This window comes from Paenibacillus sp. FSL H7-0690, assembly GCF_037980415.1.
Classification (GTDB): Bacteria; Bacillota; Bacilli; order Paenibacillales; family Paenibacillaceae; genus Paenibacillus_AQ; species Paenibacillus_AQ odorifer.
Map to the genome: position 1 here is coordinate 5248105 of NZ_CP150281.1, position 115343 is coordinate 5363447.

Below are 115343 nucleotides of genomic sequence, written 5' to 3' on the forward strand. Positions count from 1 at the left end.
TCATGGTCCGCCTCTTCTTAAAAGTATCGGCGTCCAGCTTAAAAAATGTTTGATTCCCTCGAAATAATCAATTTCGACAAGTAAGACCGTATTCCTGCAAGGGATTCACACAAATTTACCAATCTGAACACGGTATCGGCCCTTTTTCGTCAAACTGCCGACCTCTAGAACCTTGAAGCGACCAAAGCCTTGAATAGATACCATGTCACCATCCTTAAGACCGCAGGATGGGTCTTCCTCCACTTTCCAGTTTACCCGAACACGTCCAGCCTTGATGGGAGCAAGAATTTTGCTTCGGCTAAGCCGTGTTACATCTGCGGCAATGCCATCCAATCGCAGGGATGCTACAGTCAAATCCATCAATTCCAGCTTAACCTCACTATTACGCAAGGCGGAAAGGGGTAATACTTCCGTACTTACCTGTATCCGGTGCACTCCAGTTAAATTCATAGCTAAATAATCTGCAATATCAGCAGCGACTACAACATGACAACCATCGTCCAGAACATGAATATCACCGATTTTGCCTCGTTTAACGCCCAGCCCCAGAATAGAACCCATGTAGTCCCCATGCTCCAGAGCCAGAAACTTCTGCTCCCCTGAGGTTATTGCAAGCACCTTCAGCTCCATGTCTTCCTGATCCAGGTCACGATAATCAGGAGCGACAAGCGCTCGCTTCCGCTCTGCCTCAGCATGTCCACCTTCCCATTTAACAATCACATCAGGATGGCGGTTAACTAAAGTTTGCAGAATAAAACCTTGGCGGGGATCGAGAAATTCAGTTAATTTAGTCTCATGATATTCTCCAGCGTTGGTAACCCATTCGAAGGCCTTGTCCACAAATTGACGTTCATCGGGATGAAAATGCCCGTAAACTTCGTTCTTCATCACAATTGCCTAAAAAATCAAATGCAGGATAGATTTAAGTCCGCCTGCAGCGAATTCCAAGACAAGTAATGCAATAATTGGAGAGATATCAAGTGTACCGAAGAGCGGTGGAATAAACCGTCTGAAAGGTGTTAAATACGGCTCTACGAGTTTGCTTAGCAGTTCTCCAATGAAGTTATCACGAACGTTGGGTAACCAGGACATTAGCACATAGAAAATAATCATGTAAAAATAAATGTTAAACAAAATATCGATAATGTAATCAATTTGAAGCAAAGCCCATTCACCTCATTCTGTTATAGTCTTGATCGTCACCTAGGATTTCTGTAATGGAGCCTTGAATTTCAACAGTATCTGGAGTGCACATAAATATATTGCCCCCAATTTTAGAGATTCCTCCCCCAAGGGCATAAACAGTTCCGCTGAGAAAATCAATAATTCGCATTGCTTGATCATTGCGAACACGCTGCAGGTTAATTACTACCGTCCGATGCGAACGGAGATGATCAGCAATCTCCTGTGCCTCATCATATGAACGTGGTTCATATAATACAACCTTGACATTTTTTTGCGAATGGATACTGACAACGTTGCCCCTCTGATTTTTGCGGGTTTCTACAGGGGCCGGCTCATACTCATCCTCTTCGTGGATTTGCTCCCGCTCCACAACTTCCTCTTCCTCCTGCAAGCCCAAAAAACTCATAAATCGGTTCATAACGCTCATCACGATCCCTCCTAATGGCCTACTAACACCGTACCCAGGCGTACCCAGGTGGCTCCTTCCTGTATCGCCACTTCAAAATCATTCGACATTCCCATGGACAGCTCCGTAATCGGCTCAGGTGTCAAAGCAAGTTGATTAAGCTCATCGCGCAGCTCACGAAGTCCGCGAAATACAGGACGGGTAAGCTCCGGATCACCTTCTAAAGGTGCCATCGTCATAAGTCCAATTACCTTAACGCGGTCCAAACTAGCGATTTCACGTAAAAATCCAGGTACTGCCTCAGGTGACAGACCAAACTTCGTATCTTCGCCAGAGATATTCACTTGAAGAAACACATTCACTTCCTGATCAGCAGCAAGCGCCTTTTTGTGTAATTCTTGCGCCAGAGACATCCGGTCCAAAGAGTGTATATATTGAAATTTGCCAATAACGTCTTTAACCTTATTGGTTTGCAAATGCCCGATAAAATGCCATGTCCCTTTGTCCCCTAAAACCTTCCATTTGTGCTCAGCATCCTGCCAGCGACTCTCAGCAACATGCTCTAGGCCTGCCTCCAATACGGAGGATACCATTTCCAGAGAAACATATTTCGTCACTGCAATTACCTTGACGTCATTACGATCCCGGCCGCTTGCCGCGCAGGCACGTGCTACACGTTCCTCTACCTCAGCAATCCTCTCCTGCAGTGTTAAAGACAACTTTCAACTCTCCTTTATTCCGATCCAGCTCGTCATTCTGCCTGTAATACCGTTTTCTTTGCGATAAGAAAAAAACAAATCACGATTACAGCTTGTACACCATGTTGTACATTCGATATGAGTCGGCAATATTCCTGCTTTTATCATAATGCGTCGATTCATTTCTTTCAAGTTTAGCAAGTATTTACTCTGATCAGTCTCTGAGGCTCTGTAAAGCTCCACAGCATCGAAAGTTTCTATCCCCTCATTCAAGCTGCCCTCCAGCTGCCGAACATGCTCCATCACATAATCATCCACCTCATAACAGCAGTCGCCAATGGATGGACCGATCGCTGCCACAATATCATGTGGATGGCTGCCGTATACCGTTTGCAGCTTACTCACCATAGCTGCGGCAATCTGAGCCACCGTTCCTTTCCAGCCTGCATGCGCAAGACCGACGACTCTACGCACGGGATCATAAAAATAAAGGGGCACACAATCCGCATAAAAAGAAGTCAACAAAACCCCAGGCACATCCGTCAGCAGACCATCCGTAGCTTGAAATGCCGATGCTCTGTCCTGTTGTCCCCGCCCACGGTCTACTTCCCTTACTACAGCTATCTCTGCCCCATGAGTTTGTTCTCCACAGGTCCATGCTTCCGGCTTGAAATCAAGAGCTTCGGCAAGCGCTCTCCGATTGCTCAGGACATCTTCAGGAGCATCCCCAACGTGAAACGCACAATTCAGGCTGTCATAGGGCGCCTTGCTAGCCCCTCCCTGTCTACCAGTAAACCCCGCTGTAATTTCGTTATGCTCCACTCGCCAAGGCTCCAGATGGAGCAGCATAAGCATTTCTTTCCCCTGCACAAACGGTTCCATTTCCTCACCTCCGCCTTAGTGTACCACATGTAAATACCCGTACAAAGTGACGGTTAAGCCTGATCGCCTAAATTCTTAAATAAAAAAACAAAAAACGCACCTAATTAATAAGTGCGCCGTTCGCTGCGATCTCCCCGTTCCAGATACATCGTTTCACGCTCTTCCTGTCCCGGAGACATCCGCGACTCTTCAATCTTCACGAGTACTACATCGGACCCGATCTTAACTATATTCCGCCATGGAATAATCAGATCTGTCCCGCCTCCGAACAATCCCATAAACCGAGTGTATCCGGGTATAACGATGGCATCAATGACACCACGGCGCAAATCAAGCTCCAGATCACTAATCTGCCCCAGCCGCTTGCCATCTACAATGTTGATAACATCCTTCGTCTGAAAATCTGAGATTTTCATTTTTTTGGCAGACCCTTGATAATCCTCGTTCATCTCACCACCCCTGTACAATCCGACCTATAGTCCAATATATGATCCGGAAGCTTGTCAACATGCATTAAAAAGAGGAGACAACCCAAAATCCTTAACCCGGATTCTGGAATATCTCCTCATGGCTACTGCTCTAAGATTTCACGTGTTTTTGCATTTGCTGAATCGCAGATTTCTCCAGACGTGAGACCTGTGCCTGTGAAATGCCAATCTCATCTGCGACCTCCATCTGTGTTTTCCCTTCGAAAAACCGCATGGATAAAATTCGTTTCTCCCTTTGTCCTAACTTACGCATCGCTTCACGTAATGCAATTTCTTCGATCCACGACACATCCTTATTCTTATCGTCGCTAATCTGGTCCATTACATAAATAGGATCGCCGCCGTCATGATAGATCGGCTCGAATAAGGACACTGGATCCTGAATGGCATCAAGAGCAAAAACAACATCTTCCTTCGGCACACCCAGCGCTTCTGATATTTCGAATATCGTCGGTTCCCGTGAGTTCTGATTGGTCAGACTATCACGTACCTGGAGCGCCTTGTAGGCGATATCTCTGAGAGAACGTGATACCCGAATCGGGTTGTTATCACGCAGGTAACGCCGAATCTCACCGATAATCATCGGAACTGCATATGTGGAGAATTTAACGTTTTGTGATAAATCGAAATTATCGATGGCTTTCATCAGACCGATGCAACCCACCTGGAACAAATCGTCAACAAATTCTCCCCTATTATTGAACCTCTGGATAACGCTTAGAACAAGTCTAAGATTACCGTTTACCAATTTCTCTCTGGCGGATCGCTCGCCCTGCTGCTGCAGCGAAGTGAACAGTTGCCGCATTTCCACATTCGTTAGAACAGGCAGCTTAGCAGTATCCACACCGCAAATCTCGACTTTATTACGGGTCATGATGATTTACCTCCCAAGGAGAAACATTACTGTACATTATCTCCCGGGCTCGCCATTTTATTCCTTGCTAATTTCACCTTACACCATCTTGTTAAACTCCTTGCGCAGCCGCTTGATAATTCTTTTCTCCAGCCGCGAAATATAAGATTGGGAGATGCCAAGCAGATCAGCCACATCTTTTTGTGTCTTTTCTTCGCCTCCGCGCAGGCCAAATCTCAGCTCCATAATGAGTCTTTCTCGATCACTCAGCTTTTCCAGTGCCTTTTGCAGCAGCTTGCGATCAACCTGTTCTTCTATGTTCCGATAAATGGTATCATTTTCCGTTCCTAATACGTCAGAAAGCAATAATTCATTGCCATCCCAATCAATATTAAGCGGCTCATCAAAAGAAACCTCACTCCGTGTCTTGCTGTTCCGCCGCAGATACATCAAGATTTCATTCTCTATGCAGCGGGATGCATAAGTAGCCAGTTTTATTTTTTTCTCAGGATCAAAAGTGTTCACAGCCTTAATTAAGCCAATAGCGCCAATCGAAACCAGATCCTCGATATTGATGCCGGTATTCTCAAATTTACGAGCGATATATACTACCAAGCGAAGATTGCGCTCAATCAACATCGCACGAACAGCTGCATCGCCGCTAGACAGCCGCTGAAGCAGATATTCTTCTTCTTCCCGTGTCAGCGGTGGAGGAAGTGCCTCACTCCCGCCAATATAATAGATTTCCTGACTCTTCAGCCCTAGTAGAAACAGCATGCGGTAATATTGCAGCTGCAGAGCAATTTTCCATTTGACCATTATTTGTTCCTCCTCCAAGAAGTGCACGGTTCGCGTGTGAAGCTTTCAAATCCCGCTTTCAGCCATCAGAAGTTTGGTTCAGCTAGCTTTAAAGATTAGGAAGGCAGTGCTGCAACAGTAGCGCTCTCTTTTTGAGTCAAATCAGGATGTATTACAGCCCGATAGGCTCCATCCCCCGACAATGTCCCACCATCCAGCCCAATCAAGACTCTTTTACAATAAAAGATATCTTCACCAAGCTTTATCGTCACCTGATCAGGCTTCAGTGCGAGCATAAATGATGCCCCCCGGTTAACTCCCCTGTAAGGCACCAGTCGCATCCTGTCCTGCCAAGCAAACGACTGCCCGTCCGTTTCTAGTAAAAGTTTGTCCGCTCCGTCCTGAGTGAGTCTACCTTTCCATGTTTCAGGCAGATGTCCCTCCCAGAGCGAAGATTCCATAACCATCACCGGTATGCGGGTCAAAGGATCACAAAGCCGGTTACCTGTGTCTAGCAGGCCGGGACAGGAAACAGTCACTCCATCAATTTCTACTACCACCTCACCGATATAGGTTTCAAGCTGCTCCCTTCTGATTCGTGAGGAGTGCACTGCCTTGAAGCAGATTAACACCAGGGGAAATACTGCAATTACAAACCAAAAGCCAATCTTTAGGCGGTAAGCATGCCCTCCTGAAGCAGTGAACATAATACCATTCCAAATATCACCGGAGCTCTGCAGCAAATAGTGAATACCTACAATCCCACCAGCTGCTGCGAAATTGATAATATAAAAAGCTCCCATAGTGCGAAGGTAGCTTTGCAGACTCCCAAAACCAAAGGCAATCCATAGCATAACCACCGACAAGCCAAACTTAATGAGGAAGGTATACATGAAAGACAACTCCGGCACAAACATCATCACCACATACAGCGCACCAACCAGAGCTGAGAGGACTAAGCGCCACCATGATATCCTCAGCTTGACCATCCAGCCTGTCAGCCACAAAAGAATTCCGTCGATCACTAGATTGGCGGCGAATATCAAGTCAATATAAACAACCAGTGCATTCACCTGCTTACTATGGCGGAATCTATCCTGTAGCCAAAATGGATCAGGCTCTGTTTTTTTGGACGATATGATTAGTATAAAAAGTCTCGCATTCAAAGTCTGTCTAAACTTGGGGGGCATTCTTAAGGTTTTTTTGTCGAGTTATAGCGCGGGAGGGTTTTATTCCTACTGAACAGCATTTCACATAAAAAAAAGCACCGCATTGCCCTAGCTCTATTAGCTGGGGAATACGGTGCTTCATATCTCTTAATAAAAATATTTAATTAGTCATTGTTGCCACGATTACGGTTACGCAGGAACGTCGGAATATCTAACTGATCTGACGTGTTCTGATTCCCGAACGGACGCAGATTAGCAGCGTTCTTATCCGGTGCTGCCGCTGGCTCGTTATTCGTCGAGACCGGACGGCGTCCTGGAGCTTCAGGCGATGGTTTATGTTCAAAGCCAGTAGCAATTACTGTTACTTTGATATCATCCTTCAGGCCTTCATCAATTATCGCACCAAAGATCATATTCACTTCAGGATCAGAGGCGGATGTAACAATCTCAGCCGCTTCATTGACTTCGTATAGAGAGAGGTTAGATCCTCCCGTAATGTTCATGATTACGCCGCGGGCGCCTTCAATAGACGTTTCCAAGAGTGGGCTCATGATGGCTTTACGTGCTGCTTCAGACGCACGGTTCTCACCATTTGCAATACCAATACCCATAAGCGCTGAACCGCGCTCTGTCATGATCGTCTTTACATCCGCAAAGTCAAGGTTAATCAGACCAGGAACCTTAATTAGGTCAGAGATACCTTGAACAGCCTGCCGGAGAACATTATCTGCTTCACGGAAAGCTTCCAACATCGGTGTTTTCTTATCAACAATTTCAAGCAAACGGTCATTTGGAATGACGATTAGTGTGTCGACTTTTTCTTTCAAAGCTTCGATTCCAAGCATTGCCTGGTTATAACGTTTTCTTCCTTCAAATGTGAACGGGCGAGTCACTACACCCACAGTCAGGGCTCCACACTCTCTAGCAATTTCAGCTATAACTGGCGCCGCACCTGTACCTGTACCGCCACCCATTCCTGCAGTAACAAATACCATATCTGCACCTTTAAGGGTATTCGAAATCAGATCACGGGATTCCTCCGCTGCTTTCTTACCGACTTCAGGGTTGGCGCCTGCACCCAAACCGCGGGTCAGCTTGTCCCCAATCTGCAGCTTGTGCTCCGATTTGGCCATATGCAACGCTTGGGCGTCTGTATTAACCGTAATAAATTCTACACCCTGAACGCCGTTTTCAATCATCCGGTTGACAGCATTACTACCTCCGCCGCCCACGCCGATGACTTTTATTTGCGCCAAGCTCTCCATTTCAAAATCAAATTCTAACATATTGTTCCATCTCCCCCTCAATGTGCTTGGATGGCCGGTCCAAGTATATCTGGACTTACACTTATATAAACTCGCTAAACATATTTTTTAGACGCTCCACAAATCCGGGCTTCTGAACAGTTTCCTGACTCGGAGTGGCGTTCTGCTTGCTCCGGTTGACCGTCTTTTTGTTGCTGCTTCCACCACTGTTTCTTCCACGGAAACTACGGACAACATTATGCAGAATACCGACACCGCCGGTAAACCCAGGGTCCCGTACACCGATATAATCCGGCACGGCGATGCGTACAGATGCAGCCAGCTCAGTCTGAGCAGCCTTCAATACACCCGGCATCGAGACAGTCCCACCTGTTAGTATATAACCTCCAGGCAGTTCACTGTAACCAAGCCGTTTAACTTCTTGACGAATCAGGTGGAATATTTCTTGCACCCTTGGCTCGATAATGGCCGCCAGATCCTCTTGGTTAAATTCCTTCTCCACGTTACTGCCAATGCGCAATACCTTGAAGACAACGTCTGAGGCTGCATCGTCAATCCAAGCACAACCATATTTAAGTTTTACCTTCTCCGCTTGATCAGTAAGTGTCCGAAGTCCGTAGGCAATATCATTGGTTACGAATTCTCCTCCGATCGGAATCGTGGAGGTTGCACTAAGAGAACCCTCTTCGTATATGGCTATTGTTGTTGAGCCCGCACCGATATCAACCAGAACAGATCCCATCGATTTCTCGTCCTTGGACAGCGCCAATCCACCAGCTCCAAGAGACATCAGCACAAGATCCTTTACCTTCAGCCCTGATTTCTCAACACAGCGTAGTAGATTATGTATTGGCGTCTTAGCACCCGTAATGATTGTTGCCTCAACTTCCAGACGAACACCAATCATTCCGCGCGGGTCTTGAATTCCTTCAAGACCATCGACGATAAATTGTTTGGGAACAACATCAATCACTTCACGCTCCGGAGGCATAGCAATGACTTCCGCAGCTTTAATTACGCGATCGATATCATCATCGCCGATTTCACGATCCTCATTCTGAACGGCCACAACACCGTGGCTGGATTGCAGGCCAATATGATTACCGGAAATGCCTACATAAACCTCTGATATTTGAATACCCACCATCTGCTCTGCATGATCTATAGCACTTTTGATCGATTGCACAGTTTGGTCGATATCTACAATCGCGCCTTTACGTATTCCTTCCGAATCGGCAGATCCAACGCCAATAATATTAAAGGTTCCATTGGTAACTTCCCCAATTATTGCCCGAACTTTGGATGTACCGATGTCCAAACTAACAATGATGTCATTGTTGCTCAAGTCCTATGGCACCTCCTGTTATAATCATAATTAATTGCATTACCTTATCCCGGTCCCGGGAAACTTCTCTGTACATATTCAACATACCTAATCCTTTCCCTCTTTTTTCTACAAATTTTTTGAACGGAATAATATTCCAACATCCCCAAATGTGAATAGTTACTCATATGTTATTGTAAAAATAGCAATTATCACAAGAAATATCGGCCTAATTGGTCATTTCAACCAAATATAGTACTATATCTCAAAAAAATCGAAGAAAAAAGAGGGATATAGCTTATTGCCCGTAACTCCGATTGTAGCATTTTTTTAACTCTATTAGTAGGGACTATTTACCTCCACACTACTCTTGCGCAACATCTTCTTCATCGCTTACAACCTGAAAGGGAACATATGAATCGGCTTCTAGCATTTTAATCAGTCCAGGCTGTTCAGTCTCTATAATCTGATTCAAATAGGACACCTTGCTCTTTAGCAAAGAGATGGCTGTAATCACCTCAAAACGGGATCTAGTATAGAGCTTGATCCGGTCTGGAAAAGACAAGGTCGGTGAGGGAACAATCTCAGAGATATCACTTGTCAATTCATTAGGAATGCTTGCTAATGCTTGACAAAGCTTAGCCTTATTCGGATCTTCCGGGTCCCAGTTCGTTAATATAGGTTTCTCAACAGCAATTCCAGTCTCATTAACAGGCACTGCAGCTCCACTGGACAGAATCGCCTTTAAGAGGCCTCCCTGTTCCAGTTCATAGGCTACCGCTGGAAATTCCTCAATCTTCACTGTGATCACCCCGGGGAAATCCTTCTGCACGCTGACGTCTTTAATCGTCTTAAGCTTCAGCAGAGATTCTTCCACATCTTTCGTTGATACAGCAAAGAATTGCCCACCTATTTTAATTCCACTTTGTGAGAGTAGCTCTTCACTAGTAGAATACTTACTACCTTGAAAATCTATCACTGTAATATGGCTAATAGACGATCTAAAAAAAATCACAGCAAGAAGCGCAGTGAACAGCAGCAGCAGGATCGCCGTAATCTTACGGCTCATTTTTTTCTTAGGCTTGTCCTCTTTAAGAAGAGGTAATCGGGTTGTAGTCATTCTCATATTCTCCGTAATAAGGCCCTGTCTCCTTCTCTGGGAGATCTGGAAGGAGACAGGGAGCTTTAATTGGCCAAATCAAGTGGATCCGTTACAGGCACCTTACGGCTTATACGCGCGCCAAGCTTCTGAAACAGCTTCTCTATTCCATCATAACCACGGTCAATGTGATGCGCTTGCTCAACGACCGTAGTCCCTTGTGCAGCAAGCCCGGCAATGACCAGAGCTGCACCCGCCCGCAAATCAGTAGCTTCCACAGTAGCACCATACAATCTCTGAACGCCGCGAATAAACGCACGATTCAAATCGATAGAAATGTCAGCACCCATCCGGGCCATTTCTTCCACATGTTTGAACCGTCCCTCAAACACCGTCTCCTTGATCACACTAAAACCATCAGCGAGCGACAGCAGCACCATGACCTGAGATTGCAGATCCGTCGGGAAAGAAGGATAAGGAGAGGTTACAATTCTCTCAACCGCACGCGGACGCCCCATGCAGCTGACATTAATTATATCATTGCATACTGTGATTTGAACACCAGCCCGCTTAAGCACATGAATAAGCGAAGTCAGATGCCCGGCGTTCGTATGTGTCAAGGTCACATTCCCACGTGTAGCTGCCGCAGCAATCATTACAGTTCCAGCCACTATCCGGTCTGGGATTACCTCGTACGTACAGGGATATAAGTTTTTGACACCCTGGATCGTAATGGTATCCGTGCCTGCACCGATAATCTGAGCACCCATACTATTCAAAAATTGCTGTAGATCCTGTATTTCCGGCTCTCTTGCTGCTCCCGATATCGTCGTTGTCCCCTCTGCCTTGGCGGCAGCCATCATAATATTCTCCGTGGCTCCAACACTTGGATAGTCGAGATGAATATCACTCCCTACAAGCTTTGAGCCCCGACAGGATATTCGTCCGTTGCTTTCCTCGATCTCCGCCCCCAGTGCTTTAAGACCCTGCAAATGAAGATCGATTTTACGCTCCCCGATCGCACAGCCACCAGGCTGATAGATCGTTACCTCACCAAATCTGGATAACAGCGGTCCCATTAAAAAAATGGAAGATCTCATCTGCCGCATCAAATCCTCAGGTACATGAGATGTCCCCACGGCTGACGTATCTATCGTCACCGTATCCTCTTGATGCACGCACCTGCAGCCCAGCCGATCCAAGATGTCTAGCATAGTCTCGATGTCCAGCAGCTTCGGCACATTATGCAGTGAGTGAACTCCTTCGGCCAGCAGGCTTGCCGCTAGAATCGGCAGCGCCGCATTTTTTGCTCCATGGATACGAATGGTGCCTGACAGGGGACTTCCACCCTCAATCACCAATTTGTCCAATGTATCACCTCCGAGATTACCGCTCACCCACCACAAACACTTCCGATACAAGGTCATATGAAATGTACAAGATTATCCTGCACTACCTTTCAGGTTAGGAAGTGTCCTGGGTGATTGTCACGATTATAGGATTATCCTATGTTCGTTCCTCCAAGTGTGTGACAGAGAGCTGCCAATAAGGAAAAACCTCTCAAAGGTTAATGGCTTAAGACTGTTTACCGGCTAGTCTTCGGAGTTCGTTAGTGACAATGGCAGCAGAATCCCTTTTGCCCAGTCGTTTGGAAGCCTCGGACATTTTTTGGCGTACAGCTTCAGTTCCAATGATTGCTTGCACAGCTTCATAAAGCGCCTTACCATTCAAATCCTTCTCAAGCAGCACCACAGCGGCCCCTTCGCGTTCCAGCTGTCTTGCATTCGCCTCTTGGTGATTGTTCGTCACATTAGGAGAAGGGATAAGTACAGAAGGAATACCCAGCGCTGTAATCTCAGCGAGAAAGGATGCCCCCGCCCGATTTACGATTAAGGAGGTACAAGCCAAGACCTCCGGCATATTGTGAACATAAGGTAGGACATGCAGCCAGTTCGGTGTGCTACCCAGCTTCTGACGCAATTCAGCACGGGTATCCTCAAAATAAGGCTCACCTGTAACGTAAACATAATGAACACCATTACCCTTACCCACAAATGGGGCCATTTCAATCATGGCTTTATTAATTGCCTTAGCCCCTTGACTGCCGCCAACAACCAAAACAACCGTGCTGTTATCCGGAATGCCCAGCGAGGCAAACCCCCGTTGTGGACTAGCCGTAGTAACCGTCGTTGCCCGAGGATTACCTGTGTAGATTACGTGCTTGCTCCCCGGAAAAGCAGATTCTGTCCCTTCAAAGCTTACGGCCACTGTACTCGCGTAACGACTTAGAAAACGATTTGTTAAACCAGGGATAGCATTTTGCTCATGGATCAAGGTTGGGATGCCCAGCCGGGATGCAGCGTAAACGACTGGACCACATACATAACCGCCTGTACCAATTACAACATCAGGCTTAAACTCTCTTAACATTTCTTTGGAAGCCTTAACGCCCTTTAAAAAACGCATCACCGTCTTGACGTTGTCCATGGACAGCTTGCGCCGAAAGCCAGTGATGTCGATAGATTTGAAAGGGATATTCTCTTGGGGAACAAGCTTGCTCTCTAAGCCACGCGTTCCACCAATATACAGGAAGGTAGATTCACTATCTTCTGATTCCAGTTGTCTAGCAACAGCGACTGCGGGATAGATATGACCACCCGTGCCTCCGCCGCTTAATACGATACGCATGTCTTTCACCTCGCATAACGGGATAAGTTCAATAGAATGCCCAGGGAGGTTAACATCAGTGTAAGTGAAGAACCTCCATAGCTAATCAGAGGAAGTGTGATGCCTGTTACAGGCATTAGACCGATGACCACACCAATATTAATAATGACTTGCACAGCCACCATACAGACGATGCCAACGGCCAAATAGCTTCCAAAACGGTCAGGCAGACTCATCGCCACCTTCATTCCGCGCCAGATTAGAATAAGAAACAAGATCAACACAGCCAAACCACCGATAAACCCCAGTTCCTCGGCCAATATAGAAAAAATAAAATCGGTCTGCGGCTCAGGTACATAACTGTACTTCTGCCGGCTCATTCCAAGTCCGAGACCCCCGAGCCCTCCAGGCCCAATCGCGTATAGCGACTGAATAATCTGGTAGCCTGCACCGAGGGGATCGGACCAAGGATCAAGAAAAGCGGTGATCCGCTGCAACCGGTAAGGTGCTGCGGCAACCAAAGCAACAAACCCAGCCACCCCAGCTACTCCTAGTGAGAGTAGATGTTTCATTCTTGCCCCAGCTGTAAAGACCATCATTAAGGCTGCGCCAAACATAACGGTACCTGTGCCCAGATCCGGCTGGAGCATAATCAGTGCAAAAGCTGATCCGATAAGCGCTAACGGGGGAAGTAAGCCACGAGTGAAGGAGGTGATATCATACTCTTCTTTTCCCAGCCAATTCGCCAGAAATAGAATCATCCCCATCTTCATGAACTCGGAGGGCTGAATCCCGAAGGAGCTGATTCCGAGCCAGCTGCGCGCTCCCCCGCGAACTACACCAATGCCGGGAATAAGCACCATAACGAGCAGGATAAAGCAGACAATCAGTGCCGGCTTAGCCAGCTTTTTTAACACTTTGTAGTCTGTATTCGCTGTAACAAACATTGCAACAAGTCCCAGTCCTGCAAACAAAAGCTGCCTCTTTACAAAGTAAAACGAATCTCCATAATTGCGGAAGCCTAAAACAGATCCGGCGCTGTATACCATCACCATGCCGATCACCAGCAGAGAAAGAATGGGAATCAGCAACCAAATATCGGGAGCATGACGAGTTTTGTTCATCAGGAGCACACCTCTTGCATCCGTAGTAGGGGCTTATCCACCCCCCTACTTAAAGGTTATGCACCGCCTCTTTAAAAATACACCCGCGCTCTTCATAGGATGTAAACATATCCCAACTAGCACATGCAGGAGACAGGAGAACGATATCTCCTTCTTCCGCCAGAGCGGAAGCTTCCCGCACAGCTGCTTGCAGCACGGCGGCGGCGCTCTCCCCATTATCGACGGAGATAATCTGCTTTAATCCTGCCAGCTGTGCTACATTTATTAGCTTGACCTTGGTTTGTCCTAACGCCACCAAAGCTTTGACGCGTCCGCTCAGGACAGGCAGCAGCTCCATATAATCGGAGCCACGGTCTAATCCGCCAGCGATCAATACCACCGGCCGCTGAAACGATGTCAAAGCCGTAATTGTCGCTTTGGAGTTCGTTGCTTTGGAATTGTTATAATAAGCGGCTCCAGCCTTATCAGCTACATACTCCAGGCGGTGCTCCACACCGCGAAAAGAAGAAAGCACTTTGCTTAATAGAGAGGGGTCCGCTCCAGCGGCAATAGCAATTCCACAGGCAGCCAGCGCATTCCCCACATTAAAGCGACCCGGAAGGGCGATGGAATCCACATCCGCGATTATCGTTTCCTTGTCCGCAGATTCGCGATAGATAATGTGGCGCTTCAGCTCATCATCTTGCCCCGTAATGTAGGACGGGCTAACAAATACTCCATGAGGCAGCTCCTCAAACAAGGAGAATGGAAGAATCGAAGCCTTCATATAGGGTACAAGTTCCCGGCAGACAGGATCATCCCAGTTCAGCACTGCTGTATCCGTAGCTAATTGATTAGCGAACAGCTTGGTTTTGGAATCCACATAATCTTTCATGCTTCCATGATAATCCAGATGGGTCTCTGCAATATTCAGCAGACAGCCTATCTTAGGGCGGAAGGTCTCCGTACCTTTAAGTTGAAAGCTGCTAAGCTCAACTACCATCCAGTTATCCTCGGTAGCCTCTTGTGCAGCCTGACAGAGAGGCGTACCAATGTTGCCCGCAATTATAGGGTTCATTCCCGCAGCTTCCAGCATATGGCCTACCCAGGTCGTCGTTGTCGTCTTACCATTGGAACCCGTGATCCCGATCATCGGCGCTGCACAAAGTCGATATGCCACCTCTACCTCTGTGACCACTTCAATTCCAAGCTCAATTGCCTTTTGTACAGGGGGCGCAGAATAAGGAATGCCTGGATTCTTGATTACCAGACTTACACCTTCATGAATAAGACCTTCCGGATGCCCACCGCATATAACACAAATTCCCAAAGATTCCAATTCGGAAGCTTCGGGACTTTGATCTCTTTCCTTTTTATCATTCACCGTAACTACAGCGCCGCGTTCATGCAGCACTTTAGCCACCTGGACACCGCTTTTAGCAAGCCCAAGAACCACAACTTCTTCACCACGATACTTATCTGGATGTTTCATTCTCTACAACCCCTTGCTAATAAATAGTCCCACAGCAGCCAACACCAAGCTAACCGCCCAGAACGAAATTACCACACGCCACTCCGACCAGCCACCAAGCTCAAAATGATGGTGAATCGGGCTCATTCTGAATACACGTTTGCCACGGGTTTTAAATGAAACGACTTGAATCACAACGGACAACATTTCAATTACAAAAACACCGCCAATGATGAGAAACAGCAGCTCACTCTTCGTGACAATAGCAATAGCACCTATCGCGCCACCAATACCAAACGAACCCGTATCCCCCATAAATACTTTAGCAGGGTGGGCATTAAACACAAGAAAGCCAAGTACAGCACCAATCATGGCCGCAGCACATACACCTGCCGCAATAGACGTAGCCTGCATTGCCACCACCGCGTATGCGGCCAAAGCAATGGCACTAACCCCGGACAACAGTCCATCGACTCCATCTGTAAAGTTAACGGCATTCGTCACTGCCATCATCATAATAATGATGAATGGATAATAGAACCAGCCACCCCAATCAAAGCTGAAATCAGTACCTGGTACGCTGATACTTGTACTGTGTCCGGCATAAATCAGAAGACCGCACATCAGAGCACCAACCAGCAGCTGTCCAAATAACTTTTGACGTGCTGTGAGCCCTAAGGAACGCTTAAATACAATTTTGATATAGTCATCCAAAAACCCGATCAATCCAAAACCAAGCGTAGCTACGAGCAGTACGTAAAAATCTGTATTCACCACAGAAAATTTCAGATAAGACAAGGTAAAAGCTACGATAATCACGATACCGCCCATAGTCGGCGTTCCCGCCTTCTTCAAATGGGTTTGCGGTCCGTCATCTCGCACCTGCTGTCCGAATTTCATCCTGCGCAGAAGCGGAATGAAGAGCGGAGCGGCAATGACCGCAAGGATAAAGGAAACAGCAATAGTCAATAACAATAGTTGATAATCCATGGGTACACCCCCTCCAATGATTTAGGTCTGTTGAATATCTTTATTTAGGCTCTGAAGCACTTCCTCGAGCTTCATCCCTCTTGATCCTTTAAATAGAACAATATCCTTAGCACTGCATTTCTCTAGAAGGACAGCGGCTAGTTCCGCTTTATCTGTAAAAGCTTTTACGCGCTCTTTGCCGAATTTCTCTTCTGCTGCTTTGGCAATATGAACGGATAATGGTCCGTAAGTACATACAAAATCAGTTAATGAAGGGTCAAGGTAGTAGCCTATTTCTTGATGAAATTCTACTTCCTCCGGCCCAAGTTCCAGCATGTCCCCGAGCACAGCGATTTTATTGCCACTGCATTTCATAGATTGCAGGACATCTATAGCCGCCTTCATAGAAGTAGGGCTGGCATTATAAGCATCGTTTAAAAGCGTAAGTCCGGAGGAAGTCCGAATCACTTCAATCCGCATGCCCGTCAACTTGAGCCTGCTGAGACCCTCCTTCATATTCTGCTCCGTAACCCCAAAATGACGAGCAACCGCTAGTGCAGCCAGAGCGTTAACAACGTTATGCTGACCTGGCAGCGGTAATGTAAAAGCATGTTCCTTATGACGGCTTGACGTGAACGTCATGCCACCAGTATGGGACATCATCCCTGTTGGATAATCATCATTATCCTCATTTAGACCAAATCGGAAGGTTCTCATCCCTTCTGGAGCCTTAAAAGTGGACTCTTGCATTACCTCAGTCAGCAGCGGTTCGTCACCATTATAAATCAGTAATCCCCCCGGCTTCAGCCCTTCAGCAATCTCCAGCTTGGCGCGGGCTATTTCTTTACGTGACCCCAGCTGCAGTAAATGCGACTCGCCTACATTAGTAATTACCGCTACGTCTGGTTCAGCCAAAGAAGCCAGCAGAGCAATTTCTCCCCGCGAGCTCATCCCCATTTCAAGTACAGCGATCTCTGTATCCTCAGCCATGGATAAAATAGTAAGCGGAAGACCGATATGATTATTGAAATTCCCTGCTGTCTTATGCACTTTGAACTGCACTTCAAGCAGAGACATAATGATATCTTTTGTTGTTGTTTTCCCGTTGCTGCCCGTAACAGCGACAACCTGCGGAGCCACTTCCTTCAGATAAGCAGCGGACAACTTCTGAAGAGCCTCTAGTGTATCTTCAACAATAATAACTCCGCCACCTTCAGGTACCGGTCCTTTATCGCGTTGCCACAAGGTTGCACCCGCACCAGCAGCCAGTGCTGCGGCAGCATAGTGGTGACCATCGAATTTGTCTCCAGATAGAGGCACAAACAGGCAACCGGGTGTGATCTTACGGGAGTCGGTAACGACTCCCGTAAGGGTTGTATTCATAGCTTCGACAGCAGCAGGTTCCCCTGCGCACATGGCAGCAATATTTTCAAGCGTTCTTGTAATCAATAGTTTCGGCCCCTTATAACTTCTTTAGCGACGATGCGGTCATCGAAATCATGAACCACTCCGCCAATCAGTTGATAGGTCTCATGACCTTTCCCCGCAATCAATACTACATCGCCAGGGCTTGCCATTTCAATAGCCTTCCCGATAGCTTCTCGGCGATCAACAATCATATGATACCGGTCAGAGGTGACTCCATCCTCTACTAGTCCTGCTTCTATATCCTTCAAGATTAGTTGAGGGTCCTCCGTCCGAGGGTTGTCAGAAGTTACGAATACCATGTCGCTATATCGTGCAGCGATCTTCCCCATTAATGGACGTTTCGTCCGGTCTCTGTCACCGCCACAGCCAAACACTGTAAGCACTTTGCCGGTAGCAAATTCGCAGACCGTTTTTAATACATTCTCTAGCCCGTCTGGTGTATGTGCGTAGTCAACGATAACAGCAAATTCCTGACCTTCATCCACTGACTCCACCCGTCCAGCTACACCATCGATTGCCTCAAGACTAGTCTTGATATCAGCCAGAGAGACATCTTCCAATAAAGCAGCTGTAATCGCCGCGAGTGCATTGTAGACATTGAACTTACCAACCATACGGAGCGAAATGTCCGTCTTCCCCTTAAACGTATCTACATGGAAAAAAGTTCCTTTTGCGGTGATCGATATTTGCGAAGCTCGGACATTAGCGTTGTTATCAATGCCATATGTAATCACTTCCGCCGCAGTTTGGGCTGCAAAATATTGACTGGCTTCATCATCCGCGTTCAACACCGCATATTTGCGTTCTTCCTTCCACGGAGAGATCACATTTCCCAATCTGGAGAAAAAGAGCCCTTTAACCGCCCGATACTCCTCCATTGTATGATGATAATCCAGATGATCTTGGGTTAAGTTCGTAAAAATTGCCGTACGGAAGTCCGCACCCTTCACACGTCCTTGCTGAAGTGCGTGAGAGGATACTTCCATTACACAACATTCCACACCTTTGGAAGCCATATCATGAAGGGAACGCTGCAGATCTAGCGATTCTGGAGTTGTGCCTGACATAGGGTAGCTTTTGCCGTCATAGCGCATTTGAATTGTTCCAATCAGACCTGTCTTCATATTCTGATCCTGCATAATCCGCTCAATGAGATAAGTCGTTGTTGTTTTGCCGTTTGTGCCCGTCACCCCGATCATTCTCATCCGGCTGCTAGGTGAGCCAAAGAATGCATTCGACATGACAGACATCGCAAACCGGCAGTCATCTACAACAATCTGCGGGATATCAAGCTCCAGCTTGTGCTCACATACAATAGCCGCCGCTCCGGAGGCTACTGCTTGCGGCGCATATTTGTGCCCGTCCACGGTGTGGCCAGGCAAACAAATGAATAGATCTCCCGGGCCTACACGGCGGGAATCCGTCTGAAGATCAGTAATCTCCACATCTCCATCCCCGTATAGTTGCGAAGTAGCAAGACAAGCAGATAATTCGTTAACTTTCATAGTAATCCCTCACTCTACATTTTCGGATACGAGCTGAAACCTTATACCTTAATCATTATTCACTAGATGCTCCCATATAAATCCTGATGGTTGAGCCCTGTTCTACTCTGGCCCCAGCCTTAGGAGCTTGATTGATGACCGTATTTCCTGTGCCTGAACGTGCAAGATTAAAATTCATATTTAAATCCTCATAGATATCCTGCACCGTTGCTCCGGTAAGATCAGGTACGGTCACTATCGGAGTTTCGCCATACTTATAAGTTTTGGGAAGCTGATCACTGCGCTCCGGAATCTTCATATAGTGCAGCGAGTCTTCCAAAATATTTTGCACGATTGGAGCTGCAACCACACCCCCAAATTGAATCCCTTTCGGATTATCCACGGCAGTGTACACAACGATCTGAGGATCATCCGCTGGCGCAAAGCCAATAAAAGAAACAATGTGCTCTGTTGGAGAATAACGTCCATTTACAACCTTCTGTGCAGTACCCGTCTTGCCACCTACACGATAGCCGTCAATAAAAGCCGGCCGTCCTGTGCCTTTGGCAACCACGCTCTCAAGTGCTGCCCGCACCTTCTTGGATGTTTCCTCCGAAATGACCTGCCGCACAAGCTCTGGCTTCACCTCTGATACAGTCTCTCCAGTAACCGGGTTAACCCATGCTTTTGTTACATGAGGTTTATAGAGATTACCGCCGTTGATAGCCGCGGATACCGCAGCAATCTGCTGAATAGGCGTAACCGAAACCCCTTGACCAAAGGCTGTAGTCGAAAGCTCTACCGGACCTACTTGATTAAGCTTGAACAGAATACCATTAGCTTCCCCATTCAGATCAATTCCCGTTTTGCTCCCAAAACCAAAATCCCTAATATATTTGAAAAGTGATTCTTTTCCCAGCCGTTGCCCTAAGGCGACAAACCCAGGGTTACAAGAGTTCTCAACTACCTGTAGAAAGGTTTGACTACCATGACCGCCCTTTTTCCAGCAGCGCAGCTTTGCGCCCGCCACCTCGATAAAACCCGGATCATAGAAATGATCGTTCTGAAGATCTACTTTACCTTCCTGCAGCGCAGCAGCCAGAGTGATGATTTTGAACGTTGAACCAGGTTCATAGGTCATCCAGATAGGCAGATTCCGGTTGTAAATCTGCGCATCATATTCCTTGTATGATGCTGGTTCATACCCCGGTCTGCTAGCCATGGCTAGTATCTCACCATTCTTCGGATTCATAGCTATAGCCCAAGCACCCTGCGCCTGATATTTTACCATAGCCTGATCAAGCTCACGTTCCATAATAGACTGGATCTGTTTATCAATCGTCAGCTCCAGATTAAGTCCGTCTTGAGGGGCAGAATATTTCTCAGATGAGCCAGGCATAAGTCTTCCGCCCGCATCAGACAAATAAGAAATATTGCCGGCTATACCTTTGAGCAGATTGTCATATATACTCTCTACTCCTGTAATACCCTGGTTATCTATACCTGTGAAGCCTAGAATATGCGCGGCTAAATCGCCGTAAGGGTAATACCTTTTGCTATCCTCAGCGACAACGATGCCCGGCAGCTGCAAATCACGGATGCTCGCGGCAAGATCCATCGTAATTTTGCGGCCGCCGGGCTGAAGTTTCACCGACATTTCTTTTTTGGACAGCAATGTCATCAGCTTCTCCTCAGTCATCCCAAGCAGTGGAGCTAATTGCTGTGCTGTCTTTTGCTTCTCTTTTACCTGCACCGGTACTGCATACACTGTAGGTGTGGTGATATTAGAAACGAGCGGCACACCTTCACGATCCATAATTTCACCACGTTTAGCGGTAAAAGGAATATTGCGGCGCAAGGAATCTTCTACCTTCGCAGTCAATTCCTCTCCTTGAGATAATTGCACATACGCAAGACGCACGACCAGCGAACCGAATAACACTGCCAGTCCCAGCAATGTCCACAGCATTCTCCGCCGTGTTACGACTTTGGAAACCTTCATTCCGTTCTCCCCCACTTTCAACAATAGACATGAGCTCTTATCTTCATGACTATTCGGGACAAACAGGGGTTAGAACAAGCTATGTTCCGCTCTCGGAATCTGTCCCCTCATCAGCAGGCGGGGCCACGGGAATATCTTCGCCATAATCATTTAATGGCTTCATTTTCAAAGTGACCAAGGTCTTGCCATTTTGCGTTCCTACAATCTGTTCTGAGACGTAACCTTCACCGTCTACCGCAATCTCTACTTTTAGTAGAGTTAGAATTTCAAGTGCATCACGCAGGGATTCCCCTTTTAAATCTGGAATGGTAGGCTGAGCCCCCTGCGGACTTAATAAATAGATCCGTTGCCCTGTAGCAAGCTTAGTACCTGCCTCAGGATATTGACTCTCTACAGTAGATCCTTCACCGACCACTACATAATCGAAGCCTTGATCCAAAAGTGCTTCTCTTGCTTCCTTCATCGTCTTGTCTGTTAGATCTGGTGTAGTCCGAAGTGCGACTGTTTCAGTCTTAGCCGGCTTTTTACTGCTGCTATCACTAGCCTCAGACGCCAGCTTAGGTACTCCCATGTATTGCAGAGACTGGGATACAATCTCTTTAAATACTGGAGCAGCTGCCTTACCGCCGCCAACCTCAACGTTCGGTTCGTCAATAATGACAATAACAGCGATCTTTGGATCATCAACAGGAGCATAACCAATAAAGGAGACAAGTACTTTGGATTTCACATAATCCTTACCTTCAACCTTGATAGCCGTTCCTGTCTTACCTGCCACGCGATAGCCGTCAATATAAGCGTTGCGGCCTGTTCCTTTTACTTGGTCAGCAACAACCTGCTCCAAATATTCACCCGTTTTCTTGGCGCTTTCCTCATCAATCACCTGACGCACTACACTAGGCTGAGTAACCTTTGTCTCACCAGTGTTAGGGTTTGTGACCTCCTTAACTACATACGGAGTCATCAACTTCCCCCCATTAGCTATAGCAGATACGGCAACTAGCTGTTGAAGTGGGGTTACTAGCACTTTACCGTGTCCATATGCGAGTGTCGCAATTTCTATAGGACGTCCAAGGTTAGGGTTAACTACCCCGCTTACTTCTCCTGGCAGATCGATTCCCGTTTTCTCATTGAAGCCAAAATCATTGATATACTGTAATAGCTTGTCCTGTCCGAGCATTTCATATAGCTTAACGAATAGAACGTTACTAGAACGTTTCACACCTTCAAGAAAACTGATTTGCCCCCATCCAGCATGATTAATATCATGCAGTGCTTTACTATATCCCTTTATCCGGATGGACCCGGACAAAAATGTCGCAACAGGATCAAAAAGCTTCTCTTCTACTGCGGCGGCAAGCGTTACAATTTTGAAAGTGGAACCAGGCTCGTATTTAGATTTAATAGCATGATTATAGAATCCCGCCCCATCGGCCCCGGTCTTCCAAAATTCATTTGGATTATAGGTAGGCATATTGGCTAATCCCAAAATCTCCATCGTGTTCGGATCAGCAGCAATGACACTCATACTTTTTGGCTTATATTGCGCATACGCCTTTTGCATGGCCTCTTCTATATAATGCTGGATCGTACTATCGATTGTAAGCTTGAAATTACTTCCATTTACTACTGGCTTATAGGTATCTTGTGAATCCGGCAATTTTACCCCTTGACCGTCACTTTGATAAAGCAGCTTGCCATCGGCACCCTTAAGCTCCGTATCAAAGTATTTTTCCAGTCCCATGATAGCATTGCCGTCCCTATCTGTATAACCTAAGATATGTGCAGCTAATTCATCTTTTGGATAATATCGTTTCTGCTCTCTAACAAGCCCAATACCGGTCTCTTGAATTTTATGTTCTTTACCTAGGGCTACATAAAATTCTTTCACCTTATCGGCAAGCTCCTGATCAATCTTCCAGCCTTCATTACGAATCTCACGGTTCTTGAGGTAAGCACCCGTCTTTTCGTCCTTGGCTTCAACCAGCTTACGCAGCTCATCCTCTGGTTTGCCGAGCAATTCGTGTAATCCTGTGATGACCTCTTCCCCGATGCCTTGTTGTTGAATCACTTCAGGATTCACCACCACGGTATAAGCAGGGACATCGCTAGCGAGCACACTCCCGTTACGGTCAGAAATCGTACCTCGCTCCGCTTTGATAGTTGAGGAATGCGCCCAAAGTGTGGCGGCCTTTTCCTGCCATTCCTCACCTTGCATAACTTGAATCCAGAACACTCTAACGATCAAAACAAGAAAAAAGAGGGTAATACACCCTCCTATAAACAGCGTGCGAAGTTTTATTCTTTTCAGCATAAGCGAACCTCACAACTTTTTTTATTGCGATCTTGCCAATCGCTCACTAATTATCACCCGGAGTCGTTGCCGAGCTTGCCGGAATATAGATTGTTGCATTCTCATCCGGGGACACATAACCAAGATCCCGTGCTTTTTGGGCGACTTTCTGCTCTAGATTCTGCTTTTCCATCTGATACGTAGAAATCTGCTTCTTGGCTGTTGCAATATCCTGATCTAATTTCTGAGCCTGCAAGTTCAAATCATAAATTTGGACGTAACGTGAAATCAGGGTGATCGCCACCAGAACGCATACTCCTAGCGTCAGCATATACAAAAGTTTCTCTTGCAGCGGAAGTACTCTTCGTCTGGTAACTACTTTTGTCTTCTCGCGGTAAAGGGGGTTTACCTCTTCTTTTCTTTTGGGCTGAACTGCTAAATTGCCGCGGGTATAGGCCATCTCTGACTCTCCTTTATCGTCAATTACAATTTTTCTGCAATGCGCAGCTTAGCTGAGCGGGCTCGGGTATTAAGCTCAAGCTCTTCTTCAGAAGGCACAAGCGGTTTACGATTGATTAACTTAAGCGTGCCTTTCGCGCCGCATACGCAAAACGGAAAGTCAGGCGGGCATGTACATCTGCTTAAATAGCTGCTAAAAATTTGCTTGCAAATTCGGTCTTCGAGCGAATGAAAGGTGATGACGGATACTCTGCCTCCTGGTGCAAGGCAACGTACTGCACTATGTAGCCCTTCTTCAAAAGCACCCAATTCGTCATTCACAGCAATCCTTAATCCTTGAAAGCTACGTTTAGCGGGATGCCCTCCTGTTCTTCGAGCAGCTGCCGGGATACCTTCCTTGATCAGTTCTGCTAATTCTCCTGTTGTCTCAATAGGAGCTTCTTCTCTTCTGTCTACAATTTTTCTAGCGATTCTCCGCGAGAATTTCTCTTCTCCATATTGGAAAAGAACACGGGCAATCTCCTGCTCGGACCATGTATTCACAATTTCAGCAGCCGTCAAAAGTGCTGACTGATCCATGCGCATGTCCAGCGGAGCATCATGATTGTAACTAAAGCCTCGTTCCCCTTCGTCAAACTGGGGAGAGGATACGCCAAGATCAAAGAGCACTCCATCTACTTGGGGAATACCATCTGTTTGTGGCACAAAGGGCACATCCTTAAGTACACTCTCCAGATCACGGAAGTTAGTCTTAATAGTCACAACCTTGTCTCCGTATTCCGCTAATCTTTCTTTGGCGTTCTCCAAAGCCCAATCATCTTGATCCAAACAGATTAAACGGCCTTCGCCGCTAAGCTTGGAAGCGATAAGTGAGCTGTGACCCGCTCCACCGAGAGTGCAATCTACATAGATTCCGTCTTTTTTGATGTGCAGCCCTTCTGTCGCTTCTTCCTTAAGCACCGTGATGTGGTGAAACAAGCTGCATCCCTCCAGGACAGTATTCGTTATTGTGTTTTATAGATCAAAATTGAAATCCACCAATTTCTCAGCGATTTCGTTGAACGATTCCTCGGACTGTTCGAAGTACTGTTCCCAAAGCTCTTTGTTCCAGATTTCCACCCGGTTCGAAACGCCCAGAATGACACAGTCTTTGTCCAGTTTGGCATACTGCCGTAAATTGGCCGGCAGATTTACCCTTCCCTGCTTATCCCAAACACATTCAGTTGCACCTGAGAAAAAAAAGCGGCTAAATGCGCGGGCATCTGATTTCATCAGCGAAAGGCTTTTAAGCTTTTGTTCCATGATTGCCCATTCTTCCATGGGATAAACAAACAGGCAGGAGTCTAGGCCGCGGGTCGTCACGAAGGAGGTTCCGAGCAATTCACGGAGTTTAGCCGGAATAATGATTCGGCCTTTGTCGTCAATGCTGTGTTGATACTCTCCCATGAACATCCTTTTTCCCACCCCTAATCCCTGAATCCCCACTTTACCCCACTTTTCACCACTTAAGCATAATAGATTCGCCATTAAAAATCAAAAACCTTTTTCTGGCCAAGGAAATTTTTCCTAAATCAGATAGCTCGTTTCCCGAAAAACATTTCTCCACAGAAAAAAGCCATACAATCGGAATCTTGTCCGTTGCATGGCTTTGTTAAAAAAGTTGCTTCAGTTCAAGGTACACTGGTTAATACACTTTATTGTTATGCGTTCGGTTATTAATCGTTCAAATTCCAGCTGTCCAAATAATCCACTTGTGCCGGAGTGAGGCTATCGATGTTAATGCCCAGACTTTCCAGCTTATAACGTGCTACTTGCTCATCCAGCTCATAAGGAACATTTTCAACTTTTACGCCAATGCTCTTATAATTATCATTTACATATTTCAGCGACAGCGCCTGGAGTGCAAAGGTTGTATCCATAATTTCAGCAGGGTGACCATCAGCAGCACCCAGATTTACAAGTCTGCCTTCGGCAAGCAGATATAATTTACGTCCGTCACGAAGCTGGTACTCTTCGATATTTTTGCGAACGGTACGTTGGGATACGGATCTTTCCGACAGCTCAGGCTTATTCACTTCAACGTCGAAATGGCCCGCGTTGCACATGATTGCTCCATCCTTCATCACATCATAATGTTCACCGCGAATTACATAACGGTTACCAGTTACTGTAACGAAGAAATCACCAACCTTAGCTGCTTCCAGCATTGGCATTACTTCAAAACCGTCCATATGTGCTTCAACGGCTTTAATCGCATCAACTTCTGTGACAACCACTTTTGCTCCAAGTCCTTTGGCGCGCATGGCAACACCTTTACCACACCAGCCATAACCGACAACAACTACTGTTTTGCCCGCTACGATAAGGTTGGTTGTGCGAATAATTCCATCCCATGCCGATTGGCCAGTGCCATAACGGTTATCAAACAAATATTTGCAGTAGGCATCATTAACCGCGACCATTGGGAACTTCAATACGCCTTGCTTTTGCAGAGCTTTTAGACGAATAATCCCGGTAGTTGTTTCTTCAGCACCCCCGCGAATATTCTCCATCAGATCAGGACGCTCCGAATGCAGCAATGTAGCAAAATCCCCACCGTCATCAATAATCAAGTCCGGTTTGCTCTCCAGTGCTTTGATATTAAGGGCTTTAAATTCTTCAGGAGACGGATTGTATTTAGCAAATACTGTGATTCCATCCTCCACAAGCGCTGCACATACATCATCCTGTGTAGATAGTGGATTCGAACCTGTAATGGTTACATCTGCACCACCAGCTTTGACAACCTTCGCCAAATAAGCGGTTTTAGCTTCCAAATGCAATGTGATCGATACTTTCAGACCTTTAAATGGCTGTTCTGCTTCAAACTGCTCACGAATACGGTTCAGTACCGGCATATGCTGGCGAACCCAGTCGATTTTCAAATGCCCTTCCGGTGCGAGTGACATATCAGCCACGATACTATTTTGTTTAGATGAACTCATTATGAAACCTCCTAAAAGTTTTATGGAGCTATACTTCTATGATCCACTTCGCAATAAAACTTGCTCCGTAAGCATACGCTTTGTTTTGTGAGCGTTACTACATTGAATCTGCTTCGTACAAAACTCACTTCGTAAGCATAAGCTTAGTTTTATGAAGCGATACTTCCATTACATATAAATGATGCGATGTGTTCCACTGTAATCCGGTTCAACCGTCATTAACTCATCCAGCCAAGCAAGTCCGTACCGGTTCAAGTAATACATGATATTGTACACTCTTTCCTGCAGTTTACCCAGTGGCATTAACGACAGCTCGATTCGCTCCCATTGCCGGATTGCAGCTTCGTTCTGTTTTGCCATTGCATCTTGGGCTTTCGCCTGTAAAAAAGTAATTTGATCTAGAATCTTCTCTTTATTGTTATTCCCCAGCTTAAGCAGACCTGCCTGAACCGTTCCAAGCTGCTCAATAAGCGGTTCGTACATAGCGGCGAATGAGGTCTTGGTTTCTTCAAAACGACGTTCTATCCCCAGCTCATCCTGTGCGGCCAGCCATTCATGTCTTTTATGATCCAGTCCTTGTCTTACATCCTCAAAGCTAAGTTGATATTTATCCATATGCTTGTGCAGCGTACCTTCTACGACTGTAAAAGACATTCTAGGGATAATTAACGGCATTTCTCCCCCAATGGTCTCAAACGCACGACGCGGAATGGCCCAGTAAGCAATCTCACCTTGACCCAGCACCGTTGCCAGAACAGGCAACACATAATCCTGCATAAGTGGACGTGTCAGCACATTATTGCTAAAGCGTTCCGGATGTGCCTGCACCTCCTCAAGTAATTCATCACGGGAAAAGGATACCTGTCCCTTGCGATCCGTAAAGATTCCGTCCTTCTTGTGAAGCAGAAGCCGTGTACCTTCATGAATATAAAAGAGGTTGGCATTGCCAGCTGTAACATCAGCCTGAAGCTCATATCCGGCGCCCACAATATCAGAAGCAGAATTCATATACGCTGTTTCCAGTGCATCATTCTGCATAATTAGCGAAGTGAAAAATGGCTGTTCTAACTTACGTAAGTTGGGATCAGCAGAATCAAGCAGAATTAGACCAAATTTACCAAATAATGAACCCATCAGCTTGGCAAATGCATCCGTCATACTATCTGCTCTAAAAGAAGAAGTGCGAATGAATTCCATAATCTGCGGCTTAAAGTCGCTTTCCTGAAGCAGACCGTCTAACTGTTCCACTACCTGCTGCCAGCTTTCCTCTTCTACACGAATATCACTTACTGAGGAGCGTTTCTCTTCTGACTTTTCTATCTTAATCTTAGTAATCTCCTGCGTACGATTCAGTACATACGTATGATTCACTTCATCCCAGTCATGATCTTCACCTGCAATCCAGAATAAAGGAACTACTGGTCGGCCGAGTTGTTCAGCTGCTTCTTTTGCCGCCATAATGGTAGTTGCAGCTTTATATACCACTAACAGGGGTCCAGTAAATAGTCCGCTTTGCTGCCCACCTGTCACCACTAATGTCCCCGGCTGCTCTAAGAGCGCCAGCGAAGCCATCACCGCATCATGCGAGTTATGCTTTTCATTATATTGACGCAGACACTCAGCAATCTGAGTCCGGTCGGCACGAAGGCTTTCTCTGCCGTCTAGCCACTCTGCCCTTCTACTTCTACTTTCTTTATTGCGGAAATCCCCACCGTACAAATGACTAACCTTTTCAAAATGATCTATATAGTCGCGCGAGAGTGCAGATCCACCCTTGAGCGGTTCCGTTACAATATTCATTTGCTAGTGCCTCCAGTTCTACTAAGCAGTTATATGTAAATCCAAGTTCGTAAAAACTCTCTATGATTGTATCCAAAGTCAGGAGCCGCGTCAAAGTAAAACATGTCTTGATATCAGCAACACAGGTACAGCCAACTGTTCAATTATACTATAAATTCATTAAATAATATCCTAAATACATACAAGAGGCGAGAGCATAATGCTCCCGCCTTTGAAAACCTAAGTATAAATTATGCGAATTTTTTGCTGACAAAGTGGCCTTTAGATACTTCTACTAATTCAAAGTCACTGTCATTGGTCTTATCGTTAGCAGAATAAATAGGGCTGCCAAGCTCATCATGCAAGTGAATACGTTTTTTGTTGACTTCAATTTCCGGATCCGGAACTGGAATAGCCGACAATAGGGATTTAGTATAAGGGTGGATAGGATTTGCATAAAGCTCTTCACTTTCCGCCAACTCAACCATTTTACCCAAGTACATAACTGCTACGCGATCACTGATATGTTTAACCATGGACAGATCATGCGCGATGAAAAGATAAGTCAATCCAAGACGATCTTGCAATTCTTTAAGCAAGTTAACGACCTGAGCTTGAATGGATACGTCAAGTGCGGAAATCGGCTCATCACAAACGATGAACTTAGGATTAACCGCTAACGAACGGGCAATCCCGATACGTTGACGTTGTCCACCGGAGAATTCATGCGGATAACGGGTTGCATGGTCATGGTTAAGACCAACCATATCCAGCAGTTCTTCAATCCGTTTCTTACGTTCTGCACGGCTGCCAGCCATTCCGTGAATGTCCAGTGCCTCGCCGATGATATCAGAAACCGTAAACCGCGGGTTAAGCGATGCGTACGGATCTTGGAAAATCATTTGCATGTCACGGCGCATAGCCTTCATTTGATTTCCAGGCAATTTATAAATGTCTGTACCATTATATTTCACACTTCCAGCAGTTGGCTCATACAAGCGAAGAATCGTACGTCCAGCAGTAGTCTTACCACAACCGGACTCACCTACCATCCCAAGTGTCTCGCCCTCACGGATCGTGAAGTTAATATTATCTACAGCCTTAAGAACCTTACCTTTACCTACATTAAAATATTTCTTAAGACCTTCTACCTCTATTAGGTTCTTACTCAAGAGTACTGCACCTCCTTGGCCATCGAATGCAGATTCCAGCAACGCGCCATATGCGTTTCGCTGAATTCTGTGGCGCCGGGATCGATTTGTTCGCACACATGCATCGCTTCATTGCAACGAGCAGTGAACGGACAGCCGATCGGCGGCTTGATCAGATCTGGCGGTGTGCCGATGATCGGAATAAGCGGCTCGCCTTTCTTTTGGTCCAGACGCGGCATTGAGCGCAGCAGACCTTTGGTGTATGGATGTTGTGGATTTTTAAAGATTTCCCATCTTGTTCCGGTCTCCACAACCTCACCTGCATACATTACAATCACCCGATCACACATGCCAGCAACTACGCCCAGATCATGTGTAATCAGAATAATGGAGGTACCTAGTTTTTGCTGCATCTCTCTCATAACTTCCATGATCTGCGCCTGAATGGTTACATCTAGAGCTGTTGTAGGCTCATCTGCTATCAGCAAAGCCGGACGGCAAGCTAACGCGATTGCGATCATTACACGCTGGCGCATACCGCCTGAGAATTCGTGGGGATATTGGTTAAAGCGAGCCTCCGCATTTTTGATGCCTACTAATTTCAACATCTCCATACCTTGCTTTTTCGCTTCGGCCGCTGACATTTTCTGATGTTTAATCAAAACTTCAGTGATCTGTTTGCCCACTTTGATGGTTGGGTTCAGAGAAGTCATCGGGTCTTGAAAAATCATGCCAATATCTTTACCGCGAATAGATTCCATTTCTTTCATGCTTTTGTCTAGCAGATTCTGTCCTTGAAAAATAATCTCTCCCTTTTTCACTTTAGAAGGTGGGGAAGGGATCAAACGCATAATCGATTGAGCAGTTACACTCTTACCGCTGCCGGACTCGCCGACGATGGCAACCGTTTCGCCTTTGCCAACTTCAAAATTCATACCACGGACAGCTTGTACTTCTCCGCCCTTAACAAAAAAGGAAATATGCAAATCTTTGACTTGTAAAATAGGTTCCATCCATATTCCTCCTATTTCTTCAGCTTAGGATCAAGCGCGTCACGAAGACCATCACCGAAAATGTTGAAAGAAAGCATTGTTAAGCTGATTAGGATCGCAGGGAACAAGAAGCGCCATGGATAGTACAACCAGCCGGTGAGTGAGTCATTGATCATCGATCCAAGTGAAGCAACAGGAGCTTGTACACCAAGACCCAAGAAGCTTAGGAAGGCCTCAGCAAAGATAGCATTTGGTACAGACAGTGTAATGGTTACGATAATCGGACCAACCGCATTCGGCAGAAGGTGCTTGAACAACAGTCTCGCAGAACCAGCACCCATGGAACGGGACGCCAATACGAATTCACGATTCTTGAGCTGCATAATTTCTCCACGCACAATCCACGACATCGTAATCCAGCCTGTAATGGTTAGAGCTAGGATGATTGTTCCAAGACTTGGCTCAAGAACGACCAAGAGCAAGATTACAACCAGCAAATAAGGAATAGAATACAAAATTTCAGAGAATTTATTCATAATATTATCTACACGGCCGCCGAAGAAGCCCATAATGCCTCCGTAGATAACACCGATGAACAAGTCGATGGCTGCCGCAGCAAGACCAACGATCAAGGAAATCCGTGCACCGTACCAAGTACGAACAAAGATATCACGACCAAGATCATCCGTTCCAAACCAGTGATCGGAGGAAGGGGGCTTATTGGTGCTCATCAAATCATTAGAATAATAGTTATATTTCGAGATAAAAGGTGCAAAAATCGCTGCAAGTACAATCAAACCCAGGATACCGAGCGCAGTCATCGCCATTTTATTTTGACGCAACCGTTGCCAAGAGTCTTTCCAAGCAGAGAGACTCTCACGCTGGATAACTTCGGCTTCTTTTTCATCTACACCGACTTTTTGAAAATCTTCCGGTTTTAGATTTAGCAAGTTATTTTCAGTAGCCACTATTTAGCCCTCCTTTCCTCCACTTAATTTCATACGTGGGTCAATTAATACATAAGCAATATCCGTAATAAAGCGGGCAACCATGAGTAATACACCATAGAAAATGGTTATCCCCATAATAACGGTATAGTCACGGACACCAATCGCTTCCACGAACTGTTTACCAATACCCCCAACACCAAAGATCTGCTCGATAACAACCGAACCAGTTACGATGTTAGCTGTCATTGGACCCATATAAGTAACAACAGGTAGAATTCCGTTACGAAGTACATGGCGGCTCAGAATAGCCATCCAGCTCAATCCCTTTGCTTTAGCCGTTTTGATATAATCCGCATTCAAAACTTCAAGCATACTTGAACGGGTCAAGCGGGCGATAAAGGCGATCGGCTGTGCCGAGAGCGCGGCCACGGGTAAGAAATAATAGATTGGCCCTTTAAAACCTGAAACCGGTACCCAACCCAGTTTGAAAGCAAATACATACTGCAGTAATGACGCGACTACAAAGCTCGGAACCGCAATCCCCAGAACTGCCAGCACCATAGCTGCGCTGTCAATAAACTTTCTGTGATAGAGTGCCGCCAACATGCCGAGAAATACTCCGACAATAACCGCCACAACGATTGCGACGAGTCCCAGCTTCAGCGACGCTGAAAAGGTTTGACTGATCAAATGTGATACATCTTGATTTAGGCGTTTCATTGAGACACCTAGGTCACCTTGGATAATATCACCTAAATACTTAAAATACTGATGAGAGAGCGGCTTGTCCAGACCATATTGTTCCATCAGACGTGCTTTAATTTCTGGCGGTACCTTCTTTTCAGAAGTAAACGGATCCCCCGGAATAGCTTTCATCAAGAAAAAGGTAGCTGAAATCAATACAAATAGAGAAACCAACATATAGAAAAACTTATTTGCGACATAACGAACCATCCCCATCACACCTCCTCCGACAATTTTTGATACACATAATAATGATTTTATGAAAAAAACGGATTTTTGTCTATTTTCTATATATGTTATTAATAACATTAATTAACAAATAGACAGGAATACAAAAAAAAGGGATATATATGGAATTCCACATATATATCCCGAAGTATTCTGCAACTTCAGTCAACTAACTATTCTGTTGTAATTACTAAAGCAATATCTTAGTGCTCAAGCAAGTATCCGCGAGTCAAGTCAATTGCACCACTAAAGTCAAGAGTAACACCTTTAAGGTACTCTTTAGTCAGGGAGTTGTTAGTGTAGTAGTACAAAGGAATCAGAACCATATCTTGCTCAATGAGCAATTTCTCAGCTGCAGCAAACTTTTCTTGACGTACTGCCAAGTCAGTGCTTGTTTTAGCTTCGCTGATCAATTTGTCATACTCAGGGTTAGCGTAACCAGTATCATTGTTACCGCCACCTGTTACCCACATATCAAGGAAAGTCATTGGATCATTGTAATCCGCAGTCCAACCAGCACGAGCAACTTGGTAGTTCAGGTTTTGACGGTTTTCAATAAATACAGCCCACTCTTGGTTAACGGTTTGTACGTCGATACCAAGATTGTTTTTCCACATATCAGCAATCGCCAAAGCGATTTTCTTGTGACCTTCACTTGTGTTGTAAGTCAGGGAGAATGTAGGCAGTTTATCCATACCTTCTTCTTTCAGACCTTCAGCAAGCAATGTTTTAGCTTGTTCTAGATCTTCAGTGAAGTAGCTATCTTTAACTGCTGTACGGTATTCACCATCAGCACCAGCGATACCCGGAGGTACATAACCGTATGCTGGGAATTGTCCACCTTGTACTACATTGTCAATCAAAGCTTGACGGTTAATGGACATTGCAAGAGCCTTACGGATTTTAGCGTTTGTGAAAGGTTTTTCAGTGATATTGAATTCGTAGTAGTATACGGAAGCAATACCTTTACGGCTGAATTCGTTAGGAAGTTCTTTTTGCACGATTGGAATTTGTTCTGATGGAATTTCACCAGTTGGTCCACCGGCACGATCGTATTCACCGTTCTTGTAGCTGAGCAGCTCAGTTGCACCGCTGTTTACAAGGGAGAAGTCGATTTTGTTAAGTTTAATGGAATCTTTATCCCAATATTTATCGTTTTTAGTTACAACAAGTGTTTGACCTGTAGTCCACTCTGTAAGAGTGAAAGCACCGTTAACGATCATAGTATCTTTGCTTGTTGCCCATTTAGGATTACTATCAATGGATTTGTGTACAGGGTAATAAGTGTAGAAGGAAAGCAATCCAAGGAAGTAAGGAGTTGGGGCTTCAAGAGTAACTTCAAGAGTTTTCTCATCAACCGCTTTGACACCTACTTGACTGAAATCGGTAATTTCCTTGTTGTAGAACTTTTGAGCATTTTTGATGTAGTACAATTGATAAGCGTAAGGTGCAGCGGATGCAGCAGCAGGATCGAGCACGCGTTTCCAAGCGCGAACGAAGTCTTCTGTTGTTACAGGATCGCCATTACTCCATTGTGAATCACGGAGTTTGAAAGTATATACCAGACCGTCAGCGGAAACTTCCCAGCTTTCAGCAACACCTGGTTCAGCTTGACCAGATTCAGCATTCATGCGAGTCAGACCTTCGTACATTGTTGTCAGGACAGTGTGAGCTTGGCTATCTTGAGCCAATCCTGGGTCAAATGTTGGAGGCTCAGAACTAAGGTTAATTCTCAATGTTTGGTCAGCAGCCAATTTTTCTTCTGTAGCTGCATTACCAGTTGCCGTGTTACCAGTGTTAGCATTGTTACCTTTATTGCCGCTGTTTGCATTGTTTCCGCCGCAGCCAGCAAGCACTGTGCCGATAACAAGTACTAATGCAATCATTAGCAATAGACTTTTACTCTTCTTCATCTAGCAGTTCCCCCTAAATAGAATGTGGTATATGGTTTATGATTATACAACCAGTGGTCAAAAAAATCTAGTGCAATGTTTTCAGAAAATATTTTTTTTTTAAAACTTTAAACTTTTGTGACGTTGACGCTTCACCGAAGCAGTGGAACGTTACATCGCTTGTGATATGTAGGTAATTAGCCCAACAAACATAAATAATAAATATCCGAAGCTCATAAAAAAGAACGAAAGTCTCCAAACTGCCCGAAATAACCGCTTCCCATCTACCTTTCCTTTCATCCGATTTTGAGCTCCGCCAATCAGTCCAGCGGATATTAATACAATAATTAGTATAAGGTAAAACCCAAAACCGGAATTAAAGATGTTATTAAACAATGCGGAGACCGACAATAATAAAAAAAATGTGGTCACGTCCATAGCGAGCATAAAAGTTTTCTTTTTATCTTTTTTTAAGCCCTTTCCAATGAAAAAAACAATCAAAAACGGCACAATCGGAATAACGCTTAAAGTAATAACCGAATCCATCAGCAGTCCCATAGCTTCACCTCTCCCCAGAGATCATACCCCAATACCTTCTACTAATTGGCAGAGCCAGCGATTTAATGGTGCCGACACTCCAGATCGTTCTGCCATTTCTACAAGACTTCCATTGATCCAACGAATTTCTGTGGTTCTTGAAGCAAGTACATCTGCCAGCATAGATGAAATATTGCCAGACGTTAACCGGCACACCTGAAGGATGTTATCCCAAGCATCCTTATCATAAGTAATTTCACAGAAATCATACACCATTATTGCTTCTTCAAAAACTTCCTTCATTAATTGGAGGCGTTGCTCTGAAGACAACAGCTCCCCATTTGGAATACGCCAAATCGCCGTGAGTGGATTTATAACGGCATTGATCAAGAGCTTCCGGTAAATCATGGTATCCACTTCATTCGACAAAAAGGCTGCGAATCCTGCCATTATGAGAACTTCTATTAAATTATTCGCTTTTAAATCATTATGTATGCTATGAGCTTGTCCATCCCCTAAGCTCCATTTTCCTATCCACACCTCCCCTGCTCCTGCATGAATGACTTCAGTTAATGATTTGCGCTTCGCAGCCTCCGTAGTCACAGCTACATATAAATTGGCGTTTGGCAACATGCCTCCTAACATCTCCATATGTCCTGTACCATTCTGAAAACAAATCATATGTACTTGCTCTTCCTTAAGTAGGGATAGAAATTCAGGCAAATCATTATGTAGAGTATTCTGTTTAACCGTCACCACGATCCAATCACTCGGCTCTTCTAGATAAGCACCTGCGAACTCCCCTATTGGCGCGGATACAAACTGATCTTCCGAAATTGTTATCGGCTCGCGTTCATCCTCGTAGGTAACCGTTAAGCCATCACGCCCTAATCGTTGGCATTGTTCTATCCCTCGGCACCATAGCCTCACATCATTCCCGGCTTGGATCAGTCTCCCTGCCAGCAGCAGCCCGAGTGAACCTGCACCAATTATATCAATTTTCATATAACCCTCCTGCTGATCTTAAGCACAATTTTTCTAAGTATACCAAAAACCCCGCAAGTGGTGCTTAAAAAGCAGACCACTTGCGGGATTGTTAGTTAACCTATCGTTTATTCAATGCGTTCTAAATTTCCGTTACCATCCATTTTGAAACGAGTCTTCATTTCTTCTTCTTCTTCATTTAAGAAAGCAAGCCTGCGAGCACGATCCATAATCTGAATTAAAGCTTTGTAATCATCGTTGACTACCCGGTAGTCGCTTTGAGCAAGATTAACCTCTTTAGACAACCGTTCATTCTCAGATCGTAATTCTGTTAATTCATCTTCCTTCTCGCGCAGGTCTCTTTCCAGCATTTTCAGCTGACGTCCTGCTTCCTGGATCGTACCCTTCCATTGTCTTAAGAAACGAATGACCGCATCAATGGATAATGTGTTTTCACTTAATCCCTCACCGCGCCCAAATTCCTCATCGACATCACCCAGAATGAGACCAGCTACTTGCGCTCCTCTTACTGACGGCTGCTTTTTCAGGTAGCTACGCTTTTGACGTTGCCCTTTAGCAATACCGATTGCACCTTCATAACTTTTCCGAACACAACTGTTCCAGCGGAATCCGCAAGCGGCCGAAGTTCTGCCGATTTTTTCACCCACCTCTTCAAAAGCGGCAAGCTGTGTGCTGCCCTCCCGAATGTGTCGCAAAGTTACTTCTGCCAATATTAGATCATCTTCTGCACTCCAAGCGTCCTGTCTAACGGCTGTCATAAAGCCAAACCTCCTAACAACGTCATGAAATAACCATCTCCATAACCGGCAGTTCTGCCGGGTAGTGAATAGGGATAAAAGCTGCTTACTCCATTTCTATGCTTCTCATAGAGTTCATAGAATCTATTTGATACTAATTTGTATTTCCATTATCTGCGTACATCATACGCATAAAACTATAAATTCTCTTTTTTAAAGCACTAATCACTCAGGTCAATTATAAAAATCACATTTTTTGAAGATTAGTGCATTTTTTTCAATGAATTCGTTTACACATAATTATGTTGAGGGTATAATAAATCGAAGGAATATTCGTGAGATACATACTGGAAGGGGGACTCTCTCTTGGACCGCATGTTTCGGGTATTAGGTTTTTTCACATTAGCTATTGGATTGATGGCTTTCGCCGGAGGTCTAACAGAAATGGCCTTGCTTTTCTTTTTACAAACTGCATTTTTCGTAATACTTGGCTATATGAAATTTACTGAAAAAACTTATGTTCTTCTCTTCTGGGCATACATGATTCTGACTTTCACCGGATTTAGTTATTGGACGATCTTTCAAATGGGTCTTCCACTATAAATTGCAGTACTCTTTTGGAGCGGATGAGGTCCTTATCTTATAAGGATCACTTCCGTTTTTTTGTTTGTATGCTATTTTAGAAGGGTTAAACATATTATTAGTACATACATATATCATTTCAAAAAAAGGTGGTGGTGTGGTGCGCTCCCGCAATTTACAAAGCCGCATGATTGCAACCATACTAATTCTCTTCTGCTGTACTTTGTTTCCGTTACAACCTGTGAAGTACTTGTCTGCCGATCCTAGCGGTGATTTTTTCAATTCTGCTATACCAGATAATGAAGAAACCCGTAAACTACTTGAACAGACCTTGTCTTCTGCAGAAATTGAACGTGAAATCATCAAGATTACAGCCGAACAAAAAGCGCTTGAACAAAAGGTAGAAAGCCTGAACAGACAAGCTACCCAGAAAAAAACAGCCATTGCGGACCAACAGGAACGGGCAGGTGCAGTTGTGCGTTCTTATTATATGGGGGATAGAGATAATCTTCTGGCCGCGTTTTTTTCAGCAAAAAGTATCAGCAGATTCCTGGCTCTGTTCGATTATTATGAGATTATTATTGGAAATGACCGCGATATTCTCTCACAATATGAAGAACAATATAAGGATTTGAAGGATACCCTTCAGACTGCGAAGCGAAACTCGGAAGAGCTCGCCCGATTGCGTACGGCTCTGGAGGAACAGCAAGTTCGGGTAAACGCGCTCAACAAGGATATTGAGGGTGGGATTAAAAATAGCAGCGATCCTGAAAATATGAGTACTCTACTTAAAGAATTCACATTATATTGGGAGAATATCGGCCTGCACGAGGTAAAAACCTATTTCAAGGCGTTATCCTCCGCAATGAATAAACTACCACAGTTTGTTCAGAATCGAGAGGGTGTACTGACCCGTAAAGGAATGACTTATGAGCTAAACCTGAAGGAAGAGGATCTGAATGAATTTTTGCAATCGCAGAATTCGCTGTTTAAAGACTTCGCCTTTCATTTCAATGACGGATCGATTACTGCCACTGGAAAAAGCGGAGCGCTAGCCCTTTCACTGACCGGTCACTATACCATTCAGGAAGAACCGATCAACGGCCTTATATTCCAAGTCGATCATATTGTATTTAACGGTCTTGAATTGCCTGACACAACAAGAAAAACGTTGGAAGAAGAATTTGACTTAGGCTTTTATCCAGGCAAAATAGTATCTTTCCTTCGTGCCACGGCAGTAGATAGCCAAGAGGGCGTCTTGCATGTTAAGCTTTCCATTTCATTTTAGGCCTTCTTTTAGAAATTCTTTGTAGCCTTCCGCATCTATCTGCCCTGTTAATAGTAACGATACAGCTTCAACAACCTTACTCCAGCCGCCCTGTGACTCATCCTCCGGGGCGGTTTCTTCTGTCAGCAATAGCTCAACATCGAAGGGAAGCTTGTATTTAAAAGCATGCTCCGAACGATAAAGAACATCAAGCGCCGGCAAGCTCCCCGTATTCTCCAACCAATCCAGCTGAGCATCCTCTGAGGTGATAAAGGTCAGCCAATTCACAGCTTCCTTTGGACTTTGAGATTGAGCTGGAAGGGCAAAAGATCGACTGTAACAGGATTCAAACCCACCCCCATTATTAGCAGTCAGGGCCGGTACAGCAGCAAGGGATGAATTTCCATACTTCTGCCACTCGGATAACGGTAATGAAGCAACGGCGACACTACCTCCTTGTAGCATATCCCAGACATCTTTATTGTAGCGGCTGGTGAGATAAAAATAACTGCGGGCGTTCTGAGTCCAATTCAACACTTCTTGGTTATCTGCTAACAAGCTGCTATTCATGCTCTCCATTACCGCTGACAATCCATAAGGATTACGGGTATCCATCGCGAGTAAATATTTCCCTTGCTCTTTAAGCACATTCTGAAGCAGGATATTCCACTCTTCGAGGCTTTTGGGTAATGCATTAAAACCCAGCTCCGCCAGCCGTTGTGGGGAATAAACAAGCACGTAAGGATCTATATCTAACGGGACTCCCCAATTATATCCATTCCACTGCATCCAGGGGATCAACTGTGTTAACGGCGCACTCCCCGGAACGCTCTGATACACATCCATAGGCAATAAATATCCACGTGTGGCCCAGTCCAGAATGCTTCTTCCATCTGCCATGACAATATCCGGGCTGTCCCCGATCGTTAAATCATGCTTCAATACCTCATCGGCATCCTCCATATCCACATTGCTTAAAATAATCTTTACTCCACTTTCTAAGGTATAACGGTTGCTAAGGAGCTCCAGTTCACTAAATTCTTCGCTATTTAAAGATACTCTTATGTGTAAGCTATCTATAGTTCCCTCATCTCCGGAAGAGGGATGAGTCGACTGACTTTGTGGTCTTTTCATAGGACGTGGATCGTTACTGGTACTTAATTCCATACTGGGCGACAGGCTTGTCAGCGATAGTAGTAAAATTGCAAAAAGCAGCCAATAATTTTTGCGTTTCAGCACGATTTCCCACCTTCCCTTTTGATTGGTCTCCCCTATTTTACCAAACCCTCCGGTGCTTGTCTTTAGTTTGTGAAACCGTTCTCTTTCTATTATATGGGTGAAACGCCAGAGGCATTAAAAATAGGAAGGTGATCTGACCGCCATTACAAGAAAGCTTTGGACTTCCGATCGCTGTTATCCTCAGATTTCCTGATTTAATTACCGCATCATGCGGTTAAAATCCGAGGATAAAGGCGAACGCTTCGCTTCTACAGTTCCAGACTTTCTTTCCATGGCTCTAATCACCACAACCAACTTTAAATTCCTCTGCCGTTTCCGGGCGGGCAGGAAAAAGCCGGGAGTGTTTGCTTCTCCCGGCTGAAAATAGGATTGATGAACCGTTAGAGTAGATCCGCGGCCAATTGCGCCAAGCGGGAACGCTCACCTTTTTCCAAAGTAATATGTCCGCTAATCCCTTGCTGTTTAAACTTCTCGACGATATAGCTCAGTCCGTTGCTCGCAGCATCCAGATATGGATGATCGATTTGCTCCGGATCGCCCATTAGAATGACTTTACTTCCTTCTCCCGCTCTGGAGACAATGGTCTTCACCTCATGACGGGAAAGGTTCTGCGCCTCATCAATAATAATGAACTGTGATGGGATTGAACGGCCGCGAATATAGGTTAAGGCTTCTACCTGTATACTTCCTAACCCCATTAAGATTTTATCGATATCGCCAGCTTTTTTGGTATCGAACAGGAATTCCAGATTATCATAAATAGGCTGCATCCAGGGTCTAAGCTTCTCATCCTTCTCACCGGGCAAATACCCAATGTCTTTACCCATAGGAACGACCGGACGGGCGATAAGCAATTTTTTGTATTTATGTTCATCCTCCACTTTGAATAGTCCGGCTGCAAGCGCCAATAACGTCTTCCCTGTCCCAGCCTTACCCGTGATCGTTACGAGTGGGATTTCATCATTTAGCAGCAGCTCCAGTGCCATTCGTTGTTGAGCATTACGGGCGCTAATCCCCCAAACCGAATCATTGCCCAGATAGAGTGGCTCCAGACGTGTGGCATCACTATTCACTTTGAGAAGAGCTGATTTGCCAGTGCCAATCTCATCCTTGAGAATCACAAATTCATGAGGGTACAACGGATACGACAACGCAAGCTGTTTTACCGTCAGAGAGCGGTGACTGTAATATTCATCAATCAATGCGGGATGAACCTGCAGAGATTGGTAACCAGTGTATAGTTCATTTAAGTCTCCAGTACGATCTGACAAATAATCCTCTGGCGTAATTCCCAGTACATCCGCTTTAATACGAACCAGTACATCCTTGCTCACAAGCACAACGGGACGCGGATCGGGCTTCTCATTCTCTTCATTCAAATAATTGAGAGCAACAGCCAAAATCCGATTGTCGTTAGACACCTCGCCAAACATTTCCTGTACCTTCACAAAACTGCGATGGTTAAGTTCTACCTTCAGCTTGCCTCCATGCTCCAGTTCCACACCACTATGCAAATGACCTAGTTCCCGGAGTCCATCAAGCAATCGGGATACCGTACGGGCATTCCGACCGATTTCGTCAGCATTGCGCTTCTTGGAGTCGATTTCTTCCAGCACAACAGCCGGAATAACCACCTCATGCTCCTTGAAAGAGAAAATTGAATTGGGGTCGTGCAAAAGCACGTTGGTATCTAGCACAAATATCTTGTTCATATTATCCCCTCCACAGCGCCTGGTTTGATTGATCATACATAACTCTTTCCGCCAAGGGAAAAGATATGGTACAGAAACGATTCTTTGGCTGAAAGGAGTAATCACATATGAGAAAATCAATATGTCTGTTGCTGGTACTGCTGCTACTGACAAGCTGCGGTATCGCTAATAAAAAGACATCACCCTCTCCTCAGAATAAACAATCTGCGAATGCTGTAAAGGGTACGGGGAACCATGAAGTTCGGCAATTGTCCAATGATGGTGCGACTAATCCTAAAGCCACCTCAAAAGCTGGTCAAGCCGTCAATGTTAATGGAGAAAGTGAAATTGCACTTAAGGATCATTTTGAACAGTTGGCCAAAAGAGTTCCCGGTGTAAATGGCGCACACTGTGTAGTCATGAACAAAGTTGCCATAGTTGGTCTTGATGTAGAAGGTTCTCTGGGCCGTTCACGTGTAGGAAGCATCAAATATTCTGTAGCGGAAGCCATCCGCAAAGACCCAAGAAGTGTACGGGCGCTTGTCACTGCGGATATGGATCTCTCCAGCAGATTAGCGGAAATGAGCCGCCATATCTCCAAGGGACATCCGATATCCGGATTCTCATCCGAGCTGGCCGATATTATCGGACGAATCATGCCACAGCTGCCAGAGGATACCAAGCGGCAAAAAAATGCACAGTAGAGATTAAGAACAAAAGATGTTCTTTGAGTTCAAAAAAAGCCCAGTGATATTTTCACTAGGCTTTTTTCATGGCAGCAAATACTTGTCCGTCCAACTTCTCAGCGGCACGTCCATCATAAACTTTCGCATATCTTGGGGCGGAGTCAAGCTGAGCGCCGTAAAAAAGCGCGTTGCGGACCGCTTGAATTTCAACATCAAAACAGCACATCTTAAAAGGAACATCTTCTAGCGGGTCCTGCCTTACAGCAGCACTACCGTTAATGGCATATACAGTTCCTTCACCAAACACAGTTATAGTTATTAATGGATTAACCTTCATATTATTCACAAGTCTTGAACGATGATCAATAGCCAAACGCACAGTACTAGGACTAACAGCATAAAGCCACGAAATAGCTGTGGATGTAGGACCGCCTGTCTCCGCATCAACTGTGTTTAGAAGAACAAAGGTTTCCGATTGCAGCATCGATAGCAAAGTTTCATTCAGCTGAGCAACGGCTTCGGACATAAGTACTGGCCCCCTATGCGACGTTAATTCATTCGATTTATTATATTATAGCACAGGCTGAAACTTGCATTCAATTTTAGCTATGGAAGATATTAAGGTCCTCAAGGCGTCTCAGCAGCTGTCGAATCAGCTCCAGTGGAAATTCCTGCAATTCGATCCTGCAAGCTTTTCTTAGCGGCCTCAAACTCCTCATCATTAATATATACATATGGACTTCGCCACGTTCCAGTAACCGGCTTGAATTCGATATTCTCTTTGGAAATCTTCCAATACGTCGCAATCATATCTTTGATTTGCGAATTTTCGATATCTGTCTTCATGTTACTGTCCACTGCATCAAGCACCTTGCCGATTTTTAATACGCCACCAAGCGATTGCATCTGATCCACCAGACTGTTCAGAACTTCGTTCTGGCGTTTGTTGCGATCAAAATCATCTGATGCGTTGGTCTTAGGCTTGCAATTGGATTTACGATACCGCACATAGTCCAGTGCATTTTTTCCATCCAGCTCTGCCGGACCCTTTTTCAGATTGATATTCGTGCCATCCACAGTGTCTGTATAACACATATTTTCACTAATATTTACTTCGACTCCCCCAAGCTCGTCCACTACATCACGGAAGCCCTGAAAATCAAGAATCGTTGTATAATCTACATCAATACCCAAATACTTACCCATCATCGTCTTCATCTCATCTTCAGCCAGTAGACCAGAGGATTTCTCCTTACCCTTGAAGCGAGCATAAAATTCATTAATTTTCGTTTTCTTATAGCCGCTTAGCTCCACATAGGTATCACGAGGAAGCGAAACAATAGTCGCTGATTTAGTCTTAGGATTAAGTGCTGCAACCATGATTACGTCAGTCAAATAAGACTCGTGTTTAGGTCTGTTATCCGTTCCCAGTATAAGCATCGTCAGTGGTTTTTCTGAAGCGGAATGCCCTGGAGCAACCGTACCCTCAACCCCTGCATTAAATACGCCATGCTCAAGCTTCCAATACAGATAACCGCCATAACCCAGCACGCCGAGGATCGCAATAATTAGCAAAGTTAACAATACTCTAACTAATCTGCCAAAAAAACCTCTCTTTTTCACTTTCTTTTTCGTTTTTTTCTTAGAAGCACCCTTCACAGGCTGTTTTCTATTAGTAGGTTGTTGCCCGTTTGCTCTTGGAGGTAAACCGCTGTTTCTTGTACTCATAATAGAATAAAGTCCTTTTCATTTCATTTAGAATTAGAATTGCTACATTAATTAGACGATCCTTAAGGTACAAAAGTTGCGATTACGATCTCTTCGCTGCTGCCGCAGCCTTTCTCTTCTGTCGAGCTTCTACTATATAACGTATCCGTACCATCAGCATTAATCCGACAGCAACCAACAGACACTGGATAATCGGAAGCTTATCATGTTGGAAAATGAGGAGCATGCCAGAGCCAACCGCCATCATTATGTAGAGCATGATTTCCTTGCCAATCGATAACTTTTGATTCACACGAAAGACTTGATTATAAACAAAAGTAAGCAATATAAAGATAACAATATAAGCGACGATTGGATGCTCAGCGAACCACACCTGCATAGATAACCGCACTCCTCCCAAATTTAAGATACGTTTACATTATATCATCAGTAGGGGAATTTTTTGTTTCTTATATTAAAAAAAGCCGCCGGATGCAATAATCCGGCGGTCTTATTCATAAGCATGTGTTTACGCGTTGGCTTGTGCTGTTTTACGTTGTTTCTCTACACGTTCGCGTTCGCCTTTGTTCAGAATCTTTTTACGCAAACGAATGGATTTAGGTGTAATTTCACAATATTCATCATCGTTCAAATATTCAAGTGCGCCTTCCAAAGAGAAGGTGCGTGGTGTCTTCATTTTTACAGTATCATCTTTGCCTGAGGTACGCATGTTGGTAAGTGCTTTTTCCTTACAGATGTTAACGATAATATCGTTATCACGGGTATGCTCGCCTACGATCATACCTTCATAAATTTCTGTACCTGCATCCAAGAAGAGAATACCACGATCCTCAACACCCACGATTCCATATTGAGTTGTTGATCCAGTCTCACTTGCTACAAGCACACCTTGATGACGTCCGCCAACTTGACCAGCAACCAGTGGAGCGTAGCTGTCAAAAGCATGGTTCATAACGCCGTAACCGCGTGTCAAAGTCAAGAAGTAAGTGTTGTAACCAATCAATCCACGTGCAGGAATCAGGAACTCCAGACGTACTTGACCCGTACCGTTGTTAATCATATTGACCATTTCGGCTTTACGAGTACCCAGACTCTCCATAACAGAACCCATGCTCTCTTCTGGAATATCAATCATTAGACGCTCAAGCGGCTCCATTTTGACACCGTCGATTTCTTTAATGATTACTTGTGGTTTAGAAACTTGCATTTCATAACCTTCACGACGCATATTCTCGATCAGAATACCAAGGTGAAGCTCACCGCGTCCAGAAACGATAAATGCATCAGGACTATCAGTTTCTTCCACACGCAAACTCACGTCTGTTTCAAGTTCTTTAAATAGACGCTCACGTAGTTTACGGGAAGTTACCCATTTACCTTCTTTACCAGCAAAAGGACTGTTATTCACTAGGAATGTCATTTGCATGGTTGGTTCGTCAATCTTCAGAACCGGAAGTGCTTCAGGGTTTGCAGGATCAGCAATGGTCTCACCAATATTGATGTCCTTGATCCCTGCAATAGCAACGATATCCCCTGCGCCCGCTTGCTCTGTTTCAATACGTTTCAAACCTTGGAAGCCGAACAATTTCTCGATACGTGCAGTTTTGCTCTTACCATCACGCATAATAACTGTTACAGATTGACCTTGTTTGATCACACCGCGGTTAACACGTCCAATCGCAATACGACCCAAGTATTCGTTATAATCCATCAACGTTACGAGGAATTGAAGTGGTTCTTCAACACTTTCGGTTGGAGCTGGAATATGTTCAACAATGGTTTCGTAGAGCGAAAGCATCGTTTCATCTTGTTTCTCAGGAACCATGCTTGATGTACCATTAAGAGCAGATGCATAAACAACCGGGAATTCCAATTGTTCGTCATTTGCTTCAAGTTCGATGAACAAATCGAGCACTTCATCAATAACTTCCTTAGGACGAGCAGCTGGACGGTCAATCTTGTTCACGACAACGATCGGTGTAAGTTTTTGTTCCAATGCTTTACGCAGAACGAATTTCGTTTGCGGCATGCAGCCTTCATAAGCATCAACAACCAGCAATACACCGTCAACCATTTTCATGATCCGTTCTACTTCGCCACCAAAGTCAGCATGTCCAGGTGTATCCACAATGTTGATCAAAAACTCTTTATAAGTAATTGCTGTATTTTTAGCTAGGATTGTAATTCCACGTTCCCGTTCGATATCATTAGAGTCCATAGCACGTTCTTGCAAGTGCTCATGGGCGCTGAAGATCCCCGATTGTTGAAGGAGCTGATCGACGAGTGTTGTTTTGCCATGGTCAACGTGGGCAATGATCGCAATGTTGCGAATATCTTTTCTTGAATGCATGATTTGTATCCAAATCCTCTCATTTATCAAATTAAAACTGTTAAAATTCATAGCATGTCACGGCAGTCTCACAAAAGAAGCGCCAGGCAGAAAGCCGACGCTTCAACATAACATTAATATTATAGTGAAAGTACCATGAAAAGCAAGTCTTTTTATGAAAAAACAGTTACCAATTTCCGTTTTTTTTCACAAGATCCTACAGCAATTAGCTTCGATACCATCTATTCCGGCCACGTGCTCTGCCTCGACCGGTAATCAGCCAAATTCCTACAGCTATTAATACAATCCCGATCAGGTAGATCGCGCCGGTGCCCATAAGGCTGAAAATACAAAGCGCAAGGCTTAGTAAGCCTAATGTTACAGCAATTGCTGACAGGCCACCCGTCCGTCTAGGTTCATAGATGGAGTATTCATACAAGCCCACGGCAAGACCAAGCAACAGCACAGGCCATAAGCTGCTCATAAGCCCCCATCCCCAAATATTGCAGAGGCCAAACAACAAACCATACACCGTTAATATCCCGGCAGGAACCAATACCGAGGCCGAAGCACGACGGCTGAAAAATAACATGTGTAGTACTATTCCTGGAATTAAAATCACTAGAGGCCAAAGCGCGCGCCCCAAAAATCCGAAGACGCCCAGCTTACCTAATAAAATCACGATGCCAGCAGCAACAATAAAAATTCCTAGCTGTATATCTTTCTTTGAAGACATCCTTCACCCATCCCTTCAATTTCACGTCTACCTCATTTCCTCGTCACCTTATAGCCTGAAAGCGACAGGATTCTTACTCATATATTATCCGAAACATACACAAAATGCCATCACTCCCTGTGATTAATCAGTGTCGATAACCGCTTCTGATCACGCAAAAAAAACGGACAATTCCAATTTATGGAGATGTCCGTTTAGTATTGCCTTTTATTGCAATTTATTAACCTGCAGATGTTTTTCTGCGTTTTATTGCTCCCGTAACGACAACTAATATTCCTAAGGCAATGGGCAAATAGGAATGTGAGGAAGGGAACAAAAAGGAGAGCATCGTCCCTAATTTTGCATCCTGAAGCAACATATCCCCTGCTGTAAACGCCAATATATAAGCACCGATAAATACGAGCACTGGAAACCGGTGTAGCCAGCCTACAATAATGCCGCTTCCCCACACTACTATCGGAATGCTAAGGGCAATCCCGATGACAATTAAAGCCAAATCTCCTTTAGCTACTCCTGCAATAGCTAGTACATTATCCAGGCTCATAATGAAGTCTGCTACAAGAATCGTTCGGATTGCTTTCCAGACTGAGGATGATTCCCTTACTCTGAGATCCTCCTCTTCCTCCAAAAGCAGCTTGAACGCTATCCATAGCAGCAGCATTCCCCCTCCAGCCTGAATATAAGGGATTTTTAATAGCAATACCGCAACAAAAGTAAGCAAACACCGCAGAACAACTGCGCCTGCTGAGCCCCACCATACTGCAGTCTTTCGGTGCTTCGCCGAAAGATCCTTGCTGGCCATTGCGATAACCATTGCATTATCTCCGCTCAGCACCAGATTAATCATCAATATTTCACCAAGGAGCAATAATGAATCCATTCGCACTTACCTCCCCGAGTCACATGTAACTACTTGTATGTTCGGAAATGACAAGCTATGCTTCCTGTCCAACTTTTTTTGAGCGTGAACGCATGTTGGCTCCTTTTTTTGCGTATACAAAACTAAGCATATTTTGAAGCTCAATCTAACAAACTTGGGAGTGACTTTGCTTTGAATACATCCATTTGGGAGTTTATATTATCGCTGCTCAACATTATTTTTCTAGATCTTATTTTGGCGGGAGATAATGCCATTGTGATCGGTCTTGCGGCGCGTAATTTACCGTCAGACACGCAAAAGAAGGCTATCGTATTTGGAACAGCAGGTGCTGTAGTGTTGCGGATCTTCGCAACGATTCTGGTCGTATGGCTGTTGAAAATCCCCTGGTTACTGCTTGCCGGAGGGATTTTACTCATTCTGATTGCCTATAAGCTGTTAACCAGTGAGAACACTTCAACAGATATCAAGGCAGGTCAAAGCTTGTGGTCCGCTGTAGGGACAATCATTTTAGCTGATGCTGCCATGGGCCTTGATAATGTGATCGCCATTGCCGGAGCTGCCAAGCATAATATCTCACTGGTTATCATAGGACTGCTGATCAGTGTCCCCATCGTTGTGTGGGGAAGTACCCTTTTTATTAAATTAATCAACAAATATCCATGGATCATTTATATTGGTTCTGCTGTCTTAGGTTTCACTGCTTCAAGTATGATTACGGATGAACATCAGCTTGCGCCATTTTTTGATCATCATCCGCTGCTCAAATATCTGTTTATAATCGTGATCATTATAGGTATTTTGGCAGCGGGACATTGGAAACGCCAATCAAAACCAGAAGAGCCTCAGGAGGGCACAATCGTCTAAACCACAAAAAAACTGCCTCAGAACGTAGATTTCACTACGCTTCAAGGCAGTTTTTTGGTTTATTATTTTAGAACCATTCTTCCTGTAATCCAGCCTCGACACTTACAACATCACTAGGCTTCTCATCTCCATAGGGAGTGATTAACACGGTCTCTGTGGCTTCAATCGCCGCTTCCAGAAGTTCAGAATATCCCGGAAGCGTAGCCTCTATCTTATCCACAATCCGTAAATTCGGATTTGTTGTAGGTGATTTTGGAACAAATAAAGTACAGCAATCCTCATAAGGAAGGATAGACAAATCATAGGTACCGATGTTCTTCGACAGGTCCACAATATCACTTTTGTCCATCATTACCAGCGGACGCAGAAGGGGCAGGGTTGTCGCCCGGCCAATCACGTTCATGCTTGGCAAGGTCTGGCTAGCGACTTGTCCCAGACTATCCCCGGTTACAATCGCCAATGCACCTTCGCGCTCAGCAAGCTGGGTAGTAATTCTCAGCATTGCCCGCCGCATCAGTGTAATAATCAGATTATCCTGGCCGATGCCGGTAAAGGAAGTCTGCACTTCAGTAAAGGGTACCAGATGCAGCTTGATTACACCCGCATAACGTGACAATACCCGCGCAAGATCCACAACTTTTTGTCTAGCAAGCTCGCTTGTATAAGGATAACTGTAGAAGTGCACGCACTCCACTTCAAGTCCGCGCCGCATGGATGACCAGCCTGCTACGGGACTATCAATGCCACCGGACAGCAATAACATCGCTTTTCCGTTAGTGCCTAATGGAAATCCACCTACACCGGCAATATTTTCACAGAAAATATAAGTATGTCCCTGACGAATTTCGACCCTCAGCTCTAATTCAGGCGATTTAACGTCTACGGTGAGGCCAGGATATCCTTGCAATAGTGGTGTCGCGATCCGTTTATTCATCTCAATGGAGCCGTAAGGGAACTCTTTCCATACCCGCCGAGCATTAACCTTAAATCTGGTGCCCGGAGCAGGCGCGATTATCTCCAAAAATTGACGGCTGACCGCTACAATATCCTCAAGCTCTGACTTAGAAACCTTCACTGGACTAACTGAAGCAATGCCAAATACATTCTTCAGTGCTTGTACCAATTCAATCGCAGATTCCCCGTTCAATTCCACGTAAATTCTTCCGAATTCCTTGCTCAGAACTACGTTTGGATAAGGCTTAATCAATTCCTTCACATGACGCAGTACGGTTTTTTCAAATCGGGTACGATTTTTGCCCTTTAAAGTAAACTCTCCAAAACGCAGGAGCAGCATATCAGCGTATTCTATACTATGGGCTCTGCCTTCTGCAGATTCCTTGTTCATCATGCTCATTTGTTACTTCATTCCTCCTTCAGCAATCTTTAAAGCTTGTACCGCAGTGGTTAATGCTTGCTCAAGCGCAGCGACATCCTCATCTGTATGACTGTCGCCAAGGCTAATACGAATCCCACCTGAAGCACTGGAGACATCTTTACCCATAGACAATAATACACGACTAGGCTCAGCCAGTCGTGAGGAGCAGGCCGAACGGGTGGAGACAGCCATCCCCAGTTCCTCTAGCTTGCGGGCGAATACCTCTCCCTTCATGCCAGGGTAAGAGAAATGCACAATATGGGGAGCTCCATCCTCTCTGCTGTTTATAACAAATTCAGGAACGGTGCGCAAGAAGCGTAATAATCGATCTCGGAGTGGAACCAACTGGGCAACGAAGGTTTCGCGCTGCTCACCACTCATGCGGATAGCTTTGGAGGATGCGACAATCGCAGGTACATTTTCAGTTCCAGCGCGTTGTCCTTCTTCATGAGAGCCCCCTGTAAGCAATGGGAATAGCTTAATTCCCTCTTTGATATACAGTAATCCCACTCCACGTGGGCCTCGAAGCTTATGAGGAGACAGGCTATAAAGATCCACCTGCCAATCCTTTAAGTCAACTGCAAGCTTACCATATCCCTGAACACCATCTACATGAAATAAGGTTCGCGGATTCACAGCTTTAATCAGCTTCCCCATCTCTTTAAGCGGTTGTATCGTTCCAATCTCGTTATTGACATGCATCACACTAACAAGCACTGTGTCGCGCCGGACAGCAGCAGCTACGCGCTCAGGATCAACAACGCCAGTGCTATCGGGTGCTACAAAAGTAACCTCCCAGCCCATTCGCTGCAATTGCAGGAAACTCTCATATACAGAGGGATGCTCTATTTTTGTAGTTACCAAATGGCGACCTCTAGTCTGATATTGCAGAGCAGCGCCTTTTATCGCCAAATTATTGCTTTCCGTTGCACCAGAAGTGAATAGAATCTCCTGCGGTTGTACAGATAAAGCAGTAGCGCATACTTCACGCGACCGTCTGATCAGCTTACCCGCTTCACTGCCCGCACGGTGCAAAGAGGAAGGGTTCGCATAATGCAGCTTCATAATTTGTTCCATCGTCTGCACCACTTCTTCATAGGGCGGTGTAGCGGCGGCATAATCCCAGTAAAGCATATGTCAAATGTCTCCTTTACTTCGTTGAGTGAACTTATTATCGAAAAAGGATCAAACGGTGTTTCCCGTTTGATCCTTTTTATTATACCGCGTATTGAGCGCGAGCGCGTTCTATTTTAAAGATATAAGATTGTGTCTCTTTTGGAAGCAGGCTAAGTTTCTCCAATAATTCCTGATCATTGGTTACTCCCAGATCTGTTACCCGTCCCGGCCCTGCGTTGTAAGCTGCAAGTGCCATCTTTTCCTCTCCGCCAAAGCGTTTCAGTTGATAAGATAAATAACGTACGCCGCCATCAATGTTTTGCGCCGGATCGAACGAATCAGTAACCCCTAAGCCGCTCGCGGTCCCATCCATAAGCTGCATTAAACCTTTAGCCCCTGCCGAAGAGACCACATTAGGATTAAACGAAGATTCAGTATCAATCACTGCTTTGATCAGATCAATCGGCACGCCATATTTAGCACTCGCCTTCTGGATGAGATCATCATAGCTCGTAGGTGTGGAACCCGTTATTTCCCCGGAAATTATGTTATTGAAGGTTTCTGTTGTCCCGCCTATCTGCTGCCATAACAAGCTGCTGACTGAAGTTGCATCCGGGAGAGAAGTCAAATAGCTTGAACTTTCACTACTCGTTGACATTGCCTGAAGCATTGTCGCAAATCCAGAAGCTGAAACTCCCGTTGACCGTTCATTTCCATTCGCGGAGCTAGTTTTTTCGGTTGTAGCCTTAAGGTTGATCCATTTAAGCTGCCCTAACCCGTCGGTTACAGCGGGATTGATCTGCATGCTGGCGCACTCCTTTTTTGTCCTACTCGAATCATATATAAGGTTTCGCGTTGAAATTTCGATGAATTACGGCTTAATCTTACATTTTATCTGAGATTATTGCTATATGTTGGAATGAAAAAACAGACTTCAGACCCTGATATTTAGGTCTAAAAGCCTGTTTAGATCAAAGCCATTCAGTTCTTTTTAGCGCGCAAAGGGAATCATCACGAAGTAACTTAGTGTCGCAACAATCCCTAAGCCCATTGCCCATGCCCCAAGCGTTTTTTGCTCTTTAACATAGGAATAATAACCAACTACGGCAGCGATGGGTCCGAGAATAAAGGACCAGATGAACAATGAGGCGATCCCCATCCCCAGTCCAACATACCCCATTACCCGGCTTCCACTATATTCCGCTTCACTGTCCTTGCGTTCTTCCACTATCCGCGGGGCATCCCGAACCTGCATTGGAACCGGATTTACCTCAGCAGCGTATTCTTCGCGATGCTCTCTGTCCCGACGAGGATAGTCCACTCTCCGCGGACGAAGAATGACTTTTCTCGGACCAGATTGTTCCCGTGATGAGCTTGATTCATTATCCTTTTCTGTGTCCATTCTGGCGGCCTCCTAAGCGTTCGGCTTAAACGTCAGACAACATGTTGCAGATGATGTACTGGCATGATCGCGGTGACCTTCATTTGTCATTTCTTCAGCATATTCTTCCTTATAACCATTGCCTACGTGCTTATCGATCTCGATGACAATTTCTTCAGCCCGGCATAAATTATGCTCGCCCCAATAATGACAATTGCTCACGCTACATTTTACTAATGGTTTTTCACTCGACATAATTATCACCTCGGCTTCATTATGTCCGCTCCATTTACCCGCTATTCGACAGAGTGGTTTCCAGTTGATGTATCGAGACAGGGCTTTTAATCCACGCAAAAAAGGACCAGCTCATTGTCATTACAAAATGACAAAGTGCTGATCCCTTTAGATCACTATTTAGAAGTTAAACCTGATTTTGCATACGTTTCTCGGTCAAATAGTCGTTCTCATAATAAATGAGATCATCGCGAAGATCTTCATACGTTTTGGTGATTTCTAGGATGATATCACGTGCGGGACGTACTGGCTTTTTGCGGAAACGGATTGCATCCTGACCAGTATAAGCGTAACGGCCATCTTCAGAATAGCTTTCATTTTTCGGATAAAAGAAGTTGTTCACGCCATAGTGATATACATTATAAAGCGCTTTCTGTGCAAAAGATTCATCGAATGTCGCACGACGCAGCGCAACGCCTAATTTCTCATATGACATTTCCGAGAACACTAATAGGTGACGAAGATCGGACAGAAAACCTTGGTAAAATTGTACGGTTTCCTCATCTCCCTCAACTACAAGCTGAGGCAATGCATGCTCATTTAGAAATACTTCCATTTTGTCGATTACCACTTTAAGTTTATCTCTCGTCGATTCACATAATTTCTGCACATTGGCTGCTGACATAGCGGTTGCTCCTCCTTATTATTCCCTGCTCTTGTAGTCAATAAAGTTAATCCTCTGAAAGAAACCGCCCTAAAGACGTATCTCTTTATTCTTGCAATATCAGGATGTGAACACAGAGAAGTCTAACCTTCTGAACAATTATTAAGAACAACATCTAATGAGGTATCTCTTACAAAATCAAGAAGACAATTCGAGATACTTATTCTCTCTGATATTATCATAAAAAACGTTAGGAAGGTATCCTTTTCTAAGATGCATAAAAGATACGCTCTCTTCTAAACCTATAGACATTACATTGCATAGAGGAGCGGAAATCATGTCACGAAAAAATCTAACAGTTGCAGGTTTGGTTACAGCAGCTTTTACAGTTGGGTTACTTACCTTTGCCCTGCGCCCTGCCACTAATGGGACGACCAGAGATGTCGCAAAAGTCGCTGTTCAGAATCCGGCTCCAACTTCAGCTTTGCATTCACCTCCAAATCCCTCTCAGGAAAAAACATTAAAGAAAACCTCCTTAAGCCAGGATGTGGAGGCGACAGATCATCTGAATAGAGTCGATGTCAGTAGACACTTAACTAAACTCCTGTCTGAAACAGACGGGATGTCTTCGATTCATGATAAATCAGTGTATGCGAAACGATTGCAGCAAGACCACGGGTTTATCTCCATGCTGATGTGGATCGATTTCCGCACACAAAAGACTGAGACCTTTAAGTCGTCTTTTCCAAAAGGAACCGAACAGGAGAACAAACAGCTTCTAAAATATCTCAATACGGCAAAATCAGCAATCCACGGTCATCAATCCTATGAATCTCCAACGTTTACAATCGGTAAAGAAAAATATTACTTTATCGCTCAGCGGAACAAACAGAAAAATGTAGGGATTATTGCTCTTATTAACCAAAAGGTGCTTGGGCGTGTGGCAGACCATCAGCTGAAGAACCTGCGTCTCATTCCGTATCCTAAGGAAGGCAAATACCATGTGGAATCAGTCCATACCGATAACTTAAAGGACATTACAGTCAAGACCGGCCATGATAACGAAAATGCCAGCCATTTTTATGAGAATGAAATTGTAGTCCGTTTTAAGGGAAATGCTCCGACTCAGGGACAGCTCCAGACGATAACCGCCGATATCCACTGCAAGCAGCCACGCAAGCTGGGATATGCCTATATCTTTCGCTCTGAGAAGATGACCTATTATCAGCTGAAATCCTATTTCACCAACAAATGGCATCCCGAGTATACGGAACCTCACTATATGTATTTAACCAATGATACCATCACTAAAAACGCTGAAGGAACTGTCACGCCTAACGACATGTTATTCTCCACTTACCAATGGAACCTCCCGGCGATTGAAACTGAGCTAGGTTGGAATCTTTCCAAAGGCAGCAAAGAAGTGGTTGTAGCCGTAGTCGATACGGGAGTACAGATTAATCATCCTGATTTACAAGGTAAGCTTTTGACTGGTTACAATGCCATTACCAATGGTTCCACACCCGAGGATGATGTAGGTCACGGTACACATGTATCTGGAATCATTGGCGCACTTGTTAACAACGGGGAAGGTGTAGCTGGCATCAGCTGGTACAATAAGATCCTCCCTGTAAAAGCGCTAGATAACTCAGGTGCCGGAACGACTTATTCCGTAGCAGAAGGTATCATATGGGCAGCTGACAATGGCGCAAAGGTTATTAACTTAAGTTTAGGGAATTATGCCGACTCGCAGTTCCTCCATGATGCGATTAAATACGCCTATGACCGGGACATCGTGCTTGTGTCTGCAGCAGGCAATGATAATACAGAACGGCCTGGATACCCTGCAGCTTATCCCGAAGTGATTGCAGTGGCTGCTACAAATGCTTCAGGGGAAAAAGCCTCCTTCTCCAACTACGGCGATTATATTGATGTCGCTGCACCCGGAGAAAGCATCGCAAGCACCTATCCGGACAGCCAGTATGCCGCTTTATCCGGCACGTCGATGGCCAGTCCCCATGTCGCTGCGCTGGCGGGTCTGGTACGTTCACTGAATCCTAATCTGACGAATAAGGAAGTTATGGACCTTATGACCAAAAACGCTGTTGATCTGGGAACTTCCGGCCATGATAAATACTTTGGCTGGGGTCAGGTCGATATTTATAAAACGCTACAAGCGGCAAGCGGCAATCAAGTTCCATTGCAGCTTTTTCCGCAACATGTACGCCAGCAAATGAATCAATTAAAACAAAGAACAAATAACACCCCATAACCGTATCATTGCAAAAACCGGCCAAGTAAGCGCAGAAACCGCTGTAACCCTTCCTCCATTTCGAGTTCCTTCATTTGCGAATAGCAAAGACGGATGTGGCGGGAAGGCGTTTCCGCAGAGTAACATACATCACCGGGTAAAAAAGAAATGCTCTCCTGCTCCGCCAAGTCATGCAGGCTTGCGATATCAGGAGAAGGGGGCAGCTCCAGCCAGAGATTAAGTCCTCCCTCTGGTAGAATATAGTTCACTCCAGGCGGCGCGTACAGCTTCAGAAGCTTCGCCGCCTTTTCCATACGACCACGGAGTGTAATTCGTAGCTGTGCTGCGTAGGCGTCGTATTTTTCAGCGATGAAGGGTAATACGGCCTTCTGTGTCAGCAAGGGACTTCCTAGATCACTCGCAGATTTAGCGGCGATCAGCCGGGACAGAATATTTCCTTCTGCAGCCACACAGGCGATTCGGCAACCAGGTGCAAGTACTTTGCTAAAGCTTTTCATATAGACTACATGTCCATCGGGATCCATTGATTTAATCGCCCTAGGTGGTGGTGCATGGAAATATAAATCACTAAATGGGTCATCCTCAACAATGAGGCAACGGTAGCTGCGCGCTAATTCCAGCAGTCGTTGTCTTCTTGTGATGCTCATAGTTACGCCGCTTGGATTTTGAAAAGTAGGGATGGTATAAATTAGCTTTGGCGGTCTTTGATCACACATTTTTGTAAGAACATCCACTCGCATCCCTTCACTATCCGTAGGCACAAAAATCATCTCTGCACCTCGTCCCGCAAAAACATCAATAGCACCAGTATAGCTAGGCGCCTCAAGATAGACTGTATCTCCAGGACCAACAAATGTACGAGCCACCAGATCAATGCCTTGCTGGGTCCCGCTGGTTATCATCAAATCGGAAGAAGTGAGTGAAACCCCACGCGATTTCAAATGTTCTCTCATGACATTCCGCAGCTCAAGATCTCCCTGAAAATTCCCGTAGGTTGCCATAAGCTCCGGTTGCTCTTTGACCAAGGATGCATAGGTGTCACCAATATCTTGAAGTGGCAGCAGCTCACTGTGGATGGCGGCTAAATGAAAGGGATATTTCACTTCTGAAACATCAAAATTCCGCCAAAGCTGAGCCCGCGGCAAATAATCATCATATAAATCCTGCCAGCAACCCTCTTCTTGACGTCTATTATGGGTTGGATCGGCTACAAAGCAGCCTTTACCCTGTCTGCAGTAAATAAGTCCTCGTTTCTCAAGCATATCGTAAGCCTTGCTTACTGTAACCTGACTCACGTTCAAGGTTATAGCTAGACTTCTAACGGAGGGCAGCCGGACACCTTGCTGAAGCAGTCCTGATGAGATCCGCTGACTGAGGGTTTCACTAATTTGATGGGGCAGAGTTTTGCTGCCGCTGCGATTCAAATCGATATGCATGAACCCTTCACCTCCACTGTTATATTCAACGCTTTACTGTTATACAGCACTCCTATTATGATAGCATCAAATCGAAAGGTGGAGAACTAATTTATGGATATCAAATACTCAACGGCAGCCAATCATCTAGGATCATCAGCAGTTCGGGAGATTCTAAAAGTTACACAAGGCAATGACATTATTTCACTTGCAGGCGGGCTGCCTGGGGAGGATTTGTTTCCCTTGGAGGCCGTACGTGATGCCTATAATCGTGTGCTCTCCAGCGACACCTCAGCGCTTCAATATGGGCTTACCGAGGGTTTTACTCCACTACGTGACAAAATCGCTGAAAGGCTTACCCGGCAAGGCATCCCGGTTACAGCCTCTGAGATGGTATTGACTACAGGCTCACAGCAAGCTATAGATCTGTTATGCAAAATATTGCTGGATCCCGGCGATGCAGTTTTTGTGGAAGCGCCCACCTATCTGGCAGCACTACAAGTGCTCGGTTCTTACCGGGCTGCTATACATTCGATACCAAATGATGAACATGGCATTCTGCCGGATCAGTTGGAAGAGCAGATTCGGATACATCGGCCAAAACTGCTATACGCAGTTCCGACCTTCAACAATCCGTCTGGAGCAACCTGGAGTAAAGAACGCCGCGAGAAGGTGGTTGAAATCTGCCGCCGTTACGGTGTTCTTATTCTAGAGGACAATCCCTATGGAGAAATAACCTTTGATGAAGATAAAACTCTATATCCACCCTCATTAGCCTCCATCGATAGAAGCTTCGGCGGGGATCATTGTGTAGTCTACACAGGGACCTTCTCCAAGATCGTCGCCCCTGCCCTACGCACCGGCTGGATTATCGGCGATTCCGAACTAATCAAGACCATCGCCAAGGCAAAGCAAGCAGCCGATCTGCATTCCAGCACCATCGACCAGCGTGCTTTAGATGAACTGCTGTTGCATTTTGATATTGAGCAGCATATCCGCCTCATCTCAAGAGAGTATCATTCGCGTATGAAGCTCCTGTCCGCGGAACTCAGATCACATAACTGGAAAGGAGCACATTTCCTCGAGCCAAGAGGCGGCATGTTCCTATGGCTTACCCTTTCCAAAGAGATCAATACTAAGGAATTACTCCCGCTGGCAGTGGAAAACGGAGTAGCGTTCGTACCCGGAGAGGTATTCTATTCAGCGGAGCCTCACAAAAACAAAATGCGCCTTAACTTCACACACACGCCACCAGAGCAAGTTCCTGTTGCTGTCCAGCGTCTAGAGAAAGCATTGGTACAATGGCAGCAAAATCAAAACATCGTTCGGTCGTAAACAACTGCTCGTAATCAATACCTACGATGGCAAAATAAAACGGCTTCTCCATCCTTTATTGGACGGGGAAACCGTTTTTTGTGAGCAGATTTCTGAGCTTTCACTTTTGCGCATTTGCAGAATGTGACCTTTACGCATTTCTGCACATCTCATTTTTGTATTTTTACTTTTAGTGTTTTTGCACATCACATTTCGCAATTCCACATTGAGCGTTTCTGCTCAGCTCATTTCGTATCTTCACATTTCACATTCAGCAATTTTTGCTCTTCACATTTCGAATTGCCATTATTCAGCGCCTCTGTACAGCTTATTTCGTATTTCCACATTTCAGCGTTCCTGCACATCTCATTTCGCATTTTCACATTCGCATTTCTACACATCTCATTTCGCATTCAGCAAATTTGCACGTCATATATCCCATTTCCCACATTTCGCTTTCCGCATCACCAAACATCCTCTAGTTACTCAACACATCTACCACTCAATTAACTCCGATTTCACAGGAAGTTACAGCCAGAGGTTACAATTGATATTTCGCTACTAACTCCAATCTTCCCGCAGAAGATTAGCCAAGCTCCGCATTGTTACAGTTTGCTAGCTACTAGTCTAATTCTGGCGTCAAAGTAACCATGGCGTTCGGAAGTTCGGGAGTTCTGAATTCTGGAGTTCTGAGTTCTGGAGTTCTGGAATTCTGGAGTTCTGGAATTCTGGAGTTCTGGAGTTCTGGAGTTCTGGAGTTCTGGAGTTCTGGAGTTCTGGAGTTCTGGAGTCTAGAGTTCTGAGTTCTGGAGTTCTAGAGTTCTAGAGTTCTGAGTTCTGGAGTTCTGGAGGTTTGTATCGGACCCCAGCGCTCTTATTTGCATCAATTCCGCTCATTTGGTTTGCTATCGGACCCCATAGTCACTATTCGATCCAAAACGCCCGATATCCACCCTATTTATGCCGAATAACGGCTCTCCAGTCCGAAACTCCTCCAAAAAGGCATAAAATACACAAATAGCTGCATCTCGGTCCGTTAGCATATCAGCTCATCAAACCATCAACCATCATCCATCAACCACCAGCCATCTATTCATCAACCACCAGCCATCTGCTCATCAGCCATCAGCCATCTGCTCATCAGCCCATCAGCCATCTATTCATCAACCACCAGCCATCTATTCATCAACCACCAGCCATCTGCTCATCAACCACCAGCCATCTGCTCATCAACCACCAGCCATCTGCTCATCAGCCCATCAGCCCATCAGCCGCTAGCAATTCTTCTAAAAAGTCTAATTTCTGCATATCACGTTCCAAATCCCTGCATGTTATCTCATTCACCGCTTTATATATATTTGCCGTATCCGCATTTGTTTGCAACAAAAAAGGCGGCGTAAGCCGGGTTACCGGGATACGTCGCCGTTTGTATGGTGTTGTTATTATAACGTTGCAGTTAGGAAAGTTTGCCGTAAGCCGGGTTCTGTGCTCGTCGTGGTTCGATCGGGAACTACCCTCCCACCATAAGCGACAATCATCTATCTAGGCCATACATTACTGCACAGCTCCAGCGACCAACCTAGACGCGCCTCAGGCTAAGGCTGCTTATTCAGCTGCGTCTCATTAGGTCTTGCTCCAGATGGGGTTTACCAGGAACGAAGTCACCAGCGTTCCTCGGGGTCTCTTACACCTCGGTTCCATCCTTGCCTGTGCCGCCCTAAGGCGGCCATCGGCGGTCCATTTCTGTGGCACTATCCTTCAGCTCGCGCCGACTGGACGTTATCCAGCATCCTGCCTTATGGAGCCCGGACTTTCCTCCCGTGACGTCTTCACGTCACCGGCGATTGTCTGTCAAACTTTCCGAACAACATTATATATTATACAGACATCACATGTCTGGCACAAGCATTATTAAATGGCAATTTTATAGGAACTTAAATGGCTCCGTATTCACCTGCGAAGCATGGACAGCTGTATCATACTTATGCTCGGCCAATTTTCCAGCCATCCACTCCGCTACTTTCTCTTTCATGATCTTCTCCGCATTATGTCCCGGATCAATCAGAGTGATTCCGGCGAGCGCAGCATCCTGAACTGTATGATAATCCAGATCCCCAGTAACCAGGACATCCGCACCGCGGAAAATAGCACTGTTATAATACTTTCCACCCGAGCCGCCGAGAACGGCAGCTTTACGAATCGGACGGTCCAAATCACCAACAACCCGTACATGGTCTACCTTCAGGCCTTTTTTTACCGTCTCCACGAATTGTCCAAGGGTTGTAGGCTCTTTGAGCTTTCCTACCCGCCCAAGTCCTAAGCTGCGGCCTTTAAGATCCATTGAGTACAAATCATAGGCAACCTCTTCATAAGGATGGGCCTTAAGCATAGCCTGCACCACTTTATTGCGGATGGAGTGCGGGACGATCGTCTCAATACGAATTTCCTCGGCACGTTCCATCTTACCTTTTTCCCCGATATAAGGATCCGTGCCTTCTCCTGGAATAAAAGTACCGTATCCCTCGATATTGAAGCTGCAATGACTATAGTTGCCAATTGCCCCTGCTCCAGCATTCAGAATAGCATCCAGAACCTTCTGATGATGATCCTTCGGCACAAATACTACCAGCTTTGATAATTGCTCGGAGTGAATGTCTTTGATGGGTACTCCGTTTTCTATGCCAAGAGCTTCAGCCATCCAATCATTCATTCCACCTTCGGTGACATCCAGATTCGTGTGGCTGATGTACACCGCAATGTCATTCTTAATTAATTTTTCATACATTTTGCCCGTCGGTGTGTCTGTCTGGATTCCTTGCAATGGACGGAAAATAATCGCATGATGCGCAATAATCAAATTGCAGCCTAGACGAATCGCTTCTTCAACTACCTCATCATTCACATCTAAAGCAACTAATACATTAGTGATTTCTTTTTGCAGCGTGCCCAGTTGAAGACCAATTTTATCCCAATCCTCAGCTAAATGCTTAGGAGCCAGTTGCTCCATATACTGAATTACTGTTTGTCCCTTGGCAAACATTGTAGCACCTCCGTAATTTCCCTGATCTGACCTTGAATCTGTTTCCGTTTATGCTCAGCAGATTCGAGTTCTGAACGTGACAACGATGTTAAAATGCCTTCCAATTTCTGAATCTCACCCTGCCACTTAGCAAAAAACACAGCATTTGGTGCTTGAAGCAGCCATGGTCCCATTTGAAGCAAGGCCTCTTGCCCAAGGACTTTAGCGGAATCCCCCAAGGTTAATTCACGATATACACTTTCATTTGTAATTCCAGCTTCCGTATTTTCTGGTACAGCCGTCAATACTTCATATAGCTTCCCGTCTTCTTCCAAAATTCTCTCAGCTACGAGTACCCATTTATTATTTAATAACCAGCGGCGCAAAATATCCTCGCCTACATTCGGTTGAAGCAAAAGGGTTGTAACCTCTTTTAGCTTACCCTGGCTTTGACCCCGGTCCAGAATCGCGGCAATTAATGCGCCTCCCATGCCAGCAATCGTGATACAATTGACTTCACCAGGTTCCAGAACCTCAAGGCCGTCTCCACGGCGCACCGAGATCACCTTCCCTAGTCCAGCCTCTGCAACGCCCTTACAAGCAGCATCAAAGGGACCCGGGTTTACTTCACCTGCAATTGCAAACACAGCCTTACCGCTTTCGACAGCGGCCACAGGAAGCAAGGCATGATCGGAACCGATATCTGCTAATCTGCTTCCTTGTGGAATTTGCTCCAGCAATTGCTGAAGCCGATCTGATAATTTCACATTGTTCATGTTGCCACCCACGTTATCCATTTTTTTCGAAACCCAAACAACAAAGCTAACCCTGCTGCAATCTTTAGGATCAGCATCAATGAAATCCACTGCGGATAATCCTGTCTTAATAAAAGAGCGTCAAGCTCTGGCATGATCCAAAGCGATACTCCCACTGCAAAATAAACACTGGCAACACCTCTTACCTTATGATGCAAAAGCCAGCTTAACCATACCATCAGCACACACAATGGCAGCCATAGGAACTCCAGTTCAAATATAGAGGCCTCCGGGCTTCTTCCACCGAAGAACCCTGCATACAGTAATGCCCAAAAAGCAAAACCACAGTACTGCAACAAACCTATCCGGAGTAAAAATCCCAAAATACACCATAACAAGCCGCAGCACCCAATTAGAATAGGCCTCCAGAGCTGAGGATCCAGATCATGCAAATCAATCAGCCATAGCCCAAAACCAAGCGTTAAAACGCTGCCCAGCCCCGCTAGGATAAGACTGATAACATTGTTCCGGTCCTTATAAACGGCGGAGTATCCATAACAAATAATTAATACAGATAGTGCGGTTGCAAGTTGCAAAGGCCAGGGAAAAACGCTAAAATAAAGACTAATCAAGAAAATCAAGGAAATAATTCCAAAAGAAAACAGCCAAATTTTGATGCTTCCCTGCTGTAAATTTCTCAGCGAAATTGGATTGTTATCCTTATTCGCATCCTCATCGTTATACAGATTGGTTAAGAAATCGCAATACTGCTCTGGCAGCAACCGGCTTTTTCTCCAATACTGAATCTCTTTTATAATGATGTCGCGTTTTTCCAAATTCACTGGCTCATCCTTCTTTCCAGGTACACAAGGTCAACACATTTTTTACCAGCGTAAATTCAAATAAAAGAACCTCCTGCCACTGAGCAGCAGAAGGTCCAGTTCATGAAATACTATTCAAGGAAATCCTTAAGCCGTTTACTGCGGCTAGGGTGACGAAGTTTGCGCAATGCCTTGGCTTCGATCTGGCGGATCCGTTCCCGGGTAACACCAAACACCTTGCCGACTTCTTCAAGCGTTCTTGTCCGTCCATCATCAAGGCCAAAACGCAGACGAAGTACATTCTCTTCACGCTCCGTGAGCGTGTCCAGCACATCCTCCAGCTGTTCCTTCAGGAGTTCATAAGCCGCTGCATCCGCAGGAGCCAATGCTTCCTGATCCTCAATGAAGTCTCCTAGATGAGAGTCATCTTCTTCACCAATTGGTGTTTCCAAGGATACAGGTTCTTGGGCAATCTTCATGATCTCTCTAACTTTCTCCACCGTCAGTTCCATCTCAGCCGCAATTTCCTCTGGGGAAGGTTCGCGTCCCAGTTCTTGCAGCAATTGGCGAGAAACCCGAATCAGCTTGTTGATCGTTTCCACCATGTGTACAGGAATACGAATGGTACGCGCCTGATCCGCAATCGCACGAGTGATTGCCTGGCGAATCCACCAAGTCGCATACGTACTAAATTTGAATCCCTTGTTATGGTCAAATTTCTCTACTGCTTTGATCAGACCCATATTACCTTCCTGAATCAGATCCAGGAACAGCATACCGCGTCCGACATAACGTTTCGCGATACTTACTACGAGACGCAGGTTCGCTTCTGCAAGACGGCGTTTAGCTTCTTCATCGCCATTCTTAATCCGCATAGCAAGCTCAACTTCATCGTCAGCCGACAACAAAGGAACGCGTCCGATTTCTTTTAGATACATACGGACAGGGTCATTAATCTTGATCCCTGGTGGCAGCGACAGATCGTCATCAAAGCTGAAATCATCGCTGTCTTTATCCTCATTATCCTCACTTGGTCGGAGGCTGTTAACCTCTTCATCGTTCTCGTTTACAACCTCAATTCCCAAATCACTGAGTTGCTCGTAGAACTCCTCCATTTGCTCGGGGTCTTGATCAAACGGCGATAATTTCTCCATAATATCTTTGTAATTTAATGATGATCTTTTCTTACCTTGCTCAATGAGCTGATCCTTAACCTGATCCAAAGTAAATTCTGCTTCCAATTCAGTATGCTGATCGTTCGCCATAATTCGACTCCCTCCTCCCTAGGTACATCCTGTCAACATGTCATTGTCTCTCTAGGGCTATAATCTCACTTGCTATTTGTGCCGCACGCAAAAAGTCACCTGACTTTTCAGCCTGAATCATCTCTTCACGCTTCTGTTCCATTTTGCGTTGCAGTGGGTATTTCCGCACTTCACGAATACAATCATCTAGAACCTGCATATTCCAGTCCGGAGGGGTATCCATCATGGATATTGATGTCGCAGTTTTCTCCAGACGATCATCCTGAAGTGATGATAGAAACCGACTAATGCCGGGTGGTTTGCCTTGCGCGTAATAGGCATATAGATAAGCAGCAATTGCCGCATGATCAACGATGTTGAAATCTTCTCCGAGGCGTTCGCCCACATACGTGGCGGCTTCCGGGTCCTGAATCATAAAGGACAATAGACGCCGTTCCGCGACATGATAAGCGGGTAGTAAGGTCGGTGTCTGCACCTGCCCTTTTTTATGCCTACCATTATTCCACCTTTTGTCGTTATTATCCCCTTCAGGGATGTTTTTTTGCATCGATGCCCTAAGTAAATTACAATCCTGCTTCAAACTATCATATGAAAGTTCGAGTTCAGCAGCGATTTCCTTCAGATAAACCTCTCGCTCTGTTGAGGAATGCAGTGAAGCAATAACTTCTAAGGCTTCCTTGACATAGGCGATTTTGCCATCTTCCTCTAGGAGTATATGGTTTTTTTTCAGATATATAAGCTTAAATTTTATGGATGAAACTGCTGAATCAATAACCTGATCTTTAAATCTTTCTCCTCCATGCTTGGAGATAAATTCATCCGGATCCACCCCGCTTGGCAGTAAGGCGATCTTTACACGCAGGCCGCTGTCTTCAAGCATCGGAATGGCCTTCATGGCTGCTGCTTGTCCCGCCCGGTCACCGTCGTAAGACAGTATAATTTCATCAGCCAGGCTTTTCATCAGTGCCACATGACCCTCCGTCAAGGACGTTCCCATCGTTGCTACGCCGTTATGCACACCCGCTTCCCAGGATGAGATGACATCTCCGTATCCTTCAAACAGGACGATTTGTCGAGTTTTGCGAATGGATGCTTTGGACTGGTGCAAATTGTACAATATCCGGCTTTTGTTAAACAATCTACTCTCCGGAGAATTTAAATACTTAGGTTGACCCTCTCCAAGTATTCTTCCGGCGAATGCGATTACCTTGCCTGTACGGTTGGCAATCGGAAAGATAATCCGGCCACGGAAACGATCCAAATAGCCTTTGCCCTCACCGCGGGCTGACAGAAGTCCGCCTTTCTCCATTTCCGCAAGATCAAAATTTCGTTTCTCCAAAAACTGCAGCAAAGTATCCCAGCGGTCCGGAGCATATCCGATCTGAAACTGATCAATCATTTTATCACTGAAGTTCCGGCCTCTTAAATAGTCCATAGCGGCTTTGCCGTGTTCCGTGTTCTTCAGCAAGTAATGATAGAACTTTGCCGACCATTCATAAGCTTGAATCAACCGGTCGCGTTCCGGATCAGGAGGAGACATCATACCTCCCTTACCTTCTGGAACGGGAATATCACTTTCTTCAGCCATTATTCTGACAGCTTCGGGGAAGGTTAATCCTTCGATTTCCATCCTAAATTTGATGGCATTTCCACCCATACCGCAGCCAAAGCAATGAAATACTCCCCGGTCGGGGGTAACAGTAAAGGAAGGGGTTTTCTCCGAATGGAACGGGCAGAGGCCCCATAAATATTTCCCCTGCTTGGACAAATGAACAACCTTACCGACTGTATCGACTATATCATGACGCGCAAGCACGCTTTCGATAACCTCTTCCGGAATATTGCCGTGTCCGCTAGCCACTTCAACCACCTTCATCTCTTAACAAATAAATATAATTCGCTATTGCTCCACATTCTCCTGCAAAAGTATTAAAAGTTTTGTCAGTTTATGTTGAAAATAAGTTTTTTCTTCTGCCGTTATGGGTTTTGGACCCTTGGAATAATGTCCCCGTCTTCGTTCCACAGCCCTGGCATGTCTACCCTCCAACATAAAATCCATCTTGAAATTGTCGTATTCCTGACCACGAAATGAAAGCACACTGCACCGTTTACCTAATGCAAGTGCCGCAAGACCATAATCTTGAGTCAATACCACATCTCCAGCAGTAATATGATTGGCAATATATAGATCGGCACTCTGATCTCCTCGATCCACCTGCACAACCGTTACACCCTCTTCAGCTTTCAGTGCATGGTCATAAGAAGATACCATAAGTACCGGAACACCAAAGGTGCGACCTACCTCAGCGATCTCTTTTTTGACCGGACAAGCATCCCCATCCACCACTATCGTTCTAGACTGGGACTTCTCCATGATCATCACCAATTTCCCGTGTAATATATATACGCCCTCTCCGCAAGAAATCCTTCTTTCTAAGCATAAATACGGAACGGATGTCAAATGACGCATTGGCACCGTTCCGTATATTTATACCCCAAACCAACATTCTATACCATAAGATTCAAATTTTCTTGATTAAAATTACCAGACAAGCTTCGCAAAATCAGCGAACGACTTGGAGTCAGCATCAATACCCGCAAGCAGAGCCAAACGGTTAGCACGCACTTGCTCGTCCTCCGCCATAACCATAACGGAATCAAAAAATGTTGTAACGGCGTCTTTTAGACCCGAAAGAATCCGAAGTGCTTCTTCGGCATTTTTTGCCGCCATAGCTTCAAGGTAAGGTGCGTGAAGCTCCTGCCATGTATTAAAAAGCTGCAATTCAGCATCTTCTTTAAGTAAAGCAGGATCAATCACTTCACTGGTTGCTTTACTTGCCAAATTACTGACACGAGTAAGCGAATCTACGGTAATCTTGAAATCTGCTTGGTCGGACACAGCAGCCATAAGAGCACGGCTTCTGCCCACAACATCTACCACGTCGTCAAAACCAGCCGCTGTAACAGCGTCCACAACATCATAGCGTACATTGTCAGATAAAAGACGTTTTACACGCAGACCGAAGAACTCGTACAGGTTTATACGTAGTTCATCTCCAGAATGTTTCGTATTTCCTGAATTTTCATGAATTTCAATCGCCGCTTCAAAAATTTCGCGCAGCGTAATTGGCAATTTATGCTCAAGCACAATTTGGACAATACCTGCAGCCTGACGGCGCAGGGCATATGGATCTTGAGATCCTGTCGGAATGATGCCGATGGAGAAGCAGCCAACAATCGTATCGATTTTGTCCGCTATGCTGACAACTGAACCTGCTTCTGTTGAAGGTACAGCATCTCCTGCAAATCGTGGCTGATAATGCTCGAAGATCGCTTTTGCCACAGTTTCAGGCTCGCCTGCTTTACGTGCATAATCTTCACCCATTGTTCCTTGCAGCTCAGGAAATTCATAAACCATTTGTGTTACAAGGTCGAATTTACAAATATCCGCAGTGCGACTTACTTCGGACACAGCAGTAGCTGACAGTCCAAGCTTCACAGCCAGACGATCAGAGATTTGGCGAATACGGCGCACCTTATCCCCTACGCTGCCCAAATCTTCATGGTAAACAATGTTCTCAAGCTTGGCTAACGCATCGTCAATCTTCATCTTTTGATCTTCTTGATAGAAGAATTTGGCATCTGATAGACGAGCACGAAGCACTTTTTCATTTCCCTTAGCGATAACATCCAAGGATTCTGCATTCCCGTTACGTACAGTTACAAAGAATGGCAGTAGCTTGCCAGCTGCATCAAAAACAGGGAAATAACGCTGATGCTCACGCATCGAGGTAATCAGCACATCCTGAGGAATCTCTAAGAAAGATGGATCAAAGGTTCCAAAGAGCACGGTTGGTGTTTCTACCAAGAACAGTACTTCTTCCAAAAGATCTTCTTTAATCGCAATCGTCCAGCTTTTCTCTTCAGCCAATTTGTTGATTTGATCCAGGATAAGCGTTTCCCGTTCCTTCACATCCACAAGTACATGCTGCGCACGCATGCTCTCCACATATTGTGCAGGCTCCGAGATTACAGTCTCTGTACCCAAAAAACGATGTCCACGGCTCACATTACCCGCTTTTACATCCGTAATTTCCAAATCAATGATCTCTTTACCAAAAAGAGCAACCATCCAGCGAATCGGACGAACGAATTTAAAATCGTAAGCTCCCCAGCGCATGTTCTTCGGGAAAGTCATTGCATTTACAATACCCAGAAGTCCTTCTGTGAGCAAAGAAGCAGTCTCTACACCCGCACTATTTTTTGTGGCATAAATATATTCCACGCCAGCTAGCTCTTTAAATGTAAATTGCTCTGGAGATACACCTTGACTGCGGGCAAATCCTAGTGCAGCTTTACTCCAGTCACCGTTAGCATCCAACGCAATTTTGCGTGAAGGTCCTTTGACCTCTTCGCTAATATCCTCTTGCTTCTCAGCCGCGTCCTTAACAAATACAGCGAGACGACGTGGCGTCGCATATGCAGTAACTCCAGCATGGTTTATACGTGCAGAATCCAACCACTTGGACATTCTATCTTGCAGCTGTTCCATCGCAGCACGGATAAAACGTGCAGGAATTTCCTCCAGACCGATCTCAAACAGGATATCTTTAGACACGGTCAGCACCTTCTTTCTTCAGCAGCGGGAAGCCAAGCTTCTCGCGTTCCTCAAGATATGTTGCCGCTACGGAGCGGGCAAGATTACGCACTCGGGTAATAAATCCAGTCCGTTCAGTTACACTAATTGCCCCACGCGCATCGAGTAGATTAAAGCTATGTGAGCATTTCAACACATAATCGTAGGCTGGAAACACAAGATGTTTCTCCATCGCTCTACGTGCTTCCTCTTCATACATGTTGAACAGCGAGAATAACATTTTTACATCCGATACTTCAAAAGTGTAGGTAGAATGCTCGAACTCCGGCTGATGAAAAACATCACCATAAGTCATACCGCTTACCCATTCAAGATCGAACACATTTTCTTTATCCTGAATGTAAGAGGCTAAGCGCTCCATCCCGTAAGTGATTTCTACAGCAACAGGGTTAGCTTCGATGCCACCTACCTGCTGGAAGTAAGTAAATTGAGTGATCTCCATACCGTCCAGCCATACTTCCCATCCCAGACCCGCACAGCCCAGTGACGGATTCTCCCAGTTATCCTCTACAAAACGGATGTCATGCAAGAGCGGATCAATACCGAGTGCTTTCAAGCTATCCAAATAGATCTCTTGAATGTTATCTGGTGAGGGTTTGATGATTACTTGAAATTGGTGATGCTGATACAGACGGTTCGGGTTCTCTCCGTAACGACCATCGGAGGGACGACGTGAAGGCTCTACGTAAGCCACTCTCCAAGGCTCAGGACCTAGTGAGCGTAAAAAAGTCATAGGGTTCATCGTGCCGGCGCCTTTTTCTGTGTCATAAGGCTGTACGATGATACAGTTCTGTTCAGCCCAGAACTGCTGCAGTGTCAAAATCATCTGCTGGAAGTTCATAATACCGTCTCCTTCGCTTTACAAGTTTTTTACAACAGCTTGCCTAAAACTTTCTACCATGGAGGCGGCACTTTTAGCTCCTGACAGCAACAAAAAGCCCCCGCCCCCATGCCTGATTAACAGACATAGGGACGAGAGCTTAACTTATTCTCCCGCGGTTCCACCCTACTTGATTTCATACCTTGTATAAGCAAGTTTGCTGCCAAAACAAGAACGAAATCCACTTTCATTCGCCGCATTCGTACTCCCGGGTGCCATGTTCATGAACGTTGTCCCGCTAGGCTTCCACTGCCCCCAGCTCGCTGAATAACGACAATACAGTCCACTACTTTCCCGATCAATGCACGCCTCTCCCCATTTGGAGCATAACGACGATCATATAATAAACTGATCCTATAGTAACGGAAAAATCAGCTTTCGTCAAATCTTGTACTTGTCGAGCTGGTCTAGGAAACTTTGTGACTTCAGCTTTAATCCGAGTTGCACATCCATAAAGGCCCGCATAATTTTTTTCAGCTCATCCCGGCTGCTTTCCTTTACATCCACATTGCCTAGTCTAGTCAGGTCAAGTCTGGCGAATAATCGCAGCAGCTTCAACGCACGAGCAGAGATCTCCATGGCTGGAGGGTCATTATGTTTACAACTGCGGCACAGTGCTCCACCAAGGCGAGGGCTGACCAGCAGTTGATCATCCGGCTTCTCGGCACCACAAATTACACAAGAATCAAATTCAGGACCATAACCGGCTGCCTGTAAGATTTTCATTTCAAAGACATTTATGATAACGCCGGGTTCCTTGTCCTCTTCAAGTGCATTAAGACAGGCCGTAAGCTGGCGAAACCAGAAGCTTCCCGTTTCCTCATCATGCAGAACACGATCAAGCAGTTCACACGCATAAGACGCATAAGCAGCTTTGATCAAATCCTCACGCAGCGGATGGTGCGACTTCGTAATTTCGCCAGAATTCAGTGTCCCAAGTCCTCCATTATTTCTAAAAAAAACAAATTCCCCAACGGTGAACAGTTGGATCAATGCAGCATGGCGGCTTTTGACCTTCTTTGCGCCACGCACCAGAACCCCTACTTTTCCCGCGTTCTCGGTGCAAAGCGTAATAATTGCGTTCCCCTCGCCGTAGTCCATGCTGCGGATGACGATCCCTTCCACCCTGTGTAGCATGCCTCTTCCCCCAACCATTCGGCAAGCAACCAGTCCTTATTGCGCTTCTTCATCACAGGCCTTCTCTTCCTCCACTAGCTGTAATCCACTATCTTCAAGCGGATGGCCAGCTTCCTTATACAGCAGGTAAGCATCGACGTCTCCTGTCATTGCAAAATACTTCCACGAAAAGTTTCGCATTCGTATTCATCCTTTCTTGGGAAAGACGATGTCTCTTATCAAGAATTAGGATGGTGCGATGGAGCAGGTTCTATCCTTGCAATTCCTACCAAACGAGGAATAACGGAATTAACTTAAAGGTCTTTATGGAAGCCCAAATCCCGCAGAACGCGGTCCTGATTGCGCCAATCTTTTTTCACTTTTACCCATAGCTCCAGAAAAATCTTCGAACCCAGCAGGTTCTCAATATCTGTCCGAGCCCGTCTGCCGACCTCTTTCAGCATTGCCCCTTGCTTGCCGATAATAATTCCCTTTTGCGAATCACGCTCAACAAAAATAACAGCTGAAACATGCACCACTCCATTAGGCTCAACCTTCATATCTTCGATGGCTACAGCAATAGAGTGCGGCACTTCTTCACGAGTCAAATGCAGAATTTTCTCCCGGATTAATTCCGCGCAGACAAATTGCTCGGGGTGATCCGTGATTTGATCTTCCGGATAATACTGAGGGCCTTCCGGCAAGTACTTGGCAACTTGCTCTAACAGCGTGTTAACATTGCTGCCCATCTTCGCAGAAATCGGAATAATTTCGGCAAAATCATGCAGCTTGTTATATTGAGCCATAAGCGGGAGCAGAGCTTCCGGCTCTATTTTATCGATCTTGTTGAGCACTAGAATCACCGGTGTCTTCAGACCATTTAATTGCTCGGCAATGTAACGGTCTCCACCGCCCAAGCCCTCTGACGCATCCACAAGGAATAACACAGCTTCTACTTCACCCAGTGTACTCATTGCAGTCTGGTTCATGTAGTCGCCTAGCTTGGACTGTCTTTTATGAATCCCCGGTGTATCCAGGAATACGATTTGTGAAGTGTTTGTTGTGTAAACACCATGGATTTTGTTTCTGGTTGTCTGTGGCTTATCCGACATAATGGCAATCTTCTGGCCAATGACCTGGTTCATGAGTGTTGATTTACCTACGTTTGGTCTGCCGATAATTGCGACAAAGCCTGATTTGAATTTCATATTATCTTCCTTCCATACTTACCTTCTAAATTTGCGTTTGAAAATCTTTTAAGATCTTTTTCGATCCCCCTAAATCCCCCTTAGCCAAGGGGGACCCCAAGGGCCCCGGCCCTCTGGACACCCGGAAATGGGCGTAACTGCAACGTTAGGCTGGATTAGAGGGACTATGGTGCATGAGCGCTTTCCTCCCCTATCGGGGACACGCTTCACTGTCGCTTATTCACACGGTTCGCATTGCCCTCACCATGAATAAAGATTACTGAGATGATTGGCTTTAGGCTGTGTTACAAGTAACCTTACGTAATTAAAATCGCTGACGGCTTTTGCCGTGGCGCTTACCTCGTAATGTTACTCTAAAAACACATAGTTTGCACCAGTTTAGCCTAACTTGGTAGATAGAACACTTTTAATTGTACTTTGTACAACTAATTTTAGGTTGAGTTTATGTTTTTGGTGTTTTAGTTGTATTTTGTGCAATTAAATCCTGTCTTAAGAGCCAAATATGGGCTTTATCATAAATTTAATTGTACTATCTGCAACTAAATTCATTTTTGTCGCGAAAGAGTAGCAATTTAACTGTACATTGTGCAATTAAAGTAGCAACCTTCGTCTAACTATGCCTGATTTGCCCTTAAACAGGCACAGGCATTAAATCAAAACCTCATTTTATTCTGGAGCTTGTCCTTGCTTCAGATCTACGGGACCAAAAGCGCCTGGAAGCAATTCTCCCACCGTAGTCTCAACGATATCACCCTTCATGTTCCCAAGAATAACCTTCATATCCGGCGAACACAACTCAATCATTACTTGCCGGCACACACCGCAAGGTGAAACGGGGCCGTCAGAGTCAGCTACTACGGCAATTGCTTTAAAAGAACCAACAGCGTGTCCATCCGCAATCGCACGGAATAGTGCTGTCCGTTCCGCACAGTTGGTTGGCCCAAAAGCAGCATTTTCCACATTACAGCCGTGGTGAATATGACCATCCTGATCAAGAAGGGCAGCTCCCACTCCGAATCGGGAATATGGAATGTAAGCTTTTGCTCGTGCTTTAATCGCCTCTTGCATAAGAAGAGTAGAATCCATATTTTGACCTCCTAAAGTTTTGTGAGTATTGACTTCATTGATTTTTCTTCTCACAAAACTTACTTCGTAAACATCTAATTAGTTTCGTTTATCGTTATTTTTTCAGCGTGCGCTAAATTTTATCAGTGTACTTCATGAGATATATTCGGGTACATAACTCACTTCAAATTATTCAGTAACGAAAGAGGCGGAATCGCAAAACGCGGGTCCGCCTCTCCCCTGAATTGATTTTGTATCCTGATTATGACATAAGTCCGCTAATCCAGTCCATCACAGGGTGATAAAAAACATAGATCCCAACTAAGACAGCAAACACCGCCGTGAGAAGCACAGCTCCTGCGGCGGTATCTTTTGCTCTCTTAGCCAGTGGATGAATCTCTGGCGAGATCAGATCAACCGTCGCTTCAATCGCCGTATTGAGCAATTCGGCAGTTAGGACAAGCGTGATCGAGAACAGCAGCAACATCCAACTGGCCAGCGGAAGTCTGAACACGGCAGCGGCTATTAGCACAACCACCGCTAAACAGCAATGCACCTTCATGTTAAGCTCGGATTTGAATGCCGACACTAAGCCTTGCGATGCAAACCGAAAAGAGTGCCAGAACTTCTTGTGCCCTACCGCCGTGTTCTTCACCATTAGCGCGTCAACCCAACCTGAGATAGTACTTTTTCTTGCTTGGACATCATCTCTGCTTCTGAAGCTTCATCTTGATGATCATATCCTAACAAATGCAGAAATCCGTGAACGAAAAGAAAACCAAGCTCTCGTTCCAGTGAATGGCCATATTCCAGCGCCTGCTCCTGCGCACGAGTTACGGAAATGATTATATCCCCAAGTACGTCTGGAACATCTTCCAGCGCCTCGCCTTCCTCTACCTCGTATATAATGTCCAGCTCGTCCTCTCCGCTTTCATTCATAGCAAAAGAAAGCACGTCCGTCGGACGGTCAATGCCCCGATATTCCAAATTCAACTCATGTATACGAACGTTATCGACAAAAGTAAGAGCTACCTCGCCCCGATCGATCCCTTCCGCTTCACCTGCTTTTTGCAAAATACTCTCCAGCAGCGTAATGAGATCGTCCTTTATCTCGTATTCTTCCTGCTCGTTATCCCAAACGATCTCCAAACTCATGGGTTAGGTGCCCCTTCCTCTTTTTTTGGCTTACGCACATCCTCTGGATATTCGATCCGTGAATGGAAAATCCCCATAACCGTCTCCTTCAGAGTCCGTGCAATAATATCCAATTCTTTAATCGTCAAATCACATTCGTCAAACTGATGATCATCCAGTCGACTTTTAATAATCTTCTCAATCATCGTTTCCACCTGCAGAACAGTTGGCTTACGCAATGATCTCACTGCAGCCTCGACACTGTCGGCAATTCCCACTACAGCCGCTTCCTTCGACTGGGCTTTCGGTCCAGGGTAACGGAAATCTTCCTCGGTAAAATCAGGCTCGACACCTTTTTCTTCCGCCAGCTTCAGTGCCTTATGGTAAAAATAATGCAGGAACGTTGTTCCATGATGCTGCTCCGCAATATCACGGATTGGTTTTGGCAGCTTATATTCTCGTTGCATTTCCACCCCGTCACGGGCGTGGGCAACGATGATAGATTTACTAAGCTTCGGTTCAATAGAGTCATGTGGATTTTCCATATTATTTTGATTCTCGATAAAATAAAACGGACGTTTTGTTTTACCAATATCATGATAATACGATCCAACCCGGCATAATAAGCCATCTGCTCCAATCGCTTCCGCGGCAGCTTCTGACAGGTTACCTACCATTACACTATGGTGATAGGTTCCCGGCGTTTCGGTAAGCAGTTTGCGCAGCAGCGGGTGGTTTGGATTAGACAATTCTACCAGCTTCAATGCCGATAGAATACCAAAGGTTGCCTCGAAAAAAGGCATTAGCCCAATCACAAGTACAGCCGTCAATAGTCCCCCTGCAAAAGCAAAACCAACCGAATACAAGGTACCTACCTCTTTCCATGCTCCTCCACCTAACAGTATCTGCATAAAGACTGTCAGACAGCCAAAAAGCGATACCATAATCCCGCCTTTAAGGAGCGTGGAGCGTTGACCCGCACGGTGAGTCGCAAAGATAGCCACGTACGAAACCACGATAGCAAAGAAACCAAAGTTAAAATCAAAGATTGAGTTCTGCTGCACATTCAAAATAACACTCGCCAGTACACTGAATAGAATGGAGCAGAAATAGGCCAAAGGCATGTCCAGAAGCATTGCAATTAACATTGCGCCAATCGCCACCGGTGCCAGGAATCCGATATAAGATCGGACATCGGTCTGCAAAACAGCGGCCAGCCGCATAGAGATAATAGTTATAACAAATACAAGCACCAGCATCAATAGCTGAGAATTGTTGTACTTAAAGCCTGAGGTGCCGCCTGAATAACGAATGAACGCAAGCAAACCGACGGAGAGCATCGCAGAGAGAATCAATAGGCCTAACTGTGGCCAGTAATTCACCTCATTGCTTAGTAGTCCATTCTCATCCAAAAGAGTGTAGAGCTCTGGAGTAATTAGCTGCCCCTTAGCAACAAGCGTGTCCCCTTGCTCAATGAATACATCAGGTGTGTTCTCCCGGGCTTGTACCTTCGCTTCCTTGGTAGCATCCTCATCGTAGAACTTGTTACTTGTGATCACAAGACGCACAAGCTCCTGAACAACCTCACGCGCTGTACGCTGGCTTAGAGAACTAATACTGACCTGTTCCGCTACCTTGGCGCGAGCGGTCTGCGCATCTGTAATCTGATCATTCATCAGCCTAGTTACAATATCTCGGGCGACAGGCTTCATCTCGATAATGTCCTGAGAGGTCAGGCGCGGAATCTTAATGTAAGTCTCTTCCGGAATGACATAGGTCTGCTCTTTGATGACAGATTGCATTTCATCCAAGAGGTGATCTGAATATGTAGCGCTGCCCCGATTGGAAGCTACGAAATTCAAGATGAAATCGCTGGCTCTCTGCGGGATTTCATCACGATAAATCCCCGTCTTATCGCTTTGCGAGATCAGATCATCCTGATTGAGGCGATCTATCCGGTCCAGCAGCGAGGTCACTAGGTTGTCTGCCCTCATCGGGATAATTTTGTACTTGGGAGATACGCTTTCGGCCGCTTCCTCAGCTGCTTTTAACGTAGCTTTGGTGTCCTTAATTTGTTTCGGTGCCGTTATTTCCTTTGCACTGTAAGTATTCTCTTTAATATCATATTTCTTAGGTAGCAATTCTGGCGACAAGCTGAAGTAGAACACTAGTCCGAGTAACAGGAAAAGAGCATAGCGTGTCACTGCGCTATACTTCCATCCGTTGTTCGTATATACAAATCCGCTTAATTTAGATGGTTGCTTTGAAGCCATGAAGACAATCCCCTTTATTGGAGGTTTTCGGCAGAGCGGTCATAGGCAACGATAATTTTCTGCACCAGGGAATGCCGTACTACATCCTGTTCCGCGAAGTAGACAAAGCCAAGTTCTTCTATGCCGGATAAAATCGCTTTGGCTTCAATCAAACCGGATTTCTTGCCGCGGGGCAGGTCAATCTGGGTAACGTCACCTGTAATCACCATTTTGGACCCGAAGCCGAGTCGAGTCAGGAACATTTTCATTTGCTCAGGTGTTGTATTCTGCGCTTCATCCAAGATGATAAATGAATCATCCAATGTACGTCCGCGCATATAAGCCAGCGGAGCAATCTCAATCAATCCCCGTTCAAGTGCCTTAGCCACCTGATCGGGCCCCATAACGTCGTATAATGCATCATAAAGCGGACGCAGATATGGATCTACCTTTTCTTGCAAATCCCCTGGAAGGAATCCTAGACTCTCTCCTGCTTCTACTGCGGGACGCGTAAGAACAATACGCTTAACCGAACCTTCTTTCAGTGCCGTAACTGCAAGCACCACTGCCAAGTAGGTCTTCCCCGTTCCTGCAGGACCGATTCCGAATACAATATCACGCTTCTTGATCGTTGTCACATAATGCTTCTGGCCGACCGTTTTGACACGGATAGGCTTTCCGCGAAAAGTTGTAGTAATTTCTCCTTTGAACAAATCGAGCAATTGATCAGCACGAAAATCTTTCGCCAGTTCCACAGCGTACTGCACATCACGTTCAGTAAGTATGTAACCGCTCCGAATGAGGGACAGTAGCACATTAAACAATTGCCCCAGCATGTCTACTTCCCGCTCAGCTCCACGAATCGTTAGCTCTGCTTCACGCGAATCAATAATGGCGGGAATTTCACTCTCGATGATTTTTAAGAATCCATCCTGCGGGCCAAACAGCGATTGCGCTTCTCCCGCATTTTGCAAAGATATACGAATGCTTGCAGTCTGTTCTGACAAGTAGCCTCATTCTCCTCAATTGTTTACTATTGGCAGTTCTTCGGAAATTTTTTCTTCTACTTCAAAGATCACTTTCATATAAACTTTACCATTCTCTTTCTTCTCATGCAAAACTTTTTGACTTTTGATGACGCTATCAACACCATATCGAGCTAAAATATCATTCTTCGCCCGCTCAATTCCCCTCGCAACTCCAGCTTCTGGAGTTATCGTATCCTTTGTTTCATTGATCTCCATTTCTTTCTCAGTCATCAGGCCCAGCGGCAGCTCAATAGAGCGCCAAGACAGCGGATCATGCTCTGTGAGCGTCTTTGAATTCTCAAAGGAGGATTTGCCATAACCCCACAGCTGAATAGCCCATTTCCCCAACACGAGATAGGTGCGATCCTTACGCTCCCCAGTGTAGGTGCTATTGGTTGTCTCAAGCGGAACCTCGATATTGTACTCATGCCAAACCAACCCCTTAACCTCACCCTTGGCTACCACATACTCTACATTTTCTTCGTCTCCAAGAGCACCGGAAATCAGGATATCCCCTTTTTTCACACGCGAATTACGCGCTACTACCGGTCTGCCCTGCTCCGCATATATTTCTGTTACCACCGCATCTGTTCGGCTAATTAAATGCCGTTGGCTAAGCAAAGGTTTGATATCGGGCTGTTTAGCCTCTACAACCTGAATTTTGATGCTCGTCCCCGTCCGTTGCAGCCCTATCCAAGAAACACCCGGTAAATGGGCCAGCAGCCCCTTAGAGAGCTTGTCCGGCTCCTCCAGACGCCATATCCACTGAAAAGGATACACACCCTCCTGGCGAGCGGCAGCCAATATATCCTCAGAAGCAATTTTTTCATTCCCTTCGACTCTAATACTCCATACCATCGTAGATAACATAAAAAGTGTAATTCCAAACATCAAAATACCTATGCCAAAAAATTTCCTTTTCCACAGCCGCGCCATAAGAAATGGAAGTCCGCTTCTACCGGTAACGTGCATACGACAGCCTGTCTTTTTTAAAATCGGCCGGAGGACATAAAAATCATCCAGAAGCAGCTTAAGGGAAGCGCCGCCCTCAGCGGGCCTCACATCCCAAATCATGATTCCTGCTTCAGAAATGAAATTAATAAATCGCTCCACCTGAGGTCCCGTCACATGCAGTGTAACGAACCCCCGCAGTGATGACAGAGGTGGCTCCTTCATGATCTCTCCTCGCTTTCGTTATATCTGATCTCCCCGATAACGCCTTCTACAGCCAATTCCTGGCCTAGAATATTTCGGATGACAAGTCCCTCGCCCGTGATTTCAAGCGATCCTTTAGCTAACGCGAGCTTAAGCTGACCAGAGGAAAAATGCAGCACGCCGCGATGATTCTCAATATGCAGTTCCTTATTGCCGATCAGGGTGATCCGGGGCATTTCCTGTAATAAGTCCTGTGGTAGATCCAGTACCCCGTTTGTCCATCCCCGCAGCCTGCGGCCAATACGGGTCATAAGTAGACGTTCCCCCTTCCTGCCTTCTGTACACCTTATGCGGCAACGCTTTTTTTTATGAGAAGAAGTAACAAAGGAGGACCCTTCTAGTGTGAAAAAAGCAAAAAAAGCCCCGGCAACCTATCGTAAAGATAGGAAACCGAGGCTTTATTGTTACTATGATCCGTAAATATTATCTTCGGGTGGAATGCGGCTGACGAGAACGCGGTGGTCCCAGAATCTCTGCCCAGACTACACCATTGCGCAGGTCGTCACGACTCCCTGTTCCATGTGTCTGGTCTCCCGCAGAGGGTGAGTTTGTGTTCTTAGTCTTATTTGATCTTTTGGTATCTGCACCCGCTATCCCGTCAAAAGCAGATTGAAGGCGCCGTACCTCTTCTTGCATTCTTTGTGTGCGTAATTCAACTCCGTCATCGGCATGCTCCAAAGACATTCCTTCTCCAGTAGAATAATCTGGAGTTGGTATATACGCGGGTTCTGGAAAGGCAGGAGAGGCATCATACTCCCGGTTATCCTCTGACCTCGACTGCCGGGAAGAGGTGCTAACAGGAGCAGGAAATCCACTGCCAGACTCCGCTTGGCGCCCTCCATCGATATCCGGGCGTTTTACCCGGCGGAGCGGAGAATCCTCTCCGCCCCCAAAAGTAGGCATTCCCCCGCGAGGAGCTCCTTTGGGCTTGTTTTTAGTTGCTTTATTCACATTGGATACGATCGCGAATATAATAACCGCAATAATATAGATCCAGCTCATGGAGATTCACATCCCCTTTTATTTATTATTGTTAGGACGGTTATTATCGTCCTGATCATTCATTTTGCCGAGAGAGCCCCGCATTTGGGTATCTGCCTCGATGTTTTTGATATTCATATAATCCATCACGCCGATTTGGCCATTTCTGAGCGCCTCAGCCATTGCCATAGGCACCTGAGATTCAGCTTCCACAACAAGCGCCTTCATCTCTACTACGCGCGCCTTCATCTCTTGCTCGTGAGCGACAGCCATCGCTCTGCGTTCTTCCGCTTTGGCTTGGGCAATGCGTTTATCTGCTTCTGCTTGCTCGGTTTGTAGATAAGCACCGATGTTCTTGCCTACATCGATATCCGCAATATCAATGGAGAGGATCTCAAAAGCAGTACCTGAGTCAAGCCCTTTGGACAATACCGTCCGCGAAATCAAATCCGGGTTCTCAAGGACATCTTTATGGGAATCACTCGAACCTACTGTCGTTACAATCCCTTCACCAACACGGGCAATAATCGTTTCTTCACCCGCACCACCCACGAGGCGGTCGATATTGGCACGAACAGTTACGCGCGCTTTTACCTTAACTTCAATCCCGTTCTTAGCAACAGCCGCAACAACCGGTGTCTCAATTACACGAGGGTTAACGCTCATTTGCACAGCCTGCAGCACATCACGTCCTGCAAGATCAATGGCTGCTGCGCGAGTAAATTCCAAAGGAATATCTGCACGTTGTGCTGCAATAAGCGCATTAACAACACGGTCTACGTTACCACCTGCGAGATAGTGACTCTCCAGTTGATTAATGTTCAGTCCAAGACCTGCCTTAGTCGCTTTAATCATTGGGTTAACGATACGACTTGGGGTTACACGACGCAGTCTCATCGCCACCAGCGTAATAATACTGATTCTAACGCCCGATGCTAATGCTGAAATCCAGAGCATAACCGGGAAGAAACTTAAAAACACGCTCAATACAATAATCACCACTACCGCGATGAACAGAATAGGAATCAAAGATGCTTCACCCATACTATATAACCTCCGTAAATTTGTTGTAGAACTATTATTGGTTCCAGTGTTTACCTTATTCCTTGATTTCTTTCACAACAATCCGTCCGCCCTCTACTTTAATAACAGAGACCGGTGCATTAGCACTAATAAAACTACCTTCCGTAACAACATCCACACGTTCGCCGCCTATCATAGCTGTTCCTGAGGGACGAAGTGGAGTAATACTGGTTCCTGTAGTGCCTAATAAGCTAAGCTTCTCTTCTACAGGCACAAATCCCTGATCTTTAGTAAGGCTTTCCTTCAAAATAAATCTGTTCCATATCCCTCGTTCTTTAAAAATGACCGCAACAATTACTACAACTATAGTCGCAGCTACGAAAGAGATACCTAGACTGAGCAGTGCATGCTTATAGCTGTAAGCAGCTCGTACAACACCTGCTACAAGGCTGACAGAACCTAGGAGCCCCAATATTCCGAAGCTAGGCACAAAGAGCTCCAGCACAAGCATGACAAGCCCAATGATAAACAAGAGCCAAGTTTCCGCTCCGGCGAATCCTGCAACATAGTTGCCGAAGAAATATAACACAAAAGCCAACGTCCCGATAATTCCTGGCGCACCAAAGCCTGGAACAATCAGTTCAATGACAACGCCTGTAATCCCAATGAACAGCAGAATCGTCATAATAATCGGATTGGTCAGAAATTGCGACATTTTTTCCGCACCGGTATGCTCTACGCGAAAGATGTCGTCTGTAGTATATCCAAGCCACTGAATTGCCTCTTCAGGGGTATCTGTAATTTGATCAGCGTAACCAGCTTTTAAAGCTTCTTCACTAGACAAGGCAATGATTTCTCCCTGTGTCTTAGTCACTCCAAGCTCTGGCTTATCCACGACCAAATTACTATCCACCATTCCAGCAGCAATGTCTGGATCACGATCATTCAGAGCAGCAGCGCCGATCATTTTAGATCTCCAGTAGGATATCATTTTGGCATCATCGACTTTTTGACCATTCATGTCTACCAAGGAAGCGGAGCCGATCATACTGCCCGGCTTCATGATTATTGCACCTGCATTAAGTGCTATGTAACTGCCTGCAGAAGCGGCATCACCTTTAATATAGGCAGCTGTTGGTATTTCACTCTCTCTTACCATCGTCCCAATCTCTTCTGCCGATTTCACCAGCCCTCCAGGTGTATCGACCTCTAGTAGAATAAGGACTGCTCCATAATTAGCGGCTTCTTCAAATCCTCTTTCCAAAAAGCTTTGCAAACCCCGTTCAATCTTTTGATCTACCGGAATAATAAACACGGGACCTTTTTTCAGCTCACTGTTCGTAACCCCCGGTGTTTTCGGGGCTGTCCCGTCAGCGCTTACATTCGTTGCAAAGGGTGTCAGGAGGAGTAACAGCAGGACCACAGGAATGCTAGCTAACAGTATTTTCCGTAATCTTCTCAATGATTTTACCTCCCTTCTTTAGCTTGACCCAGAACTCATAACCTTTAATACGCTGAAATTGGATTTACGTTTCATAACATAGAAAAGCACCCCTTTTGCAAGGGGTGCTAGTGCTATATTATTGCAGAAATTGCAGAACCGCCTGGTTCACGAGTTTACCATCAGCGCGACCTTTGACCTTAGGCATCAGTGCGCTCATGACCTTCCCCATTTCGCTCTTCGAAGAAGCACCGGTTTCCTGGATGGTCTGCTGTACAATTACTTTAATTTCTTCTTCGGAAAGTTGCTCGGGAAGATATTTAATAATAATCTCGATTTCTGCTTTTGTACTCGCGGCAAGCTCGTCGCGACCCGCTGATTCAAATTCTTGGAGGGCATCTTTGCGCTGTTTGATTTCACGACTAAGGATATCAAGCACTTCGTTGTCGTCCAATGTTCTCTTCAGATCTATTTCAAGATACTTTATTGTAGAACGAACCATTCGAATCGTGGAGAGCGTGAACTTGTCCTTACTCTTCATCGCTTGCTTCATATCTTCGTTCAATCTCTCGCTAAGATTCATGCGTGGGTAATCCTCCTAAAACTTTCTCTTACGAGCAGCCTCAGACTTCAGCTTTTTCTTAACGCTCGGCTTTTCGTAATGTTTGCGTTTCTTCACCTCAGCCAAGACACCATCTTTTGCGATGGAACGTTTAAAGCGACGAAGTGCAGCATCAATTGTCTCGTTTTTGCGAACTTTCGTTTCAGACACAGGTTTCCCCTCCCTCCGACCATACCGTCCAAGAGCATAACACGGTTTATCAAACTCCATTATAGGTCAAACGGAAATAACGTGTCAACCTTCGTGCTATTCTTTTTTCTGGCAAGTTCTTCAACATTAAATGATTATGCTATGCGTGCGAAGCTGAGTTTCCAGTGAGCGCACCCAGCTTGGCTCCACCCAGCAGGTGATAATGAAGATGAGGCACAGCTTGTCCACTATCAGGTCCGCAATTATTGATTAAACGATAACCAGACTCAGCAATTCCAAGGTCTTTGGCGATCTGTTGGGCTACACTGTGGATTTCAGCAATTAGCGGAAGATCCTCAGGTGTAACATCATTCATTGAAGCAATGAACTTCTTGGGAATGATCAACACATGTACCGGTGCAGCCGGCTCGATGTCGTAAAATGCAAGAATACGTTCATTCTCAAATACTTTTTTGGAAGGAATAGTACCCTCAATAATTTTGCTAAACACGGTCTCCATAGAGTGCTTGCCTCCTAAAAATTGGTGAAATTCCACTTCATCATAAGATAATCATACAGGATAATCATCAATTACGAAAGCAGCAAGCAAACTCAGCATAATCTGCCCTAAACTGTATCTGTTACAGAATGAACCATTAAATAAATATATCAACACCGTTAGGCCTAAAAAAGACAAAAAAAAGAGAAACACCCTTCACAGCTTATAAAGCTGATTCGGCGGCGGACGTATGAAAAGGAGTTCATTCCCTGCCATACGTCCGCCGAGGTGTTTCTAAAGTAATGTCGGCTTAGCTGTATTATAACAGCGCGTTGATACTGTATCTGTGATAAGAATCACACACATTGTAGATCTTCACATTTTTTCCAAAAGGATCCGAGATCCCCCTCCACCCTGCTCAGCAGGTACTACTACCAGCTTGCGTGGCAGTCGTGCCCGAAGCTCTGGAACATGGCTGATAATGCCGACAGACAGTTGGTCGTTATGCAGTCTTTCCAGTGAGGTGATTACCGTATCGAGCAATTCCGGATCCAGCGTACCAAAGCCTTCGTCCAAAAAGAAAAATTGCAATGGATACTGCCCCCGCAGCTGAATCTGTGCCGAAAGTGCAAGTGCAAGTGACAAGGAAGTTAAGAACGTCTCTCCGCCGGAAAGCGTGGAGACCGGTCTTCTTACACCACCGTTTCCATCATCACGGATTACAAAGCCACCACCCGAATCAACCTCCAGCGCATAACGCTGTTTGCTCAGGAAACGAAGCCGCTGTGAAGCAGACTGGCATACCTGCATCAATTGTTCCTCCGCAATATACTCAACAAAAGCATTTCCACGTAAAACCGTCTGCAATTTGGACAAATGATCCTGTAGAGAAGCATGTTCTAGCCGCTGGGCTTCGAGCTCCATCCAGCGAATATGCCGATGCCGCAGATCCTCCAGATCTCGCTCTGCGCGCGCTCTTGCTTGCAGCGACATTTCATCCTCTGACTTACACACGCTTAAGCTCTCCTGGCTAACTTGCCACTCCTCTTCACTTAAGCTGGCTCCGTCAAGCTTCTCTTCAATATTGCGCAGCTGCAATGAAACTTCAGCTTCTTCCGCACGATGGGCACGTACCCGAGAAGAAGAAATTTCCCGCTCTTCAGGTGCGAGAGCTGCTCCTTCAACCTCAGCGGCGGAACTAAAAGGTGAAGAGGTTAAGCTTTGCTCCCACAGATGGCTTGAAGTCACATAATGCTCTCGAGCAGATTCTGCAGCCTGGCGGGTAATCGCTGCCTCCTTGATCTCATGCTGCGCTTTTTCCGCTGCCGTGAGATGTAATCGTTGGCTGGTCTCCACAGCTGCTAACAATTCCTGCAGACGACGCTCACACTCTGCTAGAAGAGGGGCAGCAGCGCGGCCATTAGTCCACTCTAAAAGACGCCGTTCTTTTTCACGCTGCAATTCTTCTTTGCCTTCCATCTGTGTATTCCACTGAGTAAGCTCTTTATCGAGTCCGGTGATGGTCTCCTGAAGATTCTGCACCGAAGCGCTTTTCTCATCCAGAAACTTGACACTGATTTCCAGTCGGGATCTAATTTCCTCAGCTTGAGCATCCTTGGCTAACAGCTCACGATAAGCTTTTTCTACCTCTTCCGGTGCCAAATCAGGGAACTGCTGTACCCAGTTCTGCCGCAATGCGGCTAGTTGGCCACTCAGTTCCTCGGCTTTGGCGGTTAGGCCTTCTACCCAGCTTCGCTCACCTTCGGCACCCGCTGCTTCTTTGAGGCATAGCTGCTGAACTTCCTGCATTGATTGCTGCCACTGTATCGCTGTACGGCGCAGTTCTCCAGACTGGCTTTTTAATGCTAAAAATGCAGCATCAAGTTCTGCCAAAGCCTTTTCATCTGGAATGGACTTATCGGTAGAGGAAACCTCGGCAGTGCTGACTTCTGAGCCTGCCGCTGCAGGATGATTTACCGTATCAAAAGCTCCATCACCAAACACCTGCTCCAGCCAAACCAGGTCCTGCTCCCGCAGACCACGGAACATATGGCGTGCTTCCAAAGCACGTCTGGACAACACCCGAGCCTGTTGAAGCTTTATCTCCAGTTCCTGTTGCTCTAAGTTATCCTGCAATACAGCAGGGGCCGGGTGGTGTTCGCTGCCACATACAGGGCAAGGTTGTCCTGCTTCCAATTCTTTAGCCAATCCAAGCGACAGTCTGTGCAACTCATGCCCCTTGAGGGCCGCTTCCAAAGAACTGATATGTTGCTCCAGACTTTCTGCTGCGGTGCACGCAGCTTCTTCTGTCGCCAGCAGCTTCTCTTGATGCATCGCCGCCTCGCGGATCAGCTGCCCGCGAGAAGCTTCCTGCTGCTCGCGACGGCCCTCGGCCTCCGCGAGGCGCGCCTGCGCAGCCGCGAGTGCAGCGGCACGCTCGCGGCGCTCCTTCTCCGCCTTATCCCACTGGGATTCGGCGGAGTGCAGCCCTTGCAGTCTCTGCATCGCTTCTTGCAGAGACTGCCGCTCCTGGGAGCGGACACCGAGCGGCTGCAAGCTCTGCTGCAGCTCTTGCTGGCGCTTTTGGCCCTTGGCCAAAAGCTCACGCTCCCGGGCCATGCCCTCCCGCAGCTCCGTCAGCTTGCGGGAGGCCTCTTCGCGGCGCTCGCGCAGAGCCGCGAGTTCGCGCCGCAGGGCGCCGAGCTCGGACTCGAGCTCGAGCGCGCGGCGGTAGGTGTCGGCCCCTTGCCGGAGGGCCGGCTCTTCCGCCGCAAGCGCGGCCTGCGCAGCAGCCGCGGCCGCAGCGGCATGCGCCGCCTCCTGCTCGGCAGCGGCGGCCAGCACCTCTTGACCCTCCGCGCGGGTCAATCGGCTCTTGAAGGCGTCTTCCGCGCTTCGCCATGCTTTCAGCGCGGGAAGCCTAGCCTCGGCCTCGTCAGCTTGGCCGAGCTTCCGTTCAAGGAGGAGAATCTCCTCCTCCTTGGAGAGCAGTCCCTGCCGCTGCAATTCGCGGCGGGTCCGTTCCTCTTGCAGCTCGCGAATGCGCGTGAAACGCTCCGCGACCTGCAGCGCCGCCTCCAGCTTGCGGCGGCATTCCGCAGCATGCTGGGCTGCTTGTTCGAGGCGCTCCGCCGCTGCCTTTACATCCTCTTTGCCTGCGCTGCCAAGCCCCTGCTGCTCCGCTTCGAATGCGCGGAGCGCAGCCTCATTCTCCTTCACCCGTCGGCTAAGCTTCAACGCAAGCTGATCGCCATACTGTTCCAAATGGAACAGGCGCTGCAGCATTTGTCGGCGGTCTACGCCCCGAAGCGATAAGAATTCGGCGAATTTCCCCTGCGGCAATACAACTGCTCGCGTGAAGTCATCCATTTTGAGCCCAATATGCTCTTCCACACAACGTGTAACATCTGCGAGTTTATCCGCCATAACGTTATCCCCGTCAGGTGTAACTTCAATGAAACGGCTAATGGTGTTACTAACTGTTTGCTCACCTGTCCGCTTGAACTTACGTTCAACGCGATAACGATGTGCCCCAGCGGAAGAAGTGAGCTCAAAGGTAAACGCCACGCTGAGTGAATCCTCAGAGTGATTCATAATCCCCTGTGTTCCATTAACGGCGCGCTCCACTTTGCCGTACATTGCCAAAGTAATAGCATCCAGCAAACTGGACTTGCCGCTGCCCGTAGGTCCAAAAATCCCAAACAGCCCGGTCTCACACAGACTTTCAAAATCTATTTCCTGCATTTCTCTATAACTCTGCAATCCTGCCACTTTTAATAAAATAGGCTTCACCTTAGTTCTCCTCTCCTTCCTCCGGCTGCTGCCGTTCTTCTTCGGTTAGCTGTAAGAACAGCTCAATCAAACGATCCTCCGGCTCCGCCCCGCCCGTCTGGCGCTGATAGAATTTACGGAACAATTCTTGTACAGGCATACGTGAACGGGAAATTTGTTCGAGCTCCAGCTCCATTTGCGGATAAATCGGACGAATATGAATGATCCCCTCACGTGATTTACGCAGGCGCTGAATATCATTCATCGACATAGCTTCACTGAGCCGAATCTCCAAATCTATAAAAGCGGTAGCATCTCTACATTCATCCAACCAGTTATATACCTCTTGCAATCCCCCCGTAGAGCTCCATCTTACAAGTGGACGCCCACAGCGAAGATAGATTTCTTCGAAGGTCGGCTCACCGCCCGGCGCAACATCAATCAGCGTCACCGACTTGGCTTGTCCTGCTTCCGAAAAGCTATATGCCAGCGGGGATCCGCTATAACGGATCATCCCTTCCCCTTTTACACGCTGAGCGCGATGAAGATGGCCTAGTGCAGTATATTGCGCTCCACAGGATAAAGCAGAAGGGTCTACAGTGTAAGCCCCGCCCACCTGAATCGGGCGTTCCGAATCACTCTCTACACCTCCAAGCACATAAATATGGCTCATCGCCAAATTCACGGTTTGTGGCGTAAATTCCCGTCCCAACAGTTGCATAAGTTTGCCTACCCGTGCGCTGTAAGCTAGTCGAAGCTCCTCTTCCCCGCTGTCCCCAGCAAGCAACTCACCGAGACGTGCCTCAGAGGGATAGGGAAGGGCTGCGATTTTGGCAATCTCACCTGTCCGCGCAGCATGAACTGTCACTGGCTCTGAGGTTGGAAGTCCTACCAAGGTAATCCCCTGCCTTAATACAAGCGGGGAGACTGAAGATACGCGCTCCGGTTGGTCATGATTGCCGGCAATCACCACAAGGGGCCTGCCCCCTGAAGTCAGCCTGGCAGCAGCCTCATAGAATAATTGCTCCGAAGCCGCTGGCGGATTAACGGAATCGTACACATCTCCCGCCATCATAATCAAATCCGCCTTATGAAAATCGGCGATCTCCACCAATTCATCTATGAACTGCTCTTGCTCCTTCTGGCGGCTTCTTCCCTCCAGCGTACGGCCCAAGTGCCAATCCCCCGTATGCAATATCCGCATCTTCGTCCTCTTTCCCCGCTCCTATGCGGCAATGAATAATTTATAATTTCACAGCATGATCGCCGTCAAAAAAGTACAGCCAAATCTCGCCGATCGGTTCTCCCAAAATATCATGTAATGCCTTGCTGTATAACTCTAGCTGAAAACGATATTTTTCCTTAAGTGCCTCTAAGCCGCCCTGATGTTCTAATACAGAGTCCGTCTTATAGTCTAGCAGAATAATCCGGTCCTCTTCACGGAACAGGCAGTCAATGACCCCTTGAATTAGCACAGCCTCACTAAAGCCTTCCTTATTGTTCTCAGGGGAAAGCTCCGAGACGGCCTCATTCATATAATCGAGCCCTCGATAAGCCTCACCTGCGGGAACCATATAACTGAACGGCATTTCTCTAAGCTTCCAAGAAGAAGCTATTAATCTACGTCCCAGTTCATTAGTATAAAAAGCTTCTATCTGATCGGGAGCTACAGCCTCCACCTGCTCAGCAGTTAGAATAGCCACTCTCTGGAGTCGGGCTAAGGTTTCTTCCACAACCCTAGGATCAACTGAACCCTCCAGCGGAATATGCTGCATGACTGTATGGTATGCTGTCCCGCGTTCCGCTGGGGTTAGACTGCGTTTTTCCATAAATTTCGGACGCCGCAAATGAAGACTGTCCGCACCTGCAACACTTGGACGTTTATCGGTTTCTATTGAGGTTGTAGAATTGCCTTCTTCCAGCAGATCAAAAGAGGGCTGCTCCTGCAACGACAACAACGCTTTTAACTCCGTAACAGAAGTTTTAGCCGGAATACCTGAGGCTGCCGCATACGGATAATTCCATTCCAGTCTTCTAGCAATTTCATCGCTAGTCTCTGTTTCATATATATTTACAGCTTCACCCTTATGCAGTGCTTCGAGTACAGCTTGCCGTTCCTCTACCTTCTCCTCAGTCTGATCCGTTGGCAGGAACGCCCCAGAATTAAGTTCGGAAGCATTTTGCACACTGATGCTCCAGTTGGAGACATCGTTGTGCAGCACCGTGGAGACGGTACCTTCTGAACCGCCCAGCTTACGAAGAATCGCCGCCGCAGGGTGCCGGATCAATGCCGGTCCAACCCAGTCCAAATAGCTGCGCCCTCGGGCCAGCAGATGATCTGCAAGCAGCAGCTCATCCCGGTTCTGTACGCTGCTCCAGCTAGCGATTTTGCGCGGCAAATCTCTTACAGTGCCTACTAGAATCATTTTATCTCTCGGACGAGTTAACGCTACATATAATACACGCATCTCCTCCGCTAATAATTCAAGCCGTGTACGCCGGTTAATAGCCAGATAAGGAAGTGTTGGGTAGCTAACTCGCGTTTCCCGTTCCACAAAACGCGGCCCAAAGCCAAGCTCTTTGTGCATAAGAAATGGCGAATGCAAATCTTGTCGATTGAACTGTTTTGCCATCCCGGCTACAAAAACAACAGGGAACTCCAGCCCTTTGGATTTATGGATGGTCATGATTCTGACGCCATTGCCTTCTTCACCGCCACCGCCAGCTACACCCAGATCTCCGCCGTTCTCACGAAGCCGTGAAATGAACACCAGAAAACGGAACAATCCACGCGCTGCGGTGTCATTCTCAAATTGCACAGCCCGATCATACAAAGCTTTAAGATTGTTCTGGCGCTGCGAGCCTCCAGGCAGTCCTCCAACCCATTCCAGATAGCCGCTCTCCCCATAGATACGCCAGATCAGCTCACTGAGACTACCTTGTCTAGCCGCATTTCTCCAGCTTTCCAGCTGTTCTAGGAAATGTCTAAGCTTGCGCTTCAGTTCTGGACTGATCTGCGGCAGATCTTTATCAGGTAAAACATTATTCTCGACGGTGCTTGCGGATTCAATCACATGAGCCGAGAAGAGGTCATACTCTTCTTCAGCCTCTTTTGCATATTGCATATCCACCGCCATCTGTACTGCTTGAAAATAAGGACCCTGACTACACATACGCACCGTAGCCAATTCTTCTTCCGTTAATCCGACCACAGGTGAACGAAGTACGCCAGCCAGCGGAATGTCCTGCTGAGGATTATCAACTATTTTTAAGAGGGAGAGTGCAATTTCCACTTCTGTAGCTTCAAAATAACCTTTATTCAGATCACCATAAGCAGGGATTCCTTCCATCCGAAGCTCTTCGATGATTAGAGGGGTCCAGATTCTTGCCGAGCGAAGCAGGATTACGATATCACCGTAAATAACCGGGCGCATAATCTTGAGTCCCTTATCGTAGATAAGCAGCGGCGATCCACCGGTCATCCCCGTCATTTGTGAAATACGCCGGGCAATTGCCCGTGCTTCCAGCTGCGCCGTCTCGCTCTCAATGGCTTCACTCTCCTGAAGTGGCGCCTCACCGTCTTCAGAAGTCTCTTCTGACTTCCCTGCTGTTGAACCACGATCTATCAATAATAACTCCGGTGCAAAAAAGGTATCAGGGCCCTTCTCTGCTGCACCTGGGAAATTCGCTCCGTAAACAAGCTCAGCGCGTTCGTCATAATTAATCTCCGCTACCGTCTCATTCATAATCTGCCGGAAGATCATATTAACGGCATTCACAACCTCCATGCGACTGCGAAAATTACGGGCCAGATCGATAACCGAACCGCTAGACGATTCATTAGTAATTTCAGATGGATCATCGATTGGGTGTGAGCCAAAGCTGCGGTATTTATCCAGGAATAGCCCCGGCTCCGCCAGACGGAATCGATAGATACTTTGCTTCATATCTCCGACCATAAACCGGTTACCGGGTGTTTCACGGGATATTAGCCGCACAATCTCCTCTTGCACACTATTCGTATCCTGATACTCATCCAGCAGAACCTCATCGAATTGAGCACGGTATTCCATAGCTGCATCAGAAGGCAGGGAATGACCGGGCGTAGAGTCCGGATGGCGTAGAATTTGCAGACAATAATGCTCCAAATCACTGAAGTCGACTAGACCTCTTCCTGCTTTTTCAATTCTATAACGTTCACCGAATGCTATCACTGTCTCTGCAAGCTCTGCCATCAGTGGAGCCGCTTCGTTCAGCTCTTTCAAAAAAACCTCAGGCGGACGGCCAAACAATGCTTTCTGAAGATCTAAAATACTCTTCTTCACACTGTCGCGCAGTTCCTTCACCATCTCCTGCAGTCCAGGATCTGTCGAATCCTTCTTACAAGCCTTTAATTTTCCAAAATATACTTCCATAAAAATATCATATAATTCTGCCCAAGGTCGTTCGTTAACGGCATCCTGCAGTGCATTTACCATCTCAAGATCAGTGGTTAAATTCTCAGCATAGGGTGCCGGACCACCCGGTTGTAGTGCAATCTCCCGGCCTTGCATCAGCTGACTGGCTGCACCCGCAAGTGTCAGCTTCGCTTCTTCAAGAATGCTCAGCACCCATGGCGTTCCACCCAGACTTTCGGTGTCTGGCAATGAGAAATCAGCTGCAGTATCACGGAGCCATTGCGCTGGCCAAGGATGGCTGCGGGCGTAATCATGCAATCGCTGTATGAGCGCATGCACTGCATCATCACTGCGTTCACCACTGAACCAATCAGCGAGCTGCACAAATATGCTATCCTCGCCATCCGCACCTACCTCACCGTACTTTTCCTCCAGCAACTCTTCGAGCAGCTCCTGCCGCATCATCTCCGCTTCATGCTCATTTAATATGCGGAAACCCGGATCAATCGGAATCATTTGATAATAACGCCGGATCACTTCCAGACAGAAGGAGTGCAACGTTGTAATCGAAGCTTTGCCCAGCAGGGATAGCTGACGGCGCAAATGGTTGTTCTCCCCGTTCTCCTCCAGCTCCCGATCAAGGGCTTCCCTGATCCGCTGCCGCATTTCGGCAGCCGCAGCTTTGGTAAACGTGGCTACTAGTAGCCTGTCTACACTGAAGCCGTTCTCTTCCTTACTGATCTTTCGAATAATCCGTTCTACCAGCACCGCCGTCTTGCCGGAACCTGCTGCCGCAGCAACGAGGATGTCATCACCGCTCTCCGCAATGGCGCGCCACTGGTCATCACTCCATATACTTCCTTCCGGTTTCGCTTCTATTTCAGCCTTCATACTCAAGGTGTAGTTCCTCCTTTGCGGGACAGCAGATCCCATATAACGTCCTTCCCTGGCTTACCCAGATTGTTATAGCTGTTACCTTCCACAGCTTCATCGAACTGGCAGACAGGCCTAAAGGAACAGAATGTGCAGGCAGTCTCCTGCCCAATTCGGTACGGCTCAATCGCCACATCACCCTCTGTAATCCGTGTCCCGATATCCGAGATCGTCCCTCTAACGGAGGATAATAGATGGCTCCACTGCTCTGGTGTAGCTACTGAAGCACTGCTATAAAAGCTGCCGTCAGCTTTTACTGCTACAGGCACGATAGAAGAATACCCTTTGTCTAAAGTGGTATCCATTAGGGAGACAACCTCACGATCTGCTGTAAGCAGTCCTTTCATCTTGAAGCGTTTCAACAGCTCTTGCTCAGCCTGTTCCTTGTTCATCCCGTTGGATGAAGTTAACAACGGATCATGCACATGGAAATAAAGTGTGCCTGCTGGAAGTGCCGGCTGCCCCAGCCATTGCTCCGAATATGTCAGCAGCACATCCAAATAAGTCAGCATTTGCAGCGACAATCCATAATACACCTCATGCAGCTTGAGATCCTTTTGGCTCGATTTATAATCAATTACCCGCAGAAGAATACCGTTCTCTCCACGAGCTATGTCTACACGGTCAATCCGGCCAACGACCTCCATCACACAGCCATTCGGCAGCGTAATTCTTAAAGGCGGCAACTCCTTATCCGGTCCAAAATCCAGCTCCAGCCCTACTGGCTCAAAGCTGCCCCGGCGGGCGTGCTCGCCCAGAATCACAGAAGCACGTCCAACAATATTCTTAAGCTTACGGGAGATGTACCCGTAACGTTTGGAGCTCATTAGAATTTCACCCTGCAACATCGGAGATAGCCGTTCTACTGTCTCACTGGCCTCACGCCGACATTCATCCGGAGACAAGCTGCCCCAGCCCCGTCCCTCTTGTTTCAGTCTTATCGCCATATCACTTAGCGCAGCATGGAACAGCTGTCCAATATCAGGTGCTTGCAGCTTATATAACTGGCGCTCTTTCAGTCTTAGTCCGTAGGACGCAAAATGGGAAAATGAGCACGCAACAAATTTCTCCATCCGGGACACACTGCCCCGCAGTGTTGAGCCACCATACAATCTGAGGCTTGTGCCACGCTTTAGCTTCGTTCCCTCATTACGATAGAACAGTGAACTTAGCAAACGTTCCAGTTGAAATTTACGATCTTCGTTCTTAGTAAACCAGTTATACACATCCCACCATAGCTCCGGAATTTCTGTTCCTTGGCGCCACTGCCGCAGCTGCATAATCAATGCGCGAAGACTCTGTTCTGGTTGACCAATGAAACCGAGATGGATAGGATTTTCGACTTCTATAGGTAGTCCCGAAGGGGGAAGTGCTGACAAGCTGTGCTCTTGAACCCTTGGGAACATTCTATGCAAATGCCGGATAACCTCAGAGGGAAGGAGAGCTTTGCCCTCATCATCCGCTGTAGCGTAGCTAATCCAGAGCTTTCGGCTTCCTGTCGTTAGTGCATTATAGATCAGAAACCGCTCGTCCAGCAGTTTACGAGAAGCGCCGGGAGCAAGCTCCATTCCAGCATTCTCTAGTACGGAGCGTTCACCTTCCGAGAGAATTCCATCTTCCTTAAACTGCGCAGGCACAACACCTTCATTAAATCCAAGCAAAAAAGCGTATTTAACCCCCGTTGGGCGAGTCCGATCCATATTGCCGACCAATACTTGATCCAGTGCGGGCGGAACTAGTCCCATTTTAAGTTCAGCAAGACCTGTCTCTAGAACTCCAGTGAACACTTCAAACTCAAGTCTTTCATTGCCCATCATTTCTACTATCTGATCTAACAGATCAAGTACCGCACCCCACAACTGGCTATGTTCCCTAGCCTTCTCGGGTTGGCCCTTCTCCATAGACTTAACACTGAGTTTCTCCAGCTTTCGCGCAACATCCGTCTCTTCAAGCAGCTTGTACAATGCCGTACAAAGTTCAAGACCGCTACGACTTTTCTGGATTCTTTTCTCAAAAGCAAATAATGGACCTGTTATACTAGCACGGCATCGTTCCATAGTAGCAAGCAGTTCATCATCCATCTGTCTGCCGCCTTCCAGCGACAAGCTAGGAATACCTTTCCAGGAGCGGCCATCTGTCCAGCGGTACCCCTGAATCCCACAAGCCAGCACATAGTTTTCTAAAGCATCCATATCATCACGCGTAATACTACCGTCTAGCGGAAGCAGAAGCTCCGTCTTTACGCAACGGAATACATCCTCATAACGCCAGCGACGACGCACTACATCCAATGCGGAACGTATAAACTCCACTAGCGGATGATGCAGCTCATTCACCTTCTGGTCCAGAAAAAATGGCACTCCATAATCTTGGAACAACGGCTGAACCAGCTGCTCGTAATCGCCAATATTGCGCATCAATACGGCCATTTCGCCATATTTTGCACCTTCATCCCGCGCCAGTCTAGTCATTTCGCGCAGGGCTCCCTCAACCTCTGCTCTGTGCGAAACTGCGGCGCCTATGGATATAGCCTCTCTTGCCAGTTCATCCGCACCTATCCAAGCCTTCCGGCGATCATATCCCCGTTCAAGGTGAGCAAGTACTGGACTTTCCTCAAAACGCGGAAGAACCGTTAGCTCCAGCAGCTCGTCCCATACATCAATGCCCAGCTCTTCAGCAATTCCTCGCAGTTTAATGTAAGTAACCGCAGTTGGGTGAAACAATTCAAGCTCATTCAACTGATCTCCATAGGGGTAAGGACGATCAATTGTAAGCGAAACCGTCAGCTTCGAAGCTTGCTGCATCAATTCTCGAAGCACTACGAATTCCTGCGGAGTAAATCCATGGAACCCATCTACCCAAATCTCTGCCCCGCGAATGTAGGAGGAATCTGGAATATGCTCAGCCAGTTCTGCTAAACGATCCTCTTCATCGATATAAAGACGGGACATTTCCTTCTCTAAATCCCTAAATACCAGCTGCAAATCATCCAGCTTACCCTCAAGAATAGGACTTCTTGCAATAGCTCCTCGCATAGCGGACAGCTGTTCCTCTAAATCAGTGGAACCCAAACAGCAACGTTTCATCTCCGTGTGCAGTTGGTTCAGACGTTCCACAAAACCCGGTCTGTCTGCTGAGGCACCGAATAATTTCAGTTCCTCTTTGCGGCGACTGATGATTTTGTAAATTAACATTTTCTTACCTTCTTCACTGATTGGCAGACTTGCACTGCCACCAGTTTCCTGCTTCACACGATAGGCAAGCCGCGAAAAACTCAGTGTCTGCGCCCGAAGGCTTCCCTTCACATTCCCTACGGTCAGAAGCCCCCGTTCTGCTCCAAAAGAACCTTGCTCTGGCACAAGAATAATAATCGGCGCACCAAGCGGTTCCTTTTCTAAGGAAGAAGAGATAGATTCCCATATTTTTGTTGTCTTGCCACTGCCCGAGCGGCCTAGTAAAAAGGTTACCGGCATAAATGATAGACTCCTTCCGTAGCGGAGAAAATATATAGAATACAGGGTGAAATATCCACCCGTTGATTACACTCCAATTAAAAAAGTTCAGTGATTCCTCGTCCCCTCAGTATATCATAACCACACTAATCGGAACATGTGTTTGCTAGTATTTTCTAATGTTTTACAAAGGATAAACAGCTATGAGTACAAATAAAAAAAGCAAACCTCCGGATTTTGGCGGCTTGCTTTTTAGAGTGTTTAGTTTGCTTTTAATGCCAGTTGTGCAACGTTAGATAGGAGCTGCCAATGTCGGAGCGTAGGGTCAATGTTAGACTGTTGGCGTTCAGCGTTCAGCGTTCAGCGTTCAATACTCAACACCCCGCACTCAACATTAGCACTCTACGCCGATCGTTTTGTAATCCGCATTCCGCATATCATAATTCAATAAGCATCATTCGTTGTTTACTATTTAGTATTCCGAATTTAACACTCAACATTTCGGCTAGGCTTGTTTCATTAATTACTTAGGGACCCAGAAGCCGTTATTCGTGGATTCAGTGCTGTTATGGCAACTTTTCGGACCCCACTGACGCTATTCTTCGAAAATGTGCTGCATTACGGATGTTATTGGGGCAATAGCGCCTTTAGGGTCCGTAAGAATTCAATAATGGGCTGTTTACACTAAATAGAGTCATCTGAGTCCGTTGGCAACTCCTTGCCTTACAGCCGACTCACGGCCACCCTACGACCAGCCCTTTTATCTTATTTGTTACTTGGCACTGTAAACCTTTTTTGACCTTCAGGCTTATTTTTTACTCCGCACTTCAAAAATCGCAAACTTCAGATAGTGTCCTTCGTTAACGCCAAGTATTTGTGGGTGGTCTTTGCCTGCGGCCCGCCATTCTACAAGTCTCAACACCTTGCCAGCATCTTTAGCAGCATCGGCAATCGTTTCGAGGAACAGATCTGGCTGCATATGGTAAGAACAGCTTGCGGTAACCAAATAGCCGCCTTCGTTCACCAGCTTCATCCCGTGCAGATTGATATCCTTGTAACCACGGCAAGCGCCAGCTACTGCACTTTTGGTTTTGGCAAACGCCGGAGGGTCTAGGATGACTACATCCCAAGTTCTTCCTCCACCTGCCGTCATCGGCTTGGATGTGTCGGTTTTGGCTGTTTTGCCTCCGGATTTAGGATTTGCAGCAGCTGCTGCCGTATCTGTTCCACTGGCAACTGTCGCCCGTTCAGAACGTTCCTCTAGTCCTTTAACCTGATTCCGTAGATATGCAAAAGCATCATCCACTACGAATTCAACACGATCGCTAAAGCCGTTCAGCTCCACATTCACTTTGGCACTCTCAATGGCGTGTGCTGAAACGTCAAGGCAGGTTACTTTTTTCGCGCCATACTTGCAGGCATGCAGCGTGAAGCTGCCCGTATGCGAGAAGCATTCCAGCACTGTCGCACCGTCCCAATAAGGGAACGTTACATGTTTGCCGCTCTTATTAACTGGTAAGGTCTGTAGTGAACCATCCTCAGTTTCAATTTCCTGTAGCGTAATGCCGCTTCGTCCTCCCCAGCCTTTCATGAGCGGAGCAATGGAAGCTCTATTCTCACGTTGGTCAAAGAAGTAACCTGTCTTCTGGCCCTCTTCAATATCAACGACCAGCTTCAGGCCATTCTCGCTCACGGTTACATGCCTTGGACATTCCCCGTACAGCACACCCGTTGTCTGCTCCATACCTTCAAGCTCGCGCACACTAACATCACTGCGCTCATAGATTCCGCGCGGTGCCATAACCTGCACCAATGCTTCGACGATTTCTGCACGCCGCTTGTCCATTCCGAGGGTAAGCAGCTGCACAACCAAAATATCTCCGAATCGATCTACAATAAGCCCCGGCAAAAAGTCCGCTTCACCATAAACCAAGCGATAAGCATCCGCACCCGGAAGGAACCGGTTTCTGTGTTGCAGACAATTCGCAAACCGTTCTGCAAAAAAGGCTGTATCCATGATCGCAAGGGGTCCCTGCGATACAATTCTTACCCGAATTTGTGACGCTGGATTGTAATATCCCACGGCCAAAAATCGGCCCTGATGATTAAGGACATCTACTAAACCCCCCGCTTCCGGATTTCCTTCTACCGATGCGACTTCACCTGCATAGACCCATGGATGGCCCTGTTCCAGTCTTTTTTTGCGATTGCGTTCTAAAATAACCGATGGCAATGACTTCAACTCCCTGTTTTTCTAAAAATGTTTTTATACATGTCCCATGCAATACATTCATATATTGGTGTACAACCCTCGTCCAAAGGAGTATGCCCTATGTTCAGTGATTTGCTGTTCCCTATCATATATGGTCTTGTTATCTTTCTAGCCGGCATGAAGCTGATGGAAACGGCGTTGTCCAAGCTAGCAGGCCCTCTATTAACTACAAGCCTAAATAGAGCTACCTCAACACCTATTAAAGGAATGATTGCCAGCAGCCTGTTGTCCGCCTTACTCCAGAGCAGTACTGCTGTAACGGTGTTGACTATCGGCATGGTCAATGCCGGCCTGCTTACCTATGCCCGCACACTTGGCATTATCCTGGGCAGCAACATCGGCACCACATTAACTACAGAATTGATCGGACTTCAGATCAATACCATGGCCACGCCCTTGCTGGCAGCCTCGCTCAGTCTGTGGGCAGCGGCAGTTATTGCAGGCGAACTGCCGCCTACATCGCGAGTGGCAGAGCTCTGCCACAAAATATCCCCGCCGCTGCAATTTATCAGTCTGGCTGTATCAGGCTTCGCCCTCGTCCTATGGGGCATCGCTGTCATGCAGTCTATCGGCGGAATACTTCAGGAAAGTGGCTTATTCCTCTGGTTCCTAAACCATGCCGCTACTAGTGCCTTATGGGGGCTCGCCGCTGGAGCGTGCCTAACAGCCATGCTCCATAGCAGCGCTGCTGTCATAGCTATGGCTATGAGCATTGCCGCCTCGGGTGCCATGCCGCCTGAGCTAGGTATAGCCATTGTGCTGGGTGCCAACGTAGGCACCTGTGTTACAGCGGTCATCGCTTCCATCGGCGGCACGCCATCCGGCGTCTTCGTCGCTTGGTCCCATGTTGCGCTTAATGTAGGTGGTGCACTATTATTCTTGCCCATGATCGGGCTGCTACAAGCAAGTGCTGCATGGATTGGTGGAGGTCCTGCTTCACAAATCGCCCACGCCCAGACCATTTTCAACGTAGTCTGCTCACTTCTAGCACTGCCATTATGCTACCTGCCTATATGGTCAAAACTGGAGAAACGTCTTCAGTCTTAACAAAAAGGTGCCGTTAATATAATCCCAGTTTTCCACAACTGTACTATTATACTTCAATCGAAAATATTATAAAACCGCGAACCGTCGTAAAAAGTGATCACCGTCGAGAAAATTCCAATCAGCGCAAACAAAGCCAATGCAAAATAATCGTCTCTTGTGAACGGGCGACGGCTATACCAAGTTCGTTTGGTCTCAGTGCCAAAGCCGCGCAGCTCCATAGCGGTACTGATATTTTCAATCCGCTCGATACTAGTCAGAATTAGGGGCATCAGAATCGAAATGATATTTTTTAGCCGCTTAGGCAGCTTTTCTTTTCTAGAAATATCTATTCCCCTTGCTTGAGCAGAGAACGATATATTCTCATAATCTCGTTGAATATCCGGAATGTACCGCAGTGCCAGCGATACAGAATATGCAATTTTATAGTTCACTCCAACTCTATTTAAGGATGCTGCAAATTCACTGGGATTGGTCGTTAGAAGAAATAATAATGCCATAGGAATGACCACCGCATATTTCAGGGCAATATTGAATTGATAAAATAGCTGCTCCCAAGTTACCGTATACCGGCCTGCAATATGCATAATATCATGACGTGTCCCGTAAACACGTACGCCCTCCAAAGGAGAAAAAATAAAGATAGCTATATGATTAAGCAAAAAGAAAATCAAAATAAAATATAATACGAAAGCATAATCCTGAAATTGAACTTTGGAAATTCTAAAGGCAAGCAAACTAAATAACAGCATCACAATTAGACATCTTGTATCATATGTAATCATCCCCGTCACAGACCACACTACAAATAAAATCAACTTCGTAGCGCCGGTAAGACGGTGAATAGGTGAATCCTGCTTCGTAAAAGTTAACATTTTGGCCTTCATCCGCCTCGGCTCCTCCTATCATACGCAATAAACCTTCTAACGAACTCCTCCGGTTGTTTCAATCCAGCTTTTATAGCTAGGGCAAAAAGCGAGGTTTCTTTCAAGTTCGCTTTTTTCACCACATCAGTATTCGTTAATATTCGCTCAGGGCTATCATCCGCAAGCTTCACGCCATCAGCTAACACTATAGCTCTATCGGCATATTCCAGCATCAAGTGCATATCATGCGTAATCATAATGACCGTCATCCCCTGCCCCCGCAGCGTCAAGAGAAACTCCATCATTTCGTTATAATGCCTGTAATCCTGAGCAGCAGTCGGTTCATCCAAAATGATCACTTCCGGCTCCAGTACCAGAATGGCGGCAATCGTGACCCGTTTCTTTTGGCCGTAACTGAGCGCCGAGATCGGCCAGCTGCGAAAAACATAAAGTCCGCACACCTTCAAGACTTGATGGACGCGTTCACGAACGAGCTCCTCAGGGCAACCTCGGAGTCTTAGTCCTAGGGCAACCTCATCATATAAAAGTGTCTTTGAAATCATATGATTGGGATTTTGCATAACAAAACCAATCCGCTCTGCCCGCTCCTTAATCGTGTCCTGAGCAATATCACGCCCATGCATCCGTATTGATCCGGAAGTAGGTTTATAGAAGCCACAAATCAGCTTAGAAACTGTAGATTTCCCAGCCCCATTTCGCCCCGCTATACAGACCATCTCTCCTTTATGAATACAGAGATTGAGCTTATCCAGCACCTGCTGATTTTTTTCGTATCCAAAAGAAATATCTTGCAGTTCAAGGATGGGTGGGCTCTCCAGCTTATCCTGGCGCGACTGATTGCACTCATACCAGATCTTAAGTTTATTAGAACACGCCTCCAACTCTATATCGTTCACATGTTGCGGATTCATATTTGCTGTAATCGAACATCCGGCATACTTCAAAGCCGTTAAATAGAGAGGTTCCCGAATGCCAAATTCTGAAAGCAACGTTGTGCTCAACAGTTCTGCAGCCGGCATATCCGCCGCAATACGTCCTTCATGGATCACAATAATACGGTCCACCGCCCGATGCAGCACCTCTTCAAGACGATGCTCGATCATAATAACGGTTTTACCTGTCTCTTTATGCACTCGATCAATAAGCTCAATCGCTTTTGTACCGGTATAAGGATCTAAGCTTGCCAGCGGTTCATCAAAGAGCAGGATGTCCACATCACCTACCAGAACACCTGCCAAGGACGTTTTTTGCTTTTGTCCACCCGATAACTCCTGAGGAGAAGAGGCCAGAAATTCGTGGATATCCACCGCTCTTGCGGCAGCCGCCACTTTGCTATTCATTTCTGTCTGCTGAACCACATGGTTCTCTAGACTGAAGGCGATATCCTCGCCAACCGTTAAACCTACAAATTGTCCATCCGGGTCCTGCAATACGGTACCTACCTGATTGGACAGCTCTGTGATACTCAGATCCTTCTGCTCCTGGCCTATAATCCGTAATGAACCTGATATTTCCCCTCTGTAAGCAAAAGGGATGAGACCATTAATGCAATGAGCCAGTGTACTTTTCCCAGAACCTGAGGGTCCCACGATAAGCACCTTCTCCCCTTCAACAATCGTTAAGTTAATCCCCTGTAGTGTGGGTTCCTGCTGCGCCCGATATTGAAAGCTGAAATCCTTAAATTCAATCATTACTTTTTTCATCTGAGACCTTCCTCTGGGTTAATGTGAAGAGAAAAAAGCCGGTGATTTCCACCGGCTTTTTAGCTTGGATATGTATTCCACTCAAGCTTCTCTAGTCAAGCTGCCCTGTTTCGTTCTTGTCTTAGCATACGCAATGGCTAGTAAAGATCCGATCACTGCCACCGAAGCTATATTTAATGCACCTGCGGTCAGTCCTTGCGTAAATACTTTATTAGCGGGTTCTGCATAGATCAGAATATCCAACACTGGGGCTACAAGGAACCAAGCTACAGCATTCGCTGCAATCTGAGCCAGATTAAAGCGTATTATTTCCTTCCGTCCGAATTCCCCGTCATGAATAGCGATTCTAGCTACTAACAAGCCAATAACCAGCCCTACAATTCCTGATGATATGACCCAACTGAACCATGGCGATCCATAAGATATCGTATCCTTCAGGGTATGCCCGATCAGGCCTATAAATAATCCGGCAAACGGGCCGTACAATAGGGAGAACAATGCCAGTAATGCGTATGTAGTCTCGATGTTAGTGTTTGGAATACCCGAAGGAATCGAGCCGAATCTCCCCAATATAACGAATAAAGCAGAACCAATACCAATCGCTACTATCGTCTTGATCGACAACACCTTTTGTTTTGCCATGTTTTCATCTCCCCCAACGCATCTATTATGTTTTATGTGATTATACATCGGAATAGTCGGAATTACTATAGAATCCAAATAAAAAAATCTGCAAAGCAACATAATGTTGGCTTTGCAGATTCATAGTTGATAATTCAGATCTTATTCTCTATTACTTCACTGTCACTGATACTGTAACTGTTTTGCCGCCTAGCTTTCCTTTAATGGATGTCGTTCCTTTACTCACAGCTACAATCTGACCACTTGCAGATACTCTCGCTACAGAAGGCTTGGAGCTGGTCCATACCGCACTTCCAGTAACAACAGCAGTCTTACCAGTATCATACTGTGCAGTCACGACTACATTCTGAACGGCTCCCGGAGCCATTTTCAGTCTGCTCTCATTAACGGTCAGCTTTGTTAATTTAGGAACTACAGTAATTTTGACACTAGCAGCAATCCCTTGGTAAGATCCTGTCAACGTAGCAGTACCTTCTGTTACTGCTTTAACGGTTGTAGCTTTAACCGTAGCAACCGCCTCGTTTGAGGACTCCCAATTCATACTGCTGGAGACATTCCCTGTCTTACCATTAGAATAATAAGCCGTTACCTTTATCGCTTTAGAGCCTTTAATGTTCATTTCGATAGCAGTAGGTTCTACAACTAGCTTAGTAACCTTTTGTTCAATGGTAACTGGGATACTGATGGTTTTATTAGCGTAAGTTCCCTTTAAAGTAGCAGAACCCTTCACCAGTCCTTTGATTACCTTACCGGAAGTTGTTGTCTTGATAATCGCATTCGTACCGGTAAGCTCCCATTCCATAGTTGCAGTAGCATCAAGTTCACTGCCGTTTTCCATCACAGCTTTTACTTCAGGAACAGCCTTCTCTTCACCAGTAACAATCACCAGGTTTTCTTCTGGTCCAAGCAAGACAAGGACTTTATCTTTCACTGTAACCTTTACTTCAACACTTTTTTCTCTTACAGCAGTTTTTGAAGTCGTTGGGTTTTCTGATTTTATTTTACCGATAACCTTCACAATACCTGCCGATTCAGCTACAATCTTGCCGTCTTTAATGGTGGCAATCTCATCATCCGCAGAGGTCCACTCAATATCACTGCTAAGATCTAGCTTTGTACCGTCAAGCTTTGTACCATTTACTTTTGGAAGGCTTACGGTGTCATCTGTGTAAAGCTCCAATTCCGTCTTGTCGGCTGCCAGTTCTGTGATCGTAGGATAAACTGTCAGCTTAAAGCTTTTATTAATTCCTCTGTACTCTGCTTTAATAACCGAAGTTCCCACTGCTTTAGCAGTCACTGCCGCAGTATCGCTACCAGGCGTAACGGTTGCCGCCAATTGATTATCCGAAGTCCATACTGCGCTGCCTGAAATGTTCGGAGTAGAATTCGCAGCATCGCGAACCTCAGCCTTAACGTTCAGGGTTTCGCCCATAAACAGGAATTGATCTCCTGTAGGAGTAAGTAGTAGCGCTTCATAAGGAGCACGTACATATACGTCTACTGTTTGTGTAATCCCCAGATAGGACACTGTAATTACAGCTTTACCAGCAGACAATACTTTGATCTCGCCTTTGTCTACTGTAGCTACACTAGCACTAGAAGAGGACCATTCTGCTTTCTCTGAAATATCATTTGCGCTGGATTTTGTAGTTTCTTTAGTCTCTGCAACCAACTTCAAAGGTGCATCTCCGACTAGCATCTCTAGTTCTTTAACGATTTTGTCGTCATGTTTAAGCTCAATTTCAGAATAAGGCAATTTCACTACAGCCTTAAAGGTTGCTGTTAAGGTCTTGTATTTGGCAGTGATCGTTGCTGTACCTTCACCAGCCAAAGTGATCTTACCTTCTGCAATGGTCAACACGCTTGTGTTGGAGCTGCTCCAAGTAGTATCAGCCGTTACATCCTTAGCAGAAGTCGCTGTTTCTCCACCAATCGCATTGGCTTTGACCAGCAGTTTATCCTCATCATCACCCAATTTGTAGTTCCCTTCAGAACTATATTCGAGCTTCAGTTCTTTAACAGGATGGGCTACCTCAACTTCAATGGTAGCAAGTGCATGATTATAAGTCGCTGTAATAATAGCTTTTCCACTGTCAATCGGAGTCAATAGGCCATTTACTACCTTTACAGCGTTTGTGTTAGAAGAATTCCATACAACTGCACCTGTCACATCTCTTTTAGATGAGGACCCTTCCACATTCGCATATACCTTAAGTTGCTTTGGCGTTTGTCCAACCGTAAGCTCTACTTTAGCGGAGCTTTCGAATTCAATCGAGTTGATATCGCCGGTCGCTGCAAAGACACTTACCGGAAAAACCGCAGTAGCTAACAATATCATGATGAGGAGCATTTTCGTCATTTTCCTGTACACAGTCATTTGTTCTCTCCCTTAGGCTATAATGTCGTTCGGTGGTTTATCCCCACACTCTTTTACTTATATCGACAATTGTACCCTAAGTGTTTACCCCCTGGCTCTATAAAGCGAAATTCGGGACTTTCAGACTAGATAATACGGTAAAGGTTGATCAAAATATTAGGAAGTAATATGCTAACTACTACATTCTTTCTTGAAACAAGGGGGCTACGATGAGTGCAGAGAACGTCCAACTAGAAGCAATCCCGTCTCCTAAACAGGAAGATAGCTTCCTTAAAGGGGTAAAAGATTGTATTCCCACACTACTAGGCTACTTAAGCATCGGACTTGCAGCAGGTGTTGTTCAAAAGACAGCCGGGCTCAGCATTGCTGAGATTGCCTTAATCAGCTTGATTCTTTACGCGGGCTCAGCTCAGTTTATAGCTGCTGGAATGATAGCTGTTAGCAGCTCGCCTGCGGCCATTATTATTACGATATTTATCGTGAATCTTCGCCATATTTTGCTTAGTGCAGCTCTTTCACCTTATTTCCGCCATCTTTCCCCACTGAGAAATATGCTGGTTGGTTCTTTATTGACTGATGAGACCTTCGGAGTTGCCATCAATCAAGCTTTGAATAAGCAGCAAATCAGTGAAAAATGGATGCACGGTCTAAATCTCACCGCTTATTTAAATTGGTTTCTTGCGAATGTAGCGGGAGCTTTTTTAGCCCAGTGGATCTCAGACCCTGATCAATTCGGTTTACAGTTTGCCTTACCTGCGATGTTTATTGGCATTCTTGTAATTTCCATGATTGACCGTAATAAAATCAAACTAGATTTGGTTGTCGCAATCCTTGCCGTGATCATAGCAGTAGGAAGCTCCTTCCTATTCTCCAGCAGTGTTGGAGTGATTATCGCTACAGTCATTGCGTCAACGATAGGGATGGTGTTTGAAAAATGGAAGTAAGATGGGATGTATTTCTGATCATTCTAGGAGCAGCTTTTGTGACCTTCATTCCCAGGGTGGTTCCACTCATGATCCTTAGCCGGTTTGAATTGCCAGAATGGGGAATGCGCTGGTTAAATTATGTTCCTATCTCTGTTATGGCAGCATTAATAGGTCAGGAGATATTTTTGAATGATGGGAAATTTTCGTCTTTAGCTAATAACATTGAGCTTTTTGCGGCATTGCCTACTTTTTTGGTTGCGATAAAAACCCGGAGCTTGCTAGGCACTGTACTGGCGGGGATTGTTTCAATCATGATTCTACGGATGTTTTTTTGATCCACTTCTACGCGTATGAAGTCACTATCGGACACAGCTGACCTTATTCGCAGCATTATCCCACTTTTGGAACACTAACGGACACCATAGTCGCTATAGTCATGAAAAACACCTATTATGAACTACTTTCTGAGGAATAGCTGCACTGGAGTCCGAAACTAAGCATAAAAGGCAAAAAAAATACAAATAACGCCAGCTGGGTCCGAAAGCATCATGAGATTGTTATGAATTGGTGGTCTAGACAGCAACAACTTAAAAACAGAGCAGCCCTTCCCCGCTAACGGGAAAATGGCTGCTCTGTTGTCTTTTACTAATATCTATTGCTTAACGGACAGCCTGCTGAAGCACAGTCTGACTAACCCCGACCAACTCACCGCGGCATTCGTTCACGCCAGCTTCCGTTATCTTCACCTGACAAAGTTCTCCTTGGAGTGAATCTTCTCCATCAAAGAACACCTGCAAATAGTTGTCGCTAAATCCATGCTGGATATTGCGCCCCGGTGCCCCTTTTGCGGCTCTTTCCGGAATAACACTTAATGTCTGACCTACAAATTTGCGAGCATAAGCTATTTGCATTTCTTCCGAAAGATCAATCAATTCCTGCACGCGTACATTTTTGATTTCTTCGTCGATCTGATTCTCCATCCGCGCTGCTGGAGTGCCCGTCCGCTTGGAGTAAGGGAATACGTGCATCTCGGAGTAATTAATAGCTTTCATGAAGTCGTAGCCGGCACGGAACATTTCATCGGTCTCCCCCGGGAATCCAACGATAACATCCGTAGTAATTCCGACATCCGGCATCGCCTGACGGATCAGCTGCATTTTGGCGTAATATTCTTCTGTCGTATATTTACGGCGCATCGCTTTCAGCACATCATTATGTCCGGCTTGCAGCGGGATATGCAGATGACGGCACATTTTAGAGGAACGGTTCAGCACCTCCAGCAGCTTCTCATCGATCTGGCTAGCTTCGATAGAACTGATACGTACCCGCTCCAGTCCATCCACCTTATCTAGATCCCACAGCAAATCGGCTAGACGGTAATTATCAAGATCATCACCGTAACCGCCGGTATGAATACCCGTGAGCACAAATTCCTTATACCCTGCTTCTACTAATTGATGTGCCTGGGTTACGATACTTTTGGGATCACGGCTGCGGGAAAGTCCACGCGACCATGGAATGATGCAGAATGTGCAGAAGTTGTTGCAGCCATCCTGAATCTTCATAAAAGCACGCGTCCGATCCGCAAAGCCAGGTACATCCATCTCTTCGAATTCACGTGTCTTCATAATATTACGAACAGCGTTGACCGGCTGACGTGAGGCTTCAATGTTTTTCACATGCGTCATGATCTGATCGCGGTCCTGGTTACCAATAACAAGATCGACACCAGGAATATCAAGAATCTCACCAGGAGAGGTCTGCGCATAGCAGCCAGTAACCGCCACGATAGCTTCCGGATTGCGGCGAACGGCACGACGAATCATTTGACGGCTTTTTTTGTCACCTGTATTAGTTACAGTACAAGTATTAATCAGATATACATCGGCGGGTCCCTCGAAATCGACCTGCTCGTAACCTTCATTTTTGAATAGCTGCCAGATGGCTTCGGTGTCATAAAAATTCACTTTACAACCTAAAGTATAAAATGCTACGGATGGCATCTCTTAAGCTCCTCCCATTTCTCCCGATTCATATAAAATACAAGCAGCGGCAACCATACCCGCTGTCTCACAGCGCAGAATACGCCGTCCTAGTCCTACGGAAACCGCACCAGCTTCTTCTGCCTTTTGGCATTCCTCTGGTGTAAAGCCCCCTTCAGGACCTACCACAATCAGTACCTTCCCACCAGCCTGCGGTGAAAGCGAGGATAACCAAGGGGCAACACTGCTGCGAAGCTGCAAGCCTTCTTCTTTTTCATAACAGAAATAAACAGCATCATACTCACTAAAAGTCTGTAGCAGCTGCTTCCAGGATAACGGTGAGCCTACAGCCGGAACGATGTTCCGGTGTGCCTGCTCGGCAGCTTCTTTACAAATTTTACGCCAGCGGTCCAGCCGCTTACTTTCCTTGCGTTCATCGTATTGTACAATCGTGCGCTCCGACAGAAAAGGAATAAAACCAACGGCTCCAATTTCTGTACACTTTTGAATGACAGTTTCCATCTTATCGGCCTTGGGTAAGCTCTGAGCCACTGTGATTTTTATCCGCGGTTCATGCGTCATCTCCAGGGTTTCCAGGATATTCACTGTCACTTCCCCTATTTCGATCTGAGCAATCTCAACTAACGCTTCACGGGAGACGCCATCGCTGACAATAAGCTTGTCCCCAACCTTACCGCGCATGACTTTGGCAATATGCCTTGCATCTTCCCCGTCAATTCTAACGTTATCTGCACCAAACTGCTCCGGTGTAACAAAATATCGCTGCATCTCTTCATCATCCTGTTCATGAATTCAGTAAGAAGAAACGGTAAAGACGCCTTAATAAAGACGTCACCCGTTTCTTAGAGAAATATAACTATGGATCAGGCGAAATTTAACTATCCTATTTTTCAACAAATTACATAATACAATGTTTAAGCAGGGTTGACCAGACTTCAGTCCCTACCTTAGCTGCCAAACATTCTTAGGAATAGCTGCACAAATGTTCTCGACATTTCACTAGCCCAGTGGCCAAGAGGATCGATGGTATAGGTTCGTAACCCTGGAATAAACAGAATTAATAAAAAGATAAATACAGCCCATTGCTCAAATTGCTGTAATCTGCCCCGAATGGAGTGAGGAGCAATATCCTCCACAATCCGGTAGCCATCCAGCGGAGGCAATGGAATCAGATTGAACAAGAATAAAAAGAAGTTCCATTGAATAAAGGTGCCAAAGAACAGATACACTGCCTCTAAAACGCGATCATTGGAGATCGACTCTAATACACCGGTTGCCGCAAGCACCCCATATATTAAAGCACCAATAATCCCTAGTAACAGGTTACTGATTGGGCCCGCAGCAGACACAATGACTCCCATCAGACGGGGGCGGCTAAAGTTATCACGGTTTACAGGAACTGGACGTGCCCACCCGAAACCAGCAACCAGCAGCAGTAAAATACCAAAAAAATCGAAGTGTACAGCAGGGTTAAGCGTCATGCGTCCTAATAATCTAGCGGTAGGGTCACCGAACTTATTTGCGAAATAAGCATGACTGAATTCATGTACTGTAAAAGCAATTAAAATCGTAATGAGCAGAAAAGGAAGCTGATCCAGATCTACACGTATTATACTTTGCAATATATCCATTTTTACCTCTTTCCGGCTGTAAATGCCACCCAATCTTCTTCACGGGATACTTCCATAATCTCAAAGCCGGACTCTTGTAGTGCGTTAGCCACAAGTCCTTCTTTATCCTTATAAATACCAGAGGTAATATACAAGCCTCCTGGCTGAAGTGCACGATACACATCATCCGTAAACAATACGATGATTTCTGCCAAAATATTCGCAACTACAATCTTCACCGGGAGTGTAACGCCGAGGCTATCCTCTGTTACTTGCTCCGCAGGTGTTCCCTCAAGAGTGTGACCCGGTCTAGCGGATGGCCACATTTCTCCAGCAGCCGTGTCAGCTACACCTTCACCACCTAGCAAGGAGAGCAGGTCGCTTTCTTTTACCGAAATGAACTTCTCAAGTTTGTTCAGTGCTACATTCTCGCGCGCACTTTCAACAGCTACAGGGTCCAAATCTAACGCCAGCACGGATTTCGCACCGAGCAGCATTGCACCTACAGCCAATATTCCTGAACCCGTACCAACATCGATTACTTCTTCGCCGCCGCTAATATTCTTCTCGAGCGCACGCAGGCACAAAGCTGTTGTAGGGTGAGTCCCTGTACCAAATGCCATACCAGGGTCCAGCTCAATGATTGCCTCATCGGGGCTCTCAGGCGTATATTCCTCCCAAGTTGGTTTAATCGTGAGACGCTCCGATACCCTGAGTGGTTTAAAATATTGCTTCCAAGCATGCGCCCATTCGTCTTCATCTACGGTTTTCCAAGAAATCAGCGATTTGCCCGGATCAATACCGTACTCACGCAATTCTGCTACCCGTGGAGTCAGTTCTTCTATAACAGCATCCATATCCGTGGAATCGGCATAATAACCTTTGATTACCGCTTCCCCTTCTGGGATATCATTCAAGGGTTGGTCATATAATTCACCGTAACGCGTATTCCGCTCTTTACTGAGTGTTCCGGATTCTTCAATAGAAACCCCACCCGCTCCTGCTTCATATAAAAAATTCGAAATCATTTCTTGTGCATCTTCTGTTGTATGTATCGTCACTTCATGCCATAACATCTTTATGTGATCCTCCTAAAGTTTTGTGAGCGTTAGCTTCATTGATTAACTTCGTGCAAAACTGGCTTCGTAAGCATAGACTTAGTTTTGTGAGCATTCGCTTCATAGTATAACATTTCTTCTTGGGGTAACGCCAAACTACAGATCAACGCTCTGCCATGCCCGGGCTGCTCCTGCAAAAGCAATCGAGCGAATGATCATCTACCATCCCCGATGCCTGCATGAAAGCATAACATATGGTAGAGCCGACAAACTTCATGCCTCGCTTTTTTAATGCTTTACTCATTGCGTCAGACTGAGCCGTTGAAGCAGGGACATCCGCACGTGTCTTCCAATGATTAAGCGTAGGCGCGCCCCCCACAAAGCTCCAGAGATAATCTGAAAAGCTGCCTGTTTCCGCACTAATTTGCAAATATACTTTTGCATTACGAATGATAGAATCAATCTTTAAGCGATTTCTAATAATCCCGGGATCGTTCATCAACTCAGCAATTTTCGGCTCATCATAATGCACAATCTTTTGCGGATCAAATCCATCAAATACCTCTCTGTAATGTGCCCGCTTTTTTAAGACGGTGTACCAGCTTAACCCTGCCTGCATGCCTTCAAGCATGAGTAATTCAAACAGCTTCCGGTCATCATACAGAGGTTTGCCCCACTCTTCATCATGGTATGCGATATATAAAGGATCCTCATTAACCCAAGCACAGCGAGTGATTTCCATCCTTTTCTCTCCTTTACGCTAATCCTCGCTAAGTCCACTCAGCATCTACTCACTGTAAACGAAAAAAAGGGAAGAACACAAGGTTCCTCCCTAAAAAAGATTTTCTATGGCCGCAGCTGCACTCTTGTTTCTTTATCCGGATCGTCAGTCGTATAGAAGAATATATAAATAGAAGCTTCTGTACCTTTGAAACCCTTGTAAACATCAATGGCCTTATTGTTTCCATCCCCAGTGAAATTAACGGTCAGAGGTTTCCCTAAAATACGCTCTTTCCCCAGTCCGATATGGGTCTGGTTAATTCCACCGAAGCGAGCATCTTCACTTTCAGTCTCTACATAAAGATCGGCACCCTGCATATAGTACGTCCATTTTACCGGGTATCCGCTAAGCTGCTGGATAAGCGTCTGTTTCTTATCAGATATATTCGTCAACAGAAGCGGTGTTTTTTCGTCTTTGTTAATTTTATAGCTGCCGTGCTGAGTCACCTTGTATTTAGCAACAAAGGTAATTGGCGTCTCTTCTGTGATTTCAAGGTCAACTGGCCGCTCAAAACGAAGCACTGTTAATTCCGGCTCACCTTCTGGAGATCTCCAGAAATTGCCCTCCAGCGTCTTGCCTGCTACTTCAAGAGTAGACTTTTGATACGGGAAATTGTTGCCTTTCTCTTTACTTCTAATAGCGATTCGAATTTGAGTAGGCGTCACTACCATTTTCTCCAGCGTGTAATTAGGTTCGCCCTCTTCTAGCGGCAGATTCAATGAGGTATTTATGGTTCCGCTCTCCATCTGCTTTTTGCTTAATTGAAGATCAAAAGCTAGGGGCCCCTCAACCTTTTTTTCTTGTTTCATGTACTGCAGCTTGTAATTCACTTCTCCACTGGAAATATCAGCCGCCTTAAAATATTGCTGGGACGTATATTCCCCGTTTTCTCCCGGTGTACCGAAAGCACCTCCAGCCAGCGAATTTATGAGCGTTCCGTTTTTGTAAGCGACTATATTTGGAAAGGCCCATTTTTTTGTTTCTGGCTGATCAAAAATGATCGCTGAAGAGAATAATATTTTTTCTTGTCCTTGGGTAAATGGTTTCACCTCTATGCTGCGCATTCCTTCCTGTCCAATAGGAAACTTTTGTGTCTCCTGCGATTGGATATCCAGCGGTAAATCTAACTCCTGTGTGCTAAAGGCTTGCAGATTATCTGCAACTAGTTGCACATTCACAGTATCCTTTTTCGGTGTCCAATCACTCTCGAAATATCCGTTGTAATGTTGATTTTTCTCATCCCATAACACATAACTGAACTCACTAGGACCATTCGCCCCATCTACGCCCTTCAAAGTCATTCCATTAACATTCCAATTTTCATTTTCCAAGCGTTTTCCTACATCCAAAGTGAATAAGATAACCGTCCGATTCTCATCCACAATCGCTGTATGTAGCTTCAGAGTTACTCCATCCTGCGTCACTGACTGGTTCAGTTGTTGTCCGAGATTTTGGGCCAGCGCTGCTTGAACGCCTCCTCTCCCATGGAGCAAATTATCCCAATCATAATGCACTGCTGCATATACGGGTGCCGCTGCAATAAGTACTGAAAATGAAGCCACCACAGCTATTTTACTCCAGTTTCTCCCTCTGTTCCCGCTACCATTCGCCATACGAAGTTGTAGGGGAGTCATTGTACTGTTTTCTTGCTCTAAACGTCCCCACATGCGTTCAAAATCTGGATAAGGCACGCCTTTATCTTCATTTAAACGATGCTCCAGCATATTTTCTAACTTTTTCAAAAGCTTCGCCCTCCTTTAGTTCAAGTTGAACCCCAGCCTCCTGCAGGATTCTCCTCATTACCGTTAGCCCTTTATGCAGTCTAGATTTGGTCGTTCCGAGTGGAATGGACAGCAAATCCGAAATTTCAGCCAGACTGAAATCATGCATATACCTAAGTGTGAGCACCATCCTAAGTTTGATAGGGACCTGGCTCATATATTGCGCCCACTCGACCTCCGTCTCACGCTGCTCAATCTGCTGCTCCACAGCTGTTTCTGCCGTTTTATTAAAGAAATGAAGGTTGTCCGTAATCTTCTGTTGTAAAGTCCGTTTTCGTTTCAAATGATTGAGGCAATGGTTGACCGTTATTTTCATAATCCAAGCCTTGATATGCTCCACGTGCTCACGATTACTGCGAAATACGGTAATAAAGACATCCTGAGTCAAATCCTCTGCATCCGCCGCGTCATGCACCATATAGTAGCAAGTCCGGTATACATCTTTATTGTAGGTTTCAAATAACTCTCGGTTACTCTCCAAATTTTGCGCCCTCCTTTCTTGACTGAGATATCTATATGACAACCAATCCTTGGAAAAGGTTCGTTTTTCTGAGCATAAACTATCGCTACTCTTAAAGACATAGAGAAAATCAAACAGGCTTAATAATCTGAATGAAGCAAATGGAGGAAGGACAATGACTCTTTTAACTACTGGTCCGTAGAAAACAATGTTAACTCAGAAAACAACACAAGACTTACACAACAGGTCACTGTCAAAATTGCTAATGGTAGCGGTCAGATTGCTTCCACAGTTCTGATCGAAGGCTACTACATGAATGAAGAAAGAATTCAATATGTAGGCGATCTGCTAGATGTGATGCCAAATCAGGTAATAACTAAAAATTATTTTGCGGATTTTGATACCTTCGAATTTTTTTTCACAACTGCTAGTTTGCCAGACCATCCAATCCAAATCTCATTTTGGGGTAAAGACAGTGCAGAGAAATTAGTAGCCCAGCATCGATTAGCTACAGCAGAATTACTTGGATATGATGGGGCAACTGGCGCAACTGGCGCAACTGGAGCGACTGGGGTGACGGGGGGGCTAAAGGTGGGACTGGCTCTGATGGGGCGATTGGGGACACCGGAGTTACTAAGGTTAGTGTTACTGTAGACGGAGTCATCACAAATCATAGATATATGATTCCTACCTTGATTGTTAACAAAATCGGATAATACCAACAATAAAAGGGTCCATCTCTTTCAAGTAGGAGACCGACCCTTTTTTGCTGATATTCAATCTATCAACATACATATTAACAATTAAAGGATATCCATAACCTCGCGCGCTTGTGTGTCGAGATTTTGTGCAGAAGAAGCAATCTTCGAAAAATCCTCCAACGCCACCAGAACCTGCTGCTGACTATCTTCTATACTTTCTTGTACTTGATTTGTTCCTATAGAGATCTTTCCAATTTCCAGCGTGATCGCATCCACACTATCCCGTACCTTTATGATCGAATCTTGTACCATAGAAGATAATTTTCTTACTTCTTTTGCCACTACGTCAAAACCTCGCCCATACTCCCCGGCATGCGCTGCCTCAATAGCAGCATTTAGGGCTAATAATTGCGTTTGCGAAGCAATATCGCGAATCGTTTGCACGATGCTATGAATCGATACAGCTTGCTTTTCAAGATTAGCTAGAGTATGTGTATTTTCTATCGATACTTCGGCGATTTTGTTGATGCTTCGTAATAATTCTTGACTGCGCTCAATACCTAAATCTGCTCTTTGATTCAAGCTGTCTGCCATCTCTTGCATCCGTTGCACAACATTAC

General features: G+C 45.9%; 101 protein-coding genes and 1 other RNA gene (1 of these 102 running past the window's edge). 11 read left to right on the forward strand and 91 right to left on the reverse strand.

The window, feature by feature from the left end; translation table 11 throughout:
• Positions 1 to 105 precede the first annotated feature (105 nt).
• From MHI32_RS23170 to MHI32_RS23335, 34 genes are all read right to left on the reverse strand, one after another.
• Positions 106 to 888 (reverse strand): YlmH/Sll1252 family protein, encoded by a 783-nt coding sequence (locus MHI32_RS23170; protein ID WP_036683613.1) that lies wholly within the window; start codon positions 886 to 888, stop codon positions 106 to 108.
• A 9-nt stretch (positions 889 to 897) separates the two neighbouring features.
• Positions 898 to 1164, reverse strand: coding sequence for a YggT family protein (locus MHI32_RS23175; RefSeq protein ID WP_036683616.1), 267 nt, complete (start codon positions 1162 to 1164; stop codon positions 898 to 900).
• A gap of 7 nt (positions 1165 to 1171) precedes the next feature.
• Positions 1172 to 1612, reverse strand: coding sequence for a cell division protein SepF (gene sepF / locus MHI32_RS23180; RefSeq protein WP_036683619.1), 441 nt, complete (start codon positions 1610 to 1612; stop codon positions 1172 to 1174).
• Between the two features lie 11 nt (positions 1613 to 1623).
• Entirely contained in the window at positions 1624 to 2310 is a 687-nt protein-coding gene (locus MHI32_RS23185) for a YggS family pyridoxal phosphate-dependent enzyme (protein WP_036683622.1), read from the reverse strand.
• A gap of 3 nt (positions 2311 to 2313) precedes the next feature.
• Positions 2314 to 3171 (reverse strand): peptidoglycan editing factor PgeF, encoded by an 858-nt coding sequence (gene pgeF, locus MHI32_RS23190; protein WP_036683625.1) that lies wholly within the window; start codon positions 3169 to 3171, stop codon positions 2314 to 2316.
• Between the two features lie 104 nt (positions 3172 to 3275).
• Positions 3276 to 3620: a YlmC/YmxH family sporulation protein gene (locus tag MHI32_RS23195; protein ID WP_036683628.1), complete on the reverse strand. Its 345-nt coding sequence runs from the start codon at positions 3618 to 3620 to the stop codon at positions 3276 to 3278.
• A 130-nt stretch (positions 3621 to 3750) separates the two neighbouring features.
• Positions 3751 to 4533 (reverse strand): RNA polymerase sporulation sigma factor SigG, encoded by a 783-nt coding sequence (sigG, locus tag MHI32_RS23200; RefSeq protein WP_036683631.1) that lies wholly within the window; start codon positions 4531 to 4533, stop codon positions 3751 to 3753.
• Between the two features lie 78 nt (positions 4534 to 4611).
• Positions 4612 to 5334, reverse strand: coding sequence for an RNA polymerase sporulation sigma factor SigE (gene sigE, locus MHI32_RS23205; RefSeq protein ID WP_036683937.1), 723 nt, complete (start codon positions 5332 to 5334; stop codon positions 4612 to 4614).
• A 92-nt stretch (positions 5335 to 5426) separates the two neighbouring features.
• Positions 5427 to 6374: a sigma-E processing peptidase SpoIIGA gene (gene spoIIGA, locus MHI32_RS23210; protein WP_076129086.1), complete on the reverse strand. Its 948-nt coding sequence runs from the start codon at positions 6372 to 6374 to the stop codon at positions 5427 to 5429.
• Positions 6375 to 6643: 269 nt separating this feature from the next.
• Positions 6644 to 7765: a cell division protein FtsZ gene (gene ftsZ / locus MHI32_RS23215; protein WP_076129065.1), complete on the reverse strand. Its 1122-nt coding sequence runs from the start codon at positions 7763 to 7765 to the stop codon at positions 6644 to 6646.
• Positions 7766 to 7826: 61 nt separating this feature from the next.
• Complete coding sequence (gene ftsA / locus MHI32_RS23220; protein ID WP_076136520.1) at positions 7827 to 9089, reverse strand: cell division protein FtsA; 1263 nt, start codon at positions 9087 to 9089, stop codon at positions 7827 to 7829.
• Positions 9090 to 9432: 343 nt separating this feature from the next.
• The gene (locus tag MHI32_RS23225) at positions 9433 to 10188 is read right to left on the reverse strand and encodes an FtsQ-type POTRA domain-containing protein (protein WP_076192056.1); all 756 of its coding nucleotides are present in this window, start codon (positions 10186 to 10188) and stop codon (positions 9433 to 9435) included.
• A 65-nt stretch (positions 10189 to 10253) separates the two neighbouring features.
• Entirely contained in the window at positions 10254 to 11537 is a 1284-nt protein-coding gene (gene murA, locus MHI32_RS23230) for a UDP-N-acetylglucosamine 1-carboxyvinyltransferase (RefSeq protein ID WP_036683642.1), read from the reverse strand.
• 205 nt (positions 11538 to 11742) lie between these two features.
• Positions 11743 to 12855, reverse strand: a complete 1113-nt coding sequence (gene murG / locus MHI32_RS23235; protein WP_076136524.1) for an undecaprenyldiphospho-muramoylpentapeptide beta-N-acetylglucosaminyltransferase — start codon at positions 12853 to 12855, stop codon at positions 11743 to 11745.
• 5 nt (positions 12856 to 12860) lie between these two features.
• Positions 12861 to 13958 (reverse strand): stage V sporulation protein E, encoded by a 1098-nt coding sequence (spoVE, locus tag MHI32_RS23240; protein ID WP_036683647.1) that lies wholly within the window; start codon positions 13956 to 13958, stop codon positions 12861 to 12863.
• A 49-nt stretch (positions 13959 to 14007) separates the two neighbouring features.
• Complete coding sequence (murD, locus tag MHI32_RS23245) at positions 14008 to 15429, reverse strand: UDP-N-acetylmuramoyl-L-alanine--D-glutamate ligase (RefSeq protein ID WP_339244509.1); 1422 nt, start codon at positions 15427 to 15429, stop codon at positions 14008 to 14010.
• Between the two features lie 3 nt (positions 15430 to 15432).
• Positions 15433 to 16398 (reverse strand): phospho-N-acetylmuramoyl-pentapeptide-transferase, encoded by a 966-nt coding sequence (mraY, locus tag MHI32_RS23250; RefSeq protein ID WP_036683653.1) that lies wholly within the window; start codon positions 16396 to 16398, stop codon positions 15433 to 15435.
• Positions 16399 to 16419: 21 nt separating this feature from the next.
• Entirely contained in the window at positions 16420 to 17826 is a 1407-nt protein-coding gene (murF, locus tag MHI32_RS23255) for a UDP-N-acetylmuramoyl-tripeptide--D-alanyl-D-alanine ligase (protein WP_340011009.1), read from the reverse strand.
• Positions 17823 to 19310, reverse strand: a complete 1488-nt coding sequence (locus MHI32_RS23260) for a UDP-N-acetylmuramoyl-L-alanyl-D-glutamate--2,6-diaminopimelate ligase (RefSeq protein WP_038572864.1) — start codon at positions 19308 to 19310, stop codon at positions 17823 to 17825. The genes murF and MHI32_RS23260 overlap by 4 nt, the downstream gene beginning before the upstream one ends.
• Positions 19311 to 19365: 55 nt before the next feature.
• Positions 19366 to 21291, reverse strand: a complete 1926-nt coding sequence (locus MHI32_RS23265) for a stage V sporulation protein D (protein ID WP_076136530.1) — start codon at positions 21289 to 21291, stop codon at positions 19366 to 19368.
• Between the two features lie 79 nt (positions 21292 to 21370).
• Positions 21371 to 23605, reverse strand: coding sequence for a penicillin-binding transpeptidase domain-containing protein (locus MHI32_RS23270; RefSeq protein ID WP_076129051.1), 2235 nt, complete (start codon positions 23603 to 23605; stop codon positions 21371 to 21373).
• Positions 23606 to 23651: 46 nt separating this feature from the next.
• Positions 23652 to 24044 carry a septum formation initiator family protein gene (locus tag MHI32_RS23275; protein WP_036683668.1) on the reverse strand — a complete coding sequence of 131 codons (393 nt, stop codon included), beginning with the start codon at positions 24042 to 24044 and terminating at the stop codon, positions 23652 to 23654.
• 23 nt (positions 24045 to 24067) lie between these two features.
• The gene (gene rsmH, locus MHI32_RS23280) at positions 24068 to 25021 is read right to left on the reverse strand and encodes a 16S rRNA (cytosine(1402)-N(4))-methyltransferase RsmH (protein ID WP_036683671.1); all 954 of its coding nucleotides are present in this window, start codon (positions 25019 to 25021) and stop codon (positions 24068 to 24070) included.
• 36 nt (positions 25022 to 25057) lie between these two features.
• Entirely contained in the window at positions 25058 to 25495 is a 438-nt protein-coding gene (gene mraZ, locus MHI32_RS23285) for a division/cell wall cluster transcriptional repressor MraZ (RefSeq protein WP_036683674.1), read from the reverse strand.
• Positions 25496 to 25758: 263 nt separating this feature from the next.
• A complete protein-coding gene (locus MHI32_RS23290) occupies positions 25759 to 27030 on the reverse strand; it encodes an adenosylhomocysteinase (RefSeq protein WP_170914265.1) in 1272 nt (423 codons plus the stop codon).
• A 165-nt stretch (positions 27031 to 27195) separates the two neighbouring features.
• Entirely contained in the window at positions 27196 to 28827 is a 1632-nt protein-coding gene (gene bshC / locus MHI32_RS23295) for a bacillithiol biosynthesis cysteine-adding enzyme BshC (RefSeq protein WP_076129044.1), read from the reverse strand.
• Between the two features lie 230 nt (positions 28828 to 29057).
• Positions 29058 to 29978, reverse strand: a complete 921-nt coding sequence (locus tag MHI32_RS23300) for an ATP-binding cassette domain-containing protein (protein ID WP_036683682.1) — start codon at positions 29976 to 29978, stop codon at positions 29058 to 29060.
• Positions 29975 to 30970 (reverse strand): ABC transporter ATP-binding protein, encoded by a 996-nt coding sequence (locus tag MHI32_RS23305; protein ID WP_076278781.1) that lies wholly within the window; start codon positions 30968 to 30970, stop codon positions 29975 to 29977. The genes MHI32_RS23300 and MHI32_RS23305 overlap by 4 nt, the downstream gene beginning before the upstream one ends.
• Before the next feature lie 11 nt (positions 30971 to 30981).
• Positions 30982 to 31917 (reverse strand): ABC transporter permease, encoded by a 936-nt coding sequence (locus MHI32_RS23310; RefSeq protein ID WP_036683689.1) that lies wholly within the window; start codon positions 31915 to 31917, stop codon positions 30982 to 30984.
• A gap of 3 nt (positions 31918 to 31920) precedes the next feature.
• Complete coding sequence (locus MHI32_RS23315; RefSeq protein WP_036683691.1) at positions 31921 to 32853, reverse strand: ABC transporter permease; 933 nt, start codon at positions 32851 to 32853, stop codon at positions 31921 to 31923.
• A 221-nt stretch (positions 32854 to 33074) separates the two neighbouring features.
• Positions 33075 to 34784 (reverse strand): peptide ABC transporter substrate-binding protein, encoded by a 1710-nt coding sequence (locus tag MHI32_RS23320; protein WP_340011014.1) that lies wholly within the window; start codon positions 34782 to 34784, stop codon positions 33075 to 33077.
• A 150-nt stretch (positions 34785 to 34934) separates the two neighbouring features.
• Positions 34935 to 35321, reverse strand: a complete 387-nt coding sequence (locus tag MHI32_RS23325) for a DUF3397 domain-containing protein (RefSeq protein WP_076129040.1) — start codon at positions 35319 to 35321, stop codon at positions 34935 to 34937.
• Between the two features lie 21 nt (positions 35322 to 35342).
• Positions 35343 to 36305, reverse strand: a complete 963-nt coding sequence (locus MHI32_RS23330) for a 2-dehydropantoate 2-reductase (protein ID WP_076278782.1) — start codon at positions 36303 to 36305, stop codon at positions 35343 to 35345.
• Between the two features lie 107 nt (positions 36306 to 36412).
• The gene (locus MHI32_RS23335) at positions 36413 to 37063 is read right to left on the reverse strand and encodes an RsfA family transcriptional regulator (RefSeq protein WP_036683702.1); all 651 of its coding nucleotides are present in this window, start codon (positions 37061 to 37063) and stop codon (positions 36413 to 36415) included.
• 345 nt (positions 37064 to 37408) lie between these two features.
• Between MHI32_RS23335 and MHI32_RS23340 the strand changes: the two genes are divergently transcribed.
• Both MHI32_RS23340 and MHI32_RS23345 read left to right on the forward strand, forming a co-directional pair.
• On the forward strand, positions 37409 to 37645 hold the full coding sequence (locus MHI32_RS23340; RefSeq protein ID WP_036683705.1) for a DUF2626 family protein: 237 nt from the start codon (positions 37409 to 37411) through the stop codon (positions 37643 to 37645).
• Positions 37646 to 37784: 139 nt separating this feature from the next.
• On the forward strand, positions 37785 to 38912 hold the full coding sequence (locus tag MHI32_RS23345; RefSeq protein ID WP_254857085.1) for a hypothetical protein: 1128 nt from the start codon (positions 37785 to 37787) through the stop codon (positions 38910 to 38912).
• Here the strand turns inward: MHI32_RS23345 and MHI32_RS23350 are convergent.
• Together MHI32_RS23350 and MHI32_RS23355 are read right to left on the reverse strand one after the other, a co-directional pair.
• Positions 38904 to 40130 carry an extracellular solute-binding protein gene (locus tag MHI32_RS23350; protein WP_340011017.1) on the reverse strand — a complete coding sequence of 409 codons (1227 nt, stop codon included), beginning with the start codon at positions 40128 to 40130 and terminating at the stop codon, positions 38904 to 38906. The two genes, MHI32_RS23345 and MHI32_RS23350, sit on opposite strands and share 9 nt — an antisense overlap.
• A gap of 380 nt (positions 40131 to 40510) precedes the next feature.
• Positions 40511 to 41842 carry a PhoH family protein gene (locus tag MHI32_RS23355; protein ID WP_036683710.1) on the reverse strand — a complete coding sequence of 444 codons (1332 nt, stop codon included), beginning with the start codon at positions 41840 to 41842 and terminating at the stop codon, positions 40511 to 40513.
• Positions 41843 to 41949: 107 nt separating this feature from the next.
• On the opposite strand from MHI32_RS23355, the gene MHI32_RS23360 reads away from it, so the two are divergent.
• Positions 41950 to 42525 carry a YhcN/YlaJ family sporulation lipoprotein gene (locus MHI32_RS23360; RefSeq protein WP_340011019.1) on the forward strand — a complete coding sequence of 192 codons (576 nt, stop codon included), beginning with the start codon at positions 41950 to 41952 and terminating at the stop codon, positions 42523 to 42525.
• A 55-nt stretch (positions 42526 to 42580) separates the two neighbouring features.
• On the opposite strand, the gene MHI32_RS23365 is transcribed toward MHI32_RS23360, so the two are convergent.
• The 6 genes from MHI32_RS23365 to MHI32_RS23390 all read right to left on the reverse strand — a co-directional run bounded on the left by MHI32_RS23365 (position 42581) and on the right by MHI32_RS23390 (position 48180).
• Positions 42581 to 43033: a pyridoxamine 5'-phosphate oxidase family protein gene (locus MHI32_RS23365; RefSeq protein ID WP_076129033.1), complete on the reverse strand. Its 453-nt coding sequence runs from the start codon at positions 43031 to 43033 to the stop codon at positions 42581 to 42583.
• 101 nt (positions 43034 to 43134) lie between these two features.
• On the reverse strand, positions 43135 to 44235 hold the full coding sequence (locus tag MHI32_RS23370; RefSeq protein WP_340011021.1) for an LCP family protein: 1101 nt from the start codon (positions 44233 to 44235) through the stop codon (positions 43135 to 43137).
• Between the two features lie 82 nt (positions 44236 to 44317).
• Entirely contained in the window at positions 44318 to 44614 is a 297-nt protein-coding gene (locus tag MHI32_RS23375; protein ID WP_076179286.1) for a YlaH-like family protein, read from the reverse strand.
• A gap of 129 nt (positions 44615 to 44743) precedes the next feature.
• On the reverse strand, positions 44744 to 46585 hold the full coding sequence (gene typA, locus MHI32_RS23380; protein ID WP_076129029.1) for a translational GTPase TypA: 1842 nt from the start codon (positions 46583 to 46585) through the stop codon (positions 44744 to 44746).
• 205 nt (positions 46586 to 46790) lie between these two features.
• Positions 46791 to 47300, reverse strand: a complete 510-nt coding sequence (locus MHI32_RS23385) for a hypothetical protein (protein ID WP_076217856.1) — start codon at positions 47298 to 47300, stop codon at positions 46791 to 46793.
• A gap of 220 nt (positions 47301 to 47520) precedes the next feature.
• Positions 47521 to 48180 carry a TerC family protein gene (locus MHI32_RS23390; RefSeq protein WP_076136549.1) on the reverse strand — a complete coding sequence of 220 codons (660 nt, stop codon included), beginning with the start codon at positions 48178 to 48180 and terminating at the stop codon, positions 47521 to 47523.
• 171 nt (positions 48181 to 48351) lie between these two features.
• Here MHI32_RS23390 and MHI32_RS23395 point away from each other — a divergent pair, with 171 nt between their 5' ends.
• Positions 48352 to 49044, forward strand: a complete 693-nt coding sequence (locus MHI32_RS23395) for a TerC family protein (protein WP_076278783.1) — start codon at positions 48352 to 48354, stop codon at positions 49042 to 49044.
• A 67-nt stretch (positions 49045 to 49111) separates the two neighbouring features.
• On the opposite strand, the gene thiI is transcribed toward MHI32_RS23395, so the two are convergent.
• From thiI to MHI32_RS23425, 6 genes are all read right to left on the reverse strand, one after another.
• Positions 49112 to 50392, reverse strand: a complete 1281-nt coding sequence (gene thiI, locus MHI32_RS23400) for a tRNA uracil 4-sulfurtransferase ThiI (protein ID WP_248549392.1) — start codon at positions 50390 to 50392, stop codon at positions 49112 to 49114.
• A gap of 9 nt (positions 50393 to 50401) precedes the next feature.
• A complete protein-coding gene (locus MHI32_RS23405; protein ID WP_076129021.1) occupies positions 50402 to 51553 on the reverse strand; it encodes a cysteine desulfurase family protein in 1152 nt (383 codons plus the stop codon).
• 82 nt (positions 51554 to 51635) lie between these two features.
• Entirely contained in the window at positions 51636 to 52340 is a 705-nt protein-coding gene (locus MHI32_RS23410; RefSeq protein ID WP_038572880.1) for a lytic transglycosylase domain-containing protein, read from the reverse strand.
• A gap of 186 nt (positions 52341 to 52526) precedes the next feature.
• On the reverse strand, positions 52527 to 52937 hold the full coding sequence (locus tag MHI32_RS23415; RefSeq protein WP_038572882.1) for a hypothetical protein: 411 nt from the start codon (positions 52935 to 52937) through the stop codon (positions 52527 to 52529).
• 12 nt (positions 52938 to 52949) lie between these two features.
• The gene (locus MHI32_RS23420) at positions 52950 to 53171 is read right to left on the reverse strand and encodes a DUF1540 domain-containing protein (protein ID WP_036683762.1); all 222 of its coding nucleotides are present in this window, start codon (positions 53169 to 53171) and stop codon (positions 52950 to 52952) included.
• 166 nt (positions 53172 to 53337) lie between these two features.
• The gene (locus tag MHI32_RS23425; protein WP_036683764.1) at positions 53338 to 53835 is read right to left on the reverse strand and encodes a YpuI family protein; all 498 of its coding nucleotides are present in this window, start codon (positions 53833 to 53835) and stop codon (positions 53338 to 53340) included.
• A 316-nt stretch (positions 53836 to 54151) separates the two neighbouring features.
• On the opposite strand from MHI32_RS23425, the gene MHI32_RS23430 reads away from it, so the two are divergent.
• Positions 54152 to 56086 (forward strand): S8 family peptidase, encoded by a 1935-nt coding sequence (locus MHI32_RS23430; RefSeq protein WP_076129017.1) that lies wholly within the window; start codon positions 54152 to 54154, stop codon positions 56084 to 56086.
• 5 nt (positions 56087 to 56091) lie between these two features.
• Here MHI32_RS23430 and MHI32_RS23435 read toward each other — a convergent pair whose 3' ends face one another.
• Entirely contained in the window at positions 56092 to 57522 is a 1431-nt protein-coding gene (locus MHI32_RS23435) for a PLP-dependent aminotransferase family protein (protein ID WP_076281222.1), read from the reverse strand.
• 93 nt (positions 57523 to 57615) lie between these two features.
• Between MHI32_RS23435 and MHI32_RS23440 the strand changes: the two genes are divergently transcribed.
• Together MHI32_RS23440 and MHI32_RS23445 are read left to right on the forward strand one after the other, a co-directional pair.
• A complete protein-coding gene (locus tag MHI32_RS23440) occupies positions 57616 to 58836 on the forward strand; it encodes a PLP-dependent aminotransferase family protein (protein ID WP_076278785.1) in 1221 nt (406 codons plus the stop codon).
• Positions 58837 to 59465: 629 nt separating this feature from the next.
• On the forward strand, positions 59466 to 59618 hold the full coding sequence (locus tag MHI32_RS23445) for a hypothetical protein (RefSeq protein WP_340011026.1): 153 nt from the start codon (positions 59466 to 59468) through the stop codon (positions 59616 to 59618).
• Between the two features lie 654 nt (positions 59619 to 60272).
• On the opposite strand, the gene rnpB is transcribed toward MHI32_RS23445, so the two are convergent.
• The 30 genes from rnpB to MHI32_RS23595 all read right to left on the reverse strand — a co-directional run bounded on the left by rnpB (position 60273) and on the right by MHI32_RS23595 (position 98711).
• Positions 60273 to 60675: RNase P RNA component class A (gene rnpB, locus MHI32_RS23450), an RNA gene on the reverse strand.
• A 64-nt stretch (positions 60676 to 60739) separates the two neighbouring features.
• The gene (locus tag MHI32_RS23455; RefSeq protein ID WP_036683794.1) at positions 60740 to 61855 is read right to left on the reverse strand and encodes a Nif3-like dinuclear metal center hexameric protein; all 1116 of its coding nucleotides are present in this window, start codon (positions 61853 to 61855) and stop codon (positions 60740 to 60742) included.
• Entirely contained in the window at positions 61831 to 62601 is a 771-nt protein-coding gene (locus MHI32_RS23460) for a class I SAM-dependent methyltransferase (RefSeq protein WP_076192145.1), read from the reverse strand. Before MHI32_RS23460 ends, MHI32_RS23455 begins: the two co-directional genes overlap by 25 nt.
• A gap of 5 nt (positions 62602 to 62606) precedes the next feature.
• Positions 62607 to 63431: a hypothetical protein gene (locus tag MHI32_RS23465; protein ID WP_340011027.1), complete on the reverse strand. Its 825-nt coding sequence runs from the start codon at positions 63429 to 63431 to the stop codon at positions 62607 to 62609.
• Between the two features lie 110 nt (positions 63432 to 63541).
• Positions 63542 to 64675 carry an RNA polymerase sigma factor RpoD gene (gene rpoD, locus MHI32_RS23470; protein WP_036683799.1) on the reverse strand — a complete coding sequence of 378 codons (1134 nt, stop codon included), beginning with the start codon at positions 64673 to 64675 and terminating at the stop codon, positions 63542 to 63544.
• Positions 64676 to 64715: 40 nt separating this feature from the next.
• Complete coding sequence (dnaG, locus tag MHI32_RS23475) at positions 64716 to 66536, reverse strand: DNA primase (protein ID WP_340011028.1); 1821 nt, start codon at positions 66534 to 66536, stop codon at positions 64716 to 64718.
• A 39-nt stretch (positions 66537 to 66575) separates the two neighbouring features.
• A complete protein-coding gene (locus MHI32_RS23480; RefSeq protein ID WP_076103766.1) occupies positions 66576 to 67055 on the reverse strand; it encodes a DUF188 domain-containing protein in 480 nt (159 codons plus the stop codon).
• 162 nt (positions 67056 to 67217) lie between these two features.
• Positions 67218 to 69293 (reverse strand): glycine--tRNA ligase subunit beta, encoded by a 2076-nt coding sequence (gene glyS, locus MHI32_RS23485; RefSeq protein ID WP_076129007.1) that lies wholly within the window; start codon positions 69291 to 69293, stop codon positions 67218 to 67220.
• Positions 69286 to 70173, reverse strand: a complete 888-nt coding sequence (glyQ, locus tag MHI32_RS23490) for a glycine--tRNA ligase subunit alpha (protein ID WP_036683820.1) — start codon at positions 70171 to 70173, stop codon at positions 69286 to 69288. The genes glyS and glyQ overlap by 8 nt, the downstream gene beginning before the upstream one ends.
• A gap of 420 nt (positions 70174 to 70593) precedes the next feature.
• A complete protein-coding gene (gene recO, locus MHI32_RS23495; RefSeq protein WP_340011031.1) occupies positions 70594 to 71349 on the reverse strand; it encodes a DNA repair protein RecO in 756 nt (251 codons plus the stop codon).
• Positions 71350 to 71385: 36 nt separating this feature from the next.
• The gene (locus MHI32_RS23500; RefSeq protein ID WP_076098533.1) at positions 71386 to 71529 is read right to left on the reverse strand and encodes a YqzL family protein; all 144 of its coding nucleotides are present in this window, start codon (positions 71527 to 71529) and stop codon (positions 71386 to 71388) included.
• 113 nt (positions 71530 to 71642) lie between these two features.
• Positions 71643 to 72536 carry a GTPase Era gene (gene era / locus MHI32_RS23505; protein ID WP_036683823.1) on the reverse strand — a complete coding sequence of 298 codons (894 nt, stop codon included), beginning with the start codon at positions 72534 to 72536 and terminating at the stop codon, positions 71643 to 71645.
• A gap of 666 nt (positions 72537 to 73202) precedes the next feature.
• A complete protein-coding gene (locus tag MHI32_RS23510; protein WP_076129005.1) occupies positions 73203 to 73622 on the reverse strand; it encodes a cytidine deaminase in 420 nt (139 codons plus the stop codon).
• Positions 73623 to 73863: 241 nt separating this feature from the next.
• Positions 73864 to 74259 carry a diacylglycerol kinase family protein gene (locus MHI32_RS23515; RefSeq protein ID WP_076129003.1) on the reverse strand — a complete coding sequence of 132 codons (396 nt, stop codon included), beginning with the start codon at positions 74257 to 74259 and terminating at the stop codon, positions 73864 to 73866.
• Positions 74259 to 74756, reverse strand: coding sequence for an rRNA maturation RNase YbeY (ybeY, locus tag MHI32_RS23520; RefSeq protein WP_076129001.1), 498 nt, complete (start codon positions 74754 to 74756; stop codon positions 74259 to 74261). The genes MHI32_RS23515 and ybeY overlap by 1 nt, the downstream gene beginning before the upstream one ends.
• Positions 74753 to 77008, reverse strand: coding sequence for an HDIG domain-containing metalloprotein (locus MHI32_RS23525; protein WP_076185262.1), 2256 nt, complete (start codon positions 77006 to 77008; stop codon positions 74753 to 74755). The genes ybeY and MHI32_RS23525 overlap by 4 nt, the downstream gene beginning before the upstream one ends.
• 14 nt (positions 77009 to 77022) lie before the next feature.
• Positions 77023 to 77994, reverse strand: a complete 972-nt coding sequence (locus tag MHI32_RS23530; RefSeq protein ID WP_036683834.1) for a PhoH family protein — start codon at positions 77992 to 77994, stop codon at positions 77023 to 77025.
• Between the two features lie 15 nt (positions 77995 to 78009).
• Complete coding sequence (yqfD, locus tag MHI32_RS23535) at positions 78010 to 79191, reverse strand: sporulation protein YqfD (RefSeq protein WP_076128997.1); 1182 nt, start codon at positions 79189 to 79191, stop codon at positions 78010 to 78012.
• A complete protein-coding gene (gene yqfC, locus MHI32_RS23540) occupies positions 79188 to 79481 on the reverse strand; it encodes a sporulation protein YqfC (protein WP_036683844.1) in 294 nt (97 codons plus the stop codon). The genes yqfD and yqfC overlap by 4 nt, the downstream gene beginning before the upstream one ends.
• A gap of 172 nt (positions 79482 to 79653) precedes the next feature.
• On the reverse strand, positions 79654 to 80232 hold the full coding sequence (locus tag MHI32_RS23545) for a hypothetical protein (protein WP_076304276.1): 579 nt from the start codon (positions 80230 to 80232) through the stop codon (positions 79654 to 79656).
• Between the two features lie 18 nt (positions 80233 to 80250).
• A complete protein-coding gene (floA, locus tag MHI32_RS23550; RefSeq protein ID WP_036683849.1) occupies positions 80251 to 81255 on the reverse strand; it encodes a flotillin-like protein FloA in 1005 nt (334 codons plus the stop codon).
• Between the two features lie 55 nt (positions 81256 to 81310).
• Positions 81311 to 82696, reverse strand: a complete 1386-nt coding sequence (locus MHI32_RS23555; RefSeq protein ID WP_076185264.1) for an NfeD family protein — start codon at positions 82694 to 82696, stop codon at positions 81311 to 81313.
• Positions 82697 to 82814: 118 nt separating this feature from the next.
• Entirely contained in the window at positions 82815 to 83258 is a 444-nt protein-coding gene (locus MHI32_RS23560; RefSeq protein ID WP_036683862.1) for a GatB/YqeY domain-containing protein, read from the reverse strand.
• A gap of 15 nt (positions 83259 to 83273) precedes the next feature.
• Positions 83274 to 83447, reverse strand: coding sequence for a 30S ribosomal protein S21 (gene rpsU / locus MHI32_RS23565; protein ID WP_036657994.1), 174 nt, complete (start codon positions 83445 to 83447; stop codon positions 83274 to 83276).
• A 139-nt stretch (positions 83448 to 83586) separates the two neighbouring features.
• Positions 83587 to 83946 (reverse strand): histidine triad nucleotide-binding protein, encoded by a 360-nt coding sequence (locus MHI32_RS23570; protein ID WP_036683863.1) that lies wholly within the window; start codon positions 83944 to 83946, stop codon positions 83587 to 83589.
• Positions 83947 to 84300: 354 nt separating this feature from the next.
• Positions 84301 to 87717 carry an AAA family ATPase gene (locus MHI32_RS23575; protein ID WP_340011036.1) on the reverse strand — a complete coding sequence of 1139 codons (3417 nt, stop codon included), beginning with the start codon at positions 87715 to 87717 and terminating at the stop codon, positions 84301 to 84303.
• A gap of 1 nt (position 87718) precedes the next feature.
• A complete protein-coding gene (locus tag MHI32_RS23580) occupies positions 87719 to 88900 on the reverse strand; it encodes an exonuclease SbcCD subunit D (RefSeq protein WP_340011038.1) in 1182 nt (393 codons plus the stop codon).
• Between the two features lie 40 nt (positions 88901 to 88940).
• Positions 88941 to 92984 carry a helicase-exonuclease AddAB subunit AddA gene (gene addA, locus MHI32_RS23585; RefSeq protein ID WP_340012760.1) on the reverse strand — a complete coding sequence of 1348 codons (4044 nt, stop codon included), beginning with the start codon at positions 92982 to 92984 and terminating at the stop codon, positions 88941 to 88943.
• 2 nt (positions 92985 to 92986) lie between these two features.
• On the reverse strand, positions 92987 to 96499 hold the full coding sequence (addB, locus tag MHI32_RS23590; protein ID WP_340011040.1) for a helicase-exonuclease AddAB subunit AddB: 3513 nt from the start codon (positions 96497 to 96499) through the stop codon (positions 92987 to 92989).
• Positions 96500 to 97286: 787 nt separating this feature from the next.
• Positions 97287 to 98711 carry a class I SAM-dependent rRNA methyltransferase gene (locus tag MHI32_RS23595; protein WP_340011041.1) on the reverse strand — a complete coding sequence of 475 codons (1425 nt, stop codon included), beginning with the start codon at positions 98709 to 98711 and terminating at the stop codon, positions 97287 to 97289.
• Positions 98712 to 98810: 99 nt separating this feature from the next.
• Between MHI32_RS23595 and MHI32_RS23600 the strand changes: the two genes are divergently transcribed.
• Positions 98811 to 99797 (forward strand): Na/Pi symporter, encoded by a 987-nt coding sequence (locus MHI32_RS23600; RefSeq protein WP_076218327.1) that lies wholly within the window; start codon positions 98811 to 98813, stop codon positions 99795 to 99797.
• 53 nt (positions 99798 to 99850) lie between these two features.
• On the opposite strand, the gene MHI32_RS23605 is transcribed toward MHI32_RS23600, so the two are convergent.
• The 4 genes from MHI32_RS23605 to MHI32_RS23620 form a co-directional block, all read right to left on the reverse strand.
• Positions 99851 to 100681, reverse strand: a complete 831-nt coding sequence (locus MHI32_RS23605) for an energy-coupling factor transporter transmembrane component T (RefSeq protein WP_076128979.1) — start codon at positions 100679 to 100681, stop codon at positions 99851 to 99853.
• A complete protein-coding gene (locus tag MHI32_RS23610; RefSeq protein WP_340011044.1) occupies positions 100678 to 102384 on the reverse strand; it encodes an ABC transporter ATP-binding protein in 1707 nt (568 codons plus the stop codon). Before MHI32_RS23610 ends, MHI32_RS23605 begins: the two co-directional genes overlap by 4 nt.
• A gap of 81 nt (positions 102385 to 102465) precedes the next feature.
• Positions 102466 to 103026: an ECF-type riboflavin transporter substrate-binding protein gene (locus MHI32_RS23615; RefSeq protein ID WP_076128974.1), complete on the reverse strand. Its 561-nt coding sequence runs from the start codon at positions 103024 to 103026 to the stop codon at positions 102466 to 102468.
• Positions 103027 to 103177: 151 nt separating this feature from the next.
• A complete protein-coding gene (locus MHI32_RS23620) occupies positions 103178 to 105403 on the reverse strand; it encodes a hypothetical protein (RefSeq protein WP_076128972.1) in 2226 nt (741 codons plus the stop codon).
• 209 nt (positions 105404 to 105612) lie between these two features.
• Between MHI32_RS23620 and MHI32_RS23625 the strand changes: the two genes are divergently transcribed.
• On the forward strand, positions 105613 to 106347 hold the full coding sequence (locus tag MHI32_RS23625; RefSeq protein ID WP_036683898.1) for an AzlC family ABC transporter permease: 735 nt from the start codon (positions 105613 to 105615) through the stop codon (positions 106345 to 106347).
• A complete protein-coding gene (locus MHI32_RS23630; protein WP_036683900.1) occupies positions 106338 to 106664 on the forward strand; it encodes an AzlD domain-containing protein in 327 nt (108 codons plus the stop codon). Before MHI32_RS23625 ends, MHI32_RS23630 begins: the two co-directional genes overlap by 10 nt.
• A gap of 324 nt (positions 106665 to 106988) precedes the next feature.
• On the opposite strand, the gene mtaB is transcribed toward MHI32_RS23630, so the two are convergent.
• From mtaB to MHI32_RS23665, 7 genes are all read right to left on the reverse strand, one after another.
• Positions 106989 to 108332: a tRNA (N(6)-L-threonylcarbamoyladenosine(37)-C(2))-methylthiotransferase MtaB gene (gene mtaB, locus MHI32_RS23635; protein ID WP_340011047.1), complete on the reverse strand. Its 1344-nt coding sequence runs from the start codon at positions 108330 to 108332 to the stop codon at positions 106989 to 106991.
• Positions 108333 to 108335: 3 nt separating this feature from the next.
• Complete coding sequence (locus MHI32_RS23640) at positions 108336 to 109100, reverse strand: RsmE family RNA methyltransferase (protein WP_076185272.1); 765 nt, start codon at positions 109098 to 109100, stop codon at positions 108336 to 108338.
• 179 nt (positions 109101 to 109279) lie between these two features.
• Positions 109280 to 109963 carry a site-2 protease family protein gene (locus MHI32_RS23645; protein ID WP_340011049.1) on the reverse strand — a complete coding sequence of 228 codons (684 nt, stop codon included), beginning with the start codon at positions 109961 to 109963 and terminating at the stop codon, positions 109280 to 109282.
• A 2-nt stretch (positions 109964 to 109965) separates the two neighbouring features.
• Positions 109966 to 111018 carry a 50S ribosomal protein L11 methyltransferase gene (gene prmA, locus MHI32_RS23650; protein WP_076185273.1) on the reverse strand — a complete coding sequence of 351 codons (1053 nt, stop codon included), beginning with the start codon at positions 111016 to 111018 and terminating at the stop codon, positions 109966 to 109968.
• A gap of 145 nt (positions 111019 to 111163) precedes the next feature.
• Positions 111164 to 111742: a DNA-3-methyladenine glycosylase I gene (locus tag MHI32_RS23655; protein WP_076185274.1), complete on the reverse strand. Its 579-nt coding sequence runs from the start codon at positions 111740 to 111742 to the stop codon at positions 111164 to 111166.
• Between the two features lie 104 nt (positions 111743 to 111846).
• On the reverse strand, positions 111847 to 113523 hold the full coding sequence (locus MHI32_RS23660; protein WP_340011050.1) for a DUF4179 domain-containing protein: 1677 nt from the start codon (positions 113521 to 113523) through the stop codon (positions 111847 to 111849).
• Complete coding sequence (locus MHI32_RS23665; protein ID WP_076128962.1) at positions 113483 to 114043, reverse strand: RNA polymerase sigma factor; 561 nt, start codon at positions 114041 to 114043, stop codon at positions 113483 to 113485. Before MHI32_RS23665 ends, MHI32_RS23660 begins: the two co-directional genes overlap by 41 nt.
• Before the next feature lie 291 nt (positions 114044 to 114334).
• On the opposite strand from MHI32_RS23665, the gene MHI32_RS23670 reads away from it, so the two are divergent.
• Positions 114335 to 114676 (forward strand): hypothetical protein, encoded by a 342-nt coding sequence (locus MHI32_RS23670; protein ID WP_340011052.1) that lies wholly within the window; start codon positions 114335 to 114337, stop codon positions 114674 to 114676.
• Between the two features lie 149 nt (positions 114677 to 114825).
• Here MHI32_RS23670 and MHI32_RS23675 read toward each other — a convergent pair whose 3' ends face one another.
• A protein-coding gene (locus MHI32_RS23675) for a methyl-accepting chemotaxis protein (protein WP_248549494.1) crosses the window boundary here: on the reverse strand, positions 114826 to 115343 show its 3' portion. It continues 394 nt past the right edge of the window; only the last 518 of its 912 coding nucleotides appear in the window; the start codon falls outside the window, past its right edge; it ends in the stop codon at positions 114826 to 114828.

Excerpts from the sequence above, each read along its gene's own strand:
- MHI32_RS23570 (WP_036683863.1), bottom strand. The coding sequence starts at position 83,946 with ATGGAGACCGTGTTTAGCAAAATTATTGAGGGTACTATTCCTTCCAAA.
- addB (WP_340011040.1), bottom strand. The coding sequence starts at position 96,499 with ATGCCGGTAACCTTTTTACTAGGCCGCTCGGGCAGTGGCAAGACAACA.
- MHI32_RS23515 (WP_076129003.1), bottom strand. The coding sequence starts at position 74,259 with ATGGTGAAGAACACGGCGGTAGGGCACAAGAAGTTCTGGCACTCTTTT.
- glyQ (WP_036683820.1), bottom strand. The coding sequence starts at position 70,173 with ATGAACTTCCAGCAGATGATTTTGACACTGCAGCAGTTCTGGGCTGAA.
- MHI32_RS23260 (WP_038572864.1), bottom strand. The coding sequence starts at position 19,310 with ATGAAAGTTAACGAATTATCTGCTTGTCTTGCTACTTCGCAACTATAC.
- yqfD (WP_076128997.1), bottom strand. The coding sequence starts at position 79,191 with ATGAAGGAGCCACCTCTGTCATCACTGCGGGGGTTCGTTACACTGCAT.
- spoVE (WP_036683647.1), bottom strand. The coding sequence starts at position 13,958 with ATGAACAAAACTCGTCATGCTCCCGATATTTGGTTGCTGATTCCCATT.
- MHI32_RS23440 (WP_076278785.1), top strand. The coding sequence starts at position 57,616 with ATGGATATCAAATACTCAACGGCAGCCAATCATCTAGGATCATCAGCA.
- MHI32_RS23455 (WP_036683794.1), bottom strand. The coding sequence starts at position 61,855 with ATGTTTGCCAAGGGACAAACAGTAATTCAGTATATGGAGCAACTGGCT.
- MHI32_RS23525 (WP_076185262.1), bottom strand. The coding sequence starts at position 77,008 with ATGGCTTCAAAGCAACCATCTAAATTAAGCGGATTTGTATATACGAAC.
- ftsZ (WP_076129065.1), bottom strand. The coding sequence starts at position 7,765 with ATGTTAGAATTTGATTTTGAAATGGAGAGCTTGGCGCAAATAAAAGTC.
- MHI32_RS23385 (WP_076217856.1), bottom strand. The coding sequence starts at position 47,300 with ATGTCTTCAAAGAAAGATATACAGCTAGGAATTTTTATTGTTGCTGCT.
- MHI32_RS23375 (WP_076179286.1), bottom strand. The coding sequence starts at position 44,614 with ATGCAGGTGTGGTTCGCTGAGCATCCAATCGTCGCTTATATTGTTATC.
- MHI32_RS23270 (WP_076129051.1), bottom strand. The coding sequence starts at position 23,605 with ATGCTGAAAAGAATAAAACTTCGCACGCTGTTTATAGGAGGGTGTATT.
- MHI32_RS23430 (WP_076129017.1), top strand. The coding sequence starts at position 54,152 with ATGTCACGAAAAAATCTAACAGTTGCAGGTTTGGTTACAGCAGCTTTT.
- MHI32_RS23195 (WP_036683628.1), bottom strand. The coding sequence starts at position 3,620 with ATGAACGAGGATTATCAAGGGTCTGCCAAAAAAATGAAAATCTCAGAT.
- MHI32_RS23500 (WP_076098533.1), bottom strand. The coding sequence starts at position 71,529 with ATGCGAAACTTTTCGTGGAAGTATTTTGCAATGACAGGAGACGTCGAT.
- mtaB (WP_340011047.1), bottom strand. The coding sequence starts at position 108,332 with ATGCCATCCGTAGCATTTTATACTTTAGGTTGTAAAGTGAATTTTTAT.
- MHI32_RS23445 (WP_340011026.1), top strand. The coding sequence starts at position 59,466 with ATGGCGTTCGGAAGTTCGGGAGTTCTGAATTCTGGAGTTCTGAGTTCT.
- MHI32_RS23390 (WP_076136549.1), bottom strand. The coding sequence starts at position 48,180 with ATGGATTCATTATTGCTCCTTGGTGAAATATTGATGATTAATCTGGTG.
- bshC (WP_076129044.1), bottom strand. The coding sequence starts at position 28,827 with ATGAATATTGTAACGGAACCGCTCAAGGGTGGATCTGCACTCTCGCGC.
- MHI32_RS23330 (WP_076278782.1), bottom strand. The coding sequence starts at position 36,305 with ATGAAAATTGATATAATTGGTGCAGGTTCACTCGGGCTGCTGCTGGCA.
- MHI32_RS23610 (WP_340011044.1), bottom strand. The coding sequence starts at position 102,384 with ATGAAAAAAGTAATGATTGAATTTAAGGATTTCAGCTTTCAATATCGG.
- MHI32_RS23420 (WP_036683762.1), bottom strand. The coding sequence starts at position 53,171 with ATGTCGAGTGAAAAACCATTAGTAAAATGTAGCGTGAGCAATTGTCAT.
- murD (WP_339244509.1), bottom strand. The coding sequence starts at position 15,429 with ATGAAACATCCAGATAAGTATCGTGGTGAAGAAGTTGTGGTTCTTGGG.
- thiI (WP_248549392.1), bottom strand. The coding sequence starts at position 50,392 with ATGATGAACAAGGAATCTGCAGAAGGCAGAGCCCATAGTATAGAATAC.
- MHI32_RS23605 (WP_076128979.1), bottom strand. The coding sequence starts at position 100,681 with ATGAAGGCCAAAATGTTAACTTTTACGAAGCAGGATTCACCTATTCAC.
- prmA (WP_076185273.1), bottom strand. The coding sequence starts at position 111,018 with ATGTTATGGCATGAAGTGACGATACATACAACAGAAGATGCACAAGAA.
- MHI32_RS23275 (WP_036683668.1), bottom strand. The coding sequence starts at position 24,044 with ATGGCCTATACCCGCGGCAATTTAGCAGTTCAGCCCAAAAGAAAAGAA.
- MHI32_RS23600 (WP_076218327.1), top strand. The coding sequence starts at position 98,811 with ATGTTCAGTGATTTGCTGTTCCCTATCATATATGGTCTTGTTATCTTT.
- MHI32_RS23225 (WP_076192056.1), bottom strand. The coding sequence starts at position 10,188 with ATGACTACAACCCGATTACCTCTTCTTAAAGAGGACAAGCCTAAGAAA.
- sepF (WP_036683619.1), bottom strand. The coding sequence starts at position 1,612 with ATGAGCGTTATGAACCGATTTATGAGTTTTTTGGGCTTGCAGGAGGAA.
- MHI32_RS23410 (WP_038572880.1), bottom strand. The coding sequence starts at position 52,340 with ATGCAGATCAATCCCGCTGTAACCGACGGGTTAGGGCAGCTTAAATGG.
- addA (WP_340012760.1), bottom strand. The coding sequence starts at position 92,984 with ATGAAGGCTGAAATAGAAGCGAAACCGGAAGGAAGTATATGGAGTGAT.
- MHI32_RS23545 (WP_076304276.1), bottom strand. The coding sequence starts at position 80,232 with ATGAGCTGGATCTATATTATTGCGGTTATTATATTCGCGATCGTATCC.
- MHI32_RS23625 (WP_036683898.1), top strand. The coding sequence starts at position 105,613 with ATGAGTGCAGAGAACGTCCAACTAGAAGCAATCCCGTCTCCTAAACAG.
- MHI32_RS23265 (WP_076136530.1), bottom strand. The coding sequence starts at position 21,291 with ATGAAGGTTTCCAAAGTCGTAACACGGCGGAGAATGCTGTGGACATTG.
- MHI32_RS23315 (WP_036683691.1), bottom strand. The coding sequence starts at position 32,853 with ATGGTTCGTTATGTCGCAAATAAGTTTTTCTATATGTTGGTTTCTCTA.
- MHI32_RS23670 (WP_340011052.1), top strand. The coding sequence starts at position 114,335 with ATGAATGAAGAAAGAATTCAATATGTAGGCGATCTGCTAGATGTGATG.
- MHI32_RS23325 (WP_076129040.1), bottom strand. The coding sequence starts at position 35,321 with ATGGGACTGCTGATGGATTCGGTTATTACTTTAAGCGTTATTCCGATT.
- MHI32_RS23170 (WP_036683613.1), bottom strand. The coding sequence starts at position 888 with ATGAAGAACGAAGTTTACGGGCATTTTCATCCCGATGAACGTCAATTT.
- recO (WP_340011031.1), bottom strand. The coding sequence starts at position 71,349 with ATGCTACACAGGGTGGAAGGGATCGTCATCCGCAGCATGGACTACGGC.
- MHI32_RS23415 (WP_038572882.1), bottom strand. The coding sequence starts at position 52,937 with ATGGACACAGAAAAGGATAATGAATCAAGCTCATCACGGGAACAATCT.
- floA (WP_036683849.1), bottom strand. The coding sequence starts at position 81,255 with ATGGGTGAAGCATCTTTGATTCCTATTCTGTTCATCGCGGTAGTGGTG.
- MHI32_RS23305 (WP_076278781.1), bottom strand. The coding sequence starts at position 30,970 with ATGGAACCTATTTTACAAGTCAAAGATTTGCATATTTCCTTTTTTGTT.
- mraY (WP_036683653.1), bottom strand. The coding sequence starts at position 16,398 with ATGGATTATCAACTATTGTTATTGACTATTGCTGTTTCCTTTATCCTT.
- sigG (WP_036683631.1), bottom strand. The coding sequence starts at position 4,533 with ATGACCCGTAATAAAGTCGAGATTTGCGGTGTGGATACTGCTAAGCTG.
- MHI32_RS23645 (WP_340011049.1), bottom strand. The coding sequence starts at position 109,963 with ATGGATATATTGCAAAGTATAATACGTGTAGATCTGGATCAGCTTCCT.
- MHI32_RS23480 (WP_076103766.1), bottom strand. The coding sequence starts at position 67,055 with ATGATCATGGAGAAGTCCCAGTCTAGAACGATAGTGGTGGATGGGGAT.
- MHI32_RS23335 (WP_036683702.1), bottom strand. The coding sequence starts at position 37,063 with ATGACAGCCGTTAGACAGGACGCTTGGAGTGCAGAAGATGATCTAATA.
- typA (WP_076129029.1), bottom strand. The coding sequence starts at position 46,585 with ATGCATTCAAGAAAAGATATTCGCAACATTGCGATCATTGCCCACGTT.
- era (WP_036683823.1), bottom strand. The coding sequence starts at position 72,536 with ATGAAATTCAAATCAGGCTTTGTCGCAATTATCGGCAGACCAAACGTA.
- MHI32_RS23435 (WP_076281222.1), bottom strand. The coding sequence starts at position 57,522 with ATGCATATCGATTTGAATCGCAGCGGCAGCAAAACTCTGCCCCATCAA.
- MHI32_RS23370 (WP_340011021.1), bottom strand. The coding sequence starts at position 44,235 with ATGAGTACAAGAAACAGCGGTTTACCTCCAAGAGCAAACGGGCAACAA.
- MHI32_RS23580 (WP_340011038.1), bottom strand. The coding sequence starts at position 88,900 with ATGCGGATATTGCATACGGGGGATTGGCACTTGGGCCGTACGCTGGAG.
- MHI32_RS23615 (WP_076128974.1), bottom strand. The coding sequence starts at position 103,026 with ATGGCAAAACAAAAGGTGTTGTCGATCAAGACGATAGTAGCGATTGGT.
- pgeF (WP_036683625.1), bottom strand. The coding sequence starts at position 3,171 with ATGGAACCGTTTGTGCAGGGGAAAGAAATGCTTATGCTGCTCCATCTG.
- MHI32_RS23510 (WP_076129005.1), bottom strand. The coding sequence starts at position 73,622 with ATGGATTCTACTCTTCTTATGCAAGAGGCGATTAAAGCACGAGCAAAA.
- murG (WP_076136524.1), bottom strand. The coding sequence starts at position 12,855 with ATGCGTATCGTATTAAGCGGCGGAGGCACGGGTGGTCATATCTATCCC.
- MHI32_RS23560 (WP_036683862.1), bottom strand. The coding sequence starts at position 83,258 with ATGAATCTTAGCGAGAGATTGAACGAAGATATGAAGCAAGCGATGAAG.
- MHI32_RS23365 (WP_076129033.1), bottom strand. The coding sequence starts at position 43,033 with ATGTCCGAAGCCGTTGCTCAGCTGAATGAAACTTTGCTATCGATGCTG.
- mraZ (WP_036683674.1), bottom strand. The coding sequence starts at position 25,495 with ATGTTCATGGGAGAGTATCAACACAGCATTGACGACAAAGGCCGAATC.
- MHI32_RS23355 (WP_036683710.1), bottom strand. The coding sequence starts at position 41,842 with ATGAACAAGATATTTGTGCTAGATACCAACGTGCTTTTGCACGACCCC.
- MHI32_RS23425 (WP_036683764.1), bottom strand. The coding sequence starts at position 53,835 with ATGTCAGCAGCCAATGTGCAGAAATTATGTGAATCGACGAGAGATAAA.
- ybeY (WP_076129001.1), bottom strand. The coding sequence starts at position 74,756 with ATGAGTTTGGAGATCGTTTGGGATAACGAGCAGGAAGAATACGAGATA.
- MHI32_RS23405 (WP_076129021.1), bottom strand. The coding sequence starts at position 51,553 with ATGCTTTACTGGGATTATGCCGCCGCTACACCGCCCTATGAAGAAGTG.
- MHI32_RS23320 (WP_340011014.1), bottom strand. The coding sequence starts at position 34,784 with ATGAAGAAGAGTAAAAGTCTATTGCTAATGATTGCATTAGTACTTGTT.
- MHI32_RS23655 (WP_076185274.1), bottom strand. The coding sequence starts at position 111,742 with ATGGAAATCACTCGCTGTGCTTGGGTTAATGAGGATCCTTTATATATC.
- rpoD (WP_036683799.1), bottom strand. The coding sequence starts at position 64,675 with ATGGCGAACGATCAGCATACTGAATTGGAAGCAGAATTTACTTTGGAT.
- MHI32_RS23630 (WP_036683900.1), top strand. The coding sequence starts at position 106,338 with ATGGAAGTAAGATGGGATGTATTTCTGATCATTCTAGGAGCAGCTTTT.
- yqfC (WP_036683844.1), bottom strand. The coding sequence starts at position 79,481 with ATGACCCGTATTGGCCGCAGGCTGCGGGGATGGACAAACGGGGTACTG.
- MHI32_RS23360 (WP_340011019.1), top strand. The coding sequence starts at position 41,950 with ATGAGAAAATCAATATGTCTGTTGCTGGTACTGCTGCTACTGACAAGC.
- MHI32_RS23640 (WP_076185272.1), bottom strand. The coding sequence starts at position 109,100 with ATGCAGCGATATTTTGTTACACCGGAGCAGTTTGGTGCAGATAACGTT.
- MHI32_RS23620 (WP_076128972.1), bottom strand. The coding sequence starts at position 105,403 with ATGACTGTGTACAGGAAAATGACGAAAATGCTCCTCATCATGATATTG.